This is a genomic window from Streptomyces sp. CA189, assembly GCF_056428985.1.
Window position 1 is genome coordinate 1 of record NZ_JBWJVM010000030.1, and the last position, 92225, is coordinate 92225.

Below are 92225 nucleotides of genomic sequence, written 5' to 3' on the forward strand. Positions count from 1 at the left end.
GCTCGGTGAGGTTCGCACCCCCGAGCTACCAAGAGGCCCCGCCTTCATGTCCGCACCACCGCAAGATCACCCGACCAGGAACCTTGTTCGACCTGCACGTTCCATGATCGGTACGACAACGGCTTCTGAGTGCTCCCCGCTGTCATACGCCTTCACGGCTCTCGCGTCGGCGAAGCGGGCGGGATCGTCTCCGACCTCGGCCCGGAAGGTAGGACAAGCTCAGAAGAGTTCATAGCGTTGTGGGTCATCGGGGAGCGTGAAGTGGAAGCCCTCTTCGGCGAAGGTCATTACCGTGATGACCACCGCGATGGTCAACAGCAGCCACAGCACGAGTCGTGACGCGAGGCCGACGGTGACGTCTCGGGGCATCAGCTTCGGCGCGAAGACGAAGCTGAGCGCGCAGAACACGATGACCACGAGGAAGGTCACCAGTGCCCAGGTGTACATGTGCAGGCCGAGCACGGCGGGTCCGTAGCCATTGGGGTCGGTCAGGTGCAGCATGACCTGGCGAGTGGCCACGAGCAGCCCGGCGACCGAGGCGATGGCGGCAAGTCCGTAGCCGGTCATGTAGTCGACCGGGGTGATCTCGCCCGAGCGGGAGCGGACGATGACGTAGGCAGGTCCGGCGGCGGTCAGCAGCATGGCCATGCGCTGGACCACGCACAGCGGGCAGGGCATGTCTCCGTTGATCGTCTGGAATCCCAGGCTTGTCAGCAGGATCGCGCAGTAGGCGAGCACGAACAGGTGGGCGAAGAGGAACCCGATCCGGTTGGTGGTCATCACACCTCGGCCCATCAGTAGTGGTAGCCGAGCGGGTCGGTGGCGTGGTGATTGAACATGAGCAGGGCGGCCGTCGTCGAGGCGATGAGCAGGCCGATCACCCAAGGTCTGCCCTTGTCCCGGATGACCGCGATCAGAGCGGCCACGATGAGCACGAAGATCAGTGTGTCCATGGGATGAGGATGGAGGGAATCCGGCCCGGCCACCCGTCAAGGAGGGCCAAGCGGGGGAGTCCTACGTCAGGGAGCTCGGCGACGCGTGCCGTCAGGTTGGCACCGCGCCGCCGACGCGTGCGAGATTTCCGATTAAAGGCGGTGTTATGCGGTTTAATGTGGATTCACGAAAAGACGCTGTCAGGAGGCCTGGGTGCAGGATGCCGCGACGGAGCCGGGTGCGCTGCTGCTGAAGTCCGGGAGGTTCTTCCGCCGATGTGAGACGGCGCCCGATCTGCACAGCGTGCGGCTGACCGGGGGGCGGGAGGGAGATGTCCTCTACCGGGACCGCTGGAGTCACGACAGGGTCGTGAACTCCACACATGGCGTCAACTGCACTGGTTCGTGCCGGTGGAAGGTGTATGTCAAGGACGGGATCATCACCTGGGAGACGCAGGCGATCGACTACCCCTCCGTGGGGCCCGACCGGCCGGAGTACGAGCCGCGCGGGTGCCCGTGCGGGGCGGCCTTCTCCTGGTACACGTAGTTCACCCACCCGGGTGTGATCGCCGCGTCCGCCGTGGCGGCGGGTGCCCGGTCGTACACGGCGATCGGCCAGTGGGCCCGCAGTGCTCCGCAGCGGACACCGGCAAGGCTCGGCGCGCGCCTGCTGACCTCACTGAACGTGCGGATCGCGCCGAGCAGGTCGACGATCTGACGGATCGTTTCCGCTGTCTGCCCGGGCGGTCTGGCCGATCTGACCGGCAGTGATCCGACCGGCGTGGAGTCAGTGGCCGCGGAGGGCAAGAGCGCCCGCGGTTCCCGCGACGGCGATACGCCGGCCGCGCGCCTGCTCGCCGCGATGACCATCAACGGCCAGACCATCACCCAGTTGCGGGTGCCGGACAGGACCAATGAAATCGCCTGCTTCGCCGCCCTGTTGGAACCCTTCGACCTGACCGGGGTCGTGGTGACGGCCGACCCTTTACATACCCAACGTGACCATATTGTCTTCCTCATCGAGGCCAAGAAGGCGCACTACGCGTTCACCGTGAAATGGCCACCCTGCGGAACCTTGCGATCAACAAGCTCCGCCACCACGGCCACGCCAGCATCGTCGCCGGCCTCCGCGAGATGTCATATGAGCCCTTCACCTGCCCCCTCGACCTCCTCGGCGTGGCCCTGTGACCAGCAACGACACCAAGATCAAACGATTTTGGAACAGCCCTGCCTCGTGGGCCATGCCGGTCAGCACCGGGTCGGCGAGGACCCCGAGGTTCCGTGAGCGCTGGGCGTCCCCGATCGGCGGTGCCGGCGCGGCGACGAGGGGATCGGCCGTGGAGTGGATCCCGCCATGCGCCGACCCGGCCTCGACTCATCCGCCAGCCCCGTCATCCGCTGGGTCCCGCGGCAGCAACGGCCCGGCAAGATACTCACGAGGCGACCTGGTCCGCGCCGGGCGGCAGCGGGGATGACGGGCAATTTCGGGCAGGAACCGGCGGGCCACGGCGTGCAGTTGCCTCACATGCCCGTGCGTGAAGGAGTGCAGAAACGACCCCAGCGTGGACGAGGCCCGCACTCCGGAGAACAGGCGGCCCATCGCGCCATGCCGCAGCCGGTCACATGTCATCGATGCTGTCGGCACCCGCGACCATGCCCCCACCAGCGACATCACCTTCGCCGTTGGGAAGGCTCCGGTGCCGTCCTTCGAGGCCGGCAGACGGATGTGCTCCCCCACCAACATGGGCAGACCGCACCGCTCGGCCAGCCGTACCACCGGCTCCAGTCCGCCGTACGCGATCAGGTTCGGGTCGTCGAACGCGGAGGAGACCGCCGCTGCGGCATGGGAAGAGTGCATCTCGGAAGTGCCTTGCTGATCGTGCCTGACCTGGTCCTAGAGAAACCACATCATTACAGGTCACAAGGCACTTCTCCTTTCCCGGAGAAACTATCCACAGGCATCAAGCCGGTGGATCCGGGCTCAGGACGTCCCGTTGCGTCATTCAGCAGGGCTTGACCCGCAGCTCGGGGCTCAAACGCGACGGTGTTGAGGTTCCGGTCTGAAGGCCATCTGACTCGCTCCTGTTGGTCCAGCCGAGTGACATAGCAGGCTCTTGAGGGACTTCACGCCTAGCGTGGTGCTGTGTCCGAGCCCTCAGATGTCATCGACGCCGCGCCGACCCCACCGGCGCCCGAGACCCCGCCGCCGGCCGGGCGGTCCGTCACCGCACGGGCCACCCTGGCCGGCACCGTCGTCTCGCTCCTGCTCATCATCGCGATCGTGCTCGGCAGCCGACTGCTGCGGGACTTCGACTCGGCCCTGCTGCCGTACGCCGTCGCCACCGTCTTCCTGGCCTTCGGCGTGGCCTACCGGTACACCGTGTGGGTCTCGGCCCCCGGCGCGCGGCGCCTCTTCAGAAAGGGCATCGGCAGCTTCTGGTCGGTGGACAACTTCCGCAAGGCGCCCACCGCCCTGCCGAAGATGATCGCCACCTACCTGGGCTTCCAGAAGTTCCTCGGCGCCCGCTCGCGCCCCCGCTGGATCGCCCACCAGCTGATGTTCTGGGGCTGCCTCCTCGCGGCGGCGATCACCTTCCCGCTGACCTGGGGCTGGTTCACCTTCACCTCGGACAGCGGCGCGGGCCCCGGCTACGACATGCGGGTCTGGGGCATCAAGGTCCTCGGCTTCGACGCGCTCAGCGTCCTGGGCTGGCTGATGTTCCACGGCCTGGACATCGCCGCCGTCCTCGTCATTCCCGGCGCCTCGTACTTCCTGTACCGGCGGATGAAGGACCGCGGGGCCATGACCGGCCAGCGCTTCGCCTACGACCTGCTGCCGCTGATCTGCCTGATCGTCATCTCCGTGACCGGCCTGCTGCTGACCTTCTCCTCGATCTTCCTGCACGGCGGCGGATACGAGTTCCTCGCGATCCTGCACATGGTGTCGGTGGTGTTCACCCTCATCTACATCCCGTTCGGGAAGTTCTTTCACATCGTCCAGCGCCCGGCGGCCGTCGGCATGCAGCTCTTCAAGTACACGGCCCGCCAGGACGAGCAGGTCTTCCTCTGCAAGCGCTGCGAGGAGCCCATCGACACCACCCCGTACGTGGAGAACCTGCGCGGCACCATGCAGGACCTCAATCTCGACTTCGACGCCTTCGTCGAATACTGCCCGCGCTGCAAGCGGGTCCTGCGCGGCAATGCCTACCTGACCCAAGTCAAGAAGGGCTTCAATTGAAACCTCCCCCTCCCGAAGGACGGGGATTCCTGGCTCATGCTGCCTGGTGGGCCGACGGCCCGTCAGGTCTGCCACGATCAATGCCAGCCGGGTTGAGACCAGCTCGGGTATCGGCAATGCGAAAGGGGATGTGCGTGCTTGGTTCTCGCGGCGCACTGTCCGTAGTCGATGATGGCCGGTTCTGTGACGGACGTCTCCGACCTGAAAGCCCTCCAGTCCTCGGGAGGGCCGGGTGACCGCGACGGACCCCCTCAAGGCCGCGTCCCGGCCCGTAGCCGTATCCATCGACCCGTCCATCGCCCCGCCCGGCACCCGCAACTTCCGCGACGCCGGAGGCATTCCCGCCGACCAGTGGCACGCCGACCAGAACGGCGAGACCCTGGTCCCGACCCACTGCTGCTTCTGCGGGGTGCAGTGCGGGATGTACCTGCGCGTGGACAAGGGCGGCAAGGTCTTCGGAGTGGAACCCCGCAACCACGACATCAACCGGATGCGGTTGTGCCCCAAGGGCATCAACGCCTACCAGCAGGTCAACCACCCCGACCGGCTGACCGCCCCGCTGATGCGCCGCTCGCGCGACGAGGAGTTCAAGGAGTGCTCCTGGGACGAGGCCCTGGACTTCACCGTCTCCGAGATCCGGCGCATCCAGGAGGCCCACGGCAACGACGCCTTCGGGCTGCTCGGCGGAGCCAGCCTGTTCTCCGAGAAGACCTACCTGGTCGGCAAGTTCGGCAGGGTCGCACTCAAGACGCGGCACGTCGACTACAACGGCCGCCTGTGCATGGTCAGCGCCGCGGGTGCGAACAAGCTCGCCTTCGGCATCGACCGGGCCGGAAACCCCTTCTCCGACATCCTCCTCACCGACTGCCTGCTGATCGCCGGGTCGAACGTGGGGGAGTGTTTCCCCGTGATGACCCAGTACATCTGGGGCGCCCGCGACCGCGGGGCGGCGCTGATCGTGATCGATCCGCGCGAGACGGCCGTCGCCCGCACCGCCGACGTCCATGTCGCCCTCAAGCCGGGCACCGACTCGGCCTTCTTCAACGCCGTGCTCTACGTGATCATTGACGAGGGTCTGACCGACGAGGCCTACATCGCCGCGCACACCACCGGCTGGGACGAGGTCAGGGAGGCCGTCCAGGAGTACCCGCCCTCCCGGTCCGCGGAGATCTGCGGCGTCCCCGCCTCACAGATCGTCCAGGTCGCCCGGATGTTCGGCGGCGCGGACAAGGCCATGGCCTTCCACGCGCGCGGGGTGGAGCACCACTCGCAGGGAGTCGAGAACTGCCTGTCCATCATCAGCCTGTGCGTGGCCACCGGGAACCTGGGCAAGCCGGGAGCCGGTTACGGCACCATCACCGGTCAGGGCAATGGTCAGGGCGGCCGTGAGCACGGCCAGAAGTCCGACCTCCTGCCCGGGGGCCGCTCGATCACCAATCCGGAGCACCGCAAGCAGATCTGCCAGATCTGGGGCATCGAGGAGTCGGAACTCCCCGGCGCCGGCACCTCCATGATGGAGATGGTCTGGCAGATGCAGCGGAGCGAGATCCGGGGCCTGATCGGCATCTGCAACAACCCCTTCGTGTCGCTCCCCAACTACAAGACGGTCAAGGAGGGCTACGACGCACTTGAGTTCCACGCGCAGTTCGACTTCTTCCTCTCCGAGACCGCGGACAACGCGCACGTGGTCTTCCCCGTCACCGTCTGGGCCGAGGACGAGGGCGTCATGGCCAACACGGAGGCCCGGGTCGTCAAGCACAACAAGGCCCAGGAGCCGCCCGCCGGGGTCCGCACCGACACGTGGGTGATGTGCGAACTCGCCCGCCGGCTCGGCGTCGGCGACAAGTTCGACTTCCCCGGCTCTCGGGAGGTGTTCGAGGAGCTGCGCGTCGCCTCGGCCGGCACGGTCAACGACTACTACGGCATCACCTACGAACGTCTGGAGGAGACCGGCGGGATCATGTGGCCCTGTCCCTCCACCGACCACCCGGGTACGCCCCGGCTGTTCGAGGGCGGCAAGACCTTCCACCCCGACGGGAAGGTCCACATGCAGGTGGTCGAGTGGCACGCGCCGATGGACCCCTACACCGAGGAGTTCCCCCTCTCCCTCACCACCGGCCGCACCGTCGCGCACTTCCTCTCCGGCAACCAGACCCGCCGCCTCGGCGCCCTCGTCGAGCAGACCCCACGCCCCTGGGTGGAGGTCCACCCCTCGCACGGCTTCCGCAACGGCGAACCGGTACGCGTGGTCACCCGGCGCGGGAGCGAGGTGTTCCCGGCCCTGGTCACCGAGGCGATCCGCCCCGACACCGTCTTCATCCCGTACCACTGGCCCGTCCCGACGTCCGCGAACGCCCTGACCATCGACGCCCTCGACCCCCGCTCGAAGATCCCCGAGTACAAGGTCTGCGCCGCCCGGATCGAGGCCGCCGAGCGGGTCGACGAGGTGCCCGCCCCGCCCACCCCGCCGGGCCGTGAGGCCTATCCGGAGACCCAGGTCTCCCGCACCGACCCCCTGCCCCCCACGGCCCCCCAGGGCCGTGGCACGGCGGAGAGGAGCTGACCCGCCATGATGGGCCGCACGATCTTCATCGACCCGGGTCGCTGCATCGGCTGCCAGGCCTGCGTATCGGCTTGCCGCGAGTGCGATTCGCACCGCGGCAAATCGATGATCCACCTGGACTACACCGAACCCGGCGTGTCCGTCGCCTCCCTCCCCAGCGTCTGCATGCACTGCGAGGACCCGGTCGCGCCCTGCGCCGAGGTCTGTCCCGCCGACGCGATCCTGCTGACCGCCGACGGGGTGGTCCAGCAGGCCGACACCACCCGCTGCATCGGCTGCTCCAACTGCGTCAACGCCTGCCCCTTCGGCATCCCGAAGATCGACCTCCAGGCGAAGCTGCAGATGAAGTGCAACCTCTGCTACGACCGCACCGCCTACGGCCTCGCCCCCATGTGCGCGACCGTCTGCCCGACCGGCGCCCTCTTCTACGGAACCCTCGAAGAGCTCCAGGCGGAGCGCCCCGGGGTCCAGGTGGCCGACTCCTTCGTCTTCGGCGACGTCGTCGTCCAGACCGGCGTGGCCATGGTCGTCCCCGCCGACAAGGTCCAGTGGCCCGTCCCCGGCGGCCTGCCCGTCGTCGAGATCAACGGAAGGGACGTCCGGTGAGCGTCACCGATCATCCCGCCCCAACCTCCGACGGAGAACCGGCCTCCGGCGCGGCCCAGGAACAACTCCTGGACCGGATCAGCGCCGACTCCCTCACCACCCGCCGCGACTACCTGCGGATCGTCACCACCGTCTCCGGAGGCCTGGCCATCGGCGGTGTCGGCGTGGCCGCCGGCATCCTGCACCGGCACGGAGACAACGAGAACCTCCCCGAGGCTAAGAAGGTCGCCGACCAGCTGGCGCCCGGCCAGTCCGTGGCCTTCCGCTTCCCCGGCGAGGAGGACCGGGCCCTGGCCGTGCGGCTCGCGGACGGCTCCCTCGTGGGCTACTCCGCCGTCTGCACCCACCTGGCCTGCGGCGTGCTGTGGCGCGAGAACCGAGGCCCGGACGGAGAGCTGTACTGCCCCTGCCACGAAGGCGTCTTCGACCCCCGCACCGGCGAGGTCACCGCAGGCCCGCCACCCCGCCCCCTGCCCAGGATCTTCCTGACCGAGCAGGGCGACAGCAGCGTCTGGGCCATCGCCACCGCCCGGTCCGGAGAGCCAGCCAAGGACGCCCTGTGTCGGCAGTCCACCAAGTCCCGCCCCGACATGGTCCAGCGCCTGGGCTGCCCCGGCGCGAACCACGCCACCGAGAGCAGGCGGACGTGAGCGACGCACAGCCGCCTCCGCGGCCCGACTACCACCCCGGCAGCGCCCACCCCCGGCTCAACCGACCAGTCCGCGAACGTTATCCCCAGCTCCGCCCGACGAGCGGGTACGGGGACCCCCGGATCCGGCACACGGGCCCCGGACCGGGCGCCGGCACCGAGCAGGAGCCCGAGCGCTCCTCACGGCTCAACGCGCGCCTCGTCCTGGCCCTCACGGTCGTGATCGGCCAGCTCTGGGCGCTCACCGTGACCGTCAACGAGTGGATGAAGGGAAACACCGGCACGGCGTGGTGGGGAGCGGGATTCCTGGTCCTGTCCTTCCTCGTAGTGATCGGACTGTGGCTCCTCGACCCGAAGGACCGATGACCATGCCTCCATCCTCTTCTCATGCGGAGACCTACCGGCCCGGCGCCGCCATCGCCGACTGGCGGCCCGAGGACGAGGGCTTCTGGCAGTCCACCGGCCGCAAGGTCGCCCAGCGCAACCTCTGGGTCTCGATCCCGGCACTGATGCTCGGCTTCGTGGTCTGGCAGGTCTGGTCGGTGACCGTGGTCAAGCTGAACGACGTCGGCTTCGGCTTCTCGAAGTCCCAGCTGTTCTGGCTGACCGCCATCCCCGGCATCACCGGCGGCACCTTCCGGATCCTCTACACCTTCATCGGGCCGATGTTCGGCGAGCGGAAGTTCACCGCCTTCAGCACGATCATCCTGATCGCGCCGATGCTGTGGCTGGGCTTCGCGCTCCAGGACACCGGCACGCCCTACTGGGAACTGGCGCTGATCGCGGCCGTGTGCGGCATCGGCGGCGCGAACTTCGCCTCCTCGATGGCGAACATCGGCTTCTTCTTCCCCAAGCGGGAAAAGGGCAGCGCCAACGGCCTCAACGGCGGCCTCGGCAACCTCGGCGTGAGCGTGGTCCAGCTGATCGCCCCGCTGGTGGTCACCGCCGCCGTCCTGGGTGCCCCGGCGGGCGGCCCGCAGCACGACGCGAAGAAGAACACCGACATCTGGCTGCAGAACGGCGCCTTCCTCTGGGTGCCGCTCCTGGTCATCATGGCGCTGGCCGCCTGGTTCCTGATGAACGACCTGAAGGTGGCCGCGGCCCCCTTCAGCCAGCAGAAGATCATCTTCAAGCGCAAGCACAACTGGCTGATGACCTGGCTGTACGTCGGCACCTTCGGGTCCTTCATCGGCTTCGCGGCCGGACTGCCGCTGCTGATCAAGAACAACTTCGAGGCCCAGGGCTACCAGGCCACCACCTACGCCTGGATCGGCCCGTTCATCGGGGCGCTCACGCGCTGGGGCGGCGGCTGGCTCTCGGACAAGATCGGCGGAGCCAGGGTCACCCTGCTGTCGTTCGTCGGGATGGCCGCGGCCCTGGTCGCGGTGATCTTCGCACTGCCCCACGCGGGAGACCAGGGCAACTTCTGGCCCTTCTTCATCGGCTTCCTCGTGGCCTTCGCCTTCTCCGGCCTCGGCAACGGATCGACCTTCCGGCAGATCCCGGTGATCTTCCGCGACCAGCACATGCGGGAAGCCGAGGGCAGGGGCGCGGACGCGCAGGCCGCCGCCCTGAAGCAGTCGGAGATGGAATCGGGCGCCGTCACCGGCTTCTCCTCCGCCATCGCCGCCTACGGCTTCTTCTTCATCCCCGCCATGTTCGCCATCCTCCACGTCACCACATCGCTATGGATCTTCATCGGCTTCTACGCCACCTGCCTGGCCGTGTGCTGGTGGTTCTACGCCCGCAAGGGCGCCGAAGCCCCCAGCTGAGCCAGGGTTACGAACCGGCATCGGAGTGATGTACCAGCCCGCCCGGTGCCGGCAGGCAGCCTTCTCGGCCGCTCTACGACGTCCCCATGTCCAGGGCGTCCAGGATGAGCTGGGGCCCCTTCGACATCGACGCAGGGCCAACCCACGATGCGGCCAGAGGTGGTGTCCGCGACGAACGCGACGTAGAGGGTGGCGGCCAGGGCGGCCACGTGGGTGAAGTCGGCCACCCAGGTCCGGTTTGGCGCCGGGGCGATGAAGTCACGGTCGAGGTGGTCCGGCGCCCGCGCGGCGGCGGGGTCGGGCATGGTGGTGATGACCTTCTTGCCGCAAACCGCGCCGGCGATGCCGGTCTCGCGCATGAGGCGCTCGACGGTGCAGCGGGCCACGTCATGGCCCTGCCGGTTCAGCGCCCGCCATATCTTTCGGGCCCCGTAGACGCGGTAGTTGTCCGTGAATACCTGGTGGATCAGGAGCTTGAGTTCCTCGTCCTGCACGGTCCGCGCGGATGGTTCGGCGAGCCGTTTGTGGTGGGCGTAGTAGGTGGTGGGGGCGATCTTGCAGTCGTGCTCAGTCAGAACACGGCAGATCGGCGCGACGCCGCCGAGGCGGTCCCGGTGCTCGTCGATGAACGCTACGGGCGAAGATGTGGCCGGTCGAGCTCGTCCTTGAAGAAACTCGCCGCCGCCTTCAAGATGTCGTTCGCCGCTTCAGCTTGGCGATCTCTTTCTTCATAGCTTTGACCTGCGCGGACTCCTCGCTGGTCACGCCGGGGCGGGTACTGGAGTCGATCTGGTCCTGGCGGACCCACTTGCGCAGCGTCTCGGTCGAGCCGATGCCGAGCTTCTCGGGCATGGCTTTTGTCGCGGCCGACTCGTTCGGGTAGTCGCTGCGGACTTCGGCGACCATGCGGACCGCTCTTTTGCGCAGCTCAAGAGGATAGGAGGAAAGGCGAGCCATGACCCGATCCCTTCATGGAATCGAGTCGCCACCGCAACCGGCACGGTTCACTGATGATCGGCCCGGACTGTCCCGAGGGGTGCGCACTTGAACGGCCGTGTGCGGTGCTCAGGGGCGGGAGCCGTTAAGGACGAGGTCGACCAGGTGAGGGGCGAGGGTTGTTGCGAGTGGTTCGCCGGTGAGGAGGACCCTGGCGAGGAGGGGGCCGGTGATGGCTTCCACGAGGAGGTGTGGGTCGGTGTCGGCGGCCAGTTCGCCGCGGTCGATGCCGCGCTGGACGAGCGTTTCGGCACGCTCGAGGCGGGCCTGCCAGTATGCGCGCCGTCCTTCTTCCAGGGCGCCTTCCTCGCGGACGGTTCCGAGGAGGAGCAGCGTGGTGCCGGCGGGTGTGGCGAGGAACCGGGTCAGTGCCGTGAACAGCTCGCAAAGGTCCTCGCGGACGGCGCCGGTGTCGGGTGTGGGCAGGGCTTGCTCGGTGTGCGTGGCGAGGGCGTCGAAGATGAGGTTCTCGCGGGTCTTCCAGCGTCTGTATACGGAGGTCTCGTGGACGCCTGCGGCGCGGGCGGCGGAGGCGACGGTCGTGGCGGCCAGCCCTTGAGAGGTGAGCAGGTCGACCGTGGCGGCCAGTACGGCCTGCCGCATCCGTTCCCCACGCCGCCTCAGCGGTAGCGCTTCACGCCCGCCCCTGTCCTCGTCGCTCGTCATACGACCACAGTATCGCAAGGCTCCTTGCGATACGCGACAGGGCGGCGTATGGTGGAAAGCAGGTTGACTTGCGTTAGTCCGCAGATCAGCCCCTGGCGAGGGCCCGCAGGGCCCCGCCTCGCAGCCCGCCAAGGCCTCGCCTCACCGGTCCGCCTCGGGGCCGGCCGTGCCGCAGATCGGAATGGATCAGCCCATAATGGAACTCATGCGTGCCGTGCGCCTGCACGTCCCCTCCCGCACTCTGACCGTCGACGAGGTCCCGGTTCCCTCGCCCGGTTCCGGGCAGGTGCTGGTCAAAGTGGAGGCCGCGGGCGTGTGCCTGTCCGACGTGCATCTCATCGACGGCACCCTCACACCCGTTCACCTGCCGGGTGACACCGTCACCCTGGGACACGAGGTCGCCGGCGCCATCGCCGAGTGCGGACCGGACGTCACGGGCTGGAGGGCGGGGCAGCGGGTCGTCCTGCAGGCAGGCGAGGTGCGCGACGGCCGGGTCCTGACGCGTGGCGTCGACTACGACGGCGGATGGGCCGGGTACGCACTCGCCGCCGTCGAGACCCTCGTCGCCCTGCCCGACTCGATCCCCTTCGAGCACGGCGCGATCATCCCGGACGCCGTCTCCACCCCCTGGGGAGCCATCACCACGACCGCGGACATACGCCCCGCCCAAGCGGTCGGAGTGTGGGGCATCGGAGGTCTCGGCGTCCACGCCGTCCAGCTGCTGCGCGCCATCGGCGCCTACCCGATCGTCGCCGTGGACCCCGCCCCGGCCGCCCGCCGCCGCGCACTCGACTTCGGCGCTGACCTGGCCCTGGACCCGGCCGACCCGAGCCTGCGCGAGCGGGTGTTGGCCGCCACCGACGGCCGAGCGCTGGAGGCCGCATTCGACTTCGCCGGAGTCGCGGCAGCACGCGACCAGGCCCTGACCGTCCTCGGCCCGAAGGGACGTCTGGTCCTGGTCGGCCTGACCGACCAGCCACTGACCGTCACCAACGGCACTCTCTTCAGCTACCTCCAGCACCAGATCCTCGGCCACTACGGATCCGCGCGGGACGCCGTGGAACAGCTGATAGCCCTGGCCGAAGGCGGCCGACTGGACTTCTCCCACTCCATCACCGACGTACTCCCGCTCGCTGACGCAGCCAAGGCCGTCGAGCGCATGCGCACCAAGGAAGGCGATCCCATCCGCCTCATCCTGCACCCCTGACCCCCATTCCCCAGCCGCCGCGTCGCCCCAGTCGAGATGGCGCACCCGGCGGCCACCGCTCCGGCGCGGCCCCCAGAACCCGACAGCCCCGTGGCGGGCCCAGCGCCCTCCGAGCCCCGCCCCTCCGATTCACCAGGGCAAGCGTGGCTACGCAGCACCCCCAGTGCGCTCCAGGACCCGGTACACCGTCGCCCGGACACGGAGAACAGCTCGGCCAGGTCCGTGATGGTGTGCTCGCCGCTGCGGTACTCCTTGACGAGGTGGGCCTGCTGCCGGCCGACAGCTTAGGCTGCGGCCGGATCGTAGAGCGCGCCGCCCAGCGAAAGCTTGACGCCGCGGGCGGTGAGCGAGTCGCCGATATCACGGGCGTCGGGCACCGAGCGGGCCAGGCGGTCCAGCTTCGGGACGACGAGGGTGTCCCCGGCCCGGACCGCGGCGAGCGCATGGTCGAGGCCGGGGCGGTCACGGTTGGTGCCGGTGAGCCCGTGGTCGAGGTAGATGCGCTCCTCGGCGACGCTGTGGCCGGTGCTCACCGGGCGTCCGTTCCGTCGTGCGTGGGGCGGGCGAGGGAGGGCACGTCATCGGGGAGCCCGCTGCCGACCGCGGCGCCCGGCCTGCCACGGCGAAAGTGCCCGCAGGTCAGGGTGATCGCGCAGCCGAGCACCGCCCAGGAGGCCAGGACCAGCAGCGGTCCGGTGATGTCGTTGCCCTTGAAGTACGCGATCGAGCGCGCGGTGTAGGTGCCCGCGCCCGGCGGCAGCCACGGGCCGATGGCCTGCCAGAACGGCGGCAGCAGTGGGTACGGGTAGGCGCCGCCCGCGCTGGGGTTGCCGAGCACCACCACCAGCAGGATCGTCAGGCCGATGCCGAGCACGCCCGCGAGGCCCTGGAAGGCCAGGGTGATCGCGCCGACGGCGAAGACGACGAGGGTGCCGAGCCCCCAAAGGCCCAGGATGCTGCCGGGCAGCGCGCCCAGGACCGGGTCAACGATGACCGCGCCGAGCAGCCCGGCCGCGACGGCATACACCAGCAGCGTGCCGAGCCGGATGATCGCACGGTGGATGTTCGCGGGGCGGGCGCCGGCGCTGATCGCGAGGATCGCGGCGCACAGGTAGCCGCCTACGCACCAGCCCACGACCAGGTAGAAAGAGCTCAGGCCGCGCCCGTCGCCGGCGGCGGCCGGGGCCACGTCCACGACGCTGACGGTGCGGCCCTGGGTCTTCTCCACGAGGCCGACGACCTCCTCGAGGGCCTGGGACAGCGAAGCCCCGGCGCCGCTCGCGACCAGCAGTTTGTCGGTCGTGCCGGCCGGGTCGATGATTAGCGCGCCGTCCACGTCCCGGTTCTGGATCTGCCGGAGCGCCGTCGCCTCGTCCTTCACGGCACGGGGGTCGAGCGGTCTGCCGGGCAGTGCGGCGAGCCGTTTCGCGGTCTGCTCGGCGATCGGTTGGGCCGGCGCGGCCACGGCGAAAGGGATCTCGCTCGGCTTGGGGCGGTGGAAGGCCCCGACGTACGAGGTGATGAAGGCGAGCTGGAGCGCCAGTACGCCCAGGACCAGGAGAGCGGCCCGGGTGGTGACGGCGTCCTTGATCTCGGCGAGAAGGCCGTCGGACGCACTGGCGTCGCTGCTCCTGGTGGGCTGGGTCATGTCTCACACGCTCGGCCTACCGAGGGCGAGTCGCAGCAGGGGAAGGTCCGAATGGATTACGCAAGTAGTAACGGAACAGGAAACCGGTGTTGCTGTCAGACCGGTCACGAATAGGCCCAGACGAGGCAGATCCGCCAGATGCTGCCCGACGGGGACAAGTGGGTCGAGCGCGACGTGTGGACCGACGCTCTCCACGACCCCGGCTTCAGCGTCGTCCGCCGCTGAACCGCCAGGGCGGGACGTATCTGGAGACGGTGAGCGCGGAGCCGGATGGTGGTGGCCGGCCGCTGCTGAGGGCGCAGACCACCCCGGAGGCCTATCGCGCACCTCGCCGACGCGGTGCGGGCCCTGCGGCGGCCTGCGTCCCGGCCGCGCGAGCGCGCACGGGTCGCCCGCTGGGCCCTCCAACCCTGAGTGCCGCGGGTAGATCGGTTCGATGGCGGTTGAGCAGGGGCCCCGGTGTCCATTCACGGGGCCCCTGCTCGGTGTCACGTCACGTCGGGGGTGAGTGTGTGACGGATGTCTAACGACGTCGGCCGGCGCGGGTTCTGCATCCGTGCGGGTGATCCGGCACGTCGGTCCAGACGAGATCATGGCCTCACGCGCGCCGCGTGCGGCCTTGAGCGGTGTCACGTCCTACGAGGACAGCAAACAACAACCACTCAGCGTTACTTGTCTGGCGGATTGGCTATACGAGAACTGGGTCGCACAGGAGGAGGGGGCGGACAGCACCGCGTCCCCCGCCGAGCCGGTCAAGTGCAGACCGGGGACGGGGTGGTGGGCGGCCACGGTCTCCAGCACCGCACGCTCGATCGAGGCGGTGATGGCGTACGCGTTGGGCGCGTCGGTCACCGGCAGCCCGCTCAGTTCGTCCAGGCCGTCGTAGTAGACGGTGTGCGCAGTGCCGGGCACCGCGTGGTGGGCCAAGCCCGGCACCGCCGCGGCGGTGCGGGTCGCGTACGGGAGGTCGTCGTCCCAGAGCCGTTCGTCGGCGAACGTCACCGCGGCGACCGGGCCGCGCTGGGCTGCGAAGCAGGCCAGCGTGGTGGAGTCGAGTCCGGCCAGGCCGGCGCTGACCGGGCGCCCGTCGAGACGGGTGGCGACGGCTTCGCCGAGCGCGGCCCGTACCGTCGCCGAGGCCACCGGCAGATCCACGCACCGGTAGGCGGTCGACTCGAACCGCACCGTACGGGCGCCCGAGGGGTCGAGCAGCAGCAGGTGTCCGCCCGGTACCCGTTCGACGCACCGCAGGAGGCTGCGCTGCCCCAGGACGGTGCGCGGCGAGCGCGGTGGGGTCGAGAGGGGCCCCGTCGAGGGCGGCCAGCGCCAGAGCGGACGTCGCCCACCACACCGCGCTGCCGTGGCTTCGCCAGTACACCGGGTGCTGCCCGGCCAGATCGCCGCCCACGGCCAGCGTCGCCCCGTTGCGGGCGACGGCCAGGTACGAGCCGGGTCAGCTCCCGCCACCGCCCGGCCCGCACCGCCGGCAGCCGCGCGGCGAGCTGGTCGTCATCCGCCCCGCAGTCCCCGATAACGGCCAGCGGCACCGGCCCCTGGCTCACCGACCGCACCCGCCCCGTCCAGTGCCTCGTCGAGGCATACCGCCTCGGCAGGCACGGCGTCGTCGATGGTCGCTCGCCGGAATGCACCGCCCACTGCCTCGTACCGTCGGCCGGCCTCAGTGCTTCACCCAGCACGAGGGTCAAAAGATAGCAGAGGTGGGCATATTCAGGGGAGAGGTCGCACTGGAGGGAGATGGTTGGGTATGGTCCAGGAGCTGCTGACCGCGCTGGCCCTCACGGGCGCCGTCGGCGCGATGTACGTGGCAGCGGCAGCCCGGGTGGTCAGGCAATACGAGAAGGGCGTTGTGCTGCGCTTCGGTCGCCTGCGCGGACAGGTCCGAGGGCCAGGGTTCGCCATGATCGTTCCGGGCGTGGACCAGATGCACAAGGTGAACATGCAGATCGTCACGATGCCGGTCCCCGCCCAGGACGGCATCACCCGCGACAATGTCACCGTCCGGGTGGACGCGGTCATCTACTTCAAGGTTGTCGACCCCGTCGACGCGATCATCCGCGTCGAGGACTACCGGTTCGCCGTCTCACAGATAGCGCAGACCTCGCTCCGGTCCATCCTCGGCAAGAGCGATCTCGACGAGCTGCTCTCCAACCGCGAGAAACTCAACCAGGGCCTGGAACTGATGATGGACAGCCCGGCTGTCGAGTGGGGCGTGACCATCGACCGGGTGGAGATCAAGGACGTTTCCCTCCCGGAGACGATGAAGCGGTCGATGGCGCGGCAAGCCGAGGCCGACCGCGAACGCCGGGCCAGGATCATCAACGCCGATGCCGAACTCCAGGCGTCCAAGAAGCTGGCGGAAGCCGCCGCCGTGATGTCCGGCCAGCCAGCCGCCCTCCAGCTCAGGCTGCTGCAGACCGTCGTCGCAGTCGCCGCCGAGAAGAACTCCACCCTCGTCCTGCCCTTCCCCGTCGAACTGCTGCGCTTCCTTGAACGGGCCGCCCCGCCGCAGTCCGCCGCGTACAAGACGTCGCCCGCTGTGACGCTGTCCAGGCCCCCCATGGCAGGGGAACCGCCGCACGGATCCTCGGCACCGAACGGCACCAGTCCAGCCCTGCCTGACGGAAAGCCAGAATCCGCGGCGGACTGGAGAGCCGCCTAATGGGAGCTACGGGGTTGGGGAATGCTCGGTTCCGTAGCCGCCAGCAGGTGAGCACTATCGCCGCGGGAAGCAGTCGAGTTCTGGTGTCAGATCGTGCCCCTGCTGGTCGGCGGGAGGCCCGACCGCTGATGGGGTGGCGTGCCCGCCCCGACGGGCGTGAGCACTGGATCCATTAGGCCGCGTGCCGTGCCTTCCCAGGCTGCACCGCTGTGTGAAGTACGGGACCGGGGAGGTGGTATGTCCACTCGGGGCCTCGATTTACCGGATTCGCATGGCCGCCGGACTGGCTCGCAGGCCCGGGAAGGCTTCCCGGGCGGCTTGGACTGCTCAGGCCGGTATCCGCCTGGCGTGCGGGAGGCTGGTGCGGTTGTGTGTGGTGTACCTGCACTCTGGTGAAGCTTCCGGTGTCGCCCGGCGGCTCGACCTCCGCTCCGGCCCCGCGCAGTATTCCACCGGACCGACCGAAGAGCCTTTTCATGAACCGTGAACACTCTGCCGTCCCGGTGCCGACCGCGCTGGCTGCGGCGGTCCGTGGCCCGGGGGCCGAGCTCCGGGAATCCGTGGGCAAAGGGGCAGGGGTGTTCGCCACACGGCCTTTCCGGGCGGGAGAGCTGGTTCTGGCCGGTGTCATCGTGGCCGAGCTCGACCGCAACGATGCCCACGCCTCGCAGATCAGCTGGAATCGCTTCGTGCGGCACGGCGGTCTGGCGCCGAAGGTGAACCACTCCTGCGACCCGAACTGCGGCATCGGGCCCAACGCGTCCGGGGCTCATGACCTGCTCGCCCGGCTCCCCATCTCGACCGGCCAGGAGATCACCTTCGACTACGCGATGCGCAACTACACCATCGAGCCTGGAAGGACCTGCCCTCCGATCGAAGGGACGCCTACCGGGACTTCGCCGCGCCCTATCTCCTCGACGGACCGACAGGTCCATGAAGTGCGCCGAGACTGGTGACGACGGGCCCGGCGCGGCAGGCATTCCTGCCCTTCGCGGCCTTTGCCCGGCTCCTGGCGCATGCCCGTGCCGTGGCGACTCCTCTGTGACGTGTGGCTGAAGGATTCCTCCCCGCCACGCTGACACGGAGCGTGATACTTCGCACTAATCAAGTCACCGGTTGTGGCGGACGGGTGACGTCGGGGTGGGGTGGCGGCGTCGGAGTGCGACCTGTGCGCCCACCGCCGACGATGGGCGCGAACCTACTCGCTGCCGCTGTCAGGAGCTCATCCCATCCTGGAGCGAACGCTGCACAAGGACCGTACCGAGGTCACCTTCATCCTTCCCGCGGACAGACCGCCCGGCCCGGTCAGCGTGGTGGGTGACTTCAACGGCTGGCAGCCCGGTGTCCACACCTGTCAATGGCCTTGAAGTGCGGTTCTGATCCACTTCTTGTGGGGCGGTGACGTTGCGTCACAGCGGGCTGGAAGGATGGCGGTTCGTGTGACTGCAGCGTGTTCTCCGCGTTCTCGACGGCCTTCTCCCACCTGTCCGCCGTGGTGGTGGACGAGGTCAGGACGGACAGTGGCGGGATAGCCCTCACGGCGCGAACGGCGACGCGCGAGGCGGCTTGTCCCGACTGCGGCGCGGTGTCCGGCCGTGTCCATGGTGGTTACCGGCGGCGTCTTGCCGACGTTGCGACGGCCGGGCAGGAGGTCGTGATCGATCTGCTGGTGCGACGGTTCCTCTGCCCGGAAGTGGAGTGCCCTCGCCGCACGTTCGTCGAGCAAGTGGACGGGCTCACTGAGCGGTTCGCGCGGCGCACACCTCTCCTGCGTCGCTCGCTGGAGAAGATCGCTCTGGCGCTCGCCGGACGTCCCGGTGCCCGGCTCGCTGGGCACCTGTCCATCCCGACGAGTGCGAACTCCCTGCTCAGACTCGTACGCAAGCTCCCGGACAAGGATGTCGAAGCCGCACCCCGTGTGCTGGGAATCGATGATTTCGCCCTGAAGAAGGGGCACGTCTACGGAACGATCATCTTGAACATGGAGACCGGCGAACGCATCGACGTCCTGCCCGACCGCGCCGCGGACACCCTCACCACGTGGCTTCGCGCACACCCTGGAGCGGAGATCGTCTGCCGGGACCGGGCCAGCGCCTACGCCGAGGCCGTACGCACCGCCTGCCCCGACGCCATCCAGGTCGCAGACCGCTTCCATTTGTGGAAGAACCTGTGCGAAGCCATCGAGAAGTGCGTTGCCACGCAACGTAGTTGCCTCGCCGAGCCTGCCGAGGACACCCCCGCTGACGCCACCGACGGGCCGAAGGCCGCCACCAAGGAGGATGCGCCGGTGCGGCCGGAGGGGATGCGCGTGATCCGGCGCCGCGAGCGTCACGCCGCCGTGCACGACCTCTACGACAAGGGCGTCCCGATCCAGGCGATCTCCGACACCCTCGGGCTGGACCGCAAAACCGTGCGCCGGTACGCGCACGCAGCCACTGCCGAGGACGCGTCGCTGGCCACCGGATCGCGCCGCCAGGGCGAGATCCACGCCTACTCTCCCTACCTCCACCGGCGTTGGAACGAGGGCTGCACGGACTCGGCACGGCTCCACGCCGAAATCACCGAGCTCGGCTTCACCGGCAGCAAGCGGACTGTGCGCCGGCATCTCCAGGAGACCCGGGCCAGCGGCAAACCCGCGCCCGACAAGCCCAAGACGCTGACGATCCGCACGGCCACCTGGCTGATCACATCCCACCCGGACAACCTGGACGAGAGCAGCACGCTCAAGCTCAAGAAGCTCCTGTCGCGCAGTCCCGAACTGGACGCCGTCGCCGCGTGCGTCCGTTCCTTCGCCGCGATGATGACCGAGCGCCGAGGCAGCGACCTGGAGAAGTGGCTTGCCTCGCCGAGGCCACCGGGATGAAGCCTCTACAGAGCCTGGCTCGCGGCCTCCGTCAGGACTTCGACGCCGTCACCGCCGGCCTCACCCTGGAATGGAGTTCTGGCAAGGTCGAGGGCAACGTAAATCGGGTGAAGCGAATCAAGAGGGATGGATACGGCCGTGCCGGATTCGATCTCCTCCGCCTGCAGATACTCCTCGCTGACTGAAGATCGTCACCCTCCGCAACCACCCCACAAGAAGTGGATCAGAACCGTATGTCGAGGCCACGGTCACACACCTTCAAGCCCCGCAAGGACGGCAAGCGCGCGGTCACGGTCGCGCTGCCGAGTGAGAGCACCCATTCGTTCCGGTATCTGGCTGCCGGTGATTACTGGTTCAACGACGAAAGCGCCGGCGGCCCCAACAGGCGCCTGCACACCTGATCAGCGCCGTACCGGCGTCACCCCGCCCCGGGCTGGGCTGGGCCGTTGGCACCGGCGACACGGCCCCCGCCCTCCCACCCCAACTGCCGCTCGGCATCGGCGTACACCACGACCGTGTCCGGGTCCCGTGTTCCGCGCTCGGTGGCACGAAGCTGCTTGGTCAGCTGCTGAACCTGCCTGCCCAGGACGGCGATCGTCTCGTCCTTCTCCCGGACCAGCCGGTCCCGGTCGGCCAGGAGCCGGTCCCGGTCGGCAAGCTGTATCACCAGGCGGGCCGTCGCGGTGTCACACCGCCGACCATCGGCTCCGTCGCCAGTAGTGGCCTTCCCGGGCATCACGGGTGGCGCGGGCAGGCTCGCAGCGGCCCGGATGCGGGCTGTGGCCTGCCCGAGGGCGAACGAAGGGCGTCGCGGGTTGATCTGGACGAGCGGGTGCCGCTGCCACGGGTCCGCCGGGTCCGCGCTCAGGGAGGTAGATACGCAAGGCGCCGCCCCACGCGCTCATCCGCAGCAGCCGCCCGCTGAGCGCCTAGCTCGCTGCCTCATCGGCCATCACCGCGATCTCGCCGAGCTGCTGGTGCAGGGCGGCGGGGTCGATGAGGGGGCAGACAGGATGTGGAGATGAGCACCAGGGGCCGGAGCCGGAGGGGGTCGAAGACCCGTTCTGTGAAAGCCTGCGCCGAGTCCTCGATCACCCAAACCGCATCCGACCCCGGCTGAACGCGCGTTCTGGCCATGGGGGGTTACTCCTGCGCCGAGGGACCGGGCACACCGCGGGGACCAAGGCCGCCCTGCCGGCCGCGCACGGCGGCCGTGGTCCGCTCGCTCCCCGCCCAGACCACGCCACCACTTTCGCCGACGGTGACGCACTCCCTCGTGCAGCTTCGGCTGGACCTGCCTGTGGAGGTACGCGAACGGTCGGCACCTGCGGCCGACTCGGACAGGTTGAAGGGGCCTCCCTCACCCGGACAGGCTCCGAGCATGGCGGCGCCGCCTTTCATGCGGTGGGGATACGGGATCACGGCCGAAGTCCTTCCTGGACAGCTCCGGGGCGAGCATGCCGTCGCGGGCGTCAGCCCCCACGCCTGCCCCGGGAACCTCCGCACACTGTGCCAGGAACCCGCGGCCGGCCCAGCCCCGACCCAGGGAGGCAGGCGCTCCGGGCGCGCAGCCCCACCCGGGTAACCACCCATACAGGCGCACACCATCCGCTCGCCGGCATCGTTGGACATCCGTCACACCACCCCCGACGTGACACCGGTCAGGGCCCCGAGGAATGCACTTCGCGGGGCCCTGATCTTGGTCTCTTGTCGCCGTAACCCATTCGGGCGGTGCGGCAGGACCGATCCGCCGCACCATCCTTAGCCGTGTGGTTCACCCTCCCCCCGAGAATCACGGTCAGGGCCATCCACGCAGCCGTCACCCGGCCCTGCCCCGTGAAGAAGGAGCTGCCGGCTCCGCGTTTGGACGCCCACTGGGAGCCGGCAGCCCCTAACACCACCGTCGAGCGGTTGCGGGCAGCGCTTCGGTGCACGGTGCTCCGCGGCGGGTGCTGTACCTGGGACAGGCGCTCGGCACGCCGTACGACACCTCGACCAAGGCCACCCAGATCATCCCGGATCTCCGTCACCAGGGCCGCCGCGTCCACAAGGCGAAGATCTTCACGCCCCCACGTGCGTAACCCGACACCGCAGTGACTCCTCCAGGCCGCTCTCCTACCGGCCAGCGTTCCCGGCGCGCTCCAGGACCCGGTACACCGTCGCCCGGCTCACGGAGAACAGCTCGGCGAGATCGGCGATGGTGTGCTCGCCGCTGCTTCCTTGAAGACGGTTCTCCGCTCGACGGGCACGGCCCGAAGGCCGCGTGGATGACGCACCCATAGGTGCTGCTTCTCGGCATCGGGTCTGTCAGGGTGTATTCCTGGAGACGAGGGTGAGGGTGGCATTGACGGTGCTGGTCTCGGTGTCGGGGGTCTTAATCAGCCCGCAGGAGCCTTGTGAGCAGTTGTCCTCCCATTTGCCGGGGATGATGTTGTAGGAGACGTCCTGTGCGCGCAGGGAGCGGACTGCTCCGGTGTCCGGGTCGCAGACGTACTCTCCGGAGACTGACGTGCGATCGGAGTCGCTGACGCGGTAGTTGTTGAGGACTTGGTAGACGTATCCGGCGCTGGAGGCCCAGTGCCCTTCGATGACCGAGGTTTGACCTTCGAAGGTGGTGGTGCCGGTGACGGGGCCGAAGGCCAGTTGGCCCTGTGATTCGGTCTGTACGCCGAACACTGCGTCGTTCACAGCGGCCGTTGCGTTGTCACCGGCCAGCAGGATCGTTCCGAAGTAGGGGTTTCCGGCGCGCAGGCTCTCGATGCTGCCGCACTCCGGTGTCGTAATGGTTGCGGAAGTCTGGCTGGCGCTTGCAGCGGGTGCCGCGACAAGGGCTGCGGGCAGGGTCAGTACGGCGGCGGCCAGTGCGGGCGTCAAGCGTCTGGGGATCATGTCTGCTCCCGGGTGGGGTTGGCCCGGCGCAGCTGGCCGGGCGGTCAGGGCATGCCTTCCCCGCCGGCCGCTGGTGACTGCCGGAGTTGGTCGGGCAGGGCGTACCTGGGATTGAGGGGTGAGCGCCGGTTCGCCTGGTCAGCGCGGGTGTGGGTGGGGAGAGGATCACCGGTTCGGCCGTCGGCCAGCTGGCCAGGCTGAGCTCACTCCCCCCATGTACGTGGACCGCGGCGCCGGAGTGGCTTGTTCACGCTGGCCCCGCTATCCCTTCCGGCCGCATCTCGGCTGTCGCACAATTGAGCTGCTGAAGTACCAGTTCGTAGCCGGGCCTCGGGTCGCTGCTTCGGCGTCCGCTCCCGCGGCGGGGGCTTCCGGTGTCACTGTGTGCCGATCTCCAGTCCCGGAGCTCGATCGTCGCGTCTACCACCCGCGTACCGGCCCCTCCGGCCCCCGCGGAGATGGCGGCAACCGCGACCTCGGCCTGTCCTTCCGCCCGGGCGTCGGCCCAGGCGGCCTGACGGCCGCCCGGGCCGTTTCACCTCTCCGCCATCACCCTCATGACCTGCCGCATCACCCAGAAAAAGGCCCCCAAACCGACCATCGCCACGGCAGCCTGAGGGACCCTGCAGGCGGGTCGTCAGGTCATGCACAGGGCCCCACGGCTGCTGTGTGACGGCTGTGGGGCCCTGCGCGCCTCGATGCAGATCTTTGGAGGCGGTTGTTCAACGACCGTGAGGGCGGTGGGTTCCGGGTGACGCGCGATGTCTGTCGCGGGTTCTTGAAGACTGACCCCTAGGAGACTTCCGAAAGATGGGCCGCGGCCGGCGTCGTCGGGTAGAGCCGCGGTTACCTGCGCGAACGCATCCTCCGTGACATGGGCAATGCCCCGCGGGTGGTCGCCACGGTCATCGACTCCCAGAGCGTTCCCAGAACGACACCCGTGAGCTCGGAGCAGGGGCCCTGGAGTCGTGAGGAACAGGGCCCCTGCTGAAGCAAAAAGTAGCGGTCCGGACCGCGAGCACCACAACGACACACCGCCAGCACAGCTCATGACCAGCCCCCTGACATCGGTCTGGCAGCTGAGCCGTCCCGCACGTCCGACCGCCCCGGCGGCAGCCACGGCCGGGGCAGCCCGATGAATACGCTGACCGGCCTGATCGGACAGGTTCCCGCTCCAGCCGCGTACGCGATCCTGGCCGCCGCGGTACTGGCCGAGTCCGTGCTGCTGGTCGGCGCGTTCATCCCCACGCTGACCCCGCTGCTGGCCTCCGGCGCGCTGGCCCGCAGCGGCGACCTGAACCTGACCTTGGTCATCGCCACCGCTGCATGCGCGGTCGTGGCGGGTGACGCCTTCGGCCACCGCACCAGGCGCCTGCACCCGACTGCATGAGAGGCGGCCACCCTCAACTTCCCCTCTGGTCACAACTCCACGCTACGAGGGGAAGGTCAGCCGATCACTTGGCTGCGCTCACCCATCGATCCCGTATGGCGTGTCTTCGAGTGGCACGATGGGTCGTCCGGAGAGATGCCCGGGGAGGACGGAGTCAGTCCGGTGGGCCACTGGTGCGGTTCCTGCCCCGTCCAAGGCTGTTCGGAGCCCAGGGATGCCGGTCCGCGCGTCGGCCCTGGCCGTCGTCGCTTGCGTTTAGACCGAGCATGTCGAGGAACCGGGCGAGCTCCACGGGGTCGGAGGCGTACGAGGCGGCCGTGATTCGGGCAGCCCGACGTTCCTCGGCCACACCTGCCCGGACGAGGTAAGAGCGCACATGATCCATGAAGACGATCCGATCACGCTCCACTCCGGGGCGCAGCCCGGAGCAGTCCCGCCGTGTCGTGCTCAACACGGAAGGTCAGGCGAGGCGGTATGCCGGCACGCCGCCGGCGGGATCGCTGTCGCGACCCGGCAGCAGGACGACTCGGCGGTCGCCCGGCACGGTGGCGCCCCCGCCGCCGGAGGCGCCGAGGTGCTGAGCCGGGCACGCGGGACTAGCCTCTTAGTGAGGGCCGCTATGACGAGCCACGCGCCTACGGAGCCACACTCCTCGCCTATCGAGCGTCGGCCTTGCGCTGTGCCCGCCTTGGGGGATGCGCGGATTTCGACCGCGCCTCGGGTCACGACGTGTTACTCGTATGCGGCTACGCAACCCATCCGCGCTGCAGGCTCTGCCCATGCGAGTGCGGCCACTCCTCCAGCAGCCAAGGGCCGCGAGGAGTGGAGGAAAGAGGTAAACATGCGCGCACAGAGAGCGAAGCGTCTCTTCGTCGTGTCCGCTGCGGGCCTGCTGATGGCTGGCGGGGCCGCGCTCGGCACTGCGGGCACCGCTTCGGCGGCCGTCCCGACCCAGTCCGTCAGCTACGTCAACGGCGGCGACTGCGGTGACGACGACTACGGCCGGGGCCACGGCGGTGGCTGGTACCACAACAGCGGCTGGGACGACGACGATGACTATGGATACGGAGGCCATGGCCACGGCTGGCACTGACACGCAAGGAAAAGAAAGCGTGCGGCCCCGGAAGGGGCCGCACCTCGCCGACGCAGATCGCGGACGTCCCTTCAGTGAACGGGAAGCGGGCCCCGGATCGCCGTAGGCAGGCCAGCACACGAGACCGGGCGGAGTGACGTGGCGCACACGGAAGTCCGTGGAGGGGCTTGGCACCTGTTTCGGATCCGAGAGTGACTTAGCCGTTCTGGCGGGTGCTGGTGGCCGGGTATCGAGCACCGTCTGGGAGCATGACCTGATGGAACGAATTCGCCAGACCGTCAGTTCTGGGTCCCCGCTGGAACCGGAGATCGGGTTCTCGCGGGTGGTTTGTGGGGGCGCGGCCTGGACCAGTACGAAGTCCGCCGCTACACCGGCTGGCACCGCCACATCACCCTCGCCATGCTCGCCCACGCATTCCTGGCCGTCACCGCCGCCCACGCAAGGGAAAAGGGGGAGGCGAGCGGGACACGCCCGACCTCGTGGACCTCACACCAGCCGAGATTCGCCGTCTGCTGGCAGCTGCCCACCGGCATCCTGCTGCACGGGGCGACCACACCATGAACTGGTCACGATGGCGCCGTCGGCACCAGGCCAGAGCCCGCCGATGTCACTACATACGGCGCGGGCACTCGTTCGCGGGACGGGCCGCGCGAACCCGTCCCACTCCCGGCACCGCCCCGCTACACTCCCCACACCCAAGCCGTTGACCAGGCAAAACATCAAAATCCTGCTGGAGTACTAGTCCTGTGCGGGACGAAGCTCGGCAGCGAAGTCGACGTGCGCGGTGAAGACCCGGGCCCCTCTTCCATGCGGGACGCAGTCCGCGCCAGCCGTGACGGCCTTGAACGCGGCTGCTCAATTCGTTCAGGCGGAGAGTCGGTAGCGGAGTCCCCCCTGCCGCTGCCTCATCCCTGGCCTCGGCAGACTGGGAACTCCGCGTCAGCCTCGCGTGCGTCAGCCGAGAGGGTTGGCCCCTGAGTTCGGACCGGTCGAGCAGGGGTCAGTTCCAAATTCCTCGTTGCAGAGGATGATCGCTATGTACTTGATGTTGAAGCTGTCCGAGAGGCTGAGACCGTTATGGTTCGTCCCCGCACCGTTACAGCCGTTGTAGTCGTAGCGCAGGGTCGACGTCGTCCAGTACTGGCCATTCGTCCGGGTCACCTTGAACTTGGCGTAGACCGGGTTGGAATTACAGTTGTCGTCCTCGACATACAGGTTGATGTTCGTGAGACTACCCGCGCCCGCCCAGGTCCACGACGCGCTGGCGTGACCATAGCTGCTGCTCATACTCGTGCTGCCCGTTGCAGCGTAAGCGGATCCCGGCAGAGCGAGAACTAGAGCGGCGGATGCTGCCGCGGTCATCAGGACTCGTCGAAAGCGCATCTCGGCCTCCTTGTGAGAGTGCGGTGGAGTGGCGCCGAGAAGCCTATGACCGAATCCCCCGTTGTGACAGGGGCACGTCAGCAAATAGCTGTCGGGCCTTCCGTTCGCGTGTACAGGTCAGACAGGGCCCTCGCCCAACACTCCAAAGAGGTCCGGGACGCCACAACCCGGTCCCGTTCATCCCTCTGCGACCTTTCATCGTGGGCAGAACGCCAGGCCGCCCGCGAAATGAGCCCTGCAGCCGCCGAATACCAGCGATCCCCAGACCGTCACCGCCCGGCCACCATGCCTTCCCCCGTGATGCGGGGTGTGACAGTGGACGAAACGTAGTGGGCTGTTCAGTTCGGAGCCGGGGCTCGCAGATAGCCGACCCGGTCGGTTCCGTCGTCGAGGCGGCGATCCCCAGACCGAACCTCACGGAGGAGTGCAGCATGTCCAGGCTGGCGTGGGACCTGCGCTGGGTTCGCCACCAATTCTCGATCGAACCCCAAACCTGCCGTCGAGGTCGAACTGGTTGACCGGGTCGCCCGGGTATCCGTAGGCGTTGTCGCCGCCGCCGTAGACCGGGTCCGTGGACAGGAAGCGGCCGCTGGTCGGATTGTAGAGACGGACGCCCATCAGCATGATGCCCGTGAGGGTCTCGCTGGAGCGCTGCTTGCCGCCGAGCCAGTTGTAGCGGGTGGCCGACTGTCCGGTCCGTGCGTTGCCGTACTCGTCGTTGTCGAGCACCACGGGTGCCTGACCGGAGTCGAGCGGGAGCTGGAGGGCGACGTCACCGTGGATGTTGGTGAGATGCAGGACGGTGTCGCCGGTCTTGCTGGTGGTGGCCGCAAGGTCGCCGGAGGCGGAGTCCACGTTGCGGGTCAGCGAGCCGGTCGCCGCGTCCTCGGTGATCCAGCGGGGGTTGTCCCCGTCACCGTCGTAGTGGTTGACCTTGGAGCCGGTCTGGGTCCAGGAGGAGCCGCTCCCCGTTTCGGTCTTCCAGGAACGCAGCCGCTGGGCGGCGTCGAGCTGCCAGGTCTGCCGCTTGGAGCCGGAGACCTGCTGGTGGACCATGTCGCTGGAGTAATAGGAAATAGTGCTGTTCGGCACGGTGGTGCTGCGCCCGAAGGCGTCGTAGGCGTAGCCGCTGTCCAGGAGCCGGTCGGCGCTGTCGTAGCTGTGGGTGGTGGTCGTGCCCCCGGTGAGGGGGCAGTCCGCGCCGGGGGTGCCGGCTGCGGAGGTGAGAGACGTGCGGTTGGTGCGGTTGTCGAAGGTGTAGGTCCGCTTCGTGCAGATGGTGTCCGCGGTGTCCTCGACGGTGGTCAGTCGCCCGATGGCGTCGTAGCCGTACGACTGGCCGGACCAGCCCGCGTGCTTGGTGACCTGCCCGTGGATGGATTCGGAGACCGTGTCGGAGAGTACGACCGCATTGTCGCTGTCGCGCGTGTAGGTCCGCTTCAGCGGGCTTCCGGTGGTGTCCTCTTCCACCTTCAGCGTATATCCGCCCGGCAGATTCTCGCTGCTGACGGAGCCGTCGGCGTCGTAGGTGGCCTGGAAGGCGCCTGCGACGGAGTCAGTGACCTTCGTTGCCAGGCCGCGCGGCTCGACTGCGTGATCGTAGGTGTAGACCGCGCTGGACGGGCTGTTGTCAGCCGTGTTGACCGGACGGTTGAGAAGGTCGTACGCGGTGGTCGTCGTGCCGCCGTCGGCGTCCGTGTAGGAAGTCTGGCGGCCGAGCTTGTCGAAGGACTTGACGATGGTGCCGCCGGTGTCCGAGGTGACCTTGACGGCGCGGCCGCTGGCCGGGTCGTACTCGGTCGTGGTGGTCGGGACGGCCTGGCCTATCCCGCCGCCGACGGCTACGACCGTGGGACGGCCCGCGTTGTCGTGGGCGGTCGTGGTGGTGCGGGTGACGCCGTTCGCGGTCTCGGTCGTCTTGGCCGCGGTACCCCACCAGTTGTACTCGATGGTGGAGGTCGGCATCTGGGTCGGGTGAGAACCGCCGCCGGTGATCGCGCCGGCGGGTCCGGTCGAGCAGACCTGGTCTGCCCATTCGGGACGGCCCTGGCAGGTGCCGGAGCCGGTCGCGGACCAGTACGTGGTCACACGGGTGCCGGCGTCGGTGCCGTTGGAGCCGGGCAGCAGCTTGGTGACGCGGCCCTGCGAGTCGTATTCGGTGGTCGTGGTGTTCGCGAGGCCGCCGGGGTCCTTGATGGACTTCGTGGGCAGACCCTTGGCCCAGTCGTACTCGGTCTGGGTAGCGCGGGGCTCGCCCTGGACGGTCGGGTGCTCACGCACCTGTGCCCCCGTGGTCACCCTGGTGGGCTGGTCCTTGACCTTCGCGGTGCCGTCCGTGGGCCGGCCCGCGTCGTACTCGTTGGTCGTCCAGGTACGCGCTGTGGCCGAGGTGCCGGCCGGGGCGAGTACGGTCGTGCCGGACTGCAGGTCGGCAGTGAGTTCGATCCGCCGCAGGGGTCCGAACTCTTCCAGTTCACGGCTGCCGGCCGCGTCGTAGACCGACGAGGTGGACAGCAGGACGGCCCGCTCCGCCGAAGGCAGGGAGGCAATGCCGAGGTCGTTCTGCGCGGCACGGTCCTCGGCGTTCACGCCGAGCGCGAGGGACCGGTTCGAGGCCGAGAGCTCGCGCACGCTGTTGCCGAAGCGGTCGTGCTCGGTCGTGGTGATGTGTCCGCCGGGCGTGACCGTGTTCACCGAACGTCCGGAGACGTTCAAGTACGTGATGTCGGCGCGCTTGTAAGCCGAGTTCGTCAGGCCCTCGCGCGAGTGGGAGGAGGGTACCGAGTCACCGGGGAACACAGCGGCCGCATCGGTGGGGGCATCGTTCTGTCCCCAGGCCTTCACGTCGGCGGAACCCATGGCGTGCGGGGCCTTGGCCCCGGTCAGCGGGATGTCGTAGACGACTGAGGTGACGGCGGTCCCCTCCAGCACGTCGTTGGTGCCCTGCTTGAGGCCGGAGCGGGATGCGCGTGTGGGCCTGGTGCGGCGGTGTGCGGCGAGCCGCCCGTGTTCGGGGTGTGGCTATTGGCATTCTTGCGATGTAGTCCTTCAGTGTCCCGAGGCGCGCGGGTCGGCTGACGTAGGCCCCGGGTTGTCCTGCCCGGGGCCTACGCCGTGTCGGTCGCCGGGTGCAGCGGTACGCGGGGGCGCCGGCCACCGCCGGCAGGCAGGCGGGGCGGCCTGGAGTTCGGGAGTGGTCGGGGCGTGACAGAGCCCGGCCGGGTGACTACGGGCCTGGCCGGGCTCTGCGTGCGTGGGGTGCCGCTGTGCTCAGGAGTCGTCGTCGCGGAGCGGTTCTTCCTCGCGGCGCCGCTCCGTCTCCTCGGGCCGCCGGCCGCGGGAGGGGGCGCCGGGCTCGGGAGGGGGCGCCGGGCTCGGGGTGGACCGGGTCCTGCCCGGGCCGCAGCGGGCGCTGCTCCTGACGGCCCTTGCCCGGTTCCTGGCGCTTGTCCTGCGTACCGCCCATGACTGCGACTCCTCTTGATGCGGGGGTGCGGTTTCCTCCCGCCCACGCTTACACGCAGCGTCACGTTCTGCACTATTTGAGCTACGGATGGTGGCGGGGGGTGATGTGTGGAGGCATCGGGGTGCGGGCTGGGTGGCGGGTATGCAGGATGGGCGGCACACCCCGTCCGCCCGCGCCGTCAGGAGCCGATTCATGCTGGAGCGCAAGCTGCGTGACGACCGTACCGAGGTCGACTTCAATCTTCCCGTCGGCAGGCCGCCCGGACCGGTCGGTGTGGTGGGTGACTTCAACGACTGGCAGCCCGGCGTCCACACCCTTCACGCGCGCAGGGCCGGGGAGGGGGCGGTCACGGTGGCGCTGGCGAGCGAGAGCACGCATTCGTTCCGGTATCTGGCGGCCGGTGACTACTGGTTCAACGATGAGAGCGCCGGGGACCAGGAAGGTCCCAGCAGCCCGCCTGCACAACTGACGGCCCAATCGGCTTGGCGGGTGCAGGCGTTGAAAGGGTCGACACGTGCCCCCGGTCCTCACCTCCACGGGCCGGTATCCCTGTGATGGTCCGGCTACCGCGCCCGGCGGCAGGACCGTCGTCATTTCCTGGCGCGGGTGTCGTGGTCTGCTGTGGGGGTGAGCTGCGAAGTGAACCCGGTCCCCTGGTCCGGGCCGGAGCCCGCTTCGATCGCAGCCTGCATGTGGGGTGCGACAAGGCCGACGCGGCTGACTGCCCTCGGTTGACGAGTGGGTGTCCTGGAACCGGCCTGGCACCATGGCGGCCATGAAGAAGGTTGTGATCCTGGGTCGTGGCGGTGCTGGGAAGTCGACTCTGGCAGCCCGCCTGGGCGAGATCACCGGGTTTCCGGTCGTCGAGCTGGACAAGCACTTCTGGCGGCCAGGGCTCGAAGCCACACCTCCCGACCAGTGGGCCGCCGTTCAAAGGGGACTCGTCCGGCCCGATACTTGGATCATGGATGGCGACCTCGGACCCTACGATGTCCTCGACGTCCGACTCCGGGCAGCGGACACCATCATCCTGCTGGATTTCTCGTTCGGGCGCTGCGCCTGGCGAGCGATTAGGCGGTCTCGGGAGCGTGCCGACTTCTGGCTCTGGCTGTGGGCTTGGCGATACCGGAGCCGACCGCTCCTCCTCACGGCGATCGCGACCCACGCCGACCATGCCGACCTGCATGTGATTCGGAACCCGCGCGGGCTGCGACGCTTCGTCGCGCACGTTACAGCCGACCTGGGACTCGGCCGGTCCTGACTCCATCCGCAGTGATCATGCAGCAGAGCGCGGGTCTGTACGGTCAACGGCTTGCGTGGGTCTGGGCTTGTGGCGCCCTCTCGGTCAGGGGAGGACGCCACAGTGCCGGTCAGGCCCGCGGCTCCAGCCTGAAGCGGTGGGCGGGGTGGCCGTATGTGTTGCTGTCCTGGATGATCGGGGCGCCGGAGGAGAGTTCGGAGATGTCACAGAGGAAGAGGAAGGGGTGCCCGCACCATCCCAGCGTTTTGCTATTCCTTTACTTTGGCGGGCTGGGGCAGGTCAGGTACCGGTGCGGAAGCGCAGCCTCGGGGAGCCGTAGTAGTTGTTCGAGTACACGACGGGCTCGCTGGGGCCGAGAATGCCTTCCTGGGACCAGTTCTCGGCGCCGAGCTGGCGCCGACTGCCGCCGGCGGCGGGGACTTCGGTGAACACGTAGTAGCTGCCGTCGGGGTGCCTGGAGAAGGTGAACATCTGGTCCGTGCCCTCGGCGCGACAGGCCCGCAGCGCGGCCGGGGTCCGATGCTCGTTTCCAGCGGAGTAGTCGAGACACTGCCCGGTGGCGGCATTGCGCAGCCCGGTCGGGGTGCTTTCGGGTGAGGCGGAGAAGGTTTCCCAGGTCTGGTCGCGCCCGCCGTCGCAGGCGTTGAGGACGACCGCCTGGCCGCGCGGTTCCAGGCAGGTGCCCTCCTCATGGTTGACGGACCTCGTCGACCACGAGGCCGGCCCCATAGCCCTGGCCGGCCCGGCAGTCACCGTAGGCGTACCGGAAGGCTGCACCTGGGGACTTGCCCTCGGGACGGGGGCGGGGCGGGTGTGCTGGTTTTCGCGGCCGGCAGAGCGGCGGAGACAGTGGGCACCAGGTGGTCAAGGGCGGTCCGGCTGGGCTCGCTGCTCGCGCGCCGTTGCAGCTGCCGCGGTGCGTCGCTGCTGAACGGCTGCGTCCAGACCAGGACCCCGGCGGTGACCGCGGCGAGACAGGCTCCGGCCAGTGTGCCGACCCGTGCCGGCGCCGTCGCCACGTTCGCGGACAGGGCGCCGTCGCTCATGCAGTCACCGGAGAGTCCGGCCGCGTTCGCGCCGGCGGCGCCTGCTTCGGCGGCCGCTGCGGGCCGCCAGATAGGTGGTGTCGCCCCACAGCAGCAGCACCGACGGCACGAACGTGTGCATCCGCTCGCTCAGATCCCGCAACTCCAGCACCGCATGCCGACAGCGGTCACACGAGTCGAGATGCCGCTCGAGATCCCGGTTGGGGCGGCGCCCGGTCCGCCGGAAAGCAGCCGCAAGCAGCATGCCGTAACGGCGGCACTCCTCGGACTGCCCCTCCTCCAGATACACGCTCAGGTACGCCTCACGCAGCCCCTCCCGGGCCCGGGCCGCCAGCGAGGCCACACCACTGGCCCCGATACCCAGGAGCATCCCCACCTGCTCGGTGCTCTCGCCCTCGACGGTGGTGTGCCACAGCACCGCCTGCCAGCGCTCCGGCAGCGACCGGAAACTGCGCAACACCAGGCTGCTCTCCTCGCACCGGAGCATCCGCTCCTCGGCGCTCTCCACCGTGGGAAACCAGCCAGCCACTGCTCGAAGTCGGGGGCCAGCTCAGTCCGGCGGCCCGCCCGACAGCAGCGATCAGCGGCGTCTCATCACCCCGACCGAAGCGGCGAGGTTAGACGCCCATCGGAGCGTGGAGTTCGACGAGGATCTCCACCTCGACGGGGGAGTCCAGCGGGAGCACGCTCACGCCGACCGCGCTGCGGGCGTGGATGCCCGCGTCGCCGAAGGCGGTGCCCAGCAGCTCGCTCGCGCCGTTGAGCACGCCGGGCTGTCCCGTGAAGTGCGGGTCGCTGGCCACGAAGCCGACCACGTTGACCACGCGCTTCACGGCGGAGAGGTCCCCGGCGACGGAGGTGATGGCGGCCAGCGCGTTGAGCGCGCACTGCTGCGCCAGCTCCTTGGCCTGCTCCGGGGTGACCTCGGCGCCGACCTTCCCGGCGAGGGGGAGGGCGCCGTCGACCATCGGGAGCTGGCCGGAGGTGTACACGTAGTGCCCGCTCTGCACGGCGGGCACGTAGACGGCGACCGGCGAGGGCGTCGGCGGCAGCTTCAGGCCGGCGGCGGCGAGGCGCTCTTCGGGGGTGCTGGTCATGGGCGGATCTCCTTGTGGTCGCTGTCGCTGGTCCGGCTCATCGGGTCGGCTCACCGGGTCGTCGGTTCACCGGTTCAGTTCGCCGGTGAGCAGGAAGCGCTCCACGCGCTCCCGGTACGGAGCGATGTCGATGCCCTGCCCGGCCAGCCAGCCGTCCGAGTAGTACTTGTCGAGGTAGCGCTCGCCCGGGTCGCACAGCAGCGTCACGATGCTGCCGCGCTCACCGCGGGCCTTCATCTCGGACACGAGCTTGAACGCCGCCCACACTCCCGTGCCGGTGGACGCACCGCACTTGCGGCCGAGGAGCCCTTCGAGCACCCGGATGGTGGCGATGGACGCCGCGTCGGGCACGCGCATCATCCGGTCGACGGCGCCGAGGATGAAGCTCGGCTCCACCCGCTGGCGGCCGATGCCCTCGATGCGCGAGCCGACGGCGGTGGTGACCCCGGGGTCCTGGTCCAGCCAGCCCCCGAAGAACGCGGAGTTCTCCGGGTCGGCCACGCAGATGCCGGTGGCGCGCTGGGTGTAGTGGACGTAGCGGGCCAGCGTGGCGGAGGTGCCGCCGGTGCCGGCGGCGGCATCGATCCAGGCCGGCTCGGGGTGCGGCTCCCGCTCCAGCTGGCGGAAGATCGAGTCGGCGATGTTGACCGTTCGAAGGATTCAGGACACCGCCCGCACCGCCGGCAGCCGGGACAGCATGGGGCCTGAGCCAGGACCATGCGCTCCAGCTCGGCCGGGTCCAGGGACTCGTCGGCCGAGTGGATACGGGCCTGGGCCACGTCCTCCGGGCCCCAAAGGATCACCGCCGCGTCCGGGGAGACCGACTGGAGCGTGGACACCAGCCCGATCGCGCCGCCCGCGCCGATAGCGCCCGCCTCGCGGCCGAAGGCGTCCGACAGCGCGTCGCGGGCCGCCTCGAAGTACGGGTGCACGGTGTGCACGGTGTGCACGGCGAAGGGGTGCCCGCCTTCAGGGGTGTCACTTCCACGTGGGCGCCCCACGGCGCCGACGCCCGCAGATGGGTCATCAGGATTCCGAGCTCGTGCTCCGGGTCCGCGCCCGGCGGCACCCGGATCGAGATCCGCGCCGCCGCGGCCGGGATCAGGACGTTCGCCGCCTCCGGGATCGTCGGGGCGTCCAAACCCAGCACGCTCACCGAAGGCCGCGACCACAGGTGGGACGCGGGGGAGTGGGAGCCGATGAGCGAGACCCCGTCCAGCAGGCCGGCGTCGGCCCGCAGGCCGGAGGGGTCCATGTGCGGGCCGGTCCACTCCGTCCCGGCGGGCCGGGGTACGGCCACGTCGCCCCGGTCGTCGTGCAGGGTGGCCAGGATCCGGGTCAGCGCGATCAGGGCGTCCGGGGCCGGCCCGCCGAAGACACCGGAGCAGCGTGGAGACTCGCACGTCGCATACCACGGTCCCGCGCAGACCCGTCGTTAGGGCCGGCTCGCCGACCCGCAGGTTGCCCACGTCGGCGATCACGAAGGCGTCGCAGGCGAACAGCTCGGGGTGGGCGGTGACGTACGGGCCGAGGTGGCCGACGGTCTCCTCCTCACCCTCGACCAGGATCCGCAGATTCACCGGCGGCCGGCCCCTGAAGGCCCGCAGGGTCGCCGCGTGCATTGCGATCCCGCCCTTGTCGTCCGCGACGCCCCGGCCGTAGATCCGGCCATCCTCCTTCAGGGTGGCCGTCCACGGGTCGGGGCTCCAGCCCTGTTCGGGCGGGGCGGGCTGGACGTCGTAGTGCGCGTACAGCAGGACGGTCGGCGCGCCGGGGGGCCGGGCACCTCCGCGTAGACGGCCGGATACCCGTCCGGGATGTCCAGCAGGCGGGCGTCTGCCGCCCCGCTGCGGCGCAGCATTTCGGTGGTGGCCTCGGCGGTCTTGAGGACCGGGTCGGCGGGGAAGCCCGGGAACGCCACGGAGGGCAGCGACACCAGGCTGGCCAGCTCCGCCAGGACCTCCGGCATCAGGCGCGGACCCGGGAGGCGAGTTCCTCCGGAGTGCTATGCGTAGGCGACGTGCTCGACGTGTTGTGCATGAGGGAGGACCTCCTAGGAGACGAGGGACGCGATGGCGAGACCGACACCGACCGAGACCACCCACGAGACCAGCATCGGGATCGTGAAGGAGTGGTAGACCACGAACCGGCCGAGCCGGGTGGAGCCCGTCTTGTCCAGCTCCACTGCGGCGATCTGCGAACCGTTGGCCGGGAAGAGCCAGACACCGCCGAGCGAGATCCACATGGCCGTGACCGTGGCCGGGCTGAGCGCGGCGAGGCCGATCGGAGCGATGGTGCGAGTCGCGGTGGACTGGCTCGTTGTGAGACCGACGACGAGGAAGAAGCCGACGGCGACCAGGTACGGATGGTCCGATCGGCACGATTGTTCCCGACAGCGCGGCCGGCACAGTGTCCATTCCCTCGCCGGTTACGGCACTGGTGACAAAGGCGTCGACCCCCGGGGCGAGCGCCGAGACGTCGGCTACCGCGGCCTGGGTATTGGGGCACTGGTCGGCCTTGGTGAGAACGATCACCGGTTGGGCCCCGCTCTCCCAGGCCAGAGCGACCATGCGCTCGATACGCCCGGGCTTGACGGGTGCGGCCAGCGAGACGGTCACGGCGACGGTGTCGATGTTGGCGGCCGGCACTTGGCCGCGGGAGGTATGCGACGCGGTCGAGAGGACCAGAGCCGTCCGCCGCTCCAGTACCGCTACAACGGACGCCGCCTGGCCGGCCGTGGCCGGCCGCAGGGCAGCCCAGTCGCCGGTGCACGGCAGCAGCCGCCCCTCACCGGTGGCGGCGGCCGGGATCTGGGCACGGACCGGTCCGGTACGGGTCGAAGGCGGGCCGGCACGCCTCGTCCCACCCGTAGGCCGAAAGGTATAGGGAGAAGAATCGAGGGATGGTTGAGGCAAAGTAGAGACCCTTGAATAGGGACCCCGATGAGTGCAAGGCGGAGGTCGCCACCGGAGCAAGTCAGCTTCCGACGGGAGAAACGTCAGGTCAGACCGGGGCCCGGGACGTGAGAATGGTCCGGGCGCTGCCCGCGGCAGCGGCCTCTACGGCAGTCATCAACTCGGCTCCCTTTCGCTCCAGCAGGTCGACCCTGCTTGTCACTACTTAGTGGTCGGCTCCGGAAGCCCTTCGGGGGTCGATCACGCTGCGAGTGCCGTGGAGGATTCTTCCGGTAGGTCGGTGACTGTGTGCCGGTCGAGTCTGGCCAGCAGATCGTCCAGGTCGGAGGTGGTGAACTTCCACTGGAACGGCTATGCCGTGGCGTTGTAGCGGTCTTCGAATCTTCGGAGCCGGTCCCGGACCTGGTCGAGGTCGGTGAAGTCGTTGGGCGTCACGACCTTGCGCTGCACGATGGAGAAGAAGATCTCTATTTGGTTCAGCCAGGAGGCGTGGACGGGTGTGTGGACCAAGACGGCGTTCGGGAACCTGGCGGCCAGGCGGTCGATGGCCGACTTGCCGCGGTGCGAGGAGCCGTTGTCGACTATGAAGAAGACCCGTTTCGCGTTGGCGTAGGGCTCGCTGGTCATCACCTGCTCGACCAGTTTCATGAACGGCGCGATGCCTGTGGTCTGTTCACAGCGGCCGAAGACTTCGGCTCGGTGGATGTCGTAGGCGGCCAGGTAGGCCAGGGCTCCGCCGCGCCCGTAGGTGTGGTTGACGCGCATCGCTCGGGCCTGGCCGGGGGCCAGGGTGGGATGACAGCGACAGCGGGCTTGGACGGAGGTCTTCTCATCCGCGGAAATGACGTACTCGTCTTCGCCGAGCGGGGCGCCGTCGAAGATGCGGGCGTAGAGGTCCAGGACCCGTTGGGCCGTGGCGCGGAAGTTCGGGTCACGGATGAAGATCCAGGAGCGGTGCTGCCAGGGCTTGAGCGCGTCGTCCTTGAGCCAGCGACGTACCGTGGAGGCGGAGATCGTGTCGGTGATGGCCCGGGTGACGGCCTCACGTGCGAGCTCGGGGCATGACCAGCGGGAGAGCGGGGCTCCGGACTCGGCGGGCAGCTGGCAGGCCAGTGCCTTGACTTCGGCGGTCTGCAGAGCGGTGAACGTCGGTGGCCGCCCCGACCGTTTGCGGTCGTCAAGGGCAGGCATCCGACCGGCCGCGAATCGGCCGCGCCAGCGGCGCACTGTGTCCACGTGCAGCCGATTCTCGGCGGCGATCCAGGCGTTGCCACGGCCTCGCGCGGCGAGGAGCACGATCGTCGCGCGCTGGCGTGCCTGGTGCGGGGTCTTGTGGCCGTAGGCCATCCTCGCGAGCCGGTGGCGCTCGGAAGCAGTCAGCTCCACGGGCACGGCGGAGCACACGGGCATGGAAGGAGAGCGGCCCATCTCTCGGGGCGGTGAATGGGAGGGACAGGGTCGGCTTCCCTCACGGCACAGTTTTCAAGTTGCCGGTGGCCAGGGCGTGTTCGACAGGTTGTATTCGAACACGCCCGTCGCGGTCAGCTGGTGACGTACTGCTCGGAGTATTCCGCGGTGGGAGCGATGGGTGTGATCACGTCGATCAGGACGCCGTTGGGATCGGCCACGATGAAGTGCCTTTGCCCGAAGTCCTCGCTGCGCAGTTCAAGGACGGGGTGCAGCCCCTCGCTGGTGACGAGCCGTTCCCATTCCGCGTCCACGTCCTCCACTTCGAAGTTGAGCAGCAGGCCCTGTGTGGGGATCCGGTGGCCCTTGGGAACCGTCGGGTGGCTGTGGTCGAGGAGGGCGAGCTCGTACCCGGGATCTCCCGGCTGGCGCAGGCTGATGTACCAGTCGGCCTCGAACGTCGTCTCGAACCCCAGCAGCCGGGTGTAGAAGTCGCGGGACTCTCGCAGCTTCGCTGTGCCGATCACGGGATAGAAGCCGGTCAGCTTCATGCCTGAACCCCTTTCGCATACCATCAGTATGCGAATGACGCTATTCGCATACCTTCGGTATGTCAATGAGGAGTGCGATGCGACAGCACGGCATCCGGGCACAGCAGCGGGAGCAGACCAGGCAGGCGCTGCTGCGGGAGGGCAGGCGCCTGTTCTCAGGCAGCGGCTACGGCGCGGTGGGCCTGGCGGAAATCGTCCAGGCAGCCGGGGTGACCAAGGGCGCGCTCTACCACCACTTCACCGGCAAGGCGGACCTCTTCCGCGCCGTCCTCGAGGAGATGCAGCAGGAAGTGGGCCGGCGCGTGGCGGAGGCCGCCGACGACTACGACGATCCCTGGACCCAGCTGACCGTCGGCTGCCAGGAGTTCCTCACCGCGACCACCGATCCGGACATCCAGCGCGTCATGCTGGTCGACGGGCCTGCCGTACTGGGATGGAGCCAGTGGCGGGCGATGGACGAAGCCGCCTCGGCCCGCCACCTCGCCGACGCGTTGTCCTCCCTCATCGACGCAAGGATCATCGCCCCGCAGCCAGTCGCACCACTGGTCCACCTGCTGTCAGGGGCAATGAACGAGGCCGCCCTGTGGCTCGCATGCTCCTCCGACCCCAAAGACCTGGACCACACCAAAGCCGCGTTGACGCAACTGCTGCAGGCCCTGCGAACCGGTTGACTTGATGACCACATCACGGGGCGCAATCGCTCCGCCATCGACCCATGCACCCCACACGACCAGTGCTCAAGTCAACCCCCGAAGGACTTCCGGAGCCGACCACTTAGCATGACTAGACGCAAGCCCAGGAATCGTCACCCGTCGGGTACGCCCCGTCGCCCTGCGCGGGCGGGGCACCGGCGCGGCGGCCGCCGCGGCCAGGCCGCTCCGGCGGCCCCCGGGCCAGTGAACCAAGATCCAGCCGCTCGCGGGGTCGGCCTCATGTCGCACGATCGTCCACGTGCCCGCGCAGGTTGCCGGCGCGATCCTGACCGACGCGATCGGCGAGCCGCTGGTGAAGTGGTCCGCCCACGACCGCTCCGCGGGGAACCTCCCGCTTGGCGGCTGGGCAGCTGTCCGCGTTGATCAGCCTGCCTCATGCAGTCCCGTGAGGGTGTCCACTACGAGTGAGCCGAGCGTCGGCAGGTGGTAGCCGCCTTCTTGCACCGCGACCGTGGGCAGGCCGAGCGCACCCAGTAGCCTGCCGGCTTCGCGGTAGCCGGAGGCCGTGACCCGCAGCGGGCTCTCCGGATCGTCCCCCGCCGCGTCCACCCCTAGGGACACCACCAGTGCCTCGGCGCCGAACTCCTGGGCTTTGATCGTCAGTTGTTCGATGCCGGCCAGCCAGCCGTCGTCGCCTGTGCCCGGATCCAGCGGCACATTGGCAGTGCGGCCAAAGCCGGCGCCGGATCCCGTCTCGTCGGCGAAGCCGAGGTAGTGCGGGAACCAGCCGGCGCCCGGGTCGACATGTGCCGAGCCGTAGAACACGTCCGGGCGCTCCCAGAAGATGGCCTGGGTGCCGTTGCCGTGGTGCGCGTCGATGTCGAGAACGGCGACTTTCGCGTACCCGGCGTGGCGCAGTGCCTCGGCCGCCACTGCTGCGTTGTTGAGGTAGCACGAGCCGCCGTAGCCGCCGGGCGCCGCATGGTGGCCCGGCGGGCGGCACAGCGCGTACGCCAGCCGACTGCGGCCGCTCGCCACCAGGCCGGCCGCTGTGAGCGCGACGTCCACCGCAGCGCGGGCGGCCGGCCAGGTGCCTGGCCCGATGAGCGTCATCGTGTCGTAGCACCACAGTCCCGCGCGGGCGTGCGCGGCGGCTGGGACGCGCGCGGGTAGCCCGTTCAGCATGGCCGCGGTGGGGAAGACGTACGGCACCACGCGGTCCTGTCCGGGCACCTCCCGGTATCCGCCCTTCTGCCACTGTTCCCAGCCGTCGCGCAGATGACGCAGCAAGCCCGGGTCGTGCACGACGGCGAGTAGTTCGTCGCCGTGCGGCATCGCGGGCACGAACTCGGCACCGGTCGCTTCCAGGGCGTGGCGGATCACCGTCTGACGCTCTGGGACCTCGGCCGCCGGGATGCGTACGCCAACCCAGATCTCGGCGGCCGGGTCGTGGGCCAGGCAGTGGTCCGACCAGACGGCGGTGAGCGGGGTGGTCACTGTGTCTCCCTGGGGGAAGGTCCAGGCATCCGGAGGCTGGCCGTCGGCAGGTCCGCCGGCCATCGAGTCTCGGGTATGTGCAACCCCTCAGCCTGGTCACCCCTCGTCGGCGCGGAGGACGTGCGCTGCCCGCCGTGCCGTGCGGTGTGAGGGGCGTCTACCGCGGGTCCGGCCGTGCTGCGCTCTGCCGGTCCCGGGCAGCGGTGCCTCGCGTAGTCCGGCGCGGGTTCCTCGCTCATGGCGTCCCTTCGATGTCGGACAGGAAGCACGCGCTCGTGTGGCCATCTCCGGCTGGGAGCACCGCGGGATCGGTGTCCTCGCAGCGTCCGGCGACGCCGGCCCGTTCCGCCTCGCCCGAGGTGTATGCCGGGCAGCGGGGCCGGAACCGGCAGCCGGCCGGGACCCGGGACGGGTCGGGGGCCTCGCCGGTGAGGATCATCGGCTCGCCGCCCGAGGCATCGGGCAGTACGGAGAGCAGGGCCTTGGTGTAGGGGTGTCGGGGGTGCAGCAGCACGTCGGGGGCTGGGCCGGACTCCACTATCCGGCCCAGGTACATGACTGCGACGCGGTCGGCGATGTTCCAGACGAGGCCGAGGTCGTGGGTGGCCACCAGCATGGACAGGCCCAACTCCTGACGGAGTGTGAGCAACAGGGTCAGGATCTCGCCGCGCACCGAGGCGTCGAGGGAGGACACCGGCTCGTCGGCCACCAGCACCGATGGTTCGAGCGCGAGGGCTCCGGCGATGACCACGCGCTGGCGCTGCCCGCCGGACAGTTCGTGCGGGTAGCGCAGGAAGAAGCGTTCCGGCGGGCGCAGTCCGGCGCGGGAGAGTGCCTCGGCGACGCGTTCGCGTTCGGCCCCGGTGACGCGGTGGATGCGCAGGCCTTCGGCGACGGCGTCGTACACCGTGTGGCGCGGGTTGAGTGAGCCGCTCGGGTCCTGGAGCACCAGCTGTGCGGTCCGGCGGAAGGCGCGCAGCGCCGATCTGCGGTACGAGAGGGGGCGCCCGGCCACGCTGACGCGGCCCTGGTCGGGCCGCACCAGTCCGAGCAGGGCGCGGGCCAGCGAGGTCTTGCCGCATCCGGATTCGCCGACCAGGGCCACGATCTCCCCGGTCCCGAGCGTCAGATCCACCCCGTCGACGGCTCGTGCCGGACCGAAGCGGACCTTCAGCCCGTGCGCGGCGAGCGCGCCGGCCTCATGGTCGGCGGTCGCCGGTGCCCGGGTGTTGGTGGCCTTCTCGTCGGTGGTCATCGGGCACCTCGCAGGTCGAGTCCGGGCTCGCCGGCACGTAGGCAGGCGCAGAGGCGGCTGCCTGCCCCGGCAAGGGGTGGCGGTGTGCTGGCGCACTGGGGCAGGGAGACCGGGCAGCGTGGGTGGAAGGTGCAGCCGCCCGGCAGATCGCCCGGGAACGGCGGGTCGCCGGGCAGCCCGCCCGGCGCGAAGCGGAACCGCTCGTCGCCGATCCTTGGGAACGCACCGGCGAGCGCCGCGCTGTACGGATGCCGGGGCGCGTCGAAGAGATCCTTCGCCGGGCCGTTCTCGATGACCTGTCCCGCGTACATCACCGCCGCCCGGTCGCAGACCGAGCCGAGCACCGACAGATCGTGGCTGATGAGGACCAGGCCCAGCCCCAGATCGCGGACCAGGTCCGACAGGAGTTTCAGCACCTGGGCCTGGACCATCACATCGAGTGCCGTGGTGGGCTCGTCGGCGATGATGAGCCGTGGCCGGCAGGCCAGCGCCAGCGCGATCATTACCCGCTGCCGCTGCCCGCCCGAGAGCTGGTGCGGGTACGCCGTGGCCCGCTGGGCCGGCAGCCCTACCTGCTCCAGCAGCCCGGCGGCCCGCCGGTCGGCCTCGCGCCGGGTGACGGTCCGCTCGTGCAACTGAATCGGGTCGGCGATCTGGCGGCCGATCCGGCGTACCGCGTTGAGTGAGTGCAGGGCGCCCTGGAAGACCATGGAGGCCCCGGCCCAGCGCACTGCGCGCAGTCGGCCGAAGTTCATGGTGAGCATGTCCTCGCCGTCGAGCAGCACCTGGCCGGTGACCTTGGCCGTCTTCGGCAGCAGCCGCAGCATGGCATGGCTGAGCGTGGACTTGCCGCAGCCTGATTCCCCGGCGATGCCCAGCACCTCGCCGGCGGCGACCGAGAGGTTCACTCCGCGTACGGCGGGCACGGGGCCGTACTGCGGGTGGTAGGTGACACGCAGGTCGTGCAGTTCCAGCAGGCTCATCGCCGGCCTCCTTCGCGCAGCCGGGGATTGAGCACGGTCTCCAGGGTGCGCCCGATCAGGGTGAAGGCGAGGACGACCAGGATCACGCAGATGCCGGGGGGCAGGACGAACCACCATTCGCCGCGGGACATGGCGCCCGACTCGTTGGCGTGGTCGAGGATCGATCCCCAGGACACCTGGGTCGGGTCGCCGAGGCCGAGGAAGGACAGGGTGGTCTCGGAGAGGATCGCGACCGACACGGTGAGCACGGTGTTGGCGATGACCAGCGGCATCGCGTTGGGCAGGACGTGCCGGGTCATCTGGTGCCAGTCTCCCGCCCCGAGGGCCCGTGCCCGCTCCAGGTAGGGGCGGGACCGGATGGTCAGGGCTTGGGCGCACACCAGGCGTGCGGTGGCGGGCCAGGAGGTGATGCCGATGACCACGATGATGTTGAGCAGTGAGGCGCCGAGCAGTGTGGCGAGGACGATCGCCAGCGGTAGGAACGGCAGGACCAGGAACCAGTCGGTCAGGCCCATCAGCACGCTTCGCGACCAGCCCCCGTAGAAGCCGGCCATGATGCCGACGAGGGTGCCGATCACCATGGAGATCGCGGTGGCCGCGAGGCCTACCGTCAGTGATACCCGGGTTCCGTAGAGGAGGAGGGTCAGGATCGAGCGGCCGGTCTCGTCCGTGCCCAGCGGGTGGTTCAGCGAGGGCGCCATGTGGCTGGGGGCTGTGGCCCGGGTGATGTCGAGCCCGGAGGGGTCGGCGAGCAGCGGTGTGCCGAGCGCGACCAGGGCGAAGCCGCCCAGCATGAGCAGCCCGGCAAGTCCGCTGCGGTGGGAGCGGAAGTCCCGCCAGAAGCGGATCGCGGCTGCCTGGCGCCGGGCCCGCGCGATCACGGCGGGGCCGGGGGTGTCAGCGGTGGTGGTCATGCCTCACTCACCCGGGGGTCGAGGACCACGTACAGCAGGTCGGCAAGGAACGTGAACACGATCACGGAGAGGGAGAAGAGGAGGAACACCGCCTGGAGCAGCGGGATGTCGGGGCCGCGCAGCGCGTCGTACGCCAGGTCGCCGAGGCCCGGCCAGGAGAAGACGGCCTCGACGGTGATCGCGCCGCCGATGACGAAGCCGAAGTTCAGGAAGATGAGGGTGATGGTGGGCAGCAGGGCGTTCGGCACGGCGTGCTTGCGGCGGACCATCGCCTCCCGCAGCCCGGTGGCGCGGGCCAGGGTGAGGTAGTCCTGCCCGAGTTCGCAGACCAGTGAGGCACGCATGATGCCGGCGTACTCAGCGAGGTAGACCAGCGACAGGGAAGCCACCGGCAGGGTCATGTGCCAGAGGGTGTCCAGCCAGCCCGCGGGGGAAGAGGGGTCCACGCCGTCCGAGTTGATCCCGGCGCTGGGGAAGAACGGCAGAGCGGTCATCATCACCATGCCGATCCAGAACTCCGGCATGGCGTACAAGGCGAGGGTGGAGCCGGTGGCGACCCGGTCGAAGCGGCTGCCGCGGTGCCAGCCGGCGCGGATACCGATCCGGATGCCGAGGACGGAGGCGATCAGAATGCTGGTGCCCACCAGCAGGACCGTCGGCCACACCCGCTCGCCGACCGCCTGCCACACCGGCGCGTTCTGGCTCACCGAATGGACGGTGGCGGAGAAGGGATTGGAGAGGTAGTCCACGAACTGCTGGCCGACCGGCTGGTCGAGCTTGGCCCGCATCTGGGCGATCTGCTCGGCCGGCATGTTCCGGCCGCGCGTGTACAGGCCGACCGGGTCTCCCGGCAGCAGCCGGAACAGGGCGAAGTTGAAGCACAGGACGAAGAACAGCGTGCCGGCCGCCCAGCCGGCCTTACGCAGGACATAGCGGCTGGTGCCGCCCGGCGCCCGGCCCCGGGCGGGACCGGCCGCGACGGATGAGGTTCTCACAGGGCGATTACTCCCGCTCGTCCGCGGTCCTGGCGCCGCGCCGCCGTACGGCCATCGCGGCGCCGGCGCCGAGGAGCAGGAGGGCGGCGAGGCCGCCGCCGACGTACAGCGTGGTCGAGCCGGTGCCGGATGCGGCCTGCGCGGAGACCGGCCGGACGTTGAGGTACGAGTAGGTGCCCATCTGGAAGAGGTACGCGCCGTCCGGGGCGGGCTGCGGGACGAATCCGGTCCACCTGTCGCTGCGGTACGCGGACAGGTCGTCGTAGTAGTACGTGACGGCGTACGCGGCCTCGTCGTACAGCAGCTTTTGCATCTGCTTGACGGTCGCGGCGCGTTCGGCCGCGTCGGTCTGGGTTGCTTGCAGCTGGTACAGCCGGTCGTATTCGGGGTTGCAGTAGAACGAGTCGGAGAGGTCCGCGTAGACCGTATCGCCGTCCTTGTAACTGCGCTTGTCACAGGTGAAGACGGACAGCATGTAGTCGGGGTCGGGCTCGACTCCCCAGCCCCACTCGAACATGTCGAAGTTGCCCTGGCCTACGGTCTCGGTGAGCGCGTCCTCGGAGATCACCTTGATGGTGACCGGGACGCCGATGCGTTCGTACCAGCTCTTCACGAACTCGCCCGTGCTCTTGGACTGATGGGACTCCTGACGGGTGAGCAGTCGCAGGCTCAGCTGCTTTCCGTCCTTGGCCCGGATGCCGTCCGGGCCCGTCCTCCAGCCGGCCTCGTCGAGCAGCCGGCCGGCCGCTTCGAGGTCGAATTTCTGCGCGTCGGCGCCGGGTGTGTAGTGCAGGTCGGCGTAGAGAGGCGGGATGACCGCGCCGCCGGGACTGCCATGGCCGCCGACAAGGCGCTTGACCAGCGTTTCGCGGTCGATGGCCAGGGACAGCGCCCGGCGGACGCGCTTGTCGCGCAGCGCCGGGTGGCCGTCGCCGATGGGTGTGCCGTCGGAGAGGGCTGCGCCGTTGTTGAAGGAGATCTGGTCGAAGTTGCCCGAGACCCCGGAGCGGGTGGTGACTCCTTCGGCGCCCTCGAGCGAGCCGAAGACGTTGCTCTCCAGGTCGAACGCGTAGTCGATCTCGCCGCGCTTGAGCGCCAGGGCCATGGCATCGGCGTTGTCGAACACCTGGTAGACCAGCCGGTCGATCTTCGGGGCACCGGCCCAGTACTGAGTGTTGGCCTCGAAGGCTATGGACTGGCCCTTCTTGCGCTCGACCAGTTTGAAGGGGCCTGATCCGACGACCGGGCCGTCCTTCGGCTCGTTGCTGAACGACTGGACCTTGTCCTCGTCGATCTTCGACCAGATGTGCTCGGGAAGGATCGGTACCCACAGCTGCTTCATGATGGGTGAGCTGTGCTCGACGTGCAGCACGAGAGTCGTGTCGTCCGGTGCCTCCGCCTTGGTGATGCTGGCGGTGTAGTTGCCGTAGTTGGACTGCTCGTAATCTCCGTTGATGATCCGGTTGAAGGTGTAGGCGGCGTCGCGCGCGGTCAGCGGCGCGCCGTCGCTCCACTTCACGCCCTCGCGGATCCGGTAGGTCCAGCTCTTGCCGTCCTCCGCCTCCGTCCAGGAGGTGGCCAGGCGCGGTTCGGGCGAGAAATCCTTCTCGCTCCAGCCCATCAGCAGGTCGTAACTGACGCTCCACATTTCGTACGACTCCTGCACGATCCCGGTGAACGGGTTCAGCGAGTCGGGGTCGTTCGGAATCCCCACGGTGAAGGTGTGCTTGCTGTTGCTTTCGGCGGCCGGGGGGGAGCTTCCGGCGTACGCGGCGCTCTGGGCCGCGAATGATCCGGTGAGGGTCAGCGCGCACCCGAGCAGCAGGGCGGCGGCCCGAGTCGCGCTCCGGCTGCGGTGGGGCAGAGCTGGGGCTGGGGCGGGCGGAGCAGCGGACAAGGCGGCCTCCCGGGGCAGGTGATCAGCGGACACAGTGTCTGTCGATCGATCGATCGAGTCAAGGGTGAATTCAATGCGTCAAAAGTCCGTCCGAAGCCGCACGGAGCAAACAATTCCGTAGCTGCTCGGGGGTACTTGGCGGCCCTACCAGGTGCTAGCGTCCGCCCATGCTTCAGCCCCCGCACGACCTTGTCGCCCAGCTGACCGCCCCGGTGGCGCCGCGAGGCGAGCTGGTGCGCACCCTGCACGGTGTGGGCCGGCCCGATGAGTACGACTGGCTCAGCGATCCCACCGCGGCGGCGCCTCATCTGGCCGCGGAACGCGCCTACTACGAGGCCATGACCACACACCTCGGCCCGCTCCGCGACGCTCTCGCCGCGGCGATGGCCCCCCGCGCCGCCGGGCCCCGTAGCAGCGTCGAATGGTGTCAGGGCGGGTACCGCTACCGCACCGAGACTCCCGAAGGCGCCGACCACGAGCGCCTGCTGCGCCGCGCCGGCGCACCCGGCGCCCCCGATGAGATCCTGCTCGACCTCCCCTCTCTCACCGGCGGATCGGACCATGTCGACACCGGAGTCCGCGAGGTCAGCCCCTGCGGCACCCTCCTCGCCTACTCGGTCGACACCACGGGCGAGGAGGTGTACGAGCTGCGGTTCCGCGACCTGGCCAAAGGCGAGGACCTGCCGGACCGGATACCCCGCAGCTACTACACCGGTGCCTGGTCCGCCGACTCCGCCGCGTTCTACTACACCGTCCCCGACGCGATCCACCGGCCCCACGAGGTCCGCCTGCACCGCCTCGGTCGCCCCGCCGAGGACGACGCTCTGGTACTGCGCGAGGACGACGCCCGCTTTGAACTCACCATCGCGGCCACCCGCTCCGGCAGACTCATCACCGTCACCGCCGCCTCCCGCGACACCACCGAGGAGTGGCTGCTCGACCCCGCCGACCCGGCTGCCCCGCCGCGATCCGTCGCGGGCCGAACGGCGGGCACCGAGTACCGAGCCGACCACGACGCGGCCCGCGACCGGCTCGTCATCACCACCGACCGCGGCGCCCGCGAGTACCAGGCCGTTACCGCACCCGTCGACGAACCCGGGCAGTGGAACACCCTGCACCCCGCGCGCCCCGGCGAACGCCTGGTCCGTACCGACTGCTTCGCCCGCCACCTGGTGCTCACCCTGCGCCGGGACGGCGCCCCACTGCTGCGCGTGCTCCCGCTCGACCCGGGGGCCGAACCGTACGAACTCCACGCCGAACTCCCTGCCGGCCGGATCGCCGCCGTACACAACCACAGCTACCAGAGCACCACGCTGACCATCGAGACCGGCTCGTACACCGAGCCCACACGCTGGTGGACCGTCGATCTCGACTCCGGTGTCCGCACCCTGCTCACAACCGAGGAAACCCCCGCTCACCACCCTGGCGACTACGTCACCGAGCGCCGCCTGGCAGCCGCCCCCGACGGCACCCTGATCCCCGTCACCCTCACCCGCCGAGCCGACACGCCCCTCGACGGGACGGCCCCCTGCCTCCTCTACGCCTATGGAGCCTACGAGGCTGTGGACGAGCCGTCCTACGACCCGGCGCTCGCAGCGCTCCTCGACCGCGGCGTGCTCTACGCCCACGCCCATGTCCGCGGTGGTGGCGAACTCGGGCGCGCCTGGTGGCAGGGCGGCCGCCTGGCCACCAAGGCGAACACGTTCACCGACCATCTCGCGGTCGCCGACTGGCTGGAGGCCGAAGGCCTGGCCGACGGACGTCGCATCGCCACCCGTGGCCTGTCCGCCGGCGGGCTGCTGCAGGCCGCGGTCTACGGGATGCGCCCAGAACGATGGGCCTGCGTCGTAGCCGAGGTCCCCTTCGTCGACGTCGTCACCGCCATGCTCGACGCGGATCTCCCGCTCACCGTCAACGAGTGGGAGGAGTGGGGAGACCCGAGCCGTTCTGAGGAGTTCGCGTGGATGCTCGCGTACTCCCCGTACGACAATCCGCCTCCCGCGGCCGGCCGCCCGCCACTGCTGGTGACGGGCGCGGTCAACGACCCGCGCGTACTGGTCCGCGAGCCGGCCAAATGGGTCGCCCGGCTGCGTGCCACGGCCGACCCGCAGCGCAGCGCCCCGGTGCTCTTCCGGGTGGAGACGGGGGAAGGCGCGCACTCCGGTCCGCCCGGCCGCCTGGCGCATCTGCGCTACGAGGCCGAGGTGTTCGCCTACATTCTGGATGCCTTCGTCCAGCGATAGCCGCGCTGGCTGGGGCGGCCGCCGCTACGTCGAGGCGTGAGGTACGCCGGTTGGGCCCGCGGCGCCGGGCGTGTACTCCCGGCCGGCGCCGCACGCGCCCGTCACTGCACGCGGCCGGCCGCCCGCAGCAGATCCAGCACCGGCTCCAGCGGCAGCGCCTCCATGGTGCGGCCGTCCCGGCCGGTGACGGTCCGCGCCTGGAACAGGGAGTTCAGGACAGCCTCCTCGGTGGCCTCCACCACACCCGCGAAGTACGGGTCGAGAAGGCGCCCCGAGACCGGCGCGGCCGACGGCGACTTGCCGCGGGCCGTCCGCAGCCCCGTCGCGAAGGCGAAGAAGATCTCCCCGCTGCCGTGGTGCGCGGTTGAGCCCGTCCGGGCCAGGCCCAGACCGGCCCGCCGGGCCAGACGCTCGCAGCCCGCCGCGTCTAGCCGGCCGTCCGTCGCGATGACGACGATGCACGAGCCCGCCGGGCCGGGCTGCTTCCGCTCCGGCGGCGTGGACGGCAGCAAGCGCCCGACCGGCACCCCGTCGACGGTCAGCCGCTCCCGCTCGCCGAAGTTGGTCATCGCCAGCACCCCGACCGTAGCGCCGTCGGGCAGGACGCGGGACGCCGTCCCGATGCCGCCCTTGAAGCCGAGGCAGCTCATCCCGGTACCGGACCCGACCGCTCCTTCCTGCGGCGCGTTGCGCGCCGCGGCGGACGCCGCGCCCGAGGCCCGGGCGGCGTGCAGCGCTGCCGCCACGTCCTGGCGGGAGACCTGCATCCGCCGGGCGTCGTTGAGGAAGGAGTCGTCGCACTCGGCGACGACCGGGATGACGACGTCGTCGCCGATCCCCTCGTCCTCCTCGATCAGCAGCTCGCAGGCCGCGTCGTACACCCGGCCGAGCTGCATGGTCGAGGTGAGGAAGACCGGAGTCTCCAGCAGGCCCCACTCGGCCGCCGCCAGCAGGCCGGTGCACTCCCCGGCGCCGTTGAGCACCGCCCCGCCGGCCGGAATGGGCGCGCGGGACGTGCTGCCCCCGGGGTCGATGACCGTGACACCGGTCCGGGCGGCGCCGCGGCCCAGGGGCGGCGCCGGCTCGTCCCGTATCACCGTCGCGTGACCCACTCCGACGCCCGGCACGTCGACGATCGACGCGGTGGGGCCGCTCGGCAGCAGCCCGATCCGGATGCCCAGTTCCAATACGCGTGGCATCGCGGACGTCACCCCGCTGCCGGGGTCGCGGGCAGCCAGCGGTAGCGGGTCCACTGGTCGGCGGGGAAGGCGCCGAGGCTGCGGTAGAAGGCCGCCGCGTCCGCGTTGCCGCGCATCACGTCCCATTCGATCCGTCCTCCGGTGCGGGCACGCAGCTCGTCCAGCAGGGCACGGCCGAGGCCGTGGCGCCGGAACTCGGGGCTGATGTAGAGGTCTTCCAGCCAGATGCCGCTGCACCCGGCCCAGGTCGAGAACGTCGGGAACCACAGAGCGGTCCCTGCCACCGTGCCGGCCGCGTCCGGAGGTTCGGCGATCAGCGCCCGTAGCGTCGGATCCGGGCCGAAGAGATGGCCGGCCAGGCCGTCCAGGGTGAGCGCGATCTCGTCCGCGGCGCCCTCGTGCGCGGCATGCTGGACCATCAGGGCATGGATGTCCGCTACATCGGCGGGGACGGCTTCACGGATGACGGGCACGGCGGGGCCTCTCTGAAGTCTCTTCGGGTCTCTGTTCGCTGTGATCTGTGCGGGTGTCCGGGTGGAGAAGTCAGTGCCTTGCGGCCGGAAGCCTCAACTGCCAGATCTCCTCGACCAGTTTCCGGGCAGGTGCGAGGTCGGTGACGAAGGGAGCGGCCTGGGCGCCGGGGCCGCAACCCAGCGCGGAGAGCGCGATGCGCGCGTGCTCTGCGGCGATCTCATCCAGTCCCAGCGGGCCGTCGGGCGCGTACCAGCCGGCGACGGCGGAGCACATCTCCAGCAGCGCGAGCCGTACAACCGTCGGCTGTCCGGCGGTGAAGACCCCGGCGGCGCGGCCGGCCTCGATCGTCTCCCGCCAGTGCCCCTCGTACTGGTCGCGCAGTTCCACCGCGGCGGCGCGGTGCTCACCGCCGAGGGCGCGCAGTTCATGGTCGACGACCGTGGTCTCGCTGGGATGGAGCGCGTGCGACAGGACGTGGACGTGGACCAGGCCGGCGATCCGCTCCTCCGGGGATGCCGCGCGCTCGGCCACCCGTGCGGCGGCGCCGGTCAGCCGTTCGAGGCTGCTGCGCATGATGGCGAAGAGCAGGGCGTCCTTGGAGCCCATGTAGTGGTAGAGGGTCGCCGAGGACAGCCCGGCGGCTTCGGCGAGTTCGCGGATTCCGGTGCCGTGGAAGCCCTTGGCGGCGAACAGCTCGACGGCGGCCCGCCAGACCCGCACCCGGGTGGCCTCCTGGTCGCCTCCGGCTGGACGGACGGCCGTTGCCTTGGGCATACGGGAGTCTCCTTCTGCGGCTCTTCCGGTCTTGACGGCCGGGTGGGTGATCCCTAGCTTACAGCTGTCGATCGATCGATCGACAGAGTGTCGGCGATGCTCCGGCGCATCGCCCAGCTTCGCACGAGGAGCCACGTGACCGAGCCTGAATCCACTGTCGGCTACACGCGGGAGGACGACATCGCGCTCATCCGCCTCGACCGCGCGCATCGGCTCAACGCGGTCGTCCCCGCCCTGGTCGAGGATCTCCTCCAGGCCCTGGAACGGGCCCAGCACGACGGCGTGCGGGCCGCGGTGCTGTCCGGCAGCGGTCGCGCCTTCTGCGCCGGGCACGACCTGAAGGAACCGCCGGAGCGTGATGAGATCGGCGCCGCCCGGGCGAGGATCGACCGCATACAGGACGTCACCCGCGCCATCCGCCAGGCCCCCTTCCCCGTCATCGCGGCCGTGCACGGCTACGCGCTGGGCGCCGGCTGCGAGTTCGCCCTGGGCTGCGACCTGGTGGTCGCCTCAAAGGACGCCCGCTTCGGCTTCCCGGAGACCACCGTCGGACTGAGCGTCACGGGCGGGATCTCCCGGCTGCTCACCGCCACCCTCGGACCCCTCAAGGCCAAGGAACTCGTGTTGCTCGGTGAGCAGTTCGACGCGGTCGAAGCGGCCCGACTCGGCCTGGTCGCCCGGGTCGTCGAGCCGGGCGCGCACGAGAGTGTGGCGATGGAACTGGCCCGGACCCTGACGGACAGGCCGCCGCTCGCGCTGAGCCTCGCCAAACACAGCCTGGACGCCGGACTCGACTCCACCCTGGAGGAAGCCTTCGGCCGCGAGACCGCCGACGCACTGCTGACCCTCTCCGCCGGCGAGGCGGACGACGGCCGCGACGCATTCGCTGCCCGAGAGGAGAGTGCCCAGTGAGCCCCGAACAGGTCGAGGACCTCGACACCCTGGTACGGCGGGCCGCCGCCCGCTGGGGCGAGCGCACCGCGTGGACCTTCGACGCCCGCGGCGAGCAGCTCACCTTCCGTCAGGTCGAGGAGGGCGTCACACGCATCGCCGCCCAGCTGGCGGATCTCGGCATCGGGCACGGCGACCGGGTCGCGCTGCTGCTTCGCAACCGCCCCGCGTTCCCGCTCACCTGGCTGGCGCTGGCCCGCCTCGGCGCGGCCATGGTGCCGGTCAACACGAACTACCGGAGCCACGACGCCGCTCATCTACTCATCGACTCGGGCGCCCGGCTGCTGGTCACGGACCAGGAGTTCCGCGCGCTGGCGGACGAACTCCTCACCGCGGTGCCCGCCCTGGAGCGGGTGTGGGATGTGGACAACCCGGTACCCCGGCGCCCGCAGGCCCCGCGTCCCGCCCCAGCCGCCATACCCACCCCCGAGGACCTGGCCAACATCCAGTACACCTCCGGCACCACCGGCAAGCCCAAGGGCTGCCTGCTGCCGCACCGCTACTGGACGGTCCTCGCGCAGAGCATGGTGAGCGAATTCCCCCACCTCGGCGAGAACGACGTGATGCTCACTGCCCAGCCCTTCCACTACATCGACCCGCAGTGGAACGTCGCCGCCGCACTGCTCTGCGGCGCCCACCTCATCGTCCTCGACCGCTTCCACCCGGCAACCTTCTGGGAACACGTCCGGACCTACGGTGTCACGTACTTCTACTGCCTCGGTCTGATGCCAGGCCTGCTGCTGAGAATGCCGCCGCACGCGCTGGACCGCAGCCACCGAGTACGCGCGATCCAGGCATCCGCCATACCGCACGCGCTCCACCGGCAGCTGGAGGAGCGCTGGGGCGTCCCCTGGTACGAGGCCTTCGGCATGACCGAAACCGGCGCAGACCTGCGGGTCGACGCGGACGGCCACGACGCGGCCGTCGGCACCGGCTGCGTCGGGCGGCCCACCGCCCGCCGCGACGTCCGCATCACCGGACCCGACGGTGCGCCCGTGCCGCGCGGCGAGACAGGGGAGATCGTGCTGCGCGGGATCGGCCTGATGGACGGATACCTGGGCCGGCCGCAGGCCACCGCCGAGGCGTTCCGCGGCGGCTGGTTCCACACCGGCGACCTCGGCCGGATGGATGAGCACGGCAACATCTACCACCTCGGCCGCACCAAGGACATGATCCGCCGCAGCGGCGAGAACATCTCCGCCGCCGAAGTGGAGGAGGTACTACAGCTCCATCCCGCCGTGCGCACGGCCGCCGTGATCGCCGTACCGGACGACCTGCGCGGCGAGGAAGTCAAGGCCTACGTCATCGGCGAGGGGACCGACCCCGACGAGCTGGCAGCCCACTGCCTCGCACGGCTCGCCTACTTCAAGGTCCCCCGCTACTGGGAGTTCCGCGACACGCTCCCACTGACCGATTCGCAGCGCGTGGCCAAGGGCGAACTCCTCGCCCAGCCCGACCTGCTGGCCCGATCGTACGACCGGGCCCAGAAAGCGTGGCGATGACGCATGCGCATCGACACGATCCTCACCAACCTCACCGCGCTCACCCTGGACGAGAGCCGCCCGAGCGCCCACCGCATCGGCCTGCACCACGGGCGAATCATCGCGCTCGACGAGGAGCTGGACAGCCTGCGCGCGGAACACACCGTCGACCTCGGCGGCGCCTGCGTCGTCCCCGGCTTCAACGACGCACACAACCACATGGCCCTATACGGCCTCTCACGCGCCGAACTCGACCTCTCCAGCCCGCCGCTCGGCAATCTCGACGAGCTGTACGCCGCCGTAGCCGAACGCGCCGGGCAGCTGCCGCCCGGCAGCTGGCTGATCGGTTCCGGCTACGACCAGAACAAGCTGGGCGGCCACCCCCACCGGGACGTGCTCGACAAGATCGCCCCCGACCACAAGGTGTGGCTCAGGCACACCTCCGCCCACATGTGTGTCGTCAACTCCCGTGTCCTGCAGGCGATCAGTCATGATTCTCCGCACAGCGTCCCAGTACCCGAGGGCGGCCGGATCGCCCGCGACGCCGACGGGCACCCCACCGGGCTGATCGAGGAGCAGGCCCAGCAGCTGGTCCGCGACCTGGTCTACCCGTACTCCACGGCGCAGCTGGCCGACGCCATCGCGACGGCGAGCGACGACTACCTGCGCGAGGGCATCACCTCCTGCACGGAGGCCGGAATCGGCCACGGCTGGATCGGCCACTCACCCATCGAAGCAGCCGCGTACCAACAGACTCGGGCGGCGGGGCGGCTCGGCGTACGGGTGCGACTCATGGTCAGCGCCGACTCGCTCCACGAGGTCGGCCACCACGCCCAAGACGCGTCCGGGCTCGGGCTGGATCTCGGGCTGCACACCGGCTTCGGCGACGACTGGCTGAGCCTGGGCGCCGTGAAGTTCTTCTCAGACGGCTCACTCATCGGCCGCACCGCGGCCATGTGCTGCGATTTCGAAGGCGAGACGGGCAACCGGGGCTATCTGCAGGCCGACGAGCACCAGCTGCGCGAACGCATAGCCGCCGCGCACGCCGCGGGCTGGCAGGTGGCCGCCCACGCGATCGGTGACCGGGCCATCGACATCGTCCTCGACGCGTACGAAAGTGCCGCGCTGCGGTTCCCCCGCGCCGGCACCCGCCATCGCATCGAACACTGCGGCGTCACCCGCCCCGACCAGCTCGCCCGGCTGCGCGCCCTCGGCGTGATCCCCGTGCCGCAAGCCGCCTTCATCGGCCGGCTCGGCGACGGGATGCGCGCGGCCCTGGGCCCCGACCGGGAAGCCTGGTGCTACCGGCATCGCAGCTTCCTGGAAGCGGGCCTGACCGTACCCGGCAGTTCCGACCGTCCGATCGTCCCCGGGGCACCGCTGCGCGGCATCCACGACATGGTCAACCGCCGTACCGAGACCGGTGCACTGCTGGGACCCCAGGAGTCCGTCACCGCCCTGGACGCCTTGCGCGCGTACACGCTCGGCTCCGCGTACGCGGGCTTCGAAGAACACCTCAAGGGCAGCATCCAGCCCGGCAAACTGGCCGACCTGACCGTCCTGGACAGGGACCCCACGGCCACGCCACCGCCACGGCTCGCGGACACCACCGTGCTGGCCACCCTCGTCGGCGGCCGCTTCGGCTTCGACGGCCCAGGATTCTCCCGGTCCCGCACCACGGACGACACCCTCATCGAGAGGCCCCACTCATGACGCTACTGAACGAGCAGGCCCTGGCCCTGGCCGAGAAGCGCTCCGCCCACAACTACAACCCGCTGCCCGTCGTCATCACCGAAGCCCGCGGAGCTTGGGTCACCGACGTGGAGGGCCGACGCTACCTCGATTGCCTGGCGGGCTACTCCGCGCTCAACTTCGGTCACGGCCACCCGGACATCCTCGCCGCCGCACGGCAACAACTCGAACGCGTGACCCTCACCAGTAGAGCCTTCCACCACGACCGCTTCGGCGAGTTCTGCACCGAACTCGGCGACCTGGCCGGCAAGGAGATGGTCCTGCCGATGAACACGGGAGCCGAGGCTGTGGAGACCGCAATCAAGGTGGCCCGCAAGTGGGGATACGAAGCCAAGGATGTGCCCTCTGACGAGGCCACGATCGTCGTCGCCGAGAACAATTTCCACGGCCGGACGATCTCAATCGTGAGTTTCTCCACCGATCCGGTGGCCCGCGACGGCTTCGGTCCGTACACCCCGGGCTTCCGGACCGTTCCGTACGGCGACGCGGCCGCGATCGAGCACGCGATCGACGACACCACAGTCGGGGTTCTGCTCGAGCCCATCCAGGGCGAGGCCGGCGTCCTCGTTCCACCCCCAGGATACCTGCGCCAGGTCCGCGACATCTGTACCCGTCGGGGCGTGCTGTTCCTCGCCGATGAGATCCAGTCCGGGCTCGGCCGCACCGGTGCCACCTTCGCCTGCGACCACGAAGGCGTGGTTCCGGACGTCTATATCCTCGGTAAGGCACTCGGTGGCGGCGTCGTACCGGTATCCGCAGTGCTGGCCGACCGTGAGGTGCTGTCCGTGATCCGGCCCGGCGAACACGGCAGTACCTTCGGCGGGAATCCGCTCGCCTGCGCGGTCGGACTGGCTGTCGTCCGGTTGCTCGCGACGGGCGAGTACCAGCAGCGGGCCCGGGAGCTCGGCGCGCAACTGCACGAACGCCTTTCCGGGCTCATCGGCCAGGGCGTCACCGCGATCCGTGGGACGGGCCTGTGGGCCGGCATCGACATCGACCCGTCCCTCGCCACCGGCCGTGAGCTGTGCGAGGAACTGGCCTCGCGCGGCGTACTCGCCAAGGACACCCACGGCTCGACCATCCGACTTGCTCCACCTTTGGTCATCGACGGGCATGAGATCGACTGGGCGGTCGGCTGCCTCGCCGACGTCCTGGGCGTAAGGGTGCGTTGATCTGCACGACGAGCCGGCGAAATAGCCTGCCCGGCGACGTGTTGTCCGGCCTACGCGAGGTGGGGGCCGATACGTTGCCCTTCGTGGGCGGAATGACACATCTCGGCGCCATTGCCGCCATCCCGGCACAAGGTCCAGATGGTGACACTCGCCCCCCCAGAGAATCGCATGTGTCCCCGAGGGAAGAGGTCACCGTGCACTACGGCAGCGGGAACTACGAGGCATTCGCACGTCCGCGCAAGCCTGAGGGGGCGGAGCGGAAAACGGCATGGTTCGTGGGCTCCGGAATCGCTTCCCTTGCCGGCGCCGCCTTCCTCATCCGCGACGGACACATGAGCGGCGACCGGATCACCGTCCTGGAACAGCAGAAACTTCCGGGGGGCGCGCTGGACGGCATCAAGGAGCCGGAGAAGGGCTTCGTCATCCGCGGCGGCCGCGAGATGGAAGACCACATGGAGTGCCTGTGGGACCTGTTCCGGTCGATCCCCTCGATCGAGGTCGAGGGCGCCTCGGTCCTCGACGAGTTCTACTGGCTGAACAAGGACGACCCCAACTTCTCCCTGCAGCGGGTCACCGAGAACCAGGGGCAGGACGCTCACACCGACGGGCTGTTCGCCCTCAGTGACCGTGCGCAGAAGGACATCTTGAGGATCTTCCTCGCTACTCGCGAGGAGATGGAGGGCAAGCGCATCAACGAGGTCTTCGGCCGAGACTTCCTGGACAGCCATTTCTGGCTGTACTGGCGCACGATGTTCGCCTTCGAGGAGTGGCACAGTGCCCTGGAGATGAAGCTGTACCTGCACCGCTTCGTGCACCACGTGGGCGGTCTTCCCGACCTGTCCACTCTGAAGTTCACCAAGTACAACCAGTACGAGTCGCTCGTGCTCCCGCTGACCCGGTGGCTGGTCGGCCAGGGAGTGACCTTCCAACTCGACACCGAGGTCACCGACATCAGCTTCGACGTCACCTCGGACCGTAAACAGGCGACCCGCATCCACTGGATCTTCGCCGGAGAGGTGGGGGGATGCGACCTCGGCGCGGACGACCTCGTCTTCACCACGATCGGTTCCCTCACCGAGAACTCGGACAACGGCGACCACCACACCGCGGCCCGCCTGGATGAGGGCCCGGCCCCGGCATGGGATCTCTGGCGAAAGATCGCGAGCCACGATGAGTCCTTCGGCCGCCCCGAAGTGTTCTGCGGCAACATCCCCGAGAGCAAATGGGAGTCGGCCACCGTCACCACACTCGACTCGCGGATCCCGAAACTGATCCAGAAGATCGCCAAACGCGACCCGTTCAGCGGCAAGGTCGTCACGGGTGGCATCGTCACCATCAGGGATTCCAGCTGGCTCATGAGCTGGACGGTCAACCGGCAGCCCCACTTCAAACAGCAGCCGGCCGACCAGATCGTCGTGTGGCTCTACGGGCTGTTCACCGACCGCCCCGGCGACTACGTGAAGAAGCCGATGCAGGACTGCACCGGGGAAGAGATCACCCAGGAGTGGCTCTACCACCTCGGCGCCCCCACCGACGAGATCAGCGAACTCGCCGCGAACGGCGCCACGTGCGTGCCGGTGATGATGCCCTACGTCACCGCCTTCTTCCTGCCCCGCCGGGCAGGGGACCGCCCGGATGTGGTACCCCGGGGAGCGGTGAACTTCGCGTTCATCGGCCAGTTCGCCGAGACCACCCGCGACACGATCTTCACCACCGAGTACTCCGTACGCACAGGCATGGAAGCCGCCTACCAACTGCTCGGCATCGAACGCGCCGTCCCGGAAGTGTTCAACTCCACCTACGACATCCGCAGACTGCTGGAAGCCGCCAGCCGGCTGCGGGACGGCGAGACACTCCACCTGCCAGGCCCCCAGATCCTTCGCAAGCAACTGCTACGCAAGCTGGACTCCACCGAGATCGGCGAACTGCTGACGGAATTCGGCCTCATCCCCGACACGCAATAGCCGAGGCGGCTCATTCCCGGCGGGCAGATGGCCGCGTTGGATGCCAGGGAGACGGAGGTGTGGCGGGTGCGGGCCAGCAGCATCGGCGTGGATGCGATCGTCTTCACTTCTTCTTCGTAGCCGCAGCGATCCGGTCGGCATGCGTGCGGTACGCCTTGCGCCCTGCCGGGGTGGAGCCGTCATCGGCGAGGGCGGCGCACTGCTCAAGCACGGCCTGGTGGAGCGCGAGCGGGGCGGTGACCCGCACCTGAGTAGCCCCGCCCTCGGCGGATGGTCCGGCCGCTGCACAGCGCCTCGCGGACAGCGGCGTCCTGGGTGCCCTCAAGGTGGTCGGCGAGCAGGCCGGGCGCGTCGATGGCATGCGGGTGTCCGGGCTCGGGCGCCTGCTCCTGGTCCCCGGCCACACCGCCCAGTTGTGGGACGACGTCATTCGGGATGTCGCGGGCTCCGGCCGCATCCAGGATGGTCTTGGGTGCCACGCCGTACCGCCGGGCGAGCCCCTTCACTGCGGCGCCCTCGCCGTACGCCTTCACGGTGTCGGCGACCGGGTACTCGTCGAGGGTGGCCGGGTGGATGAGGATCTTGCCGGAGCCGCTGCGGCGGCGACGCCCTCGCTGATCATGTCGCGCTGGAACTCCAGGACCCCGGCGCGAACAGCTTGGTCTGCGGGTCGTCGGCGGCGAGATCGAAGCCGGACCAGGCGCCGGTCGCGATGCGCAGGTGCAGGCCGCGCCGCTGGAGAACCTCCCGGATCTGATGACGTCCTTGGTTGAGCGGAACAGGCGAGCGGCATCCGCGATGCGGATGGTGTCGCCTACCGCCGCCTCGTCGAGCAGCCGCCGGAACCCGGCCCGGTTGATTGCGCAGACGCGGGACGACGTGGCCGGGTCCTTGTACTGGGGGGCGCCGCACTTTGAGGCTGATCCATTATCAGGGTGTCCACGCCAAAAGGATCAGCCTCAGCGTGCCATTACCCCGGAGGGGTGGTCGTACCGGTTGCGCGGCGCAGCAGGACCGCGGTGAATTGCTGGGAGGTTCCCCACGGGGTCTGGTGGTCCTCCCCTGCCGTGTCGACGAGCTGAAAGCCGGGGAACTGCTCGGCGAGTTCGGCGTGGGTGTAGCGAACGATCGGCAGGCCGCTGCACATGGTCGGGCCGTCCGGGCCGAACGTCGCCACGACGAGCCATCCGCCCGGTCGCAGAGAGCGTTGCAGCGACGCCAGGTAGTCGGCGCGCTCTTCCGGTTCGGTGAGGAAGTGGTAGACGGCTCTGTCGTGCCACAGCGCGTAGGTGCGGCCCATCCGGAGGTCGAGCACGTCGGCGACGGTCAGGACGACGTCCTCGCCCGTGTGGCCGAGCCGGTCCCGGACGGTCTGCAGGGCGGTGACTGACAGGTCGACGGCCGAGAGGTCGCGGTAACCGCGTTCCACCAGGTGGTCTACCAGCGTCGACCATCCGGCCCCGACATCGATGATCGGCTCGTCGGGGCCGAGTCCGGTCTCGTCGACCAGGCCCAGGGAGAGCGCTGGGACCGACTGCCACCAGGAGACTCCGTCCACGTTCTTGCCGTGATGGATCTCTTCCCAGAACGTCGCGCGGGCCGCTGCGTTGTCGGGGCGCGCCATGCCGTCGGTCATAGCTCCGACGATAGACCCCAGGGGACTGGTTCGCAGAAGCGGACGACGACATCACCGTGTCGTCATCACTGATCAGCTCTACGCCGGGCAGTGTCGCCGCTACCGTGGGAGACATGACTCAGCCGGCTGATCCTGATCGGGCGCCGAATCCCCTCGGTGAGGTCGCTGCCCTCGTCGACGGCGGTGACATGGACTGTGGGAGTGGTCTGCTGCTGCTGATCACCCGTGCGATGAGGCGTCTGGAGCCCGGGCAGCTGCTCGGTGTGCGCAGCGCGGAGGTCAGCGTGGTCACCGACCTGCCGGCCTGGGCGGACCTGGTCGGGCACGATGTGGTGACCGAGTTCGCCGAGTCGGCCGAAGGTCCATGGTGGTTCGCGGTGAGCAAGACAGGCGTGTCCACCCGTCCGGACACGGTCTTCAGCCGGGGCGAGCGGACACCAGTGGGCCGACGACTGTGGATCTATACCAATTTCAACTGCAATCTCGCCTGCAAGTACTGCTGTGCCGAATCCTCTCCGAAGGCCGTCGCGCGGCGCTTCGATCCCGCTGTCGCCACTGTTGTCTTCGCCGAGTTCCTCCACCAGGGAGGCCGCGAGGTGTTCTTCACTGGCGGCGAGCCCTTCATGCACCCCGAGCTCGGTGCCCTGGTGGCCGCCGGCGCCGGCCTGGAGCGCACCGTCCTGACGAACGGCATGATCTTCGCAAGGGGCAGCCGCCGCGACACCCTGGAGAGCCTGGACCGTGAGGTGGTGCTGCAGATCAGCCTCGACTCGGCCACGCCCGAGCTGCACGACCGGCAACGGGGTGCCGGCTCGTGGTCGAAGGCCATGGACGGCATCGCGCTGGCCCGTTCCCTCGGGTTCCGGGTGCGGGTGGCCGCCACGTTGTACGACGAGGACCCGCAGGGCGTCGACGCGCTGCACCGGCGCCTCGACGATGCCGGGATCGCTCCCGAGGACCGTGTCATCCGCCCCGTGGCCCAGGAAGGTTTCGCGACCGAGGGAGTGCACGTCTCCCTGGAGAGTCTCGAGCCGGAGCCGACTCTCACCGCGGACGGCGCCTGGTGGCACCCGGTGGCCGTCACCAACCCGCACCTGCGGATCGCCGACGCCCCGCTGCCGCTGTCCGAGGTCTTCGGCGTGGTGCGCGACACCCTCGCCGTACAGGACGCCGCCGCCCGGTCGGGACGTGAGGTCTTCCGCTGCGCCTGAGCAGGACTCACCGGCCCACCACAGATGAAGGAGACACCGATGACGACCGCACCCGGGGGGAAGAATCTCGTCCGCTGGCTCTTCGCTCCCGCGGCAGACGACGTCCCTCGCGGACACGCCGCCGCGCGGTGTTCCTCCGCGTCCTGCTCGGCCTGATGTGGCTCTACAACGTCCACGGCCGTGGTCGCCCTGGCGGTCGCCGGTGCTCGGGACCGATCTTCATCCCGCGACTGATCTCGAGCGCGCGATCACCATCCGCCCGGCGGTAAGGGAGAGCAGTGCCCAGGAACCCGTTGACCCGTCGCACCTTCCTCCTCGGCACCGGTGCGACGCTGGTGCTGAGCGCCTGTGGCAGCGGAGGCGCGGGCGGTTCGGATGACCGGCGTCTCGGACTCTCCGCCATCCCCGACCAGGACCCCGAACTCCTGGGCCGGCTCTACCCGGCGGTTGCCGAACGGTTCGCCGCTGCCACCGGCCTCCCGGTGGCCTACCGGCCCGTCACCGACTACACCGCGGTGGTGCGTGCCTTCGAGATCGGCGACATCCACCTGGCCTGGATGGGCGGGCTCACCGGCGTCCAGGCACGCGCACGCGTTCCCGGTGCCACCGCTCTCGCGCAGCGTGACATCGATGCCGACTTCCGCAGTGTGTTCATCGCAGGCGCCGACTCCGGTCTGCGGCCGTTCGACGCGATCGACGGTTTGCGGTCTCTCGCCGGACACACCCTCACCTTCGGCAGCGAGACGTCCACTTCGGGTCGGCTCATGCCGCAGTTCTTCATGCGGAAGGCGGGACTTGAGCTGAGCGATCTACGAGGGGCACCGGGCTTCTCCGGTTCGCACGACGCCACCATCGAGGCGGTCGCCACCGGCAGTTTCGAGGTCGGGGCCGTCAACGAGCAGGTGTGGAAGGCGAGTGCGGCGGCCGGCGAGATCGACTTGAGCGGGGTGACGGAGTTGTGGCGCACCCCCGGCTATGCCGACTACCACTGGCTGGCGCGTCCGGATCTCGACGAGGCCTTCGGGTCCGGCACCCGGCAGAAGGTGCTCGACCTGCTCCTGGATCTCGACGCCAGGGATTCCGAGGACGCGGAGATTCTGCGGCTCTTCGGAGCGCAGTCGTTCATCCGGACCGAGAACTCCGCCTACGACCGCATCGAGGATGTGGCCCGCGACCTGGGGCTGCTGCGGTGAACGCCTCGCCCGTGCTCCGGCTGTGCGGGGTCGGGCACAGCTACGGCTCGCACGAGGCGCTGCGCGATCTCGACCTCACCGTCCACGCGGGCGAACGTGTGGCGGTTCTCGGTACCAGCGGCGCCGGGAAGAGCACGCTGCTGGCACTGCTCAACGGATCGCTGACGCCGACCACGGGCACGGTGGAGGTCTTCGGCGAGAACCCGGCGCTCCTGTCGGCCTCACGGCTTCGACTGCTCCAGCGGCGCATCGGCACGGTGAGCCAACACCTAGCCCTGATCGAACAGGTCCGGGTGCTGCACAACGTCAACGTGGGCAGGCTCGGTGAATGGAGTACGCCCCGTGCCCTGGCCTCACTGGTCTGGCCCCGGTCACTCGACGTCGTGCGGGATGCCCTCGCCCGCGTCGACCTGAGCTGGGCGCTCCACGAGCGCACCGAACGTCTCTCCGGCGGCGAGCGGCAACGGGTGGCGATCGCCCGCCTCCTGGTACAGGACCCGGAACTGGTGGTAGCCGACGAGCCCGTCTCCAGCCTCGATCCCGTCCGCGCGGCACGAACCCTCGGCCTGCTCAGCACCTCGTCGCACGTGCGCACACTCGTGGTGAGCCTGCACCAGCCGTCACTCGCCAAAGAGCACTGTGCCCGCATCGTGGGTCTGCGCGACGGCCGCATCGTTCTCGACGGTCCCGCGGCCGACATGAGTGATGCCGCACTGCACGACCTGTACGCACTCGCATGACGCTCCAACCAGTCCGCTCGCCGTCACCGCCGGCCGGAACTGATCGAAAGGGCATCAGCGGGCTACGGGTGACGCTGCGCAGGCTGGCAGGGCTGGCAGCGTTCACCGGTCTGCTGGTGTGGGCCGTCCACCGCGCCGCGCCGTCAGGGGGCGCGCTGGTCAACCGAGGCGGTCTGCGTCTCCTCGACGACCTGGCGGCGACCGCACTGCGCCCCTCCCTGGAGGCCGAGTTCCTGGGCGTGGTCCTCGAAGCGACCGCCACCACGCTGGCCTTCGCCCTGCTCGGGACGGCCGGAGCACTGGTCATCGGGCTGATCGGCGGGCTCGTCCTCAGCGACGTGGCGTGGGGCAGTTCGCCGCCTTGGCCCATTCGTGCGGGGCGACTTCTGCTCCGCGGCCTGCTGGTGACGGTTCGCTCGGTCCACGAGTTGGTGTGGGCGCTGTTCTTCGTCAGCATTTTCGGACTCGACCCACTCGTCGCCGTCCTGGCTCTCGCCCTGCCCTTCGGCGCGCAGAGCGCCCAGGTCTTCGGGGAGACCTTCGACGCCGTGCCCGACACGGCGCTGCGTGCGCTGCGCGCCATCGGTGCCCGCCGGGTTTCCGCGCTGGCCTACGCCCTTCTTCCCCGCACAGCGCCGTTGCTGCTGTCCTACTCCTTCTACCGTCTGGAGTGTGCGCTGCGGTCGGCGGTCGTGCTGGGGATCGCGGGCGTGGGCGGCCTGGGATTCGAACTGATCGTGAGTCTGCAGTCCCGCAACTGGAGCGAAGTCTGGACGCTTGTCGCCGCGCTGCTGCTGCTGGCGGCGGCGGTCGAGCTGTGGAGCAATCGTGTTCGCCGCGACGTCGCGGTGGTGACCTGCGCCGATTGGTCGGTCGGGCGCGAGCGCACCCGCGAGGCGGGCCGGGCGCCGCGCGGCCTGTCCCGCCCGACCCGCTGGTCCCTGGCCATGATGGTGCCGGCGGTCGCGGCCGCGTGGTGGTGGGTGGGCCTATCGCCGGCCGGCATCATCTCGGCTCGCACCAGGGATCTCGGCAGCCGGCTGCTCACGGACCTCTGGCCGCCCGCATTCCCCGCAGGCGGTGGGCGGGTGCTGGCGGACGCCGCACTCGACACGGTGAGCATGGCCGTCCTCGCCATGCTCGTGGCGATCACGATCACCCTGGTCGTGGGCCCCTGGGCCAGCCGCCCACGCGCCGACCGGCGCGCCCCCGCAGGCGTGGCCCGGACAGGCGTCTGGGGGGCGGCCCGGCTACTGCTCCTGTTACTGCGGTCGGTGCCCCCGACGGTGTGGGCCGTCGTCGCACTCCTGGCCCTCTTCCCAGGCGTCCTGCCCGGCGCGTTGGCACTGGGCGTCTACACCGGCGGCATCCTCGGCCGGCTGGTCGCCGAAGCCTGGGAGACCATGGACCTCCAGCCACGCGATTCCCTGCGCAACGCCGGCCTGCCCCCGACGGTCTCGGCCGTGCTCGCCGTCGGGCCCCCCTCTGCCCATCACCTTGTCACCTACACGCTGTACCGGTTCGAGATCTGCGTGCGCGACACCGCCATCGTCGGCGTCGTCGGCGCCGCAGGCCTGGGCCGACTCCTCAGCGAACGTCTCGCAGCCTTCGACTTCCCGGTCGTCGCCGGCATCCTGCTGGCGTCACTGGCACTCAGCCTCACCGTCGAGGTCCTCGGACGCCGACTGCGACGCGCGCTGCGGGCCTGAGGACCGTCATGTCGAAGGCCGAGCTGTACGCGGCCGATCCGGCGCGGCCATCGCCCGCGAGGGGGCGACCGACGGCACTATCGGCTCGCCCTCGACAACCCTTCCTTCGCGTCGGCGGGCCCCTTGTCGTCAGGCTGTCAGGCCTTCGCGAGTGCCGCGGCACCGAAGGAGACATTGAAGCGGTCGCACCAGATGCTCACACTCGTGTACTGCGAGAGGTCAACATCCGCGGGCAGAACGTAGTTCTGGTCGCCCTTGTTGCCCTTGAGCTTGCCCAGACTGACGTACTTGCCGTCATCGAAGACCTCCCAGCCCGCCTTGCCTTCCTTCACTGGCGCATCCGTGAGCCAGACGTGCAGGTCGGGGCCGTTGCTGGTGTCGAGGTTCTCCAGCCGCAGCGTGTGCGAACCATCCGCAAGACGGACGATCTTCACCGAGCCCGTCGTCGTGTGCTCATGACTGATCAGCTGCCCCGCAGAGACCGTCTGAGGGCCCGCGGGCGCAGTGAGCGTCGGACCCGGGCTCGGCTGGGACGGCCCGGTCGACGCGGTGGCGGCCGTGGAAGGCAGGGCCTCCCGCACGGTCTTGTTCTGCCACAGCTTCCACGGCTGAAACAGGTACATGCCCACACCGATCACCGCGACCGCGACCACCGCAACACCGAGAACGACCGGCCTGCTCGTCACCCATCCACGTCCCATGAAACGCCTCCCCTTGCATCCGATTCCCGCCAGACAATAGCGACCTCGCGCATGGCTGCCGGTGCCCGGTCAGAGATCACAGCAGCGATACCAGCGGCACGGCCTGCGGAGCCGGGCCAGGGTCTGTCAAACACGAACGGCCCCGTCGAACGATTAGGCCGTATTCATATCGATCATCGGGATTCATGCCGATCATCGGGCTTGGGGTTCGAGCAGGGTTCTGGATCGGATGATCTCGAGGTGATGGCATGAGGACAGGGCCTCTTGGTAGTTCGGGGGTGTTGAGTGTTCTTGATGCTCGAACCGGTCGGCGGAAGGCGCCCTGCCTCGCCTGGCCCACCGCGTCCTGCCCTCCGAGGCGCGCACCGCCCACGCGGACGGCTGGATGCACTGCGTCCGGCGCCTGGTGATAACCCCGAAAGGCGGTGACTCCGACCCCTACACTGGGTGTGAGCGATGACCCGCACGGCGCCGGGCGATCTACCAGCGGGTACGCAAGCATTTTTTCATACCCGCGCGCACCCCGCCTCCTTACGTCGTCCTGAGGACGAGGGAATCCGAAGCCAGAAACGGCGATATGCAATGACCAGCGCGTTGCGGGCCTACGCGAGCACAGCCCTCCCGGACCACACGGTCTGGGGGGCCGCGGCGGGTCTGGTCGGCGGCGTGGGGATGGGCATCTGGATGTCTGTGTCCCGTCCCGTGATGGACACTGCGATGATCACGATGGTGGCCGGGCTGCTCGGTACGACCAACGCCTTCGCCGGTTGGCTGATCCACCTGTCCATCGCGCTGTTCGCGGGCGTCAGGTTCGGCGCGCTGCTCGGCCCCTTCGCCCGGAGCCCCCTGCCCGCCGCCGTCCTCGGTCTCGTCTACGGTGCGGTGTGGTGGACCTTCGGCGCCCTGTGGATCATGTCGGCCAACATGGGCATGCCGGTCTTCGACTGGAATGAATTCAGCGCCTCCAGCCTCGGCGCCCACCTGGTCTTCGGGCTCCTCGCCGGTCTGACGTTCGCCACGATCGCCCGCGCGACGGCCGGCCGCGCAGTGGTACGGCCGGAGGATGAAACCCGCACCGCCCGATACGCGTCGCATCCGGGGCGGCGGTGACGCCGCGCCCCACTGTCTGGCCGACAGCGCGGACGCGCTGAGCAGCCCGGCGTGGGGCGCCTCGCCCGGGACGACGCGAGGGGAGACACGCGACGAGAGGGCCGTCCGCCTTGGATCACCCAAGCGTGGCCAGCAGATCGTTGCAGGCTGCCTCGCATCGGCGGCAGGCCTCGGCGCATACGCGGCAGTGTTCGTGCATGTCGGCGTGGCTCTCGCACTCGTCTGCGCAGGATTTGCACACGGTGGCGCAGGCGGTGAGGATCGCGCGGGTGATGTTGGGGTCGTAGCCGGTGTGGCGGGAGATCACGGCTGCCGTGGCTGTGCAGATATCGGCGCAGTCCAGGTCGGTGCGGATGCACTTGGTCAGGTCGCCCACCATGCCCTCGGACAGGCAGGCATCCGCGCACGCTGTACATGCTTGCGCGCAGGCGATGCACTCCTCGATGCACCGGGCCATCGCCTCCTGGTTCACCTCGCCCAGGTCGGCCGGGTAGGTGTTCAGCATGTCCTTCACGGATGTGGTCATCGCTTGTCGCCTCCATAAGCCACCGTGGTCGGTGGCTGGGCACACCTTGCCGATGTCGGGTACGGGACACTTCCAGCTTGCGGAGTGAGCGGGACGGACGCATCCCGTGGCCGCGTGCGCGGGGCGAGCAGCCCGCCCCGCCCGGATGAGCGTTCTACTATGGGCTTGCGTACTTTGATGGAGAGGAAAGCAGTCATGCGGCGGCTGGGGGAACTCGAGGCGGAGATCATGGATCGCCTGTGGCGATGGAACCGCCCGGCGACGGTGCGGGAGATCGTCGACGACATCAACAAGCACCGGGAGATCGCCTACACCACCGTGATGACCGTGGCCAACATTCTTTACAACAAGGGCTGGCTGCTGCGCGGGAAGGATAGGCGGGCGTGGCTGTACAGCCCGGTCCGTACCCGTGAGCAGTACTCGGCGGCGCTGATGGAAGACGCCCTCGGGGCCAGCGAGGACCGCCCCGTGGCCCTCGCGCACTTCGTTCAGCAGATGACCCCCGACGAGGTCAGCGCCCTGCGCAAGGCCCTTCGAGCCGCAAAGCGCCAGGACACCGCATGAATGCGGCCCCCGCCCTGCTCGGGTACGCGGCGGCCGTGGGGTTCCTCGCGCCTCGGCTGATGCTGCGCAGTGCCTGGCCGCACAGGGCACCCGCTCTGGCCGTCGCGGTGTGGCACGGCCTGGCCGTCTCGTTCACCATCGCGCTCGCGCTTGCCGCGTATCACCTCGCCGTGCCCACTGAGCACCTGCACGCCGGACTGGTGGGGTTTCTCCACTCCTGCGGGCTGGGATCCGGCTCGGCCACACCCAGTGCCGACACGGCCGACGGGCTGGCCATCGCACTCCCGGCCTCGGTGGCTCTGCTTCTGCTGGGTTTCTTCGCCTTCGAGGTCGTGTGCGCGAGGCGGGCCCGTTTACGACACCGGCGTCTTCTGGATATCGTCGGCCGGCGCTCTACGCGCCTGCGCGCCACCGTGCTCGAACACGATCTGCCCGCCGCGTACTGCCTGCCCGGCCGCAGCCCGCGCGTCGTGGTCAGTGAGGGTGCCCTGCGGCTGCTGTCCGCCGAGCAGCTCGATGCCGTACTGGAGCACGAGCGGGCACACGTCGCAGGCCGTCATCACCTGCCCCGCGCTGCGGCCGAAGCCTTCGCGCGGCTGTTTCGCCGCTTGCCGCTGGCCCGGCACGCCAAGGAGCAGACGGCGATCCTCTTGGAGATGATCGCCGACGACCGGGCGCTGCGCCGTCATCCCCGTGAGGTGCTTGCCACTGCGCTGTACGAGATGGCTGCCGGTGGGGCGCCCGTCGGAGCGTTCGCGGCCGGGGGTCCCACTGCCCTGGTCCGTCTGCAGCGTGTGCTGGCGCCGCAGCGGAGTCCGCACGTGGCGCTCCGAGGATTTGCCGCCGCAGGAGCTCTGATGGTCCCGCTCATCCCTCTTCTCGTCGGCTGCACGTCGGCCATCGGCTGATCGCTGTCCGACCCTCTCGATTCTGGGGATCGGATTGCCGCCTCGTCTACGAATCTACTAAGTCCCTGGCCAAGGGTGCCTCCGGCGGTCTGCGCACTGGCCTGCAGCCACCCTGGCCGTCCTGGCCAGCCGAACGACGGTCGGCTATCGAGCCGCCCGGAAGGCCTTGGGGCCGTAGGGGGCGAGTGATCCAAGCCCCCGTCCCCATGGGTACCGAGGTGGCGCTCCGTCATCCCCGTGGCCAATTACGAGGAGTTCCGGATGGGGCATTACGCGAACCACCGGCCTGCCCGCCGCGATGGGCGGAGCCCTGGTGCTGGCCGCCGCCCTGGTGCCGGTCCTGGAGCATGTCCAACGGGATTCCCGGCGCACGATCACGGAGAGCCGCCCCATCTGTCTGCCGCCTGCCGAAACGGACGCCACCGGGAAGACCCCCGCGGCCATCGCCCTGTACGCAATGGCCGCCGTGCTCCTCGTCGCGGTCGCCCGGTCGGGCCGGAAGGGCAACGACCCGACCGTACAGTCGATGGGCTGAAGGCCGTGTTCGGACGTGTGCGGCCGGAGCCGCGGACCGATCCCCGACTCGATCCGTATCGCCATGCCGCGGCTCACGTGCGGGAGGGCGAAGAGGTGGTCGGCGTACTGGTGATCCGTGTGGTCACGTGGTGGACGTTGGAAGGGCCGTTCTGGCGAAGGCGCTGGGTGGACCCACGCGAGCTTCCCGAGTGGGCTCTGTCGCCTGTCGGCCCGCAGCAGGCGGGGATCGGACCCGATGACGACATCATTCCGGTCGAGGCGATCGATGAGGAGCTTCGGGATTGGTCCGCAGGCGTCTTCGAGCTGCGTGGCCGACGTCTCGGACTGGACTGGTGCGACAAGGACGAGGCCGGCGCCCTGCACCGCGTGCATGGCTGGACCGACGGCTGACCCCCCGGTATGCCGCTCGTGGCATACCGGCTGCGCGGTGCATCATGATTACTAAAGTATTTCGTAGATTAGTTTAGTCTGTCGGCATGCGAATCGGCCGAGGCCCAGCCGCCGCGCGGTACCCATCCCGCTCAGCGCCGGGACAGATACGCCTGCATGGCGCGGTGCAGGGTCCTGTTCACCGCTCCCTGAAGCGGCATTTCCCACTCACCCAGCGTCTCCGCCACCTGGCCACCGGTACCGAGCTTCCAGCGCATCAGACCGAACGCCCGGTCCTGCGGATCAAGGGTGTCCGGCACTCCGCGCATGTCGTAGACCGCGGCGCCCGCCGCGTGCACATCCCGGATGATCCGCCACTGCAGCGCGTTGCTCGGGCGCACTTCGCGGCCGTGGTCCGCCGAGGCGCCGGTCAGGTACCAGGCACGCCGGCCCAGGTTGATCACGGTGTGGGCCACGAGTATCTCGTCCTCGTGCCGGGCCACGTACAGACGCATCCGCCCCGTCTCCTCCTCGTTCAGTGCCCGGTACTGGCGCTGGAAGTACTCCAGGGACCGCCCCAGCCGGAAACCGTCGCGCTGCTCGGTGAGCCGCAGCAGGGCGTGGAAGTCGCTCAGGCAGCTCGCGTCGCCGATGGCCGTTTCCACTCCGGCCTTCGTGGCCTTCTTGATGTTGCGGCGCCACTCCTGGTTCAGCCCCGACCACACGTCGTCCAGACTCCGGCCCGCAAGCGGTACCCCGAAGAGGTACCGTGGTTGTGCGTCGCCGCCGCCCTGACCGTCCTCCCCGCAGCGCTGCCAGCCGCCGGCCCGCAGCCGGTCCGCGACCGATGCGCCCAGCGGATCCACCAGGTCCGGCAGTACGTCGCCCACCCGGCGGCCCGCCCCCACGGCACCCTTCAGGGTCCCGCCGGACCAGGTGCGATACGCCAGGGGAGGGCCCATCCGTACGGCGAAGGCTCCCGCTGCCCGCAGATGATCCAGGAGGATCCCGAGCCGTTCGCCGAGATCCGGTGCGCCCCAGTCCATCACCGGACCCTCCGGTATGTACGCGAAGTACCGGCGCACTCCGGGGAGCTGGCGGTACAGCACCAGGGCGGCGCCTTCCTGCCGCCCCTCGCCGTCGAACCAGCCCAGGTGCTCGGACTTCCATCCTTCCTTCACCACGGCCCACGAGGGGCACTGCAGGAAGCTGACATACCCGGCACCTTCTTCGGTGCTCCGGCCGCGTACGAAGTCGGTGTACCGCTCGGCGGTCAATGTCCGCATAGCGGGCGCTCGATGGGGCTCGGACGTCTGCATCATGACAGTCACTGCGGCGGTCTCCTCGACGTGGGTGGTGCCCCTCCTCCAGGAGGGCGGCGGAACTACCCGCTCATCTCCTTCACGCACGGGCCCACAGCCCTGTGACAGAAAACTTCCGGCAGCCCCGGATCCGGCACGGCAGACGAAGGGACACCGCAGCGGCCATGGCAGTGGAGACCGGGAACGCATCACCCGCGGATCGGCAGAAGACCAGCGCGCGCCGGACTCCGGGGATACGGGGCGGGGCGGTGATGGTGCTCGGCTCGTTGGCTTCGCGGCTCACCGGTTTCGTACGCGGCGCCGTCATCGTGGCCGCGCTCGGCACGGCCCTGCTGGGCGATGCGTACAACGTCGCCAACACGGTGCCGAACATCATCTACATCCTGCTGATCGGCGGGGCGCTCAACTCGGTCTTCGTCCCGGAGCTGGTGCGCGCGGCCAAGGAGCACGAAGACGGCGGGGCGGCCTATACCGACCGGCTGCTGACCGCCTGCGTCCTTGCCCTGACGGGCATCACCGCCGCCGCGATCCTTGCCGCCCCGTGGATCGTGGACGCGTACGCCGACTACTCAGGCGCGCAGCGGGACCTGACCGTGGCGCTGGCCCGCTTCTGTCTGCCGCAGATCCTCTTCTACGGCGTGTTCACTCTGCTGGGGCAGGTCCTCAACTCCCGCGACCGCTTCGGCGCGATGATGTGGACCCCCGTACTGAACAACGTGGCGGTCATCGCCGTCTTCGGCCTGTATCTCGCGGTCGCCGCCGACGCGGTATCGGCCGGCCAGGTCACCACCGGCCAGACGGTGCTGCTCGGAGTCGGCAGCACGGCGGGGATCGCCGTCCAGGCGCTGGCGCTGATCCCCTCCCTGCGCGCGGCGGGGTTCCGCTGGCGGCCCCGGTTCGACTGGCGGGACTCGGGCCTGGCCCGTCCGCTGCGGGCCGCAGTGTGGACCCTGCTGCTGGTGCTCGCCAACCAGATCGCGTACTGGGTGGTGACCCGGCTCTCCACCACCGCGGGCGTACAGGCCGACGCCGAGGGCGTCACCGCCGGTGTCGGCTACACCGCCTACAGCAGCGCATATCAGCTGTGGGTGGTGCCGCAGGGGATCATCACGGTCTCCCTGGTCACCGCGCTGCTACCGAGGATGAGCCGGGCGGCGGCGGACGGCGAACTCGGACGGCTCGGCGACGATCTCTCGCGAGGGCTGCGCACCTCGGCCGTAGCGATCGTCCCCGCGGCCGTCGCCTTCCTGGTCCTCGCGCCACAGCTCACCGGAGTCGCCTACCAGTACGCGCAGGCCACCGAGGAGGACACCCGAGCCATCGCCTGGGTCCTCATGGCGTTCGCACCAGGTCTGCTGGCGTTCTCCGCCCAATACGTACTGTCCCGGGGCTTCTACGCACTCGGTGACACCCGCACGCCGTTCTTCCTGACGCTGGTGATCGCGGGGACCAACGCCGGGCTCTCGGCAGCGGCGTACGCGATCCTGCCGGCCCGTTGGGCCGTGGCGGGGATGGCCGGCGCGTACGCCGTCGCCTGCACGACGGGCCTGATCTGCACCGCGTACTTACTGAACCGGCGGCTACGGCGCTCGGGCAATGCCGGGGGACTTGAGGCAGGGCGTGTCCTCGGCATGCACCTGAAGCTGGCCGCCGCCTGCCTCCCGGGAGCCGGCGCCGCGTACGCGATCGCGCGCTGGTCCACGGCCGCATTCGGCGACGGACCGGCCGGCGACCTGGCGGGGCTGGGGCTCGGCGGGGCGGCGGTCGCCCTGTCGCTGCTCCTGTTCGCCCGCCCGCTGCACATCGCCGAAGTCGAGGAGCTCGCAGACCCACTGCTGCGCCGGTTCCGCCGTACGAAGGTCGGCGGCCGTGACCGACTTTGACCAGTTCTACACGACCCATGTGCGTCGGCTCGTCGCGGTCGTCTACGCCGTGACGGGCGACGCGGCCGAGGCCGAGGACGCGGTACAGGAGGCATTCGCCAGGGCCTGGTTGAGGTGGGACCGCCTGGTCGCGGACGGAGATCCGACCCCGTGGATCCGGACTGTCGCCATGCGGCTGGCGGTCAGTACCTGGCGTAAATCGCGCAACCGCATCCGTGCCCACTTCAGGCACGGCCCGCCCGCCGACCTGCCGGAGCTGGCACCGGACCACGTCGCCCTCGTCGCCGCCTTGCGCAAGCTGAAGCCGGAGCAGCGGCGCGCGGTCGTACTGCACCATCTTCTGGACCTGCCGGTGGAGGAGGTCGCCCGGGAGACCGGCTCGACCAGCGCCGCCGTACGCACCCGGCTCGTGCGAGCCCGAAGAGCTCTCAGCACCCACCTTGAGGACGCCGCATCCGCGCCGAAGCCACGCTGCCCGATACGCTCCACCGCACAGCAGGAAGAGGCGGCCCGAGGAGGTGCCCCCGTATGACCGACATCCCAGGCCGCGACAACCGGCCCTCCGCCCCGCCCGGGGCGTCCGGCGATCTCCGCCTCGACGAGACGCTGCGCAGCTTCGTAGACGACGCCGAGCAGCGGGTCGTCATCGACACGGATCCGGATGCCGTACGAGGGCGCGCCCATCGACGCCGCGTGCGGCGGCGAACAGGAGCCGCAGCAGTGATCTCCACCGCCGTGCTGGCCGCCGGAGTCTGGGGGCTGGTGCCCGGCACACGAGGTGACAGCCCGGTGGTGGCCGTTCCCGCGTCACCTGCGCTGGTCTCCGCCGTCGCGGTGCTTCCTCCTCCGGAGGGGGACGGGCGGCTCACCGAGAAGGCGCTGCTGCCTCAGTCGGCCCTGCCCTGGAACAGCACGTACCACTGGCGCACCACGAGGCTCGACGGTGCCGAGGCCCCGCCGCTGCCCGATCCAGGTCCCGGGTGCCACGTACGGTGGTCCGAGTCACTGGGGACCTCGGCGCAGATCGCGCGTACGTACTCGGGGCAGGGACGGGCGACCGCTCAGCACCGCATCGCCGCGTTCCCGGATCCCTCCGCGGCATCGGCCGCGGCAACGTCGATCACCTCGCGGCTCCGGGCCTGCGGCTGGCACGAGACCAGGTCGCCGGCACCCCGGCAGTCACACGGCGAGAACCTGCACGAGTACGTCCTGACGTCCGGCTCCGGCGACCCGGTACGCGTGACGCTGGTCCAGTCGGACCGCCGCGTGGCCGTGCTCGCCGTCTCCACCGCGATCGCCTACGACCACGCCCACCCCGACAGCCGCACCGACTATTGCCTGGACGAGTCGCTTCGAGGCGGCAGCACGCCCGAGCACTGCTGAGGCAGGCAGGCGCCGTCCCTACCCCTGCCGGGTCAGGTTCCGGGAGGAATCCGGGCTGCCTGACACGCCAGAGCGCGGACGATGTGAGGGGATCCACCGGGGGCGCGCCCCCGGTGGATCCCCTCACATCTATGACTCGGAGCACTGGCCGACGGCCGGCATCACGTCAGTGCGCTGCCCTTTTGCCAGGTGGCCCAGTCGACGTTCCAGGCACCGTAGCCGTTGTTCACCGCCAACGTGTCCGTGGAGTTGACGACCGTGACGGGATCGCCGAAGTTCACCTGGTCGTAGAACCACTTGGCGTCTTCGGTGCTCATGCCGATGCAGCCGTGGCTGGCGTTGACCCGGCCGAACTTGCCTTCATTCCAGGGCGCCGCGTGCGCGTAGGTGCCCGAGATGGACAGCTGAACGTCCCACTTGACGTCACCCAAGTTGTACGCCTCGGGGCCGAAGATACCGACGGTGGAGGAGTCCATCCGGATGCTGGGGACCTTGCTCAGGACGACCATCGTGCCGTTCCAGGTCTCGAAGGTCTCCTTGCCCGTGGAGACCGGGAGCGTGCGCAGGACCTTGCCGTTCTCGGAGACGGTCATCGTCTTCTTGGTGACGTCGACGGTGCTCACGACCGCCTTGCCGATGGTGAAGTCGATCTGGCGGTTCTGCGTGCCGATCACATCGCCGGACTTCACACCGGCCAGGTTCATTCCCAGCGTGACTTTGGTTCCCGGCTTCCAGTACTCCTGGGGCCGGTAGTCGACCCGGTCCTTCCCGTCCCGGTCCTTCATCCAGCTCCACGCGCCCTCGACGGCCGGGGACGAGGTCACCTTCAGGGCGCGCTCCACCCCCGCCCTGTCCTTGATCGGCTTGTTGAAGACGATCGACACCGGCAACGCGACACCCACGGATGAGCCGTTGTTGACGTTGTACGTGCCGACGAACGTCTCTTCCTTGCTCAGGGTGGTGAAGGTGCTGTCACGGGCGGACTTCTTGCCGTCGTCACCCGCGACCCGGGCCTTGACCGAGTAGGTGACGCCGTACTCCGTGTCGTGGGAGGACACCCACGACATTCCGTCGGCGGACAGCGTTCCGTCGAGGGCCTTGCCGCCCTCCGACGTCACGGACACGGATTCGAGCTTCCCGCCGGTCGCCTTCACCGTCACCGGCTCTGCCGGTATGACCCCTTTGCCTTCGACAGCCGGCGAGACCGTGACGGCCGTCTCCCCGGTCCCGGCCGGCGTGCCGGATGCCGAGGCCGTCGGCGCCTCCGGATTCTTGCCGGCCGTCGAACCGGAGGCGCCCTGGGCGCAGGCAGCCAGAGTGACGATCGAGGCAGCCGCGAGCGCCGCCAATCCGAGCCGTCGGCGCCGAGGCCGCTGTTCGGCGGGCGCCGAGCGCCCCTGCCGGATGTCTTGCACGGTCATCCTCCGTTGTGCTGCATAAGGAGTGTCCCTAAGTGACTTAGTAGACGTATGGCGGCTGGGCATGGTTCCTGGTTGACCGCTCTGAATACCTACGTAAGTACTTCGTAGAATACGATGACCATCCCGCCGGGCATACACGGTTGGCGGCAGCAGACTCGAGGAGCAGCCCATGCGTACGTGGCCCGCTCGTCGATGGGCCGTCGCTGTGCTCGTCGCAGTCCTGGCAGCACTGGCCATCGGCGTTCCCACCGGCGTGATCCCGAACCCCTTCTACACGCGGATGACTCCGGTGCTGTGGTGGAACTACCCGGTGTGGCTCATCAGCTCCGTGCTGGAGGGGTTGCTCGTCGCCACCTACCTCCGGGCATCGGACGAGGAGGTTCCCCCGCAGCGACCTCGGACCGCGCGCGCCATGGCCGCGGGCCTGCTGTCGGCGTTCGCCGTGGGGTGCCCCATCTGCAACAAGCTCGTCGTCCTCGCTCTCGGTGTGAGTGGAGCGCTGTCGTACTGGGCACCCGCCCAGCCGCTGCTCGCCCTCGCGTCGATCGCGTTGCTGACCCATGCGCTCGTACGCCGCCTGCGGACGGCCAAGGCCTGCGCGCTGCCCGCATGAGTCCTTGCGCGTCCCCGGCCCTGCGCACCGTACCGATGTCAGCCGTGGGCGGGCTGCTGCTCTACGCCGCGTTCCCGCCCACCGGTCTGTGGTTCCTGGCCCCGCTCGGCCCGGCACTGCTGGCGCTGTCGGTGCGCGGCCGTTCCAAGCGGTCGGCCTTCCTGGCCGGCACCGTCTTCGGCCTGGCGTTCTTCGGGCCGCTGATCGTCTGGCTGGCCAATCTCGGCGTCGCGGCCTGGCTCGCACTGACCGCGGTCCAGGCGCTCATCCTCGGTCTCGCCGCCATTCCCCTGCCGCGACTGCTCGCCCTGCCCGGCTGGCCGTTGTTCGGCGCCGCCTGGTGGGTTGCGGTGGAGGCGCTGCGCGGCCGGGCACCGCTCGGCGGCTTCCCCTGGGGCAGGCTCGCCTTCAGCCAGGCCGACGCACCGAATGCCGGCTGGGCCGCCGTGGGCGGTGCGCCACTGCTCACCTTCGCCGTGGCGCTCGCGGGCATGCTCGCTCTGTACGGCGCGTCGGCCGCGGGCTCGAGGCGCCCCAAGAGGCTGGCCGCGGTCTGCGCGGGGGCGGTGGCTCTGCTGGCAGGGCCGCTGCTGCTGCCCACCGTGATGTCATCGGACCGTAGTGCCGTGGTGGCCGTGGTTCAGGGCAACGTGCCGCGCACCCGGTCGCTGGAAGAGCAGGCCCGGATCCAGGGCGTGGCCGAGAACCACGCACGTGAGACGGCCAGACTGGCCGAAGCGGTGGCCCGCGGCGAGGTGGAGCGACCGGATGTGGTGATCTGGCCGGAGAACTCGCTGGACAGCGATCCGGCTCGGGACCCGGCGCTGGAGGCGCTGGTCGCCGATTCGGTACGAGCGTTGAACCGGCCGCTGCTGATCGGCGCCATCCTGCGGGGCCCCGGCGGCACCTCGTACAACGCAGGCCAGCTGTGGCTGCCCGGACAAGGGCCGATCGGCTTCTATGCGAAGCGGCAGCTCGTACCGTTCGGCGAGTACATCCCCGGCCGGAGCCTCGTGGGCGGTCTCGGCTCGCTCCAGCTCATCCCGCGCGACTTCACCCGCGGCACTTCGTACGAGCCGCTCCGCGCCGGGGAGACCCGTATCGGGGACGTGATCTGCTACGAGATCGCCTACGACGGGCGAGTCCGCGACACCGTGAAGGCGGGCGCGAACCTGCTGGTCGTACAGACCAACAACGCCACCTACGAGCGTGGTCTGCAAGCCGGCCAGTCGGAACAGCAGCTCGCCATGGCCCGGCTGCGGGCCATCGAATACGGTCGCGCGGTCGCGCTGGCCTCGACGAGCGGGGTCAGCGCCATCGTCGCCCCGGACGGGCGGGTCACGGACCGGGCCGGCACCTGGCGCAGCGCCTCCTTGGTGCGGCGTGTACCGCTCTCCGAGGGCCGGACGCTCGCCCTGCGGGCCGGGCCGTGGCCCGAGGCGCTGCTCAGCGCTCTGGCGCTGGCCGGCGTCGGGGCCGGGCTGATCCGGCGGAGTCGCCGTGCGGCTGCTTCGTCGCTCCCGGGCGTCCCGGCGGTTGCAGGGGACAGTTCCCCGGTCCCGGCCTCGCCGCGCTGACCTGCGGGTCTTTGGAGTTGTCGGGTTTGAGTACGGCAAACTTTTACTAATCTGCTTAGCATTCATTTATCGGCTTCGCCCTATGCTGCCGACATGCAACTCGCCTTCCTGCCCAGCCCGCCGACCGGTGTGATCTACCTGGGCCCCATCCCGTTGAGGGCCTACGCCTTCTGCATCATCCTGGGCGTCTTCGTGGCGGTGTGGCTCGGGAGCCGGCGTTGGGTGGCCCATGGTGGCGCCAAGCACACGGTGGGGGACATCGCCGTCTGGGCGGTGCCCTTCGGCCTGGTCGGCGGCCGCCTCTACCATGTGATCACCAGCCCGGCTGCGTACTTCGGCGAGGGCGGCGAGCCCATCCGCGCCCTGTACGTCTGGGAGGGCGGCCTGGGCATCTGGGGCGCCATCGCGCTTGGCGCCGTGGGGGCGTGGATCGGCTGCCGCCGACGCGGCATCCCGCTGCCTGCCTACGCCGACGCGATCGCGCCCGGACTCGCGCTGGCCCAGGCGATCGGGCGCTGGGGCAACTGGTTCAACCAGGAGCTGTACGGCCGGGCCACCACCCTGCCCTGGGGCCTGGAGATCGCCCCCGAGAACCGGCCCGCGAACAGCCTCGATGCGGCGACGTACCACCCGGCCTTCCTGTACGAGTCCCTCTGGAACGTGGGCGTCGCGCTTCTGGTGCTCTGGGCGGACCGCCGTTTCCGCCTGGGCCACGGGCGTGCCTTCGCTCTCTACGTGGCGGCCTACACCGTGGGCCGCTTCTGGATCGAGTACCTGCGGGTCGACGAGGCCCAGCAGGTCCTCGGGCTCCGGCTGAACAACTGGACCTCGATCGTGGTCTTCGCCGGCGCCGTCATCTATCTCGTGGTCTCTGCCCGCACGCGTCCGGGACGCGAGGAACTGCCGGACGTGGAACCTCCTGCGAGGGCGTCTGAGCACAAGGCGAGTGTCGCTGAAGCAGACCAACAAGATCAAGATCGGGCGGCTGCACACCCGTTCCACGCCGTCGAGGGTCGTCGGGTGGACGCTGTCCCCTTCCGCACGGCCCCGTGATCGGTACTCGGGCTGGACGGTAGAGGCGCCTGCATGCAGCGGGTACGGGAATCCGGGAACCGCCCCAGCCCGCCGGTCGGACCTGGCAGAAGGCGACCGGGCCCGGTCAGGGCCGGGGCAGTGGCAGGCCGGGCATCTGTGGGTGGCGCAGATGCCCGGCCTGCCGTCGTAGACGTGCAGGGTGAAGGTCTCCGGCCGGCTGGCCGCGTCGTAGGCGTCCAACCGTTCTCGATGGGCTCCCACAACTTCACCCGGCCGCCCTCGGCACCCGCCAACCGCCGTCGTGCGCAGTGACGATGGCGGCCGATCCGGTGACGACGTCGACCAGGTGCACGAGTCGCCGACCGTCGTCATCTGCGCGTCGGGCACCTCGCTATGGGCGAGGAACCACAGGTGGAAGGCCTCCACGGTTGCGGCGCGACCCGCCGGGTCCCAGGCGCGGGGATCAGCGGGTGGTGTAGCCGCCGTTGAGGAAGAGGGTCTGGCCGTTGGCCCACCAGCCGTCGGTGAGCATGTGACGGATCCACGGGACGATGTCCTCGACCTTGGTGAGGTCGCCGTTCATGGCGGAGGACTTGTGGTAGGCGACGGAGTCGTCGTCCTCGGCGGGGTAGAAGAACGGGGTGTCCATCGGTCCCGGAGCGATGTTGTTGACCGAGATGTTACGGCCGAACAGCTCCTTCGACAGGGCTCGGGTGAAGTGCTCGACGGGGGCCTTGCTGCCCGCGTACGAGGAGTACAGGCCGGTGTACGCGGCCAGCAGCGAGGTGACGATCGTGATGATCTTCCCGCCGTCCTCGATCCGGCGTGCGGCCTCGCGCATCACGAAGAACGCGGCCTTGGAGTTGACCGCGAACATGCGGTCGTACTCATCCTCGGTGATCTCGGTGAGCGGCTTCTTCAGGACCATGCCGGCGGTGTTGATGCTGTAGTTCAGCTTCCCGAACCGCCTCACGACCTCGTCGAAGACCCGCTCGACCTCGGCGACCCGGGTCAGGTCGGCCTGGATCGCGAACGCCTGGCCCGGTCCCGCGTTGATCTCGTCCACGACTGCCTCGGCCTTGGCCCGGGAGGAGTCGCTGTTGTAGTGCACGGCGACCAGCGCGCCCTCGGCGCCGAGTGTGGTGCTGATCAGCCCGCCCAGATTGCGGGACGCGCCGCCGACGAAGGCGACCTTGCCGCTGAGCGTCTTGTCCGGGGTCTTGACCATGACTGCCTCCTGCGATGTGCCTGGCTGGGACATGCACGCGGCCCGGTCGGCCCGGCGGACGAAGCGGTGGCAGCCCGCCGAAGTGATCCAGGTCACGCACACCCGCCAGGCTCGCAGGAGGAGATCGGGTGGTTCTTGAACGACACGATCCGGAGCGGAAGAAACCGATCAGCACCTTTTGCCCGCCGGACCGCCGCCGCGGCCGTCCCGCAGTATCCGCGGGGTGGCCCCGTCATGACGGCGCATCATCCGGGCGTGGGCCCAGGGTGTGGCCGCAGGTAAGAGCGCCGAGGCGGCCTGGAATGGGTGGATCCTGTTCGAGGATGAAGCCTCGCAGTAGCTGAGGCCGCCGCGTGGCAGAGTCTGGGGCCGCGCGGGCTGCACCCCCGTCGTCAGGGTGCGCGGCCCTGGCTCCGGAGGGGTCTCGATAGCCGACGCCTGATCACCGGCCACCGGCCAGCGCCCGCGCCACCCCCGGTTCCTTCGGCCCGAGGAACTGGGGTTCCGGCTCAAACAGGGCGTCCACGGCTGCCTTGCCTGCGGCGAATAGTTCGCGTGCGGTGCCGTAATACCAGAGCGCGTCCTGGTGGTCGACCGCACTGACGCCGTACGAGTCGATACCCGCCTCCTGACACAGGGCGACCGCCCGCCGGATGTGGAAGCCCTGGCTCACGAGAATCGCGCGGTCGACGCCGAAGATCTTCTTGGCGCGCACGCAGGAGTCCCAGGTGTCGAAGCCTGCGTAGTCACTGACGATCCGGGCGTCGGGCACGCCGCTATGGGTGAGGTAGGTGCGCATGGCCTGTGGCTCGTCGTAGGAGTGGCTGCTGTTGTCGCCGGTGACCAGAACCACGTCGACGCGTCCCTCGCGGTACAACTCCGCCGCCGCGTCGAGGCGGTTGGCGAGGTATATCGACGGCTCGCCGTTCCCCATCAGGCCCGCGCCGAAGACTACGGCCACATCGGTGCGCGGGACGTCGGCCGTCGTCCGCAGCCGGCCGTCCGCCACTGTGAACATCCACGTCGCGGGCAGCAGCGCCAGCACGCACAGAAGCGTCACCGTCTGCACGGCCCGCCGCTGCCCCGCGCGGGTGCGAGGCAGAAGCGGCCTACGGACGTCGCTCAGACGCAGGCGCGGTAGGTGCATGACAGTGACCCCCCGGTTTATCAGCCGCCGTACGCAACGGCGGCGGCTCGTGTGTCTCGGCTGTCTCTGCCGTTACACCTTCTACTGCTCTGGCAAGCGAGTGACGCCTCGCTTGGTTCCCTGCTCACCTCGAAGCATGACCAACATCACTCCGTGTGCTGAAAACCGCAGGTCGTCTCAGCCTGCTGCTGATCCTGAACTCGGACCTCAGCTCCGGCCGCGAAGACCGACTACCGGAGTCCGGCCTACGCGACCCCGCCTGCTGGAACGCGGCGGTCTCGGCGTAAGCGACCTCAGATGTCCCCCAATACGCAGGAGACTGCCCTCGCGGTCACCCTCGCGTTTCAAGGAGAGGAGCGACGGCGCGGCAGGTCGCCGCAGGCCCTTGCGTGGGGATGACGCAAGAGCCCCTGTCGGTGCTCCTTTCGCCGTGCGCCTCCCCGTCTTCCTGTTGCAGCCCGCGGGGCACGGGGAGGGCGCGGCCTCACTGAAGCGATCGACACGTTACCACTAACAATATTAGTAGTGAGTGGGGGGCTCGGCGAGCGAGTGGACTGTCGAGGACTTCGATCACCGGGCCGCCCAGCATCCCCAGCGCGATCGAGACCACGGCCGTGAGGCAGGCGACCGCTGTCGGCGCTCCAGGCTCGCGGAGCCTGGTCCCGCGCGCAGGGCCACGGGTGCGGGTTGGGCCGTGACACCTGAGGACCCGGGCGACCGCCTCTCAGATCAGCCGGGCCACGAACAGGGCCGAGGCGTACAACGGGTACACCAAGTGGCTGCACTTCGACTCCCACGGCTATCTCCGCAGCCGGGACCCAGAACTCCAGGAGAAAGCTGTCAAGTTCCTCGACCTGGTGGCCAGTTCGGTGATCTTCTCCACCACCGTCGACACCGACACCCTGCGCCAGATGGCACGCGAGGGCTGGACCATCCGCACACAGGACCTCGCCGTCATCGGCCCCCACCGCCGCGACAACGTCCTGCGCTTCGGCGACTACGACACCACCACCCACCCTCCACATCCCGCCCGGCCCCTACGATTCTGACCTCCCGTTCGGCGGTAGCGCGTGAGCAGCCCTTCGGTAAGAGTGTCCCCCAGTAGGCGCCGAACGCTACGGCGCGGTGGAGGAAGACCCGCAGGTGGAGGCGCCACCGATCCAGCCTCAACCGTTGTGTCCATCGCCTACTGACGGGCGCTGCAAACGAAATGACGACAGTGTTTTCCTTCCGGCATGGCAAGATCGTCTATCGAGAGAAGTGCTGAGAATGCCTGAGTCTGTTTCCCTGGCCTACGACGTCCTGGTCGCCGACGGCGTTCCCAGAGAGTTCGATCTGCGGATGCCGAACGGCGACGCGATCGTTTCCTCACCCGTCTCATCCACTCTGATCTACGGGGAACGGGACGCCGTCCTGGTGGACCCGCCGCTGACCCACGGACAGATCGCGCAGGTAGCGGAGGGCCTTGGGCGTTCCGGTAAGCGGCTCACGTCCGTGTTCATCACCCACGGTCACCCCGATCACTGGTTCGGCACGGCGACGTTGCTGGAGCGGTTCGGCGACGACGGCACCGTCGTGTACGCCACCGAGGGCACCATCCGGCAGATGCACGAGCAGCTCAAGGGTAAGGAGGACGGATTCGCGAAGACCTTCTCCGGAGTCCCCGAGAACACCCCGGTCCTCGCCGTCCCCGTACCACCCGAGGGCTTCCGCCTGGAGGGCCAGGACCTGTATGCGGTGGAGACCGGCCACACCGATACGGACGACTCCAGCGTCCTGCACGTGCCATCGATCGGTCTCGTCGTCGCCGGGGATGTCGTCTACAACGGCGTACACCAGATGATGCTCGAAGGCGGCAACGGCGGCCTCCACGCCTGGCTCGACGGCATCGACAAGGTCGCTGCACTCAACCCGCGCCATGTGGTCGCCGGCCACAAGAACAAAGACCTGCCCGACGACCCGAAGATCCTGGACGAGACCCGCCAGTACCTGCGGGACGCGATCCGCCTTCTCGCGGGTCAACCGACCCCGCTGGAGTTCTTCAACGAGATGATGAAACTCCACGGCGACCGGCTCAACCCCGGCCCGCTCTGGTACAGCGGCCTGGGCCTGCTCACCTGAGAACACACCCCGCGGTTCCTTGGCCGTTGGAGCGCGTCGGACGGCGAAGGCTCTTGAGGGCCCGTCATGGCCCCGGATCTTTGCACCATGCAGTTCTCAGAGGGGGGTGTGGCCCGCTTTTGAGTGAGAACGAGTTGTGCGAACCGATCAGGGATCTCCGGCGTCTCCGGTGTCGGATTCCGTAGTCGTCTGCACTGATGTCTGCAGTCCTCTGCACGCCCGCTATGGGGCTGTATCGAGTCGACTTCCTCGTCAGGGGTGACGGTGCCTCTCCGGGGCGACGGCGAGCGCCTGCTTGTGTGACAGTGCGATCTGGCGCAGGGTGGGGTCGACTTCGAGGATCTTGACAGCGAGTGCTTCACCGACCTGAACGACGTCTTCGGGCCTTTCCACGAGCTCGTCGGCCAGTTCGGTGTTGTGGACCAGGCCCTCGAAACCGTCCTCGGAGTCCTCGATACGGACGAAGGCGCCGAACGGGACGAGTTTCGTGACGGGGCCGGTGACGATCTGACCGACCTGCCGCGCGAGATCCAGCATCGGATCCGGCTGCAGTGCCTTCAGCGATAGCGGCACACGCTCCCGCACCATGTCGACGTCGAGGACTTCGGCGGTGATCTCCTGGCCGACGCTGACGACGTCGGACGGGTGGTTGATGTACCGCCAGGACAGCTCCGGAATGTTGATCATCGCGGTGAAGCCGCCGATGTCCACGAAGGTGACGCCAAAGCTTGCGATGGTCGTCACCGTGCCAGTGACGACCTGGCCGCGTCGCAGGGTCTTCAGGAAGGCCCAGTCGCGGTCGCTGGGAGTCGGCTCGGTCTGCCAGCGTGCGCGCAAGACACCGTCGCTGTCCGGCAGTACAGCGGTGAACAGGGGGAGATCTTCACCGGCATACATGGATACGACGCCGGCAGCACGCGCGCCAGCGAGCTGGGAGGTCACTGCCTCGAACTGGGTCTCGTCCACGACCGTGCTCGTGATCTGTCCGTCCTTGTCCTCCCAGACGACCTCCACCAGGCCTTCGTCGGGCAGAGCGGCCACGGCCGTGTCGACGTCGGTGAGCAGGTCCGGCCAGACCGCCAACTGGGAGCGTGGGGCCAACTGGGAGCGCACGGTCTCGATGGAGTCGCGGGTCAGGCGGTGCCACCGGGAGGCGTTGGTGGCGAAGACTTCCTCAAGGAACACGGCGCGGTGGGCGCTGACGGTCCAGTGCAGGCGGGCCCAGAAGTCGGCGTCGGCCGGCCGCTGCACGTACGCGGGATCGTCGGGGGCGAAGTCGTACGGCGACCTCTCCAGGCGTTCTGGGAACAGGCCGAGCGCTCGGGTGCGGGTCAGCGCGCCTTCGCAGGGCCGACTGCTGCCGAGGTAGAGGTACTGGTCCCAGCCGACGTGCACCGTGAACGCTCCCTCCGCCTCCAGACGGCACCAGGCGCCGTTGTCGCGGAGCATGGCCCGGACCAGTTCCAGGCCGACACCGATCGGCACCAGTGCGCCGTCGTGAAACCCGGCGGGGCCGGCGGGGAAAAGGCCGGCCAGGCCGTAGCCGTCGACCGGTGGCTCCAGGCCGAAGTGGACGAAGCCGCCGAGTTGCGGCTCGCGAATGGCCAGCTTGTCGACGCCGGTGTCCTCGGCGAAGGCGGCGATAGCCTGTAGGTAGGCGGCTTCGACCGGTCCGTGGTCGCTGGTCGCGGGCTCGGCGCCGGTGTAGTGGCCGTACTGATTGCGGTCGGCGGGGTCGTACTTGGTGACCCTGTAGACGTAGGGAAGCACGTCACTGCCCGCCGGTGGTCGAAGGCGCGGATGCGTTCTGGTGGCGTTCAAGGACGCGGTAGACGGTGGCGCGGCTGACGGAGAAGAGCTCGGCCAGGTCGGCAATGGTGTGCTCGCCGGACTGGTGCTGCTGGACCAGGTGGGTCTGCTGGCGGGCGCTGAGCTTGGGCTGCTTCCCCTTGAGCTTGCCCTTGGCCCGCGCCACCGCCATGCCCTCGCGGGTGCGCATGCGCAGGAGGTCGACCTCGAACTCGGCGAAGGTGGCCAGGATGTTGAAGAACATCTTGCCCATCGGGTCGGCGGGGTCGTAGAGGGTGCCGCCGAGCGAGAGCTTGACGCCGCGGGCGGTGAGCGAGTCGCCGATGTCGCGGGCGTCGGGCACCGAACGCGCGAGGCGGTCGAGCTTCGGGACGACGAGGGTGTCGCCGGCGCGGACCGCCGCGAGGGCCTGGGCCAGGCCGGGCCGGTCGCGGTTGGTTCCGGTCAGTCCGTGGTCCAGGTAGATCCGGTCCTCCGGGACGTCCAGGCTGAGCAGGATCTCGCGCTGGGCGGTGAGGTCTTGCTTGTCCAGACTGCATCTCGCGTAGCCGACGCGTTCACTCATGCCTGGAGCGTACGGTAAGCCCCCGCTCAACGCACAGATCACCGGACACCCTAAATGAGACGCCGTCAGCGCAGGTCGATCTCTCCCGCCGGGCAAGATCACATTTGTTCGCTGGGGGTTCCCCTTGCGAACACGCAGTCGGGCGCGCTGTTCCTCTTCCGTGGAAGAGGAACAGCGTCAGATCAGGTCGGTGCGGCCCAGTTCGCGGGCACCGGGCAGGAACGCAGCGGGGATGCCGGCGCCGAACAGATGGGAGCGCTCTTGCTCGAACCGGTCGAGTGTGCGGCATCCTGCGGTGAGCAGGGTGAGGAGCTGCCTCGCAGTGTCCTGGTCGGTACGCGCCAGGGTGAGTGCCTCTTCCATGGCGGTCATGGCGTCCTGCCAGGCGTTGCGGTACGGGGAGGGCCGGTCGCCGTCGTAGACGGAGGGGTGCGGGGGCTGGATCGCCGAGCCGAGGCGCCCGCGGGCGACGATCGTGCCGTCGGCGGTCAGACGGAGCGCGGTGGCCACGGCATCCCACATCGCCTCCCGATGGTCCTCTCTCATCTGCTCGAAGGGGCGCCAGACATTCAGACCGCCGCGTTCCGGGTGTCCGGTGGCCTGCCAGATCTGCTGCAACACGGCTTTGCCGTGCGTGTTCTGTGTGCTCGCGGCCAGGCTGACCTCCTCCAGAAGGGAGCGCAGCAGGCGGAACCACACCCCGACGTGCACGGTCCTGCCGGGCAGGCGGACCCGTCCTGTGGCGAGTCCTTGGCGGGTGTAGTGGTCCAGGGCGGCACGGGACTCCTCCAGCGGTTCCCTGTGTATCTCCCGGCCCAGGACCAGTGAGGCCCGGGCCTCGGAGGCGTCCAGGAGGCGGCAGTCGTGCTCGACGCAACTGGTCATCAGCGCCAGCCGCCACACCAATGCGATGCCCCGGCCCGGGGCTGCGACGCAGACCGGGCAGACCCGTAAGGCGGCGGGGTAGGGAAGCAGCCACGGCCCTGACCATGTCGGGTTGTAGCGCAGCACGTGATGCGTTCCGGCTTTGCGGGCGAACAGGACCGAGTTGTCCCTGACGTAGGTGTCGAAGACCGGCTGGGCGTCCTGGATCGGCACGGGGAGCATGTCGAAGAGCCAGGGCACCCAGCCGGCCAGGGTCATCGACCGCAGCTGGGCGATCTCCGCACCGGTTCTCTCGGCGAGCGCCGTGAGCATCGCCGCCGGAGGGTCGAAGTCGAGATCGGCCGGTACGGCCAAGTCGACGAGGCCGAGGTTGCGCGTCAGCAGGTCGTGCACCGGCATCTCGTACAGCTCGGCCAGTCGCCCCAGCCACGACGACAGGGATTCCAGCGGGCCGGGCTGTGGATGCAGTGGCCAGCGCCGCAGCGGGCTCACGTCAGCTCGCGCTCGAACAGCCGGCGGCGTTCGGTCGGCCCGTCGTACGGGGCAAGAAGCAGGGTGCGCTGGTTGATGGCCTCCTCGCCGGACTCGATCGCCGAGACGGCGGCGTCAGTGAGCAGATGGGCCAGCTCTCCGATCGTGCCCTCGCTGCGGGTGAGCAGGTAACCGGCCATCTCGGCGGACGCGATCGGCGAGGGCCGGCGCAGCGGAAACGAGGCAGCGAAGCTGGCCAGCAGTGAGCAGGCGTCGGTGTCGGACTCCCAGCGGGGCATCGTGAGCGGTGCGAACCGGTTCTCCAGCTGGTCGTCCGCCCGGATGGCCAGGTAGGCGTCCCGGGTGCCGACGCCGACCAGCGGAACCCGCAGCTCGTTACCGAGATAGCGCAGCAGGTTCAAGAATTCCCGGCGCTTGTCTCCGCTGCCGCCGAGGACGTTGTGCAGCTCGTCGATCACCAACATCCGTACATCCGCCGATCGCAGCAGCCGCAGCACCACTTGCTCCAGATCGGCCAGCCGGTAGCGCGAGCGCAACGGTGCGCCGAGCGCGGCCAGCAGCGCGGTGTAGAAGCGGATGGCCGTCGGCTCGGAAGGCATCTGCACCGCCAGGACCGGGATCTCCTCACGGTCCGGATGCGAGATCGGCGGGTGGGACCGGAGAAACTTCTCCACGATCATCGACTTGCCGTTGTTGGTCGGCCCGATCAGCAGCAGGTTCGGCATGCGCTGCTTGGACGGCCAGGCCAGCAGCGTCTCCAGCCGCCCGAGGGCCTCAGTGGCACGGGGATAGCCGATCCACCAGTCCGCCCGTACGTAGCGCAGCCGTTCCGCGTCCGGCAGCCGCGCAATCTGCTGCGCGGCCGGGCACAGGTGCGCCAGGTCCACCGGATCGACCTCGTTCACCACTGCTCGATCACCTCGAACGGCGGGGCGAGGGACTTCTCGGCCTGCCCCGAGTCCGGGGCGGGCGGATTGACCCGCGCCGTCGTCGGGTGCGGCCGGGCCGTCGAGGCCCTCCGGCGCTGTGTGTCGCGGCGGGCCTTGCGGGTGGTAGCCGCGGCGGCGTCGGTGATCTCGCGCATCCGCGCCACCATGGCGAACAGCGCGTTCTCGTCGACCTCGGAGCGGCCCAGCTCGCGCAACCGCGAGACGGCGGCCTTCTGCTCCCACGCGCTGATCGGCGGCCTGGACAGCGTCTGGTAGGGCACCTCCACATACGCGGTGCCGTCCGGGTCCAGGACCCAGATCCGGCTGATGTCACGCGGATCGCGGCGCAGCACGAACCGGCTGAGCCGCTCGCGGCGGGCGATCCACGGCTTGAGCGCGTCGCTGTAGTACTGCACGTGGTCGATCACGAATCCCGACCGCGACAGGGCCCTGCGGACCACCGGCAGGAAGTCGACCAGGAACGCCGTCTCGTTCGTCACGGTCACAGGCCGCGGCGCCTCGGTGGCCTTGTCGGCCCATACCCCGGCCGGAGTGCGGCCGAGCCCCTCGTGGACCTGGCCGTGGTAGCAGGCCACCGCCAGGGACAGCCAGCGCTGCAGCTCTTCCATGGTCAGCGCGGCCTTGCCGTCGCTGTCGTAGGCGCCGCGTTCTACGGTGCTGGAGAACGTGGTGCCCGGCAGTTCGTGCACTTCTCGCATCATCGTGCCGATCAGCCGCTCGATGATCCCGCCGAAGTGCGGCTGGCCAGGCGGCCGGTAGCGCAGGCTGATGCCGTGCTGGTCGCAGCCGCGGCGCAGGGCCTCGCTCTTGAACTCCGCGGCATTGTCGACGTACAGCCCGCGCGGTTTCCCGCTCATCGGCCACACCGACTCCACGCCCAGCCGCTCCAGCCACGGCCGCTTGTCCGTCGCCGTGTGCGCCAGGCACAGCCCGACCGAGGTCGCCGACGGTGCCTCCAGCGTCACGACCACACCGACCACGCACCGGCTGGCCACATCGATCGCGACCGTCAGATACGGACGGCCGATCGTCAGCCGGTGCCGTTCGTCGACCACGATCACATCCATCGGCGTGTGATCGATCTGGACCTGCTCCAACAGCCCGGTGACAGCGGGCGGCACACCCCCGGCCGACCGGAGGGGACGAACCGCCTCGCTTCCCTCCCGCGCCGCGACCGACGACACCGGGTCCAACTGCTCGATCCGGCGCCGCACCGTCCCCCTCGACGGGGCTCTCAGACCACGAGCCCGACACTGCCGCGTGATCTCCTTACAGACTGCCGCCACCGAGCGGCGTTGCCGCGTCAAGTACCGGGTGCGCAGCACCTCCCGGACGATCGTCTCGACCTCGCCGGACAAACGTCCCCCGCCACGGCCACCGCTGGAGCGGCCCGGCAGCAGGTCCGACACCACACCCTCGCCCGCACGCCACCTCCCCAGAAGCACGTACACCTGGCGCCGGGAGATCCGCAGTTTCGCGGCGGCCTCGTCCGCATCGGCCAGTCCCACCGCGTCCTTCGCGGCGAGCGGACCGATCACCTCGGCCTGCCGCACCGAGACACCCCATATCTCGGCCGGCGCAGTCAGCACCCCGCGCTCGGCCAATGGCCCCTCTGCCATCCGGGCGCCTCCTACTCGCGCACACGACTACGGCCAAATCAACCGTAGTGCAGACGACTTCGGCGTGTCCGGCGAGTTCACAGTCCCCTGCACACCACGGTGAACACCCAGCTCACCCGGGCACACGACTACGAAAATTCACATCCGGCGACCTCTTGTTGATTTCGCTCGGGCAAAGGTCCGTTTTCTGGGAAGGTGGCGGCTGGCCCCGCCCCCTGCTGCGGCGGCAGCAATCAGGCCAGGGTGAGGAAGAGCTTTTCCAGTTCCGCCTCGTTCATGGCGGGGGTGCCGCCGTCTTCGGCGGCGGTCAGGCATTCACGCATGCGACCAGCGATGATTTTGAAGCCGGCGCGGTCCAGTGCGCGGCTGACGGCGGCGAGCTGGGTCACCACGTCTCGGCAGTCGCGGCCTTCCTCGACCATCGCGATGACTCCTGCCAGCTGCCCCTGTGCGCGGCGCAGGCGGTTGAGCACCGCGCGTGCGGAGGCTTCATCCTCGACGGTCGAGGCCGCAGTGGTTTCCGGGGCCGGGTTCATCCGTTGAGCTCCTTGGTGAGTTGGGTGAGCGCGTTGTCCAGTCTGCTGGTTGCCTCGTTCGCGACCGGGGTCATGATGTCCAGGCCGGTCAGAGTGGCCATGGTGGCGGGGTCCAGCGCCTACATCACCGTCTGCGAGCCCTCGGTGCGGATCACCGCGTTGCGGGGCAACAGGAGTCCGATGCCCCGGTCGGTGGCGAGGGCTTGCCGAGCGGAGGCCGCGGTGCGGGCGCAGCCGGCGTGGACGCGGAGGGTCCGGCCACAGCCCAATGATCTTCCTTCGTGAGTCTGGATGAACGGGGTGGTTCGCCTCCGATTATACCCCCAGGGGTAATCTGTTACGGTGGATTCAATACCCCGGGGGGTATCCATATTAGGAAGTGGGCGGCACGTGTTCTTCGTCGACACCATCGAGATTGAGGGCCTGGGCAACCGGCACTACCTGGCCGGGGGTGCCAGGGCCGCGGTGGCGGTGGACCCGCCGCGTGACATCGACCAGGTGATCGCGGCGGCCGCGCGGCGCGGGGTGCGCATCACGCACGTGGTGGAGACGCACATCCACAACGACTATGTGACCGGAGGCCTGGAACTGGCCCGGGTGACCGGCGCCGCCTATCTGGTGCCGGCCGCCGCGCAGGTCTCCTTCGCCCGCATCCCGGTCCGCGACGGCGACGTGATCGAGGTCGACAAGGACCTGGCCGTGCGGGCCCTGGCCACCCCCGGCCACACCCCGCACCACACCGCGTACGTCCTGGAGGAAGGCGGGACGCCGGTCGCCGCGTTCACCGGCGGTTCCCTGCTCATCGGCACCGTGGGCCGCCCCGACCTGGTCGAACCCCGCCTCACTGAGAACCTGGCCCGTGCCCAGCACGCCTCCGCGCACCGGCTCGCCAGGGAGCTGCCCGATGACACCTCGGTCCTGCCCACCCATGGGTTCGGCAGCTTCTGCTCCTCCGGACAGGCCGAGGGCGACGCGAGCACCATCGGCCGGGAGAAGACCGTGAACGCCGCCCTGGCCCAGGACGTCGATTCCTTCGTCGCTGACCTGCTGGCCGGCCTGGAGGACGTCCCCGCCTATTACACGCACATGGGCCCGGCCAACTCCGCCGGCCCGGACCCCGTCGACCTGACCGCCCCCCGGCGCGCGGATCCCGAGGAGATCACCATTCGGCTCGCAGCCGGTGAGTGGGTCGTGGACCTGCGTAACCGTGTGGCGTTCGCCGAGGGCCACGTCGCGGACTCGTTCAACTTCGAGGCCGACGGCAAGATCGCCACCTACCTCGCGTGGATGATCCCCTGGGGCAAGCCCGTCACCCTGCTCGCCGAAACACCCCAGCAGCTCGCTGAAGCCCAGCGCGAACTGGTCCGCGTCGGGATCGACCGCCCCGCGGCCGCCGCGACCGGCGGCCCCTCCGACTGGCTGCGCCCCGGTGAGGCCCGGCCTCGTTCCGCCGCGCGGTCTTCACCGACCTGGCCGCGGAGCTTGCTGAGGCAGAGGTGCCGCCGGTGGTCCTGGATGTGCGCCGCGACTCCGAGCGTGCCGACGGGTACATCGAGGGCTCGATCCACATTCCCGTGCACGCGCTGCACCAGCGGATCGACGAGGTGCCCGCCGGAGAAGTGTGGGTGCACTGCGCCGGAGGCATGCGGGCCGGGATCGCGGCCTCACTGCTGGACGCGGCCGGGCGCGACGTGGTCGCCATCGACGACGGCTTCAACCAGGCCGCAGAGGCCGGCCTGGCCGTCCGCACCGCAGCCTGAACCTCATCGACACCGAGAGGAGTCCTGCCAGTGCGACACGAAGTCGCTCCACCCAAGCGGACGACCTGCACGAGGAAGGAACTGAATACGTAGGCCGTCCCAGACCAGTGTCCAAGGTCTGTCCCCACGCTCGCATGCGTCGCTGGCAACGGC

At 69.4% G+C, this 92225-nt stretch carries 86 protein-coding genes and 10 pseudogenes; 48 read left to right on the plus strand and 48 right to left on the minus strand.

The genetic code is table 11. The annotated features are described in order from the left end of the window. Positions 1-219: 219 nt before the first annotated feature. The gene (locus AC061S_RS22180) at positions 220-780 is read right to left on the minus strand and encodes a disulfide bond formation protein B (protein WP_478687689.1); all 561 of its coding nucleotides are present in this window, start codon (positions 778-780) and stop codon (positions 220-222) included. Positions 781-794: 14 nt separating this feature from the next. Beyond that, complete coding sequence (locus tag AC061S_RS22185; RefSeq protein WP_478687690.1) at positions 795-953, minus strand: DUF5993 family protein; 159 nt, start codon at positions 951-953, stop codon at positions 795-797. Between the two features lie 193 nt (positions 954-1146). Between AC061S_RS22185 and AC061S_RS22190 the strand changes: the two are divergent. The 3 genes and pseudogenes from AC061S_RS22190 to AC061S_RS22200 form a co-directional block, all read left to right on the plus strand. Further along, positions 1147-1476 (plus strand): annotated as a pseudogene (locus tag AC061S_RS22190) (hypothetical protein); the annotation flags it as partial. 18 nt (positions 1477-1494) lie between these two features. Next, positions 1495-1650 carry a hypothetical protein gene (locus AC061S_RS22195; protein WP_478687691.1) on the plus strand — a complete coding sequence of 52 codons (156 nt, stop codon included), beginning with the start codon at positions 1495-1497 and terminating at the stop codon, positions 1648-1650. A gap of 63 nt (positions 1651-1713) precedes the next feature. Continuing rightward, positions 1714-2217: a hypothetical protein gene (locus tag AC061S_RS22200; protein ID WP_478687692.1), complete on the plus strand. Its 504-nt coding sequence runs from the start codon at positions 1714-1716 to the stop codon at positions 2215-2217. A gap of 192 nt (positions 2218-2409) precedes the next feature. On the opposite strand, the pseudogene AC061S_RS22205 reads toward AC061S_RS22200, so the two are convergent. Next, positions 2410-2790, minus strand: a pseudogene (locus tag AC061S_RS22205) (IS1380 family transposase); the annotation flags it as partial. 285 nt (positions 2791-3075) lie between these two features. Between AC061S_RS22205 and AC061S_RS22210 the strand changes: the two are divergent. The 6 genes from AC061S_RS22210 (at position 3076) to AC061S_RS22235 (ending at position 9760) form a co-directional block, all read left to right on the plus strand. Continuing rightward, positions 3076-4170: an MFS transporter gene (locus AC061S_RS22210; RefSeq protein ID WP_478687693.1), complete on the plus strand. Its 1095-nt coding sequence runs from the start codon at positions 3076-3078 to the stop codon at positions 4168-4170. Positions 4171-4402: 232 nt separating this feature from the next. Continuing rightward, entirely contained in the window at positions 4403-6733 is a 2331-nt protein-coding gene (locus tag AC061S_RS22215) for a molybdopterin oxidoreductase family protein (protein WP_478687694.1), read from the plus strand. A 6-nt stretch (positions 6734-6739) separates the two neighbouring features. Further along, a complete protein-coding gene (locus AC061S_RS22220) occupies positions 6740-7339 on the plus strand; it encodes a 4Fe-4S dicluster domain-containing protein (protein WP_478687695.1) in 600 nt (199 codons plus the stop codon). Then, positions 7336-7989 (plus strand): QcrA and Rieske domain-containing protein, encoded by a 654-nt coding sequence (locus tag AC061S_RS22225; RefSeq protein ID WP_478687696.1) that lies wholly within the window; start codon positions 7336-7338, stop codon positions 7987-7989. The genes AC061S_RS22220 and AC061S_RS22225 overlap by 4 nt, the downstream gene beginning before the upstream one ends. Further along, on the plus strand, positions 7986-8354 hold the full coding sequence (locus tag AC061S_RS22230; protein WP_478687697.1) for a hypothetical protein: 369 nt from the start codon (positions 7986-7988) through the stop codon (positions 8352-8354). The genes AC061S_RS22225 and AC061S_RS22230 overlap by 4 nt, the downstream gene beginning before the upstream one ends. A 2-nt stretch (positions 8355-8356) precedes the next feature. Further along, on the plus strand, positions 8357-9760 hold the full coding sequence (locus AC061S_RS22235; protein WP_478687698.1) for a NarK family nitrate/nitrite MFS transporter: 1404 nt from the start codon (positions 8357-8359) through the stop codon (positions 9758-9760). Here the strand turns inward: AC061S_RS22235 and AC061S_RS22240 are convergent. The 3 genes from AC061S_RS22240 to AC061S_RS22250 all read right to left on the minus strand — a co-directional run bounded on the left by AC061S_RS22240 (position 9727) and on the right by AC061S_RS22250 (position 11422). Beyond that, positions 9727-10254 carry an IS3 family transposase gene (locus tag AC061S_RS22240; protein ID WP_478687699.1) on the minus strand — a complete coding sequence of 176 codons (528 nt, stop codon included), beginning with the start codon at positions 10252-10254 and terminating at the stop codon, positions 9727-9729. The genes AC061S_RS22235 and AC061S_RS22240 overlap by 34 nt on opposite strands. Positions 10255-10447: 193 nt before the next feature. Then, positions 10448-10717, minus strand: a complete 270-nt coding sequence (locus AC061S_RS22245; RefSeq protein ID WP_478687700.1) for a transposase — start codon at positions 10715-10717, stop codon at positions 10448-10450. Positions 10718-10825: 108 nt separating this feature from the next. Beyond that, positions 10826-11422, minus strand: a complete 597-nt coding sequence (locus AC061S_RS22250) for a TetR-like C-terminal domain-containing protein (RefSeq protein ID WP_478687701.1) — start codon at positions 11420-11422, stop codon at positions 10826-10828. A 196-nt stretch (positions 11423-11618) separates the two neighbouring features. On the opposite strand from AC061S_RS22250, the gene AC061S_RS22255 reads away from it, so the two are divergent. Continuing rightward, positions 11619-12629, plus strand: a complete 1011-nt coding sequence (locus AC061S_RS22255; protein ID WP_478687702.1) for a zinc-binding dehydrogenase — start codon at positions 11619-11621, stop codon at positions 12627-12629. Between the two features lie 284 nt (positions 12630-12913). Here AC061S_RS22255 and AC061S_RS22260 read toward each other — a convergent pair whose 3' ends face one another. From AC061S_RS22260 to AC061S_RS22270, 3 genes are all read right to left on the minus strand, one after another. Next, positions 12914-13162 (minus strand): recombinase family protein, encoded by a 249-nt coding sequence (locus tag AC061S_RS22260; RefSeq protein ID WP_478687703.1) that lies wholly within the window; start codon positions 13160-13162, stop codon positions 12914-12916. Continuing rightward, positions 13159-14277, minus strand: coding sequence for an ABC-2 transporter permease (locus AC061S_RS22265; RefSeq protein WP_478687704.1), 1119 nt, complete (start codon positions 14275-14277; stop codon positions 13159-13161). Before AC061S_RS22265 ends, AC061S_RS22260 begins: the two co-directional genes overlap by 4 nt. Before the next feature lie 636 nt (positions 14278-14913). Beyond that, positions 14914-15420, minus strand: coding sequence for an asparagine synthase-related protein (locus AC061S_RS22270; RefSeq protein ID WP_478687705.1), 507 nt, complete (start codon positions 15418-15420; stop codon positions 14914-14916). A 622-nt stretch (positions 15421-16042) separates the two neighbouring features. Between AC061S_RS22270 and AC061S_RS22275 the strand changes: the two genes are divergently transcribed. From AC061S_RS22275 to AC061S_RS22300, 6 genes and pseudogenes are all read left to right on the plus strand, one after another. Beyond that, positions 16043-16957 carry a slipin family protein gene (locus tag AC061S_RS22275; protein ID WP_478687706.1) on the plus strand — a complete coding sequence of 305 codons (915 nt, stop codon included), beginning with the start codon at positions 16043-16045 and terminating at the stop codon, positions 16955-16957. A gap of 476 nt (positions 16958-17433) precedes the next feature. After that, positions 17434-17913, plus strand: coding sequence for an SET domain-containing protein-lysine N-methyltransferase (locus AC061S_RS22280; RefSeq protein ID WP_478687707.1), 480 nt, complete (start codon positions 17434-17436; stop codon positions 17911-17913). Between the two features lie 273 nt (positions 17914-18186). Next, positions 18187-18306, plus strand: a pseudogene (locus AC061S_RS22285) (isoamylase early set domain-containing protein); the annotation flags it as partial. A gap of 101 nt (positions 18307-18407) precedes the next feature. Then, positions 18408-19820, plus strand: a complete 1413-nt coding sequence (locus AC061S_RS22290; RefSeq protein WP_478687708.1) for an ISL3 family transposase — start codon at positions 18408-18410, stop codon at positions 19818-19820. After that, positions 19790-20005: a transposase gene (locus tag AC061S_RS22295; protein ID WP_478687709.1), complete on the plus strand. Its 216-nt coding sequence runs from the start codon at positions 19790-19792 to the stop codon at positions 20003-20005. The genes AC061S_RS22290 and AC061S_RS22295 overlap by 31 nt, the downstream gene beginning before the upstream one ends. A gap of 33 nt (positions 20006-20038) precedes the next feature. Beyond that, on the plus strand, positions 20039-20221 hold the full coding sequence (locus AC061S_RS22300; RefSeq protein WP_478687710.1) for an early set domain-containing protein: 183 nt from the start codon (positions 20039-20041) through the stop codon (positions 20219-20221). A 17-nt stretch (positions 20222-20238) separates the two neighbouring features. On the opposite strand, the gene AC061S_RS22305 is transcribed toward AC061S_RS22300, so the two are convergent. Continuing rightward, complete coding sequence (locus AC061S_RS22305) at positions 20239-20487, minus strand: hypothetical protein (protein ID WP_478687711.1); 249 nt, start codon at positions 20485-20487, stop codon at positions 20239-20241. A 1261-nt stretch (positions 20488-21748) separates the two neighbouring features. On the opposite strand from AC061S_RS22305, the gene AC061S_RS22310 reads away from it, so the two are divergent. Further along, entirely contained in the window at positions 21749-21901 is a 153-nt protein-coding gene (locus AC061S_RS22310; RefSeq protein WP_478687712.1) for a hypothetical protein, read from the plus strand. 34 nt (positions 21902-21935) lie between these two features. Here the strand turns inward: AC061S_RS22310 and AC061S_RS22315 are convergent, their stop codons facing one another. Together AC061S_RS22315 and AC061S_RS22320 are read right to left on the minus strand one after the other, a co-directional pair. After that, a complete protein-coding gene (locus AC061S_RS22315) occupies positions 21936-22100 on the minus strand; it encodes a helix-turn-helix domain-containing protein (protein ID WP_478687713.1) in 165 nt (54 codons plus the stop codon). Between the two features lie 27 nt (positions 22101-22127). Then, complete coding sequence (locus AC061S_RS22320) at positions 22128-22709, minus strand: hypothetical protein (protein WP_478687714.1); 582 nt, start codon at positions 22707-22709, stop codon at positions 22128-22130. Between the two features lie 1135 nt (positions 22710-23844). Between AC061S_RS22320 and AC061S_RS22325 the strand changes: the two genes are divergently transcribed. From AC061S_RS22325 to AC061S_RS22335, 3 genes and pseudogenes are all read left to right on the plus strand, one after another. Then, positions 23845-24099: a hypothetical protein gene (locus AC061S_RS22325; protein WP_478687715.1), complete on the plus strand. Its 255-nt coding sequence runs from the start codon at positions 23845-23847 to the stop codon at positions 24097-24099. A gap of 841 nt (positions 24100-24940) precedes the next feature. After that, positions 24941-25192 carry a hypothetical protein gene (locus AC061S_RS22330; RefSeq protein ID WP_478687716.1) on the plus strand — a complete coding sequence of 84 codons (252 nt, stop codon included), beginning with the start codon at positions 24941-24943 and terminating at the stop codon, positions 25190-25192. Between the two features lie 339 nt (positions 25193-25531). After that, positions 25532-25753 (plus strand): annotated as a pseudogene (locus AC061S_RS22335) (IS701 family transposase); the annotation flags it as partial. A gap of 393 nt (positions 25754-26146) precedes the next feature. On the opposite strand, the gene AC061S_RS22340 reads toward AC061S_RS22335, so the two are convergent. Together AC061S_RS22340 and AC061S_RS22345 are read right to left on the minus strand one after the other, a co-directional pair. After that, the gene (locus AC061S_RS22340) at positions 26147-26554 is read right to left on the minus strand and encodes a hypothetical protein (RefSeq protein WP_478687717.1); all 408 of its coding nucleotides are present in this window, start codon (positions 26552-26554) and stop codon (positions 26147-26149) included. Positions 26555-27067: 513 nt separating this feature from the next. Next, positions 27068-29545 (minus strand): annotated as a pseudogene (locus AC061S_RS22345) (RHS repeat-associated core domain-containing protein); the annotation flags it as partial. A gap of 688 nt (positions 29546-30233) precedes the next feature. Here AC061S_RS22345 and AC061S_RS22350 point away from each other — a divergent pair. Further along, positions 30234-30596, plus strand: a complete 363-nt coding sequence (locus AC061S_RS22350; RefSeq protein WP_478687718.1) for an early set domain-containing protein — start codon at positions 30234-30236, stop codon at positions 30594-30596. A gap of 220 nt (positions 30597-30816) precedes the next feature. After that, positions 30817-31302, plus strand: a complete 486-nt coding sequence (locus tag AC061S_RS22355) for a P-loop NTPase family protein (protein ID WP_478687719.1) — start codon at positions 30817-30819, stop codon at positions 31300-31302. 279 nt (positions 31303-31581) lie between these two features. On the opposite strand, the gene AC061S_RS22360 is transcribed toward AC061S_RS22355, so the two are convergent. The 10 genes and pseudogenes from AC061S_RS22360 to AC061S_RS22405 form a co-directional block, all read right to left on the minus strand. Beyond that, complete coding sequence (locus tag AC061S_RS22360; RefSeq protein WP_478687720.1) at positions 31582-32031, minus strand: RICIN domain-containing protein; 450 nt, start codon at positions 32029-32031, stop codon at positions 31582-31584. 321 nt (positions 32032-32352) lie between these two features. Continuing rightward, entirely contained in the window at positions 32353-32856 is a 504-nt protein-coding gene (locus AC061S_RS22365) for an RNA polymerase sigma factor (protein WP_478687721.1), read from the minus strand. A 109-nt stretch (positions 32857-32965) separates the two neighbouring features. Beyond that, positions 32966-33445, minus strand: coding sequence for a RidA family protein (locus AC061S_RS22370; protein ID WP_478687722.1), 480 nt, complete (start codon positions 33443-33445; stop codon positions 32966-32968). Positions 33446-33511: 66 nt separating this feature from the next. Next, positions 33512-34090 (minus strand): annotated as a pseudogene (locus tag AC061S_RS22375) (pyridoxal-phosphate dependent enzyme); the annotation flags it as partial. A gap of 128 nt (positions 34091-34218) precedes the next feature. Then, positions 34219-35202 (minus strand): annotated as a pseudogene (locus tag AC061S_RS22380) (M20/M25/M40 family metallo-hydrolase); the annotation flags it as partial. Further along, positions 35124-35414, minus strand: coding sequence for a hypothetical protein (locus AC061S_RS22385; RefSeq protein ID WP_478687723.1), 291 nt, complete (start codon positions 35412-35414; stop codon positions 35124-35126). The gene AC061S_RS22385 and the pseudogene AC061S_RS22380, both read right to left, overlap by 79 nt. 84 nt (positions 35415-35498) lie before the next feature. Continuing rightward, positions 35499-35690: a hypothetical protein gene (locus AC061S_RS22390; RefSeq protein ID WP_478687724.1), complete on the minus strand. Its 192-nt coding sequence runs from the start codon at positions 35688-35690 to the stop codon at positions 35499-35501. A gap of 130 nt (positions 35691-35820) precedes the next feature. After that, positions 35821-36420 (minus strand): annotated as a pseudogene (rsgA, locus tag AC061S_RS22395) (GTPase RsgA); the annotation flags it as partial. Between the two features lie 291 nt (positions 36421-36711). Continuing rightward, entirely contained in the window at positions 36712-37746 is a 1035-nt protein-coding gene (locus AC061S_RS22400; protein ID WP_478687725.1) for an IS630 family transposase, read from the minus strand. Between the two features lie 155 nt (positions 37747-37901). Next, positions 37902-38318: a VOC family protein gene (locus AC061S_RS22405; protein WP_478687726.1), complete on the minus strand. Its 417-nt coding sequence runs from the start codon at positions 38316-38318 to the stop codon at positions 37902-37904. A gap of 77 nt (positions 38319-38395) precedes the next feature. Here AC061S_RS22405 and AC061S_RS22410 point away from each other — a divergent pair, with 77 nt between their 5' ends. After that, positions 38396-38989 (plus strand): TetR/AcrR family transcriptional regulator, encoded by a 594-nt coding sequence (locus tag AC061S_RS22410; protein ID WP_478687727.1) that lies wholly within the window; start codon positions 38396-38398, stop codon positions 38987-38989. A gap of 405 nt (positions 38990-39394) precedes the next feature. Here the strand turns inward: AC061S_RS22410 and AC061S_RS22415 are convergent, their stop codons facing one another. The 6 genes from AC061S_RS22415 to AC061S_RS22440 form a co-directional block, all read right to left on the minus strand. Then, entirely contained in the window at positions 39395-40468 is a 1074-nt protein-coding gene (locus AC061S_RS22415) for a histone deacetylase family protein (protein ID WP_478687728.1), read from the minus strand. Positions 40469-40703: 235 nt separating this feature from the next. Beyond that, positions 40704-41723, minus strand: coding sequence for an ABC transporter ATP-binding protein (locus tag AC061S_RS22420; RefSeq protein WP_478687729.1), 1020 nt, complete (start codon positions 41721-41723; stop codon positions 40704-40706). Then, a complete protein-coding gene (locus AC061S_RS22425; protein ID WP_478687730.1) occupies positions 41720-42706 on the minus strand; it encodes an ABC transporter ATP-binding protein in 987 nt (328 codons plus the stop codon). Before AC061S_RS22425 ends, AC061S_RS22420 begins: the two co-directional genes overlap by 4 nt. Next, positions 42703-43620, minus strand: a complete 918-nt coding sequence (locus AC061S_RS22430; protein WP_478687731.1) for an ABC transporter permease — start codon at positions 43618-43620, stop codon at positions 42703-42705. Before AC061S_RS22430 ends, AC061S_RS22425 begins: the two co-directional genes overlap by 4 nt. Continuing rightward, positions 43617-44615 carry an ABC transporter permease gene (locus AC061S_RS22435; protein WP_478687732.1) on the minus strand — a complete coding sequence of 333 codons (999 nt, stop codon included), beginning with the start codon at positions 44613-44615 and terminating at the stop codon, positions 43617-43619. Before AC061S_RS22435 ends, AC061S_RS22430 begins: the two co-directional genes overlap by 4 nt. Positions 44616-44622: 7 nt before the next feature. Next, the gene (locus AC061S_RS22440) at positions 44623-46512 is read right to left on the minus strand and encodes an ABC transporter substrate-binding protein (protein WP_478687733.1); all 1890 of its coding nucleotides are present in this window, start codon (positions 46510-46512) and stop codon (positions 44623-44625) included. A gap of 167 nt (positions 46513-46679) precedes the next feature. On the opposite strand from AC061S_RS22440, the gene AC061S_RS22445 reads away from it, so the two are divergent. Then, the gene (locus AC061S_RS22445) at positions 46680-48755 is read left to right on the plus strand and encodes a prolyl oligopeptidase family serine peptidase (RefSeq protein ID WP_478687734.1); all 2076 of its coding nucleotides are present in this window, start codon (positions 46680-46682) and stop codon (positions 48753-48755) included. Between the two features lie 101 nt (positions 48756-48856). Here AC061S_RS22445 and AC061S_RS22450 read toward each other — a convergent pair whose 3' ends face one another. The 3 genes from AC061S_RS22450 to AC061S_RS22460 all read right to left on the minus strand — a co-directional run bounded on the left by AC061S_RS22450 (position 48857) and on the right by AC061S_RS22460 (position 51202). Beyond that, positions 48857-49954: a P1 family peptidase gene (locus tag AC061S_RS22450; RefSeq protein ID WP_478687735.1), complete on the minus strand. Its 1098-nt coding sequence runs from the start codon at positions 49952-49954 to the stop codon at positions 48857-48859. Positions 49955-49962: 8 nt separating this feature from the next. Beyond that, positions 49963-50427, minus strand: a complete 465-nt coding sequence (locus AC061S_RS22455) for an N-acetyltransferase family protein (RefSeq protein ID WP_478687736.1) — start codon at positions 50425-50427, stop codon at positions 49963-49965. Positions 50428-50497: 70 nt separating this feature from the next. Continuing rightward, entirely contained in the window at positions 50498-51202 is a 705-nt protein-coding gene (locus AC061S_RS22460; protein WP_478687737.1) for a TetR/AcrR family transcriptional regulator, read from the minus strand. 135 nt (positions 51203-51337) lie between these two features. On the opposite strand from AC061S_RS22460, the gene AC061S_RS22465 reads away from it, so the two are divergent. The 5 genes from AC061S_RS22465 (at position 51338) to AC061S_RS22485 (ending at position 58522) form a co-directional block, all read left to right on the plus strand. Next, complete coding sequence (locus AC061S_RS22465; RefSeq protein WP_478687738.1) at positions 51338-52114, plus strand: enoyl-CoA hydratase/isomerase family protein; 777 nt, start codon at positions 51338-51340, stop codon at positions 52112-52114. Then, positions 52111-53655, plus strand: a complete 1545-nt coding sequence (locus AC061S_RS22470; protein WP_478687739.1) for an AMP-binding protein — start codon at positions 52111-52113, stop codon at positions 53653-53655. Before AC061S_RS22465 ends, AC061S_RS22470 begins: the two co-directional genes overlap by 4 nt. 3 nt (positions 53656-53658) lie before the next feature. Continuing rightward, positions 53659-55347: an amidohydrolase gene (locus tag AC061S_RS22475; protein WP_478687740.1), complete on the plus strand. Its 1689-nt coding sequence runs from the start codon at positions 53659-53661 to the stop codon at positions 55345-55347. Next, complete coding sequence (gene rocD, locus AC061S_RS22480; RefSeq protein WP_478687741.1) at positions 55344-56558, plus strand: ornithine--oxo-acid transaminase; 1215 nt, start codon at positions 55344-55346, stop codon at positions 56556-56558. Before AC061S_RS22475 ends, rocD begins: the two co-directional genes overlap by 4 nt. Positions 56559-56728: 170 nt before the next feature. Beyond that, positions 56729-58522: an oleate hydratase gene (locus AC061S_RS22485; RefSeq protein WP_478687742.1), complete on the plus strand. Its 1794-nt coding sequence runs from the start codon at positions 56729-56731 to the stop codon at positions 58520-58522. A gap of 103 nt (positions 58523-58625) precedes the next feature. On the opposite strand, the gene AC061S_RS22490 is transcribed toward AC061S_RS22485, so the two are convergent. Then, a complete protein-coding gene (locus tag AC061S_RS22490) occupies positions 58626-58769 on the minus strand; it encodes a hypothetical protein (RefSeq protein ID WP_478687743.1) in 144 nt (47 codons plus the stop codon). 723 nt (positions 58770-59492) lie between these two features. Then, positions 59493-60158: a class I SAM-dependent methyltransferase gene (locus AC061S_RS22495; RefSeq protein WP_478687744.1), complete on the minus strand. Its 666-nt coding sequence runs from the start codon at positions 60156-60158 to the stop codon at positions 59493-59495. Between the two features lie 113 nt (positions 60159-60271). On the opposite strand from AC061S_RS22495, the gene AC061S_RS22500 reads away from it, so the two are divergent. The 4 genes from AC061S_RS22500 to AC061S_RS22515 all read left to right on the plus strand — a co-directional run bounded on the left by AC061S_RS22500 (position 60272) and on the right by AC061S_RS22515 (position 65011). Further along, positions 60272-61369, plus strand: a complete 1098-nt coding sequence (locus AC061S_RS22500; RefSeq protein ID WP_478687745.1) for a radical SAM protein — start codon at positions 60272-60274, stop codon at positions 61367-61369. A gap of 293 nt (positions 61370-61662) precedes the next feature. Beyond that, positions 61663-62562 carry a putative selenate ABC transporter substrate-binding protein gene (locus tag AC061S_RS22505; RefSeq protein WP_478687746.1) on the plus strand — a complete coding sequence of 300 codons (900 nt, stop codon included), beginning with the start codon at positions 61663-61665 and terminating at the stop codon, positions 62560-62562. Then, positions 62559-63302: a phosphonate ABC transporter ATP-binding protein gene (locus tag AC061S_RS22510; protein ID WP_478687747.1), complete on the plus strand. Its 744-nt coding sequence runs from the start codon at positions 62559-62561 to the stop codon at positions 63300-63302. Before AC061S_RS22505 ends, AC061S_RS22510 begins: the two co-directional genes overlap by 4 nt. Before the next feature lie 68 nt (positions 63303-63370). Further along, positions 63371-65011 carry a PhnE/PtxC family ABC transporter permease gene (locus AC061S_RS22515; protein WP_478687748.1) on the plus strand — a complete coding sequence of 547 codons (1641 nt, stop codon included), beginning with the start codon at positions 63371-63373 and terminating at the stop codon, positions 65009-65011. 137 nt (positions 65012-65148) lie between these two features. On the opposite strand, the gene AC061S_RS22520 is transcribed toward AC061S_RS22515, so the two are convergent. After that, positions 65149-65712, minus strand: a complete 564-nt coding sequence (locus tag AC061S_RS22520; RefSeq protein ID WP_478687749.1) for a DM13 domain-containing protein — start codon at positions 65710-65712, stop codon at positions 65149-65151. 582 nt (positions 65713-66294) lie between these two features. On the opposite strand from AC061S_RS22520, the gene AC061S_RS22525 reads away from it, so the two are divergent. Beyond that, complete coding sequence (locus AC061S_RS22525; RefSeq protein ID WP_478687750.1) at positions 66295-66822, plus strand: hypothetical protein; 528 nt, start codon at positions 66295-66297, stop codon at positions 66820-66822. Between the two features lie 115 nt (positions 66823-66937). Here AC061S_RS22525 and AC061S_RS22530 read toward each other — a convergent pair whose 3' ends face one another. Beyond that, positions 66938-67348: a four-helix bundle copper-binding protein gene (locus AC061S_RS22530; RefSeq protein ID WP_478687751.1), complete on the minus strand. Its 411-nt coding sequence runs from the start codon at positions 67346-67348 to the stop codon at positions 66938-66940. Positions 67349-67543: 195 nt separating this feature from the next. Between AC061S_RS22530 and AC061S_RS22535 the strand changes: the two genes are divergently transcribed. From AC061S_RS22535 to AC061S_RS22550, 4 genes are all read left to right on the plus strand, one after another. Continuing rightward, positions 67544-67912 (plus strand): BlaI/MecI/CopY family transcriptional regulator, encoded by a 369-nt coding sequence (locus AC061S_RS22535; protein ID WP_478687773.1) that lies wholly within the window; start codon positions 67544-67546, stop codon positions 67910-67912. Beyond that, a complete protein-coding gene (locus AC061S_RS22540) occupies positions 67909-68820 on the plus strand; it encodes a M56 family metallopeptidase (protein ID WP_478687752.1) in 912 nt (303 codons plus the stop codon). The genes AC061S_RS22535 and AC061S_RS22540 overlap by 4 nt, the downstream gene beginning before the upstream one ends. A gap of 298 nt (positions 68821-69118) precedes the next feature. Beyond that, complete coding sequence (locus AC061S_RS22545) at positions 69119-69355, plus strand: hypothetical protein (protein WP_478687753.1); 237 nt, start codon at positions 69119-69121, stop codon at positions 69353-69355. A 5-nt stretch (positions 69356-69360) separates the two neighbouring features. Next, positions 69361-69747: a hypothetical protein gene (locus AC061S_RS22550; RefSeq protein ID WP_478687754.1), complete on the plus strand. Its 387-nt coding sequence runs from the start codon at positions 69361-69363 to the stop codon at positions 69745-69747. Positions 69748-69878: 131 nt separating this feature from the next. On the opposite strand, the gene AC061S_RS22555 is transcribed toward AC061S_RS22550, so the two are convergent. Further along, entirely contained in the window at positions 69879-71012 is a 1134-nt protein-coding gene (locus AC061S_RS22555) for a lipid II:glycine glycyltransferase FemX (RefSeq protein ID WP_478687755.1), read from the minus strand. A 200-nt stretch (positions 71013-71212) separates the two neighbouring features. Between AC061S_RS22555 and murJ the strand changes: the two genes are divergently transcribed. From murJ to AC061S_RS22570, 3 genes are read left to right on the plus strand one after another with little or no spacing between them, the layout of a single operon-like run. Then, positions 71213-72931: a murein biosynthesis integral membrane protein MurJ gene (gene murJ / locus AC061S_RS22560; RefSeq protein ID WP_478687756.1), complete on the plus strand. Its 1719-nt coding sequence runs from the start codon at positions 71213-71215 to the stop codon at positions 72929-72931. Continuing rightward, positions 72918-73463 (plus strand): SigE family RNA polymerase sigma factor, encoded by a 546-nt coding sequence (locus AC061S_RS22565; RefSeq protein ID WP_478687757.1) that lies wholly within the window; start codon positions 72918-72920, stop codon positions 73461-73463. The genes murJ and AC061S_RS22565 overlap by 14 nt, the downstream gene beginning before the upstream one ends. Next, positions 73460-74314: a hypothetical protein gene (locus tag AC061S_RS22570; protein ID WP_478687758.1), complete on the plus strand. Its 855-nt coding sequence runs from the start codon at positions 73460-73462 to the stop codon at positions 74312-74314. Before AC061S_RS22565 ends, AC061S_RS22570 begins: the two co-directional genes overlap by 4 nt. Before the next feature lie 161 nt (positions 74315-74475). On the opposite strand, the gene AC061S_RS22575 is transcribed toward AC061S_RS22570, so the two are convergent. Further along, positions 74476-75729 (minus strand): L,D-transpeptidase, encoded by a 1254-nt coding sequence (locus tag AC061S_RS22575; RefSeq protein ID WP_478687759.1) that lies wholly within the window; start codon positions 75727-75729, stop codon positions 74476-74478. Between the two features lie 175 nt (positions 75730-75904). Here AC061S_RS22575 and AC061S_RS22580 point away from each other — a divergent pair, with 175 nt between their 5' ends. From AC061S_RS22580 to lgt, 3 genes are all read left to right on the plus strand, one after another. After that, entirely contained in the window at positions 75905-76348 is a 444-nt protein-coding gene (locus AC061S_RS22580; RefSeq protein ID WP_478687760.1) for a hypothetical protein, read from the plus strand. Continuing rightward, positions 76345-77925 (plus strand): apolipoprotein N-acyltransferase, encoded by a 1581-nt coding sequence (gene lnt, locus AC061S_RS22585; protein WP_478687761.1) that lies wholly within the window; start codon positions 76345-76347, stop codon positions 77923-77925. Before AC061S_RS22580 ends, lnt begins: the two co-directional genes overlap by 4 nt. A gap of 93 nt (positions 77926-78018) precedes the next feature. Further along, positions 78019-78978, plus strand: a complete 960-nt coding sequence (gene lgt / locus AC061S_RS22590) for a prolipoprotein diacylglyceryl transferase (RefSeq protein ID WP_478687762.1) — start codon at positions 78019-78021, stop codon at positions 78976-78978. 445 nt (positions 78979-79423) lie between these two features. Here the strand turns inward: lgt and AC061S_RS22595 are convergent, their stop codons facing one another. Further along, positions 79424-80188: an SDR family oxidoreductase gene (locus tag AC061S_RS22595; protein ID WP_478687763.1), complete on the minus strand. Its 765-nt coding sequence runs from the start codon at positions 80186-80188 to the stop codon at positions 79424-79426. A gap of 268 nt (positions 80189-80456) precedes the next feature. Between AC061S_RS22595 and AC061S_RS22600 the strand changes: the two are divergent. Then, a pseudogene (locus AC061S_RS22600) lies at positions 80457-80621 on the plus strand (IS630 family transposase); the annotation flags it as partial. A gap of 9 nt (positions 80622-80630) precedes the next feature. Here the strand turns inward: AC061S_RS22600 and AC061S_RS22605 are convergent. Next, positions 80631-81335 (minus strand): SanA/YdcF family protein, encoded by a 705-nt coding sequence (locus AC061S_RS22605; protein WP_478687764.1) that lies wholly within the window; start codon positions 81333-81335, stop codon positions 80631-80633. 701 nt (positions 81336-82036) lie between these two features. Between AC061S_RS22605 and AC061S_RS22610 the strand changes: the two genes are divergently transcribed. Both AC061S_RS22610 and AC061S_RS22615 read left to right on the plus strand, forming a co-directional pair. Beyond that, a complete protein-coding gene (locus AC061S_RS22610) occupies positions 82037-82384 on the plus strand; it encodes a Tn3 family transposase (RefSeq protein ID WP_478687774.1) in 348 nt (115 codons plus the stop codon). 220 nt (positions 82385-82604) lie between these two features. Then, positions 82605-83456, plus strand: coding sequence for an MBL fold metallo-hydrolase (locus AC061S_RS22615; protein WP_478687765.1), 852 nt, complete (start codon positions 82605-82607; stop codon positions 83454-83456). A gap of 252 nt (positions 83457-83708) precedes the next feature. Here the strand turns inward: AC061S_RS22615 and AC061S_RS22620 are convergent, their stop codons facing one another. The 7 genes from AC061S_RS22620 to AC061S_RS22650 all read right to left on the minus strand — a co-directional run bounded on the left by AC061S_RS22620 (position 83709) and on the right by AC061S_RS22650 (position 90581). After that, positions 83709-85226 (minus strand): S1 RNA-binding domain-containing protein, encoded by a 1518-nt coding sequence (locus AC061S_RS22620; RefSeq protein ID WP_478687766.1) that lies wholly within the window; start codon positions 85224-85226, stop codon positions 83709-83711. 1 nt (position 85227) lies between these two features. Continuing rightward, positions 85228-85830 (minus strand): recombinase family protein, encoded by a 603-nt coding sequence (locus tag AC061S_RS22625; RefSeq protein ID WP_478687767.1) that lies wholly within the window; start codon positions 85828-85830, stop codon positions 85228-85230. 177 nt (positions 85831-86007) lie between these two features. Then, positions 86008-87207, minus strand: a complete 1200-nt coding sequence (locus AC061S_RS22630; RefSeq protein ID WP_478687768.1) for a TniQ family protein — start codon at positions 87205-87207, stop codon at positions 86008-86010. After that, complete coding sequence (locus AC061S_RS22635; RefSeq protein ID WP_478687769.1) at positions 87204-88115, minus strand: TniB family NTP-binding protein; 912 nt, start codon at positions 88113-88115, stop codon at positions 87204-87206. Before AC061S_RS22635 ends, AC061S_RS22630 begins: the two co-directional genes overlap by 4 nt. Continuing rightward, on the minus strand, positions 88109-89776 hold the full coding sequence (locus AC061S_RS22640) for a transposase (protein WP_478687770.1): 1668 nt from the start codon (positions 89774-89776) through the stop codon (positions 88109-88111). The genes AC061S_RS22635 and AC061S_RS22640 overlap by 7 nt, the downstream gene beginning before the upstream one ends. Before the next feature lie 233 nt (positions 89777-90009). Next, complete coding sequence (locus tag AC061S_RS22645; protein WP_478687771.1) at positions 90010-90312, minus strand: metal-sensitive transcriptional regulator; 303 nt, start codon at positions 90310-90312, stop codon at positions 90010-90012. A 119-nt stretch (positions 90313-90431) separates the two neighbouring features. Continuing rightward, entirely contained in the window at positions 90432-90581 is a 150-nt protein-coding gene (locus AC061S_RS22650) for a hypothetical protein (protein WP_478687772.1), read from the minus strand. Between the two features lie 121 nt (positions 90582-90702). Between AC061S_RS22650 and AC061S_RS22655 the strand changes: the two are divergent. Continuing rightward, positions 90703-92072: pseudogene (locus tag AC061S_RS22655) on the plus strand (rhodanese-like domain-containing protein). The last annotated feature ends 153 nt before the right edge of the window (positions 92073-92225 follow it).

Coding starts and splice junctions, on each gene's coding strand:
- AC061S_RS22180 (WP_478687689.1), bottom strand. CDS start 780: ATGACCACCAACCGGATCGGGTTCCTCTTCGCCCACCTGTTCGTGCTC.
- AC061S_RS22185 (WP_478687690.1), bottom strand. CDS start 953: ATGGACACACTGATCTTCGTGCTCATCGTGGCCGCTCTGATCGCGGTC.
- AC061S_RS22220 (WP_478687695.1), top strand. CDS start 6,740: ATGATGGGCCGCACGATCTTCATCGACCCGGGTCGCTGCATCGGCTGC.
- AC061S_RS22235 (WP_478687698.1), top strand. CDS start 8,357: ATGCCTCCATCCTCTTCTCATGCGGAGACCTACCGGCCCGGCGCCGCC.
- AC061S_RS22245 (WP_478687700.1), bottom strand. CDS start 10,717: ATGGCTCGCCTTTCCTCCTATCCTCTTGAGCTGCGCAAAAGAGCGGTC.
- AC061S_RS22250 (WP_478687701.1), bottom strand. CDS start 11,422: ATGACGAGCGACGAGGACAGGGGCGGGCGTGAAGCGCTACCGCTGAGG.
- AC061S_RS22255 (WP_478687702.1), top strand. CDS start 11,619: ATGGAACTCATGCGTGCCGTGCGCCTGCACGTCCCCTCCCGCACTCTG.
- AC061S_RS22265 (WP_478687704.1), bottom strand. CDS start 14,277: ATGACCCAGCCCACCAGGAGCAGCGACGCCAGTGCGTCCGACGGCCTT.
- AC061S_RS22275 (WP_478687706.1), top strand. CDS start 16,043: ATGGTCCAGGAGCTGCTGACCGCGCTGGCCCTCACGGGCGCCGTCGGC.
- AC061S_RS22280 (WP_478687707.1), top strand. CDS start 17,434: ATGAACCGTGAACACTCTGCCGTCCCGGTGCCGACCGCGCTGGCTGCG.
- AC061S_RS22315 (WP_478687713.1), bottom strand. CDS start 22,100: ATGGGTGCGTCATCCACGCGGCCTTCGGGCCGTGCCCGTCGAGCGGAG.
- AC061S_RS22320 (WP_478687714.1), bottom strand. CDS start 22,709: ATGATCCCCAGACGCTTGACGCCCGCACTGGCCGCCGCCGTACTGACC.
- AC061S_RS22325 (WP_478687715.1), top strand. CDS start 23,845: ATGAATACGCTGACCGGCCTGATCGGACAGGTTCCCGCTCCAGCCGCG.
- AC061S_RS22330 (WP_478687716.1), top strand. CDS start 24,941: ATGCGCGCACAGAGAGCGAAGCGTCTCTTCGTCGTGTCCGCTGCGGGC.
- AC061S_RS22340 (WP_478687717.1), bottom strand. CDS start 26,554: ATGACCGCGGCAGCATCCGCCGCTCTAGTTCTCGCTCTGCCGGGATCC.
- AC061S_RS22350 (WP_478687718.1), top strand. CDS start 30,234: ATGCTGGAGCGCAAGCTGCGTGACGACCGTACCGAGGTCGACTTCAAT.
- AC061S_RS22355 (WP_478687719.1), top strand. CDS start 30,817: ATGAAGAAGGTTGTGATCCTGGGTCGTGGCGGTGCTGGGAAGTCGACT.
- AC061S_RS22360 (WP_478687720.1), bottom strand. CDS start 32,031: ATGGGGCCGGCCTCGTGGTCGACGAGGTCCGTCAACCATGAGGAGGGC.
- AC061S_RS22370 (WP_478687722.1), bottom strand. CDS start 33,445: ATGACCAGCACCCCCGAAGAGCGCCTCGCCGCCGCCGGCCTGAAGCTG.
- AC061S_RS22385 (WP_478687723.1), bottom strand. CDS start 35,414: ATGCCGGAGGTCCTGGCGGAGCTGGCCAGCCTGGTGTCGCTGCCCTCC.
- AC061S_RS22390 (WP_478687724.1), bottom strand. CDS start 35,690: ATGTGGATCTCGCTCGGCGGTGTCTGGCTCTTCCCGGCCAACGGTTCG.
- AC061S_RS22405 (WP_478687726.1), bottom strand. CDS start 38,318: ATGAAGCTGACCGGCTTCTATCCCGTGATCGGCACAGCGAAGCTGCGA.
- AC061S_RS22410 (WP_478687727.1), top strand. CDS start 38,396: ATGCGACAGCACGGCATCCGGGCACAGCAGCGGGAGCAGACCAGGCAG.
- AC061S_RS22420 (WP_478687729.1), bottom strand. CDS start 41,723: ATGACCACCGACGAGAAGGCCACCAACACCCGGGCACCGGCGACCGCC.
- AC061S_RS22425 (WP_478687730.1), bottom strand. CDS start 42,706: ATGAGCCTGCTGGAACTGCACGACCTGCGTGTCACCTACCACCCGCAG.
- AC061S_RS22430 (WP_478687731.1), bottom strand. CDS start 43,620: ATGACCACCACCGCTGACACCCCCGGCCCCGCCGTGATCGCGCGGGCC.
- AC061S_RS22445 (WP_478687734.1), top strand. CDS start 46,680: ATGCTTCAGCCCCCGCACGACCTTGTCGCCCAGCTGACCGCCCCGGTG.
- AC061S_RS22450 (WP_478687735.1), bottom strand. CDS start 49,954: ATGCCACGCGTATTGGAACTGGGCATCCGGATCGGGCTGCTGCCGAGC.
- AC061S_RS22460 (WP_478687737.1), bottom strand. CDS start 51,202: ATGCCCAAGGCAACGGCCGTCCGTCCAGCCGGAGGCGACCAGGAGGCC.
- AC061S_RS22475 (WP_478687740.1), top strand. CDS start 53,659: ATGCGCATCGACACGATCCTCACCAACCTCACCGCGCTCACCCTGGAC.
- rocD (WP_478687741.1), top strand. CDS start 55,344: ATGACGCTACTGAACGAGCAGGCCCTGGCCCTGGCCGAGAAGCGCTCC.
- AC061S_RS22495 (WP_478687744.1), bottom strand. CDS start 60,158: ATGACCGACGGCATGGCGCGCCCCGACAACGCAGCGGCCCGCGCGACG.
- AC061S_RS22500 (WP_478687745.1), top strand. CDS start 60,272: ATGACTCAGCCGGCTGATCCTGATCGGGCGCCGAATCCCCTCGGTGAG.
- AC061S_RS22520 (WP_478687749.1), bottom strand. CDS start 65,712: ATGGGACGTGGATGGGTGACGAGCAGGCCGGTCGTTCTCGGTGTTGCG.
- AC061S_RS22525 (WP_478687750.1), top strand. CDS start 66,295: ATGACCAGCGCGTTGCGGGCCTACGCGAGCACAGCCCTCCCGGACCAC.
- AC061S_RS22530 (WP_478687751.1), bottom strand. CDS start 67,348: ATGACCACATCCGTGAAGGACATGCTGAACACCTACCCGGCCGACCTG.
- AC061S_RS22535 (WP_478687773.1), top strand. CDS start 67,544: ATGCGGCGGCTGGGGGAACTCGAGGCGGAGATCATGGATCGCCTGTGG.
- AC061S_RS22540 (WP_478687752.1), top strand. CDS start 67,909: ATGAATGCGGCCCCCGCCCTGCTCGGGTACGCGGCGGCCGTGGGGTTC.
- AC061S_RS22545 (WP_478687753.1), top strand. CDS start 69,119: ATGGGCGGAGCCCTGGTGCTGGCCGCCGCCCTGGTGCCGGTCCTGGAG.
- AC061S_RS22555 (WP_478687755.1), bottom strand. CDS start 71,012: ATGCGGACATTGACCGCCGAGCGGTACACCGACTTCGTACGCGGCCGG.
- murJ (WP_478687756.1), top strand. CDS start 71,213: ATGGCAGTGGAGACCGGGAACGCATCACCCGCGGATCGGCAGAAGACC.
- AC061S_RS22570 (WP_478687758.1), top strand. CDS start 73,460: ATGACCGACATCCCAGGCCGCGACAACCGGCCCTCCGCCCCGCCCGGG.
- AC061S_RS22580 (WP_478687760.1), top strand. CDS start 75,905: ATGCGTACGTGGCCCGCTCGTCGATGGGCCGTCGCTGTGCTCGTCGCA.
- lnt (WP_478687761.1), top strand. CDS start 76,345: ATGAGTCCTTGCGCGTCCCCGGCCCTGCGCACCGTACCGATGTCAGCC.
- lgt (WP_478687762.1), top strand. CDS start 78,019: ATGCAACTCGCCTTCCTGCCCAGCCCGCCGACCGGTGTGATCTACCTG.
- AC061S_RS22595 (WP_478687763.1), bottom strand. CDS start 80,188: ATGGTCAAGACCCCGGACAAGACGCTCAGCGGCAAGGTCGCCTTCGTC.
- AC061S_RS22605 (WP_478687764.1), bottom strand. CDS start 81,335: ATGCACCTACCGCGCCTGCGTCTGAGCGACGTCCGTAGGCCGCTTCTG.
- AC061S_RS22615 (WP_478687765.1), top strand. CDS start 82,605: ATGCCTGAGTCTGTTTCCCTGGCCTACGACGTCCTGGTCGCCGACGGC.
- AC061S_RS22625 (WP_478687767.1), bottom strand. CDS start 85,830: ATGAGTGAACGCGTCGGCTACGCGAGATGCAGTCTGGACAAGCAAGAC.
- AC061S_RS22640 (WP_478687770.1), bottom strand. CDS start 89,776: ATGGCAGAGGGGCCATTGGCCGAGCGCGGGGTGCTGACTGCGCCGGCC.
- AC061S_RS22645 (WP_478687771.1), bottom strand. CDS start 90,312: ATGAACCCGGCCCCGGAAACCACTGCGGCCTCGACCGTCGAGGATGAA.